Source organism: Burkholderia sp. WP9, from assembly GCF_900104795.1.
GTDB lineage: Bacteria > Pseudomonadota > Gammaproteobacteria > Burkholderiales > Burkholderiaceae > Paraburkholderia.
Genome location: NZ_FNTG01000001.1, coordinates 3,331,915 through 3,445,334, shown reverse-complemented (window position 1 = coordinate 3,445,334; position 113,420 = coordinate 3,331,915). Strand labels below are relative to the sequence as shown.

Here is a 113,420-nt window from a genome sequence, read left to right as displayed (position 1 = left end):
GCCGCTGCCGATCGCATCATCGAAGCGAAGGGCCTGAAGCAGATTTCGGATACCGGCGCGCTCGAAGCGATCATCGACGAAGTGCTCGCTGCGAATCAGAAGTCGGTCGAGGAATTCCGCGCCGGCAAGGAAAAGGCGTTCAACGCGCTGATCGGTCAGGCAATGAAAGCGACCAAGGGCAAGGCGAATCCGGCGCAGGTAAACGAACTGCTCAAGAAGAAGCTGTCCTGAGTTGAAGCTGAGTTAAAAAAGCACGGCCGAAGCGTTCGCGCTTTGGCTACCGCGGGCTGTTGCCGGAAACGAAAGTGGGGCAACGGCCCGTTTCATTTGCGGGACCGTTTAAACGCAGATCACGGAGTGTGTGGATGGCCAGGCAACCTGAACTCGACGACTTCCGCGTGCCGTATTTCGACGACGGCAAGAAGAAAAACAAATTCTCGCTCGACGGTTTCGATCCGGCTGCAAAACCCTTTTCGGCCGGTTCGAAAGACGCCGACAAAGCCCGCCTCCTGGAGATCGGCGAGAAGCTCGACTCCCAGCAGGAGCGCCTGCATGCGCAGCAGACGCGCCGCGTCCTGCTGGTGCTGCAGGGCATGGACACGAGCGGCAAGGACGGCACGATCCGCGCGGTGTTTCACGACGTCGATCCGCTGGGTTTGCGCATCGTGCCGTTCAAGGCGCCGACGCCCGTCGAACTCGCGCACGACTTTCTCTGGCGCGTGCATGCGCAAGCGCCTGCGGCGGGCGAACTGACGATCTTCAACCGCAGTCATTACGAAGATCTGCTGGTGCCCACGGTGCTCGGCAACCTGGACGCGCCAGCCTTCGCGCAACGCTGCCGCCACATCCGCCAGTTCGAAGCATTGCTGGCAGATAGCGGCACGACCATCATCAAGTGCATGCTGCACATTTCGAAAGAAGAGCAGCGTGTGCGTTTGCAGGCGCGTATCGACGATTCGACCAAGCATTGGAAATTCGACGTCGCCGATCTCGAAGCCCGCAAGCAGTGGGACAAATATCAGGTGGCCTATGGCGAGGCGCTCGCCGCGACATCGACCGAATACGCGCCGTGGTACGTGATTCCGGCGGACTCGAAGACGCATCGCAATGTGATGGTGGCTGAGTTGCTGTTGCGCGCATTCGAGACGCTGAAGCTCGAATTTCCGCCTGCCAAAGAATCGCTGAAGGGCATCAAGATCGCGTGAGCGTGCCCCTTTGCTTCAGAAACGAATCGACCATATAAGGAACGACATGTTGCGTGTGATTACCGCCAACCTGAACGGCATCCGTTCAGCGGCGAAGAAGGGCTTTTTCGACTGGTTCGGCGAACAGAAAGCCGACGTGCTGTGCGTGCAGGAAATCAAATGCTCGCAAGACGACATGACGCCGGAATTCATGGCGCCACACAACTTCACCGGCTATTTCCAGCACGCCGTGAAGAAGGGTTATAGCGGCGCGGGCGTGTACACGCGTCACGAACCGGACGAAGTGGTAATCGGCTTCGGCAGCGAGGAGTTCGATCCGGAAGGGCGCTATGTCGAACTGCGTTTCGGCAAGCTGTCGGTGATTTCGGTGTACGTGCCGTCGGGCTCGAGCGGCGACGAACGCCAGCAGGCCAAATACCGTTTCATGGACGAGTTCATGCCGCATCTCGCGGAACTGGCTCAGGAGCGCGAAGTGATCGTGTGCGGCGACGTGAACATCGTCCACAAGGAAATCGACATCAAGAACTGGAAGAGCAATCAGAAGAACTCGGGTTGCCTGCCGGAAGAGCGCGCATGGCTCACCAAACTGTTCGACGAAGTGGGTTACGTCGACGTGTTCCGCACGCTCGACCAGCGGCCGGAGCAGTACACGTGGTGGAGCAATCGCGGTCAGGCGTATGCGAAGAACGTCGGGTGGCGGATCGATTATCAGATCGCGACGCAAGGTATCGCGAGCAAGGCGAAACGCACTGACGTGTTTCGCGATATCAAGTTCAGCGACCATGCGCCGTTGACGGTCGATTACGACCACAAGGTGAAGAAGTAAGCAGGGCCCGCGTTCTGGCAGAAGGCGAGGCCAAAGTAGCCTTCCTGCAGGGGCGCGCTTCGACGGACAAGAGCCGCGCCGCGCTCAGCCCACGCCGCTCAGTTGCGGGCCGGTGTGCGGCGCGGGCGGCCCATGCCGCCGTAGTCCGGCAGCGCATCCACCGTTTTGCCGATCGCTTTCGCGTAGAGCGGCAGCATGTCGGGCAGACGTTTGATGATGTCCTGGCGGCGCGCCGGCGTGTACGGATGCACGTAGATGAAGCCCTGATCGCGATTGCCGCGCGTGGCCTGCGCGAGCTTGTCCCAGAGCGTGACCGCCGCGCGCGGATCGAAGCCGGCGCGCGACGCGATATCACTGCCGATCACGTCGGCTTCGGTTTCATCGGTATTCTCGTATTTCATTTCCAGGAGGCGCGAGCCGATGCCGAGCGGCGCCGCACCGAGGTCGGCAAGTCCGAACAGTTGCGGGATCGTACCCGACGAGTCGAGCTGGCTCGCCTGCAGTTGGCCGAGCCGCTCGCGCGCATGTTCGCGCAGCGCGTGCGCGATCTCGTGGCCGATCAGCATGCCGAGTTCGTTGTCGTTCAAACGCGCGCGGTCGAGCAGCCCGCCATACACGACGATCTTGCCGCCCGGCAGACAGTACATGCGGATATCGGGCGAGCGCACCACCGCCACATCCCACTTCCAGTTCTTGGCCCGCTCGTTCCATTTCAGCGAGTACGGGATCAGCTTGTCGACGATCGAGCGCACGCGCGTGACGTGCGCGTCCGCGTCGCCATACAGCCGGTTCGCGTGCTCGGCGCCGTAGGCGATCTGGTTGAACTCTTCGGCGGCTTGCGCCTCGAGCATCGGCGAAGGAATCAGGTTGCGGAACACCAGATAGCCGCCGTAGCGCAGCTGCGTGTTCGTCGGGCTGTACGGTGCGGACGCCGCGGCAGGCATTGATGTGCCGGCGGGCGCTTTGGCGGCTGCGGACGGCGCCGGCGTCCTCGCCGTGACCGGAGCCGATGGCGATGGCGTCGACGGCGCCGCCGAGGGCGGTGTGGCAATGGCGGGCGCACTGCCGGCGCCCACGGCGCTGCCGGCGTTGGTCGTGCCTTGCACCGCCGATGTCGCGCTTTCCGTGCTCGCGGCGGCCGCTGCGGCCTTTGCTGTTGGCGCAGCCGACGTGGCGGGTGCCGGCGCCGATGCGGGTGCGGCCGTGCTGGTAGCAGTGGCCGGCATGGCGGTCGCGTAGGCGCTCAAGGGCGCGGCCAACGTCAGGCTCACACAGCCGAGCGACCACACCGCGTGCAGAGCCGCGCGTCTCGCGTTGCGCGCAGGACGCCGGGACGTAATCGGGCGCAGTACGGCCTTCGGGAGAAGCGCCTTCACGACCGCGTCCTCCACGGCGCGATACGCAGCAGAAGCACCATGCCGGGCAACGCCAGCGCGGTGCAAACGATGAAGTAATCGAACCAGCCGATCTGCGCGACCACATAACCGCTTGCCGCTGAGGCCAGCGTGCGCGGCACGGAAGCGAGGCTCGTGAAGAGCGCGAACTGGGTGGCCGTGTAGCGGGGATCGGTGGTGCTGGCGATATAGGCGGTGAAAGCCGCCATCGTCAGGCCGGTGGCGAAGGTTTCGAAGCCGTAGACGAGCGCTAGCGCAACGGAGCGCGGTTCGAGCTGTACGGCCCAATCGATGCCCACCAGCGCAAGCAGCTTCGTCGTGCCCTGGCTCAGCCAGACAGCGATGTCGTAAATCGCCGCGAGACCGGGCGAAGCCGGTCCGAGATGCGCGAGCCACGCGAAGCCGAGCGTGGACACCATCTGCAGGATGCCGAAGATCCACAAGCCCCGGCCAATGCCGATTTTCATCAGCCAGATTCCGCCGACGATCCCGCCCGCCAGACTCGCGCCGAACGCGGTGGTCTTAGCGATCACGCCGATCTGCGTGCGCGAAAAGCCGATGTCGAGAAAGAACGATGTGGACAGCGTGGTCGCCATCGTGTCGCCGAGCTTGTACAGAAAGATGAAGCCGAGCACGAACAGCGCGCCACGCCAGCCGTCGCGCTGAATGAATTCCTTGAACGGCTGCACGATAGCGTCGCGCAGGTTCTTGGGCGGCGTGCCGTGCACCTCGGGCTCGCGCACTACCAATGTCATCACCATGCCGGGCAGCATGAACGCGGCGGTGACGATAAAAACGGTGCTCCACGGCAAATGGTCGGACAGGATCAACGCGAGCGAACCGGGCACGAGCGCCGCGATCTTGTAGGCGTTCACATGCACCGCATTGCCGAGCCCCTGCTGCGTGTCGCTCAGCAACTCGCGCCGGTAGGCGTCGATCACGATGTCCTGACTCGCGCCGAAGAACGCGACCAGCGCCGTCAACGCCGCCACCGTCCAGATCGAGTCTTTCGGCGATACGAATCCCAACGTTCCGATCGCGCCGGCCACCAGAATCTGCGTGACCAGCATCCAGCCGCGCCGTCTGCCGGGACGCCAGCCCGGAAAACGCGGGACATAGCGGTCCATTAGCGGGGCCCAGATGAATTTCCAGGTGTACGGGAACTGGATCAGCGCAAAGAGGCCGATCTCTTTCAGATTGACGCCTTCTGAGCGTAACCACGCCTGCACCAGATAGACGAGCGTGAACAGCGGCAATCCCGACGTAAAGCCGAGAAAGACGCAGATCAGCATGCGCGTATTCAGGAACGCGCGCCAGCCGGGGTGTTCTTCGTGAGCGGTAAGTGCAGGCGCCTCGTGCGGCGGGTTCGACATGTGGATAACTTGCGTTAGCTTTTCTTGACGCGATAGACCGCAAGACTACCACGCCAGTTCACGCCCCAACGCACGACCTGGCCCTCGTGGAGCACGACCCGGTCGAGAATCTCGATGCCCACTTCCGGCGCGAGCGCCTCGAAATCCTTGATGGTCAGCACGCGCACGTTCGGCGTGTTGTGCCATTGATAAGGCAGCGACTTCGACACCGGCATGCGGCCCCGCAGCACCGAGAGCCGATGCGCCCAGTAGCCGAAGTTCGGGAACGACACGATGCATTCCTTGCCGACCCGCACGGTCTCGCGCAGGATCGCGGCCGTCTGGTGAATGGTTTGCAGCGTCTGCGACAGAATCGCGAAATCGAAGCTGCCGTCTTCGAACAGGCGCAGGCCGTCTTCCAGATTCTGCTGGATTACGTTGACGCCGTTTTGCGTCGACGCCAGCACGCCCGCGTCGTTGATTTCGATGCCGTAGCCCAGCACGTCCAGTTCTTCGGTTAGGAGCGAGAGCAGCGAGCCGTCGCCGCAGCCCAGATCCAGCACGGTGGCGCGTGGTTCGACCCAGCGGGCGATCGCGCGGAAGTCCGGGCGCAGCGCCAGATAATCGAGTGCTCGCTGGTTCATGCGTTCACCTCGTTCGCAATACGTTCGTAGTAGGCGCGCATCAGGTTGTGATAGCGCGCGTCGTCGAGCAGGAAGGCGTCGTGGCCGTGCGGCGCGTCGATTTCCGCGTAGGTCACCGTGCGCTTGTGATCGAGCAGCGCTTTCACCAGTTCGCGCGAGCGGGCCGGCGCGAACCGCCAGTCGGTCGTGAAGCTGGCGATCAGATATTTTGCCGTGGTGTGCGCGACTGCCTTCGTCAGGTCGCCGTCGAAGGCCTTGGCCGGATCGAAATAGTCGAGCGCGCGGGTGATCAGCAGGTACGTGTTCGCATCGAAGTAGTCGGCGAACTTGTCGCCCTGATAACGCAGGTACGACTCCACCTCGAACTCCACGTCGAAATTGAAGTTGTACGCATCCAGCGCGCCTTCCGCGCGACGCAGCGAGCGGCCGAATTTCTCGGCCATGTCGTCGTCCGACAGATACGTGATGTGGCCGATCATGCGCGCGACGCGCAAGCCGCGCTTGGGCTTCACGTTGTGCGCGTAGTAGTTGCCGCCGTGGAAGTCCGGGTCCGAGAGGATCGCGGAGCGCGCGACCTCGTTGAAGGCGATGTTCTGCGCCGACAGCTTCGGCGTGGACGCCACCACGATGCAATGCGCGACGCGCTCCGGATACATCATGCTCCACGCGAGCGCCTGCATGCCGCCGAGGCTGCCGCCCATCACCGCCGCGAAGCGCGTAATGCCGAACTGATCGGCGACGCGCGCCTGGGCGTTGACCCAGTCTTCCACCGTCACGACGGGAAACGTCGCTCCGTAAGGATTGCCGGTGGCCGGATCGATACTCATCGGCCCGGTCGAGCCAAAGCACGATCCCAGGTTGTTCACGCCGATCACGAAAAACCTGTCGGTGTCGAGCGGCTTGCCCGGGCCGACCATGTTGTCCCACCAGCCGATGTCCTTGGGATTGTCGGCGTACACGCCCGCCACGTGGTGCGAGGCGTTGAGCGCGTGGCACACCAGCACCGCATTGCTACGCGCGGCGTTGAGCGTGCCGTAGGTCTCGACCATCAGGTCGTAACCGGCCAGCGAGCTGCCGTTCTGCAACTGCAGCGGCTCGGTGAAATGCATTTTTTGGGGAGCGACGATACCGATCGATTCCATTCATTCCGCCATTTAACAAAACAGGGCGGCTAGATGGCGTCGGCGAAGCACGGGGACTATGACTGTGTGCGCGGCTGACGACCTCTTTAGCCGCATTTATAGTGAACCGCGGGAGTCATTCCCGGCAGTTCGCGCGCCCGCAATCGAGTCAGCAAATCGGCGCGTAACAGGTTGTCAAGCAGGTGTTCGGGGTGTTGCGGACAGCGGTCCTTGATGGTTCGAGGTGCCGCGGTCAGGCGCAAAGTATAGCGGAAATTTTCGCGCGGCAACGTCGCGGGCGCATGCCGCGCGGACTACTGAAGAATCAGCAGCAATTGCGCGTCGGCCTGTTCGGCGGGCGGCCGCGCGAAGCCGCTACGCACATAACGGTGCCAGCGGCCGATGATATAGCTCAGCAGCAGACTCGCGCGGATCGCGGGATCGTAGCCGGCGGGCAGCGGGGCGGCGGCGTGCTGCTCGCTGGCGTTGTCGCCCGAACTCGCGCCAGTGTTGGCCTCCATTTGCGCGAGGCGCAGACATTGTTTCAGCGACACCTCGACGCGTTCCAGCATCTGATTCACGCGCTCGGTCAGCCGTTCATGTTCGCCGACCAGCGCCTCGCAGGTCAGCACGCGCGTCATGCCGGGGTTTTTCGCGGGAAAGTTGAGCAGCATCAACGCGATCAAACGCGCCTGCAGCACGCCATTGCTTTCCTTGTCGGCAATCTGGTTGATCAGCCCGAAGATGGTTTGCTCGATGAACTCGATGAGCCCTTCGAACATTTGCGCCTTGCTGGCGAAATGCCGGTACAGCGCGGCTTCCGATACGCCGAGCCTGGCGGCCAGCGCCGCGGTGGTGATCTTTTCGCTCTTGGGCGCTTCCAGCATGGCGGCGAGCGTCTGGAGGATGTGCACGCGGCGCTCGCCCGGTTTCAGGCGCGGCGCGCGCGGGGCGGCGAGCGTGGCGGTCGGTTCGTGTTCGGTTAAGGCTTCGTCAGGCTTGTCGATCGGCTGCATGGCTGTCGTCCCGTCTGCTGTCCCTTCAATCGAACCGAGCGGGTGCCCAGTCGTAGCGATTTTAACGAACGAATGCTCCGGTCGACATAGTGCGGCCGGCCGGTGCCCGGCAGGCGCGTCGGTATGCCGTCGGCGTGTGGCTTGCGCGGCAGATGACCGGTGATCCACACCGTGCGGATGCCGAGACGCCGGTAGTTTTTCAGATGCGAGCGCGTGTCTTCGACGAGGATCACATCCTTGAGCGACACGTGAGCGTCGCGCATGGCTTTGCGCAGCATTGCGTGGTCGGGTTTGGCGCGCCAGTGGCGGCGATCGCGCATGTGTTCGATGGCGATCACCTGTTCGAACAGGCGCTCGATGCGCAGTTCGGCCAGCACCGCGCGCGCATAGGCTTCGGGCGCGTTGGTCAGCACGATCTTGCGGCCCGGCAGCGCGGCCACGAGGCGCGCGACACCGCGTTCATGACGGATCATCGAGCCGAGATCGGGGAAGGTGTGGACGACCTTCAGGAAGTCGTTCGGATCGAGCGGATGGTGGCGCGTGAGGCCGAGCAGCGCCGCGCCGTAACGCTGCGTGTAGCCGGTGCGCAGCCGGTTTGCTTCGTCGATGTCCACTTGCAAGGCGTCGATGATGTACTGCGTCATGCCCTGATTGATCGCCGGAAAGATCGCGTGCGACGCGTGGTGCAGCGTGTTGTCGAGGTCGAACAGCCAGACCGGACGGCCACCTGCGATATGCGGACGACGGCGTCGGGAAGTGGGGGTGCGCATGATGGAGAACGCCGTTCAGGCGCGAACAGTCGCCTCGCGTGGCGAACGCGAACGGTTCACGGTGCGGGCGGTGGGTGACGAGGGGAGCGTGGGCTGGTGCGCCGAGCCGGCGCGTTGGCAGCCGTAGTTGGCGCTGTACGAACTGTGCGCGCTGGAAGAGCGGTATGGGCGGTACGAGGGGTACGAGCGGTACGACGGGGGCAGGCAACTGCACGGCACACGCGGCACGCTATGCTGACGTGCCGTGGGTGCCGGGTTTGAGGCAGGAATCAATGCGAGCGGATCATCGTGCCGAACGGCTGCTCGGTGAGAATTTCCAGCAGGACCGAGTGCTCGATGCGGCCGTCGATGATGTGCACCGAACGCACGCCGCTCTTGGCCGCGTCCAGCGCCGACGAGATTTTCGGCAGCATGCCGCCGGAGATGGTGCCGTCGGCGAACAGGCCGTCGATTTCGCGCGCCGACAGATCGGTCAGCAGATTGCCTTCCTTGTCCATCACTCCGGGGATGTTGGTCATCATCACGAGCTTTTCGGCGTTCAGCACGACCGCCAGCTTGCCCGCGACCAGATCCGCGTTGATGTTGTACGACAGGCCGTCTTCGCCGAAACCGATCGGCGAGATTACCGGAATGAACGCGTCGTCCTGCAACGCTTTCACGACTGCCGGGTTGATCGCCTCGACTTCGCCCACCTGGCCGATATCGACATACTGGCCGGGATTGTCGCGATCCGGCATCAGCATCTTGCGGGCGTGGATCAGGCCGCCGTCTTTGCCCGTCAGGCCGACCGCGTGGCCGCCGAAGTGGTTGATCAGCGTGACGATGTCCTGCTGCACTTCGCCGCCGAGCACCCATTCGACGACTTCCATCGTCTCTTCGTCGGTGACGCGCATGCCCTGGATGAAGGTGCCCTGTTTGCCGATCTTCTTCAGCGCCTGGTCGATTTGCGGACCACCGCCGTGCACGATGACCGGATTGATGCCGACCAGCTTCAGCAGGATCACGTCGCGCGCGAAGCCCTGCTTCAGGCGCTCTTCGGTCATGGCGTTGCCGCCGTATTTGATGACCACGGTCTTACCGTGATACTGGCGGATGTAGGGCAGCGCCTCGGCCAGGATTTCAGCCTTCAGGGTGGGCGCGATCTGCGAAAGGTCAGGAAGCTCGGACATGGCGGCAGGCTCAGGCACGGAACAGTTGAATCAGGGCGAATTGTACAGGACTGGCGCGCTGCAACAGGGTTTTCGATACCTGTGCGGGCGGCGGGCGCCGCAGGCTTTGCGCACCGCGCAATGACAGCCCGTGCCCACCAGTCAACGGCGAAGCGTAACGCGGTTCGGCGGCCCCCGTAAATTAGCCGGACGGACGACTCACGGCGGCCCGCCAGTCGTGGCATCATTTCCTGATCCAGGCTGAAGCGAGACCATCCGGCCCGTCATGAAACCGTCCGTTTCCCGCTCCCAAAGCAGCGCGCGCTGCCCGCGCTGTGGCAGCGTGTTCGATTGCGGCATGCATTCGCAACCGCTCGACTGCTGGTGCCGAAAAATGCCGGCGTTGCCGGCGGATAGGCTCGATCCGACAGGACGCTGCCTGTGTCCCGAATGTCTTGCTGCCGAGATTGCGCGGGCGGCTCAAGCGTCGCCGGCGCGTGATTGATGCGTGTGGTGACGAAAAGATCGCCGCGAGCACCGCTGTTTGACGGATACGCCAGGGCGCGCCTTACGCCGCGCGGTGCCCGGCCGCCAACGCCTTCAGATCACGCGCGACGGCCTCCAGCGTCGGCTCCCATTGACCAAACCGCGGCTGCCGGTACAGCGTGGCGCTCGGATACCACGGGCTGTCACGACGGTCGACCAGCCAGACCCAGTGCGGGTTGACGTCGAGCAGTACCCAGGTGCGCTGGCCGAGCGCGCCGCTCAAATGCGCCGCCGACGTGCAAACGGTGATGACGAGATCGAGCGCGCCCACGAACGCGGCGGTATCGTCGAAGCTCGTGAATTCGGCGGTGTAGTCGGCCATTGGCAGGCCGGCTGCGCGTGCCGCCGCGACGTCTGCGTCCGCGCCAGGCTGCAACGAATAAAACGCCACGTCCTGCATGTCGCCGAAATGAGCCGCATAGCGTTCCCAACCCACGCGGCGAAATGGATTGCGCTGATGGCCGTGGCTGCCGGTCCATGTCAGGCCGACTTTAAGCCTGGCTTCGCCCGCAAGCCTTTTTTGCCACGACGCTGTGGCGGCCGGGTCCGCGTGCAAATAGGGTACTGCAGCCGGAATCGTTTCTTCCCGCGTCTCGAATCTCCGCGGCAAGCTGAGCAACGGAATCTCGTAGTCGAATGCGGAAAGCGATTCGACGCCGCCGCCGGCTGAAAACTCGTCCGCGTGAGCGCCCAGGCTGCGTGCGAGCAGCGCGCCCATTTGCGGGAACGAGTTCCAACTGAGCCGGCCGCCTTCGCGATGGACGCGCTCGGCCAGCATCGGGATATAGCGGCAGAACTGCAAAACGTCGCCCATGCCTTGCTCGCCCCACACGAGCAAGGTTTTGCCGGCGAGCGATTCGCCGCGCCAAAGCGGTGCGGGCATGACCGGGCGGTTCCCGCCCAACTCCGCGGAGCCGTCCCAGCGCGCCTCGTGCGATGCCCAGCCGTGCGCATAATCGGCCCGAACCAGTTGCAGCATGGACAGATTGGAGCGCAGGGTGGCGTCGTCGGGTGCCAATGCGCAAGCGGTTTGGGCGGCTTGCTCCGCGTCGTCCCAGCGTTGCGCCTCACGCAGCGTCAGCGCATAGTTGTTGTGCGCCAGCGAGCTATGCGGCGCACATTGCACGGCTTGGGCGCCGGCTTCGAGCGCTCGCGGCAGATCCATATTCGTGCGGTACGCGTTCGTCAAATTGGTCCAGCCGTCGCCCTCACCAGGCTCGTCGCGGACCGCACTTTCCAGAAGCGCGATCTGCTCGTTCGCGTCGCCACCCGCGCGCGCCAGTGCGCCGGCGAGATTGCTGCGCAGGCACGGCAATCCTGGATCGATGGCGAGTGCGCGTCGGTAGGGTGCAATGGCCTCGCCATGCCGGTTTGCTATCTGCAACGCATAGCCATGACGAAAGTGCGCAAGAGCGCGGTGCGGATCGAGTTGGGCAATAATGGCAGCGAGTTCGATCGCCTCGCCGACACGGTGTTGTTTGAGCAGTGCGGTAGTGAGCGATGCGAGTGACGCGTCGTCCAGTGGATGGAGTCGCGCCGCGGCGTCGAGACAACCGGCCTCGGCTTGGGCCGTGCCAATGAGCCGGGCTGCCGCGGCTTGTCGCAAAAAAGTCAGGAAAGCTGAAGAGGCATCAGCCTCGCAGTGGGAAGTGGGTAGCATGGATAGGCTGCGCGTCCAGGGAGCCGATGGCGAGAGACCGGTTCGTGCGCGCTGTCGCAAAAAATTTCCATGTTACCGGCGCAAGGTCGCGAGGTAAGTCGGACGAGTCCGAACAGGTAAACTAAAGTCATGCATCGTATAACCAATACCGGCCGCGTCAATCTCGGGCATCTGTTCTGGCTGCGCAGTCTCGCGATCATCGGCCAGTTGATGACGATTGCGTTCGTGCAGACCTTCATCGGCGTGCATCTGCCGTTGCCCGCCATGCTGCTCGTGATCGCGCTGGAAGTGATCTTCAACGGAATCACATGGTGGCGCGTTTCGCAGCAGCGGCCCGAATCCAACATGGAATTGTTCGGTCAGATCTGGGTCGATCTGGGCGCGTTGTCCGCGTTGCTGTTTCTCTCCGGCGGCACCACCAATCCATTCGTTTCGCTCTACCTGCCTTCGCTCGCCATCGCCGCGGCCGTGCTGCCGTGGCATCTGATGGCCTGGCTCGCGGCGTTCGCGGTAGCCTGCTACGCAGTGCTGGGTTTCGATTCCGTGCCGCTGAATCTCGACAATCCCGCGAACCTGTTCGACTACTATCGCGCGGGCATGTGGGTGAACTTCATGGTCAGCGTCGGGCTCATTGCATGGTTCGTTGCACGCATGTCGAGAGCACTGCGGCTACGTGACGCAGCGCTCGGAGAAGCGCAGCAGCGCTTGCTTCACGATGAACGGGCGGTCGCGCTCGGTGTGCAGGCCGCCACCGTCGCTCACGAAATTGGTACGCCTCTGTCTACAATTGCGATGTTGTCCGAAGAATTGCGCGACGCCGCGCGTTCCGACAAGGGGCTCGCGCCCTACGCCGCCGACCTCGAACTGCTCGAACAGCAGATGACGCTATGTACATCGGCGCTTGCCCGTCTGCGCAGCCGGGCATCGACCAGCGCCAGCCGACAACCGGTCGGCGAGTGGCTCGAATCCTTCGCTGAGCAGTGGCGCTTGCGTCATCCGCATGTGAAGTTCGAGCGGATCGGCGTGCCGCCTGCGGATGTCAGTCTTGACGACACCGTGGCTGTGAGTCAGATTCTCACGATTCTGCTCGACAATGCTGCGCGTGCAAGCCGCGATCACGTCACGCTGTCCTGTGCGCTTGCGGCGCGCGGAGATCAGATCGTCTTCGAGGTCTGTGACGCAGGCCCTGGCATTCCGGCCGCGTTGCGCGGCTCGTTGGGCGCGATGCCGGTCGAGAGTACTCAAGGCGGGCACGGCGTGGGTCTCTATCTGGCTTTTTCGGCGGCGGCGCGTCTGAAAGGATCGATCGAGCTGACCGATGTCAGCACGATCAAGCCGCGTGGTACGCGTGCGGTCCTGAAACTGCCGCTCGCCGCGCGCAAATTTTTTGGCTCGGGCCGTCAAGGCGCCGCACCATCCAACACGGAGAAACAAGTATGAGTGAAATGAATTTTCTGGTGATCGACGACGACGAGGTGTTCTCCGGCATCCTCGCGCGTGGTCTCACCCGGCGCGGCTACACGGTGAGCGAAGCGCACAACGCGGATGAGGCAATCAAGCTGGCGAATCAGCAGAAGTTCAGCCAGATCACGGTGGATCTGCATCTCGGCAATGACTCCGGCCTCACGCTCGTCGCGCCATTGCGCGATCTGCAGCCCGACGCGCGCATGCTGGTGCTGACCGGTTACGCGAGTATCGCCACGGCGGTGCAGGCGGTGAAAGACGGCGCGGATAACTACCTGGCCAAGCCTGCCAATGTGGAGACGATCTTGTCGGCACTGCAAAGTGAAGCAAGCGCGTTGCAAGCGGAAGAGGCGATCGAGCATCCCACGCCGTTGTCGGTGGCGCGTCTGGAGTGGGAGCATATTCAACGCGTGCTGGCCGAACACGGCGGCAATATCTCGGCTACCGCGCGTGCGTTGAATATGCATCGGCGAACGCTGCAACGCAAACTGGCGAAGCGGCCGGTCAAGCAGTAGAAACGGCAGACTCCGCACCGCTTTTGCCGTAAGCAAATGAAAACGGGCTGCCTTATCAAAGGCAACCCGTTTTTTATGCGCTCACATGTGATCTGAGCTGTCTCAAGCGGTTAACATCACAGCTTGGGGCAATCTCAGCATCGACATCACAGCACGTAACGCGACAGATCTTCGTCTTCCGCCACTTCGTTCAGCGCGCGATCGACATAAGCCGCGTCGATCTGCACCGTGCGGCCCGAGTGGTTGCCGGCCGCGAACGAGACTTCCTCGAGCAGTTTTTCGATCACCGTGTACAAGCGGCGCGCGCCGATGTTCTCGGTTTTCTCGTTCACCGAGTACGCGATTTCGGCCAGGCGGCGAATGCCGTCGTCCGCGAATTCGAGGTGCACGTCTTCGGTGGCGAGCAGTGCCTGGTATTGCTTGACGAGGCTCGCGTCCGTGGACACCAGAATCGACTCGAAGTCGTTGACCGAAAGCGAATCCAGTTCGACGCGAATCGGGAAGCGGCCTTGCAGTTCCGGAATCAGATCGCTTGGCTTGGCGAGGTGAAATGCACCGCTGGCAATGAACAGAATGTGATCGGTCTTCACCATGCCGTACTTGGTGTTGATCGTGGTGCCTTCGACCAGCGGCAACAGATCGCGCTGCACACCCTGACGCGAGACTTCACCGCCGCCGGCTTCGTTGCGCGACGCGATCTTGTCGATTTCGTCGAGGAACACAATGCCGTTCTGCTCGACGTTCTGCACCGCTTTGGCTTTCACCTCTTCGTCGTTCAGCATCTTGGCGGCTTCTTCGTCGGTGAGCGCCTTCAGCGCTTCCTTCACCTTCATCTTGCGACGCGTTTTCTTGCCGCCGCCGATGTTCGCGAACATCGAACGGATCTGCTCGGTCATGTCTTCCATGCCCGGCGGCCCCATGATGTCCATGCCGACTTGCGGCTGTTCCACGTCGAGTTCGACTTCCTTGTCGTCGAGCAGGCCCTCGCGCAGACGCTTGCGGAATGTCTGACGCGTGGTGCTGCCTTCGTCGACGGTATCAGCGGCGCTCGAGCTTGCGCCGAAGCCGACCGGGCGCGCGCTCGGCAGCAGAATGTCGAGGATGCGGTCTTCGGCCTGATCTTCGGCCTTGGTCCGCACTTTGCGCATTTCGGTTTCGCGGGTCTGCTTGACCGAGATTTCGATCAGGTCGCGCACGATGCTGTCCACATCGCGGCCTACGTAGCCGACCTCGGTGAACTTGGTCGCTTCGATCTTGATGAACGGCGCGTCGGCCAGTTTCGCCAGACGCCGTGCGATTTCGGTCTTACCGACGCCGGTCGGTCCGATCATCAGAATGTTCTTCGGCGTGATTTCCTGGCGCAGCGGTTCTTCAACCTGCTGACGGCGCCAGCGATTGCGCAGCGCCACGGCCACCGCTTTTTTCGCGCGGCCTTGGCCAATGATGTGTTTGTCGAGTTCCGAGACGATCTCGGCAGGGGTCATGGTGCTCATCGTGGGTCCTTACTCGATCGTCTCGATGACGCGGTTATGGTTCGTGTAGATGCACATGTCGCCGGCAATCTCCAGCGACTTTTCCACGATTTCGCGGGGCGACATCTCGGTGTTGTCGGCGAGCGCTTTCGCCGCGGCTTGCGCATAGGCGCCGCCCGAACCGATCGCGCAAATGCCACCTTCCGGATCGAGCACGTCGCCGTTGCCGGTAATGACGAGCGTGGTGGTGGCGTCCGCGGCGATCAGCATGGCTTCGAGACGGCGCAGCATGCGGTCGGTGCGCCAGTCTTTGGCGAGTTCGACGGCGGCGCGCGTGAGATTGCCCTGATGTTTTTCCAGCTTGGCTTCGAAGCGGTCGAGTAGCGAGAAAGCGTCGGCCGTGCCGCCGGCGAAGCCGACCAGCACCTTGCCGTTATAGATGCGCCGGACTTTCTTCGCACCGCCTTTCATGACGATATTGCCCAGCGTCACCTGGCCGTCGCCGCCGAGCGCGACCTTGTCGCCGCGCCGCACGGAGACGATCGTCGTGCCGTGAAATTGCTCCATATGCGTTCCTCTTTGCAAAACGGGTAGGACGCGGCAGCGCGATGCGCCACCGCATGAATCCTGAAAGCGGACGACGCGCGACGCTAAAACAGAACCGGCGGGCGCGCGCTCGTGCAGCGCATGTCCGGTTTATTTTAGGGCGTGCGCGGTCATATCAAGAGCCGGCAAATGGCATAGGACAAAAAACACGCGATTCGGTGCGGGGAACGCGCCCGCGCGGCATCGGACGGCGCGGGGCTGGGATGACGAGAATCCTGGTCCCTAGCCGGCAAATGGCATAGGGCAAATACAGACGGTTCGGAAGCGAACGCGGCGGTTATGCCGACAAGAGGGGCGAGGCAAGGTAGGTATCAGCCTGCACTGCGGCGATGCCTCAAATAGGCGTCACGCAAAAGAAAAAAGGCGCACGGAACACCGTGCGCCTCTCGACGAAGCAGCGTTTTCGGGCGCGGAGCCGAAGCCGCGCCGCAAGCGTTCAGTCGCCGAACAGCTTCTGGCGCAGTTCGCGGCGTTCCTGCGCTTCGAGCGACAGGGTGGCCGTGGGCCGTGCGAGCAGACGCGGAATGCCGATCGGCTCACCGGTCTCTTCGCACCAGCCGTAGTCGCCCGAGTCGATACGCGCGATCGACTGCTGAACCTTCTTCAGCAGCTTGCGCTCGCGGTCGCGCGTGCGCAGTTCGAGCGCATGCTCTTCCTCGATCGTTGCGCGGTCGGCCGGATCCGGCACGATTACGGTCTCGCGCAGGTTCTCGGTCGTCTGGCCGGCATTGCGGAGAATATCCGCCTGCAGCTGTTCGAGCTTGTTCTTGAAGAAGGCGAGCTGATCCTCATTCATGTAATCCTTGTCGCTCATCTTCAGGATTTCGGCTTCGGTCAAGAGTCGTTTCGTCGTCATCTGGCTAACTTCTTCAATGTGAGGCAAAACTCTTACGTCGTGCCCGCACTTTCGTATTGCCCGCAAAGGCACCTCGAGGACGCGGAGCGCCAAGGCGGGCACGGACGGTGGACTGTCGTGACGCCGAAGCGCCTGGCGCCCACACGCCGGGCGTCGCAACGCCAATGCGGGGCCGAACTCCTCTGGAAACCGATTCTCAAATGCTCCTGAGGCATTGCTTGCCGGCAGCGCGTCTTTTCAGACCGTGCCGGCCGGCATTGTCGGCGTATTGTCCGGATTAGATTTTCCGGCGCCGTTTCAGGCCCGGCGCGGATACGCGCTGACCGGGCAATTCGTTCTCATTCTCCAGTGGGCACGTATTGTAACTGAATCACAATCTAGCACCGCAACTGGTGAAAATCCCCCTGCGGTACGCCGATATCCCGAAAATATAACGCGCGCACGGCTAAAAAGCGATGGTCGTGCACGCTTTAATACAGCAGGGTTTTCACGCGCTTTTCATACGCGTGTCTTTTCAACCCGCTTACGGCGGCCGCCGGTAATATTCAGCAGATGTTTATCTCGGGGCGCGTCGCCGAATCGCGCACTGAGGCGCAACAGCACGACGCTTCCAGCAAAACCGGTGCCTGCCGGAAAGACAGGCAGCCCCGGCGAGGCCGGGGCGTGCCGTGCTTAGACGAGGCAGGCGTCCAGACCGTCGGTGATCAGGTCTTGCGGCAGTTCGATGCCGATAAACACCATCTTGTTGGTCTTTTTCTCGATCGGCTGCCATTTCGCGGCCAGATCGCTGCCCATCATCTGATGCACGCCCTGGAACACGACTTTGCGGTCGACGCCCTTCATATACAGCACGCCCTTGTAGCGCAGCAGGCGTTCGCCGTAAATCTGCAAAATGCCGCCGAGGAAGTCTTCGAGCTTGTTCGGATCGAACGGACGGTCGTTGCGGTAGACGAACGACTTGATCTTGTCGTCGTGGTGCGCGTGGTGGTGATGACCATGATCGTGGCCTTCGTGATCGCACTGGCCGTGGTCGTGATCGCAGTTGGCGTGATCGTCATGCGTATGGCCGTGCTCGTCATGCGCGTGAGCGTGGCTGTGCGCATGCTCGTCTTCCACGAGAAAATCCGGGTCGATCTCGAGCTTCGAATTCAGGTTGAAGCCGCGCAGGTCGAAGATTTCCTTGATGTCCGCTTCGCCGAAATTGACGACCTTGATCGCCGCCCGCGGGTTCATGTGCAGCAGGCGGTGGCGCAGATCGGCAAGGTGCTTTTCATCGACCAGGTCGGACTTGGTGATGAACAGGCGGTCGGCGAAACCGACCTGGCGCTGCACGACTTCGTGCTCGTCCAGTTGGTGGTTCGCGTGCTTCGCGTCGACCAGGGTGATGATGGCGTCCAGCAGGAATTCGCTGGCGATCTGGTCGTCCATGAAGAACGTCTGCGCGACGGGGCCCGGATTGGCCAGGCCCGTGGTTTCGATCACGACGCGGTCGAAGTCCAGCTTGCCGGACTGTTTCTGCGCCGCCAGATCGCCCAGCACGCGCGAGAGGTCGCCGCGGATCGTGCAGCAGATGCAGCCGTTGCTCATCTGGATGATCTGCTCGCCGGTGTCCTGCACGAGAATTTCGTTGTCGATGTTTTCTTCGCCGAACTCGTTCTCGATCACGGCGATCTTCATGCCGTGCTTTTCATTCAGGATGCGCTTGAGCAGGGTGGTTTTGCCGCTGCCGAGAAAGCCGGTCAGGATGGTGACTGGAATCATAGGGGTCGCCTGTATTGTCGTGAAACGGTGCGTAATCGAAGCCTGAAATGGGCGCGGCAGCCTCCTGGCGCGCTGCCCGGTCCAGCCGGTTATTGAAACATATTCGCCAGGCCGGCGCTGGCGCACGGGTTCGAGCCCGCTTTCGCCCGTGCCGGCGGCGCCGGGAAATAATCCCCAAATTATGGGCGATCAGGCGATTTGCAACAGCAGGCCCTTCAGATACTCGCCTTCCGGGAACGCCGTCAGCAACGGATGATCCACCCCGGCGCCAAGCCGCTTGAGAATCCGGGCGTCCACGCGCGCGTCGGCGGCCGCGCCGGAGACGATCTTCTGGAACAGTTCAGAGTCGATCGCGCCGGAGCACGAGTAGGTGAAGAGCAGGCCGCCTGGGCGCAGCAATTTCAGCCCGGTCAGGTTGATGTCCTTGTAAGCACGCGACGCGCGGTCCACATGTTCACGCGACGGCGCGAATTTCGGCGGGTCGAGCACGACCAGGTCGAAGCGCTCGCCCTCGTCGTAGAGACGGCGCAGCGTTTTGAAGGCGTCGGCGTCGAGCCAGGTCGCGCGTTCGGCGTCGAACCCGTTGGCCGCCACGTTCTGCTGGGCGATCGCGAGCGCGTCGCCCGACGAATCGATCGACACGACACGCTTGGCGCCGCCTTTCAAGGCTGCCAGCGAGAAACCGCCGGTGTAGCAGAAGCAGTTCAGCACGTCGCGATCCTGCGCGAGTTGCTGCACCAGCAGGCGGTTGTCGCGCTGGTCGACGTAGAAGCCGGTCTTGTGGCCGTTGCGCACGTCGACGTGATAGCGCACGCCGTTTTCGCTCGCAATCAGTGTCTCCGACGGCGCTTCGCCCGCCAGCACGCCGGTGATCTGTTCGAGTCCTTCCTTCTGACGAATCGACACGTCCGAGCGTTCGTAGACATTCGGGCAGCCGGTCGCGCCGGTCAACGCCGCGACGATCGCTTCCTTCCACGCCTCGACGCCCGCCGCCATGAACTGGCAAACCAGCTGACTGCGCTGGCCTTCGTCCTCGGCGACGTAGTGATCGACGATCAAGCCCGGCAGGCCGTCCGCCTCGCCGAAGATCAGCCGCACTGCGCCAGTGTCGTGAACCATCGTTTGACGATGCGCGATCGCGCGCTGCACGCGGCGCTTGAAGAACGCGTGATCGATCGGCTCGGTTTCGTCGAAACTCCACACGCGGGCGCGGATCTGCGAATGCGGGCTGTACGCCGCACGCGCGAGGAAACGGCCGTCATGCGCGCGCACCAGCACGGTGGCGCCGGGTGCGGGATTGCCGTCGATCCGGTCGATCGCGTTGGCATAGACCCACGGATGGCGGCGCAGCAGCGATTTTTCTTTCGACGGTTTGAGCGTAACGGTATTCATCAGGTGTCAGAGAGAGCAATGGGCCGCGCGGCACAACGCACGCGGCGGGTAAAGCGAAGGCGGAGACTGTCTGCCGCGGGTCGCGGCGTCAGTCGCGTTTTTTAGCGCGCGGATGCGCCTGATCGTAGACGTGCGCGAGATGCTGGAAATCGAGCGCGGTGTAGACCTGCGTGGCGGTGATGCTGGCGTGGCCGAGCAGTTCCTGCACCGCGCGCAGATCGCCGCTCGACTGCAGCACGTGCGTGGCGAACGAATGCCGCAGCACGTGCGGGTGCACGTTGGCGGGAATGCCGGCGACCAGCGCCGCGCGCTTCACGCGCTCACGCACCACGTTCGGCGACAGGCGATTGCCGCGCGCCGACAGAAAGAGCGGATGCGGATCGTGCTTCACCATCTGGTCGCGCACGGCGAGCCAGGCGTTCAAGGCCTCCAGCGCCTTGCTGCCGACCGGTACGACGCGGCGCCGATTGCCCTTGCCGAGCACTTCGACTTCGGCCGAGTCGAGCTTGAGCCAGCCGGCCGAGCGGTAGCCGTCGGCATCGGCGAAACGGGCGTCGAGGCCGACCAGTTCCGCGAGGCGCAGCCCCGACGAGTAGAACAGTTCGAGCATGGCGTGATCGCGCAAACCTTCGGGCGATGCGGCGGGCGGACTTTCCATCAGTCGCGTGGCGTCGTCGACGGAAAGCGCTTTGGGCAGCGTTTTGGCCTGCTTCGGCGCGCGCACGGTCGCGACCGGATTGGCCGGCAAATCGACACGGCCGGCGAGCCAGCGGTAAAACGCACGCCATGCCGAGAGCCGGTGGCTGATCGAACGCGCCGTCAGGCCGCCCGCGTGCGCTCGCGAAACAGCGCCGCGAATGTCCACGGCGGTGAGGCTTTCGAGCGGCCGGCCTTTGGCCAACTGCTTGAGTTCTTCCAGTTCGTGGGTGTAGCCGCGCAGCGTATGTGCCGACAGCCGCCGCTCGTGTTCGAGATTCGACAGATAGGCGGCGATCGGGTCGGTGGCGGTCACGGTGGATTTTCTGGCGGCTTTGGCAGCGCTCAGCGCGGCAGCAGACGGCTCAGCGCGGCGCTTGCGAGCGCGCCGATCTGCGTGAGGAAGTCGGTTGCCATGCCGTCGTGGAAGCGGCGCGCGTCGGGCGAACCCATCACGAGGAGGCCGAAGGTCGGCGCTTCTTCGTTGCCTTCCGGGTCGCGCAGCGCGAGCAGGGCGATCGATTCGGTGGCGTGCGCCGACTCGGACGCCGCGTGGCCCGCGCTGACGTCGCTTACAGCCGCGACGGACGACGCCAGCCACTGCGCGGCTTCGAAGCCGGTGTTCGCGCCGCAATACGGCGTGGTCAGGCTATTGGCGAAGATGCGCACTTCCTCGCCGACATGGCGCGCGAAGTCGGCCTGTGCATAAGGCTCGGCAATATCCCACACGCGCAGCGCCGCCTGCGGCACGTCGAAAATATCGCGCAGACCGGTGGCAATCGTGCGCGGCAGCGCATAGGGATCGCGTTCGGCCATCACGCGGATGGTCCAGCGGTTGAATTTCGACGCGATGCTGTCGTTCTCATGGCCGTAGCGCAGAAGTTCGGCGAGGCGGCGTTCGAGGTGTTTGTTCTTGTCGCGCAGCATTTCCATCTGCCGTTCCTGCAGCGACACCGCGGCTTTGCCGTGCGGATTCGCGAGCCGGATCGTCGCGAGCATTTCCGCGTGTTCGGCGAAGAATTCAGGGTTGGCGAGCAGGTATTCGGCGACTTCGCGATCGTTCATGGTTTCGGCTAATGGACTACGGGGCGACGCCTTGAGGCGGCGCATCGGTCAATGAGTTTATGCGGCCTGTGAATCCGCCAGGGCGTCGGCCAGTTCGATTTCGCCTTCGAAGACGGTCGCGGCAGGTCCGGCCATCAGCAGCGGCTCGTCGGCTTGCGTGCTGTTCCATGTGATGGTCAGTTTGCCGCCGTGCGTGTGCACCAGCACCGGCGCGTCGAGCAACCCGCGCCGGATGCCGGCCGCGACCGCCGCGCATGCGCCCGTGCCGCACGCGAGCGTTTCGCCCGCGCCGCGCTCGTACACGCGCAGCTTGATCTCGCTGCGACCGACGATCTGCATGAAGCCTGCGTTCACCCGCTGCGGAAAACGCGCATGGCGCTCGATCACCGGGCCTTCGACCAGCACCGGGAACGCTTCGACGTCGTCGACCACCTGGACGGCGTGCGGATTGCCCATCGACACCACGGAAATCCAGCGCGTCGTGCCGTTCACGTCGAGCGGCCAAAGCGTATCCGCGCCTTCGCGGCGGCCTTCGAGGCCTTTGGTGGCGAACGGCACGCGCTCTGGGTCGAACACGGGCGTGCCCATGTCGACCAGCACTTCGCCGTTTTCCTGCATGGTCAGCGTGATGGTGCCCTTTTGCACCTGCACGCGCACGCTGCGTTGATCGGTGAGGCCGCTATCGCGCACGAACTTGACGAAGCAGCGCGCGCCGTTGCCGCAATGTTCGACTTCGCCGCCGTCGCAATTGAAGATGCGATATCTGAAATCGACGCCGTCGACGGTGGGCTTTTCGACCAACAGCAACTGATCCGCGCCGACGCCGAAATGCCGGTCCGCGAGCGCGCGCACCTGCGCCGGTGTCAGGTTGACCGGTTGGGTGTAGCCGTCGAGCACGACGAAGTCGTTGCCCGCGCCGTGCATTTTGGTGAATTTCAGTTTCATCACGCTATTGTAAGTGACGCGCCCGCAGGTGAGCCGAACCCCGCGTCATTTCCACATTCGGGCGCTTTTTTGCGGACCGCGTGGGCGGCGGTTCAATACACGCTCGGATCGCCTGGCGGCCGGGTCTTGAAACGCTTGTGCACCCAGTAGTACTGCTCCGGCATCAACGGAATCTGTTCTTCGAGGAACGCGTTCATGCGGCGGGCGTCTGCGTCGTCGTCGCCGGTCGGGTAGTTCTCCCACGGCTTGAATACCTTGAGCCGGTAGCCCTTATAGTTCGGCAGCACCTCGCCGATGAACGGCACCACTTGCGCGTGGCCGACCTTGGCGAGACGCCCCACCGCGGTCAGCGTACAGGTCGGCACGCCGAAAAACGGTACGAAGGTCGAATTGCGCGCGCCGTAGTCCATGTCGGCGCCGAGCATGACCGGTTTGCGCTCGCGCAGCCAGCGCAGCACGATGCGCGCACTGTCGGCGCGGCTCGCCATGTCCGCGCCGAAACGGGCGCGTGCCGCTTTGGCGACTTCTTCCAGCTCCGGGTTCGACATCGGCTGATAGAGCGAGCCGCAGCGGCGCTTGAGCGAATAGTTCAGGAAGATCGAGCCGGCCTCGATACCGACGAAGTGAAAGCCGAGAAACAGCGTGGGCGGCAGATTCGGATCCGTCAGATCGATCGCGCTGTCGAGCTGGATCAATTTTTCGAGTTTCTTCGCCGAGCCGAACCATTGCACGCTGCGCTCCAGGTAGCTGCGGATCGCGTGGCGGAAATGCTTCTGCGCGACGTCTTCGCGGCGCTCGTCGCTCCATTCGGGGAAGCACAGCTTCAGGTTGATATGGACGATGCGCTTGCGACGGCTCGGGATCTGATACAGCAACCAGCCCAGCCCGTCGCCGAGACGGGCGATCAGGCCATACGGCAACAGTGCAAACAGTTTCAGCAGCCCGATCGCGAGTTTGGCGCCATAGCGGCTCAGCATGCCGCCTCCTGAAAAGAGGCGCTGCACGGGACGGGCTTCAGGAAAGCGGAAGAATTGACGTAATACCGCACTCGTAGACACTCTGTGACAATCAAAGGAAGTCGCTATAATAAGGGCTTCGCCGAGTTAATAGACAACTTGCGGGGCGAAGCCGGTGGCTGCAAACCATGTGATTTGCGCCTGTCGGTAAGGTAATCCGCTAAAGCGTCGCCGCTTCAAGGCTCCCGAAGCTGGCTACGTGAAACTCAACCGTAACCACAAAACAGGAGTCTGCAACGTGGCAAACGACTATCTCTTCACTTCCGAATCCGTCTCCGAAGGCCATCCCGACAAGGTCGCGGATCAGATCTCGGACGCCATTCTCGACGCCATTCTGGCTCAGGACAAATACTCGCGTGTCGCCGCGGAAACCCTGTGCAACACGGGTCTCGTCGTGCTGGCCGGTGAAATCACCACCACCGCGAACGTCGATTACATTCAGGTTGCGCGCAACACGATCAAGCGTATCGGCTACGACAATACCGACTACGGTATCGACTATCGCGGCTGCGCGGTGCTCGTCGCTTACGACAAACAATCGCCGGACATCGCGCAAGGTGTGGACCGCGCGCACGACAATAACCTCGATCAAGGCGCCGGCGACCAGGGCCTGATGTTCGGTTACGCGTGCGAAGAAACGCCGGAACTGATGCCGCTGCCGATTCACCTGTCGCACCGTCTGGTGGAGCGTCAGGCAAATCTGCGCCGTGACGGCCGTCTGCCGTGGCTGCGTCCGGACGCGAAGTCGCAAGTCACCGTGCGCTATGTCGATGGCAAGCCGCATTCCATCGACACCGTGGTGCTGTCCACGCAGCATTCGCCGGACATCGATCTGGACACGCTGCGCGAAGCGGTGATCGAAGAAGTCATCAAGCCGACGCTGCCGGCCGAACTGATCAAGGGCGACATCAAGTTCCTCGTGAACCCGACCGGCCGTTTCGTGATCGGCGGTCCGCAAGGCGATTGCGGTTTGACCGGCCGCAAGATCATCGTCGATACGTACGGCGGTGCTGCACCGCACGGCGGTGGCGCGTTCTCGGGCAAGGATCCGTCGAAGGTTGACCGTTCGGCGGCATATGCCGGCCGTTATGTCGCGAAGAATATCGTGGCCGCGGGCCTCGCTTCGCGCTGCCTGATTCAGGTGTCGTACGCGATTGGCGTTGCCCAGCCGACTTCGGTGATGGTCAACACGTTCGGCACCGGTCGCGTGTCGGATGCGACCATCACGCGTCTCGTGCAGGAGCATTTCGACCTGCGTCCGAAGGGCATCATTCAGATGCTCGATCTGCTGCGCCCGATCTACGAGAAGAGCGCGGCCTACGGTCACTTCGGCCGCGAAGAGCCGGAATTCACGTGGGAATCCACGGACAAGGCGCTGGCGCTTGCCGAAGCCGCCGGCACGGAGCCGGTTGCCGCGCTCGCCGAATAAGCGCGAGCCGTCCGTATCAGCAAAAAACCCCGCCGGCGCGAGCCTGCGGGGTTTTTTATTGCCTTTGCCAATCGAAAAGCCGCGTTGCCTCGCGATGAAACCGACAGCTTTACCGGCGGCGAAGCCTTGGTGTCGTGTATGCGGCGCATGAATCGCGCCGACTCAGCAAGGCCTTCTGAATTGCCTCAACGGCTCGCAAACGCGAACGCGAACCAGGCGGTGCTGCCGTTCGTCGACATGCGACGCGGACGGCGGCTCGTGTTCTGCGGCACGGCGACCGCTGCGCGCGGCGCGGCGAGGCGCAGCGGCGTCGGTTTGCGCAGCAGCGTACGCAGCGAGAAGCGGCGCGAGCTGCCTTGCAGGCGCAGCGCGGAGAAGAACGTATTGAACCAGGTGCGAATGCCGTCGACGGCTTTGGCATCGCGCCATTGTTCGCCTAGCGCGCGAGTGCGCGTGGCATGGTGACGCAGCGCGCGCACGACATGGCGACGCGCCGGACGTGCCGCTGTGAGTGCGGCGCGGGTAAGACGGGTGCTCAGGAGAGTATGCATGGCTTCACTGGTAGGCAACGTGTCGCGCGACGGGATGTGCGCCATGAGGAGCACCAAATGTGCCAATGGCGGCGTCGCAATGAACGGCGCGAAAGCCTGAAATTCGACGGAAAAGTGCACGGAATACAGCGGAGTCGGCCTTGGCGGCCTCGACGCGGCGCAATAGTGCGGGAATGACGATCAACATGCAGCGCAGGTTACACGCGATTCATGACGTCAGAAAGTCGGTTTTTACCCTGCGAATAGGGGTTTTTACGGAGCAAATCCCGATTTGCCGCGGCAGCGGTCGCGCCCTTTGAGGGCGATTATCGTGCGTGCTTGCCCATTCAATGTGCCGCGCCGTTGCGCACCCGCATGAAAGTAGTGCGTAAGACTGCCGCTTCCGGATAGTGAAACAGCACACTGCGCGATCGCGCCCGTTTTACAATCGAGCATCAGCTAGTCGACAGTAACGGAACACCATGTCATTCCATTCCAAGAAAGAGCAGATTCAAACGTTGCGGGAGCAGGGTTTTGTCGTGGTGCCCGGATTGGTGTCGCCCGAGCGCTGCGAAGAACTGAAACAGATCGCGCAGCGTCAGTTGGATGAAGCGGCTGCTCCGATCGAGTTCGAAGCGGATCTGCAGTATCCCGGCGCGCCCACGTCCAAGCAGGCACCTGGCGGCCATACGGTGCGGCGGCTGCTGGATGCGTACGGACGCCATCCTGGCTTTGCGCAGTGGGCGACCGCGCCGGAAATTCGCGGCTGGATGGAATTGTATTTCGGCGAAGAGCCGCGCCTGTCGCGCGCGCACCATAACTGCATGATGACCAAGCATCCTGCATACGGCAGTTTGACCGGCTGGCATCGCGACGTGCGGTATTGGTCGTTCGAGCGAGACGATCTGGTTTCGGTGTGGCTCGCGGTCGGTTCGGAGACGGTGGATAACGGCGCGCTGTGGATGGTGCCGAAGTCGCACAGCGCCGCATTCACATCCGACCGGTTCGATCAGGCCAAATTCTTCCGCTCCGATCTGGAAGAGAATCAGGAATGGATTCGCACTGCGGTCTCACCTGAACTCAAAGCCGGCGACGTGGTGTTCTTCCACTGCAATACGCTTCATTCGGCCGGCAAGAACATCACCGATCAGGTGAAGTTCTCGCTGGTGTACACCTATCACGGTGCGAGCAATGTACCGTTGCCGGGAACCCGTTCGGCAGCGAAGCCCGAGGTAGCGTTCTAGTTTTTTGGGTTCCTGACGGCGCCTTGGGTTTTCGTTCGCGAAACCCGAAGCGCCGCGTGGCCGCGCAGGCGGTTATCGCTTGCGGCCCGACAAAGCCATGCCGGTCAATCCGGCGATCGTGGCGATAACGCCGCCCACGATCAGCATGATCGCCTTGTTGCTCGGCGAACCGGTAAAGACGCGCGAGACGTCGCTGCTCACCGAATTGAACGCCTGCCCGCCGAAATACAGCAGCACGATACCGCCGACAATCAACGCGATGGAAATCGCCTTCGTCATCTACCTCTCCCATGAGCCTGAATCGGGCAAAGTGTAGGGGAGCCGCAAGCAATCGTCCATCCCGCATACTGGGCGTCTGCATGCTTCACTTCGATTCGCTACCATAGCGGTCTGGCCGCATCCCCACTTACAAAAACAGAGCGGCACGCCTCCCGCAGCATGCAATTGCCCATGCCCGCACTGGTCGGGCGCCTTCACCATCAAGGACACTAGCAATGGCTTACGAAGCAGCTTCAGAACGCTATTCGGACATGCAGTACCGCGTCTGCGGCAAGTCGGGGCTCAAACTGCCGGCGCTGTCGCTCGGTCTGTGGCACAACTTCGGCGACACTACGCCGATCTCCACGCAGCGCGACATCCTGCGCACGGCTTTCGACCTGGGTATCACGCACTTTGACCTCGCCAACAACTACGGGCCGCCGTACGGTAGCGCCGAAACCAATTTCGGCCGCCTCTTCAAGGACGACTTCAAGCCGTATCGCGATGAACTGCTGATCTCGTCGAAGGCCGGTTGGGACATGTGGCCGGGTCCGTATGGGCAAGGCGGCGGTTCGCGCAAATACGTGCTCGCGAGTCTCGATCAGAGCCTGCAACGCATGGGCCTCGATTACGTCGATATTTTCTACTCGCATCGTTTCGATGCCGATACGCCGCTCGAAGAAACCGCTGGTGCGTTGGCGAGCGCCGTGCAGCAGGGCAAGGCGCTGTACATCGGTATCTCGTCGTACTCGGCCAGCAAGACGCTTGAAATGACGAAGCTGCTCGCCGAATACAAGGTGCCGCTGCTGATTCATCAGCCCGCGTACAACATGCTCAACCGCTGGATCGAACACGAGCTGCTGGATACGCTGGAGAAGGTCGGCGCGGGCTCGATCGCGTTCACGCCGTTGGCTCAGGGTCTGCTCACCGGTAAATACCTGAACGGCGTGCCGGAAGACGCGCGCGTCAACAAGCCGGGCGGCGGCTCATTGAAGCAGGAGCATTTGAGCGCGCAGAACATCGAGCACGTGCGCAAGCTCAACGACATCGCGCAACGTCGCGGTCAGAGCCTCGCTCAAATGGCGCTCGCGTGGGCATTGCGCGATCCGCGCGTGACTTCCGTGCTGATCGGCGCGAGCCGCGCGGAGCAGGTGCGTGAGAACGTAGGCGCATTGAAGAACCTCGCGTTCTCAAAGGACGAACTCGCTGAGATCGACCGCTACGCGACCGAAGGTGGCATCAACTTGTGGGAAAAGCCGTCCACGGATCAGGCGATCTGATCCCCGCGCCTTTGTCGTTCACGCCATAGAAACAGTCAAGCCGCCCACGGGCGGCTTTCTTCATCTAGACGAGTGCCGGCAAACCTTCGACCAGCACGACCGCGAACACCACGCCGAGCAGCGCGCCAAGCACGCGCAGCGCGTTGTGCCGGAATTCCGTCTTGCAGGGAAGCGCACCGACAAACAGAGCCCCGGCCAACGCCATCGGAATGACCAGGATGAAATCGCCGATCGTGAAGTAGGTCGTCATTCTCGTCTCCTTATAATTACCGGCGAAGACGGCGGCTCGATTTATGGAGTCATGCACCGCCCACGCTCGATTTGAGTATAGGAGACAGTCAGGTCGCCGTAGCGATGCTTTGCGGCGCTGCAGCGGCTATTCGCAAGCCGCTGAACCCTGTGCCGCTTAGGCTGCGACGATTGCCGCGTCGCAGCAAATACGCTCAAAAAAATGAAGTGTTTGCTTACGACGGCCTTACTTTTCGGCGTCTTTCAATGCGAGTCGGGTCACCAAGCGGTCATGCGCGAGCTTGTTCGTGTGCGCGCAAACGTGCCGCTGCAACGAGGCCGATGACGAGCAGAGCGCCGACCAATCCGACGACGCCGTTCCATCCGTAATTTGCCCACACGTGGCCGCCATACGAGCCGACCACGCTCGAACCGATGTAATACGCGAGCAGATACAGCGCGGCGGCCTGGCCTTTGGCCTCTTTGGCAAGACGTCCGACCCACCCGCTCGCCACCGAGTGTCCGGCGAAAAAACCGAACGTCACACACGCGATGCCGGCCGCAATCGCCGTCAGCGGATGCAGCATGGTGAGCGCGACACCGAGCGCCATCACTAGCAAGCTGCCGGTGAGCACGCGCGCGCGGCCGAACGCGTCGGCCATGCGTCCCGACCACGGCGAGGCGACCACGCCCGTCAGATACACGATGAAGATCGCGCCGATCTCCGTCTGATCCAGCCGGTAAGGCGGTGCCAGCAAGCGGTAACCAAGGTAGTTGTAGAGCGTGACGAAGCTGCCCATCAGCACGAAGCCGAGCAGGAACAGCAAAGGCAAGCCGGGTCGCCCGAATTGCTTGAAGAGAGCGGTTCGGTGATGCGTGAAGCCGAGTCCGCGCCGCGGCACGAAATGACGCGACGGCGGCAACAGCGCGCGAAACGCGAGCATCGACAGAAGGCCGAGTACGCCGATCGTGCCGATCGCGACGCGCCACGAAAACAGATCCGCGACGACGCCGGTAATCACACGCCCGGCCATCCCGCCAATCGCCGTGCCGCCGACGTAGAGGCCCATTGCGAGGCCGAGACCGTCGGGGTGCACTTCTTCCGCGAGATAGGCCATCGCGACGGCGGGCACACCGCCGAGCGCGAGACCTTCGAGCGTGCGCAGCACGAGCAATTGATGCCAATGCGGCGCGATCGACACGCCGATAGTCGCGACCGCGGAAAGGGTGAGCGACAGCGTCATCAACTTGTGACGGCTCCAGGCTTCCGAAATGAAGCCGGCCGCGAACACGGCGACCGCGAGCGCCGCCGTGGTCAGCGAAAGCGACAGGCTGCTCTGTGCCGGCGTCACGTTGAACGCCGTCGAAAACGACGGCAGCAGGGGCTGCACGCAATAAAGGAGCGAGAAGGTCGCGTAGCCGGCGAACAGCAGCGCGATGCTGGCGCGCCAGTACGCGCGCGTGCCGCGTTCGAGGTAGGGGATGTCGGACAAAGCGGAAGCGGTTGAGGAAATGGACGAAGCGGAAGCCGCCGAAGCAGAGGTGTGGGGAGAGTCCGGAAGCGGAGTCACGAAACAATCTCCTCAGGCATGCAGCTGACACAAAAGAGTTAAGGATACGCTGAAAAATCCGTGCGCGTCGCGTCGCCGTGTTCGAGCAACTGCTCGCGCGCGAAGCTGATGACGAGAATCGAGTTGGCGGTCGTGATGCCGATACACGGTCTGCACCTGACCACGCACTTCGATGGTCGAGCTCTTCTGCAGATTGGCCTTGACGTCGTCGATGATCTTGCTGATGTCGTTGGACACGCCGCCGAGATCGCGGCCGTCGGCGGTGCCGAAAATATCGATGGTGGTCTGCGCGTTGTAGCGCGTGAGCGTCGCGTTGCCCGCTTCGCGCTTCATGGTGGCAAGCGAACCGAGACCATTGCTGCGTCCGTTCGCGGTCAGTGGAATGTTCGCGAGCGATTGCAGTGAATCGATCGTGTATTGCGGCGCTTCGATGATCACGTTATAGCTCCCGCCGTTGCGCGGATTGAGCCAGAACGTCGGGGTGCTTTGCTGGCTGCCGGACAACGTGATCAGCAGATTGCTCGCGACTTCCCGTTGCGAGAAGCCGGCTTGCTGCGCACGCGTGCGGTCTTGATGCCTGAAACCGGCAAGCCGATGTTGTCGATGATCGAACGCAACTCGCCGGCCGCTATCAACCGACGGATGCGCGTATCGACACGCGAGGAACACCAGAATGCGCACCGAGCGCAAGGCCGCCGAGCGTCGTGATGTTGATGGTTTCGCCGAGCATGGAGAGCGCGATGATCGACGTGATCATCGACAGCGGAATCGACACGGTGATGATCGGCGTGGCGCGCCAATTGCCGAGAAGCAGCAGAATCATCAGACCTGTCAGGCATGCTGCAATTAGCGCCTCGCGCAGCACGCCTTGCACCGAAGCGCGCACGAATACCTATCGACCATGATCGGCCGCTACCTGCCGCCATATGGAGCGGCGCGTGGCGGGCGTGACGTGTGCCGCCGTGGCCCGAGCCGGCTGGCTCGGCGGGCCGATCGAACAAATGGTCCAGTTGGTGCACGATTTTGATATCTCACCCCAGCAGGGTTTATGATGGTCTCGTTGCGACGCGTTACGCTCCGAATCATCGGTCGGTCGCGCCGTAATGGGAATAGGGCGAAACGACGGCTAAAGACCCTCGAGTTCGCGCTTTCCCCGGCCCCGCAAAACGGGAACAATGACTCGAACCTCTCACGCGTATCACGCGCAGCAGATTGGGTGCGTACGCAACGTTATCGGCGGAGCGACGCTTTTATCATCACCTTGACCGGCATGGAAACCATAAAGCCGGCTATGGGAGAAACGGGGAAACATCATGCAAATCGGTTCCATTGTCCGATCGGTGCATATCGCCGTGCCGCAAGGCGCGCGCGGGATCGTCATGCGCATTCTCGGCGACATGGCCATGGTGGCGTGGTATGCCGGCGAGCCCGGCGCTTCGCTGCAACTGAACACTGAACCCTTTTTCCTTGAAGACCTGATCGATACGGGCGAGCTGGTGCGACCGTCGAGCGCGCAGATGCATTGAAGGCAGTTTGAGTGCAGGCCGTGTGCAAGTTGTAAGCCGCGAGCTGTTCCGCGTTGTGTGCTGTCGCCCTCGTCTTTGACGGCGGCGCGGCGCACAATGCGGGCATGAACGACGACATCCTCGATCCACAGGACAGCGCTAGCAGCGCTGTACCTTTCGCCCGGCTCAAGCCGGAAATCGTGCTCGACGCGCTCGACAGCGTGCTCAGCACGGTCGGCGTGCGCACCGACGGTCGCATGCTGCCGCTCAACAGCTACGAGAACCGCGTGTACCAGGTCGGCGTGGAAGACGGCCCGCCCGTGGTCGCGAAGTTCTACCGCCCCGAGCGCTGGAGCGACGCCGCCATTCTCGAAGAACATGCCTTTGTTGCCGATCTCGCCGCGCGCGAGATTCCGGCCGTGCCCGCGCGCGCTTTCGAGGGCCGCACACTGCATACCTTCGACGGTTTTCGCTTCTCCATCTTCGAGCGTCGCGGCGGCCGCGCGCCGGATCTCGACCGGCCCGACACGCTCGAATGGCTCGGGCGGTTCATCGGCCGCATTCATGCGGTCGGCCAGACGCAGAACTATATCGAGCGACCTACGCTCGATATCAACACGTTCGGTTACGAGCCGCGCGACTTCCTGCTCGCCCACCGTTTCGTGCCGGACGACGTGCGCACTGCGTGGGAAACCGTGGTGAATCTCGCGCTCGAAGGTGTCGAGCGTGCGTTCGAACGAGCGGGCGACATCCGCATGTTGCGAATGCATGGCGACTGCCATCCGAGCAATGTGCTGTGGACCGACGCGGGGCCGCATTTCGTCGACTTCGACGACAGTCGCATGGGGCCGGCGGTGCAGGATTTGTGGCTGTTGCTGCCGGGTGAGCGCGCCGAAGCGTCGCGCGCGCTGGCGGATCTGCTCGCCGGCTATGAAGACTTCTGTGACTTCGAGCCGCGCGAACTCTATCTGGTCGAAGCGTTGCGCACGCTGCGGCTGATTCACTATCAGGCCTGGCTCGCGCGACGCTGGGACGACCCGGCATTCCCCGCGGCGTTTCCGTGGTTCAACACGCAGCGTTACTGGGAAGAGCGCATCCTCGAGTTGCGCGAGCAACTCGGCGCGATGCAGGAAGGGCCGCTCTGGCCCGTTTGAACGCAGCGCCGCTTCATGGCATGCGCTAGCTGTCGCGGGCGCTCAGGGCGCCTGCGACGCAACGCTCGACGACTCCACCAGCGTCGATCTGACAATCACTTCTGCCCGCACGTCGCGCCCGATTGCTTCGATCGCGGGGCGCATCTGCGCAAAGTCGTCGGGCGTGCAGACGTCGCTATCGAAATGCGTGGCGCCGTCGCGCGTCATCGTGACGACGTTGCTGGGCTGATCGAATGTGTACTGCGACTGGAAATCGACAAAGCGGCCTTGGGTGCGTTTTGCTTCCGGCATGTCGAGCACGCGAAAATTGGCGGGTAACTCGATGCGCGCGCGTTCATGCAACGCCAGGTTATGGCAAACGAACGGCTGCGTGCGCTGGCGCTCGCCGAGCCAGTAACGCGTATCCGCCGCGAAGCCGCCTGCGAGACTCGTCAGCGCCGGAATCGATGCCGCCGCGCCAGGCACCACGAGATTTTCCAGCGTGCCTTTCATCGTGATGATGAGCGGGCCGTCGGCGACGGTGAGGTCGTTCGTGGTGAGCGTGGCGGCGCCGCGCAGATTGGCGCCGCGCAATTCGGCCTGGATCGACTCCTCGCGCTGCGCGGGCGTCTGCGTGCGCAACATGGCGCGCGTCTGTTCGGTGGAAGCGCCGGCCGCCTCCAGCCGGTAGGTGAAGCTCGCCGAGCCATCCGGTTCGACCTTGATCGATAGATCGGTGCTGCGCGTCATGGTTGCGGTGGCGGGCGTACGGGAGAGCACGCCCTCGCCGACGAGCACGGTCGGCCGGTTCATATCGGACGACGGCAGGAAACCGAACTCGACATTCGCTGCGGTCGAGTCCGCGTATTGCTGCAAATCCGGCAGCCACGTGATGACGTGATTGATGACGCCGTAGCCCGGCACGCTCGGCAGCGTGTAGATCGTGCCGTTGCTGATCAAGGCCGGTTCGTTGCGCACGCCGGCCGCGTCGAGCAGCGCGCCGTAGAGCGCCACGTGATCCTTGCAATCGCCGTAGCGGTTCGCGAGCACCGCGCTCGCGCTGTGCGGCACCACCGCGCCGCGTCCGACGTTGATCGCCACGTAGCGCACATTGCGGCGCACCCAGTCATACAGCGTCTTGGCCTTGTCGCGCGGCGTGCGGTCGTGCGCGGTGAGCTGCTGCGCGAGACGCACGACGGCGGCGTCTCGCGCGCCCGCGTCCGTCGCCGATTCGCGGTAGGTTGCGGCGAACGCGGCATAGTCCGGGAAGGTCGAGACCATCAGCCGGTCGCCATACGACACGTAGGCAACCGAGCCGCGTTCCAGCCGGCTGAAATGGGCTCTGTCGTAGCGATATTCGTAGCGCGTGCGGCCGTCGCGCGTCACGGGTTGTACAACGGTGAAGCCGCGCGCGTCCGCGTAAAGCGGCTTGCCGGCCGGGAGATCGTAGATCAGGCGGAAGTTGAGAGTTGGCGCGAGATCGGGCGGTGTGAAGTCGCTGAATTCGCCGGGCACGATCGGCTGCTTCTGCGTCTTGCGATAGGTGAGATGCACGCGCGCGCCTGGCTCCACCGCGGGAAACACGATCACTTTTTCCTGGATGTCCTGAAACATCGGCGCGTCGAACGAGCGGGCTTCTTGCACGTCGCGGATCTGCTCAGGCTGCACGTCGTGACGTACGCCGTCGGCGGTGGTCGTGTAGGCCTCCAGGATCTGTACGTCCGCCATGTTGCGGTTGAACCAGACATATTGCTGCGCCACCCGCGCGACGCCCGCTTCGGTATTCACGTGCAGCGTCATCGAATCGAGCTTCGAGTAGGAGCCGTCGGCGTTCACGGTGAAGGTCTGCGTCTCGCCTTCGTTGGTATAGGGATCGTCCAGCCTCGCCTGGACGCTCGCGCCCGCGCCGGGGATGCCGACGAGCCAGCCGATAGAGGCAAGACAGACCAGAGAAGAGAGGCGCATGGCAGGCAGGTATCCGAACGTGGCGTTGACGGGATCGCCAGTTAGAGTCGGTTTGCGCCGCGCCAATGTCAAGCGGATGTCGCGCGTTGGGATTGAGCAAATACCCTGTTTATGTAATGATATCCATTCTCAATTAAAAGGCGTCGCCAGCTTCCTGTCACATTTCTCCTCTGTGACTGCCAGCCAGCCTCTCGGCCGGAGCCTTGGCCCGCAAGCCGGGTCGTCCGGTCCTTCCTTTTCGACACCTCTTTGACCGCTGCCGGTGAGCGGGCGCTTTGTCGCCGCGTGCCCGCGACGGATCATCTTGCTGCGCCTGGAGCCTGGATTTGAACGCGCCTGAATCAATCGATATGCAACCCGCCGCTGGTCAGGGCACGCAATACACCGCTCACACGCCGCAACGCGGCCATCATCTGATGGACGACGCCGAGCAGGCCGCGCGGCGTCAGCGCTCGCGCCGCGCGAATTTCATCAAGTGGCTGCGCAAGGTGCATGGCTGGGTCGGTCTGTGGGGCGCGGTGCTGGGTCTGCTGTTCGGCGCGACCGGGTTCCTCCTGAACCACCGAGGTGGCCCGTTGAAGGTGTCGTCGGGTGAGCCGCAGGTCGAAGAAATGCAGATTCCCGTGCCGCACGAACCGTTGCGTTCGCCGATGGAGATGGCGAAGTGGCTCAAAGTCGAACTGAAGATCGACGGCAAGCCGGGCAGAACCAGGCGCGAGCCGGCGCATCCGGTGGCGTGGGGCGATCGCAGCACGATGCAGCCGGAGTTCTGGCAAGTCGGCATCATGGGACCTGCACAGAGCGTGCAGGCCGAATACTGGGTGGGCAACGGCTTCGTCGCGGTGAAACGCACGCACAACTCGTTTCTCTCGACGATGAACAACCTGCACAAAGGCGTGGGGCTGAGCGTCGGCTGGGTGCTGCTGATCGACACGATTGCCGGCAGCATGATTTTGCTTTCGCTGACCGGTGTCCTGCTGTGGACCGAGTTGAACAAGCGCCGCGTGGTGGGCGTCGTGCTGGTGGGCGGGTCGGTGATCGCCGCAGTGGTCTGCGGCTTGATCTAAGCGGGTTGTTGCGCCGCGCGGCGTTGCTGTGCGCGGCTACGCGCAGCGGCGGCTGGAGGCAGCGCCGCGCGCAGACAGGATTCCCGTTAAACGCTACACGCCGTTCCGCCGGAAGCTGCAATCTCCCGCGCAGCCTTGGCGCCTTCGACCTGGAGCAAGGTGGGCAGAGAAACACCGTTCTTGGCCGCCGTCACTTCGGCAAGAATCGAAACCGCGATCTCGGGCGGCGTTCTGCTGCCGATATAAATCCCCACCGGTCCATGCAAGCGGGCCAACTCGGTATCGTTCAGATCGAACTCCTTGAGGCGTTCGCGCCGCGCCTGGTTGTTCCTGCGTGAACCCAACGCGCCGACGTAAAACGCCGGCGTCTTCAACGCTTCCATCAGCGCGAGATCGTCGAGCTTCGGGTCGTGCGTCAGCGCGATCACCGCGCAGCGCTCGTCGAGCTTCATCTCGATCACCGTATCGTCGGGCATGGTCCGCACGATCTTCGTGCCGGGGATGTCCCACTCCTCGGTGTATTCCTCACGCGGGTCGCACACGGTGACCTGATAATCGAGCCCGACTGCGATATGGCACAGATAGCGCGACAACTGCCCCGCGCCGATCACCAGCATGCGGTAACGCGGGCCGTGAATCGTCAGCAGACGTTCGCCGTCGAAATGCACGCCGTCCGTTGCCTGCGCGTTTTCCAGCCGCACCGCGCCGCTCGCCATGGTCACTTCGCGGGCGACGAGGCGGCCGTTCTCCACGGCGCTGCACAGTTCGGCAATGCCGCTTTGCGCCGTTAACGGTTCGAGCACCAACTGGATCGTGCCGCCGCACGGCAGGCCGAAGCGGTGCGCTTCCTCCGCGGTGATGCCGTACTTGACCGCTTCGGGCAGCACCTGCTCGATACCGCGTTGCCGCACGCGGTCGATCAGATCGTCTTCGATGCAGCCGCCCGACACCGAGCCGACCACCAGCCCATCGTCGCGCACTGCGAGCATCGCGCCCTCGGGACGCGGCGACGAGCCCCATGTCTTCACCACCGTGACCAGTAGCGCGCGATGTCCTTCTTCCAGCCAACGTGCGCTGGACTTCAGGACTTCGAGATCCACGCTGTCCATGATTTCTTCCTTTTCGTTGCGTCGCCGCCGGACTCGCCGTCCGCGGCTTCATTCGATGCTGTATTGTGCGGCGCCGTTTGATCGGCTGCATTTTCATCGCCGTCCGGGGCCGCCGTGCCTTCGCCGTCGGCGCCTAGCCGCGCGCCAAAGCGCTTGAAGAATTCACCCGCGATTTTACGCGCCGCGCCGTCGACGAGCCGGGAGCCGATCTGCGCGAGCTTGCCGCCGACCTGTGCGCTCGCCGTATAGGTGAGCTTCGTGACGGCCTCGCCATCGGCTTCGAGCGAAACGTGCGCGTTGCCCTTGGCAAACCCCGCTGCGCCGCCCTGCCCTTCGAACACGATGCTGTACGAGTCGGGCGCCTCGATGTCGGTGAGTTGCATGCGTCCCTTGAAACGCGCCTTGACCGGGCCGACCGCGGCGCTCAGCGCCACCAGGTAGGCGTTCTCACCGTCCGGATCGATGCTCTCGCAGCCGGGAATGCAGCCGCGCAGAATCTCCGTGTCGTTCAGCGCTTCCCATGCGCGTTGCTGCGAAACGGGAAGCGTATGGGTTTCGGTCAATTCCATGGTGTCGCTCCTGCGGCAGCTCTGACGCCGGCGCTGCGACGAGGCGCGCGCGTGAGTTGCGCGAGGTCGCGGCCGAACGCCGTCAGGCTGTCTAGATTATGAACCGGACGATGCGCGTCGACATACGGCAGGATTGCCTGTACGCCGCGCGCCTTCGGAGAAAAGCCGCTGAAACGCAGCAGCGGATTGAGCCACACAATACGGTGTGCAAAGCGGTGCAGACGGGCCATCTCAGTGTCGAGCACATCGATCGCTTCGTGATCGAGGCCGTCGGTGACGAGCAGCACCGTGGCACGACCGGTCAGCACGCGCCGTGCCCAGCGGCGGTTGAATTCGGCGAGCGCCGCGCCGATCCGCGTGCCGCCGGACCAGTCGACCACCTGCTCGGTGAGCGTTGCAATCGCCACATCGGGATCGCGCTCGCGCAGCGCGCGCGTGGCGTTGGTGAGACGCGTGCCGAACAGAAACACCTGCAGCCGTTCGCGCGACTGCAGGAGCGCATGGCAGAAATACAGCACCGCGCGCGAATAGCTGCTCATGGAGCCGGAGATGTCGAGCAGCAACACGAGCGGCGGTTTGCGCTCGACCACCGCGCGATACTTCCACACCGTCCAGTCGCCGCCCGCGCGCACGGCGTGCCGGGCGCTCGCGCGCAAGTCCGCATGCGTGCCGTGCGAAGCGGCTTTCAGGCGGCGCGTCGGCTCGGTCGCGAGCGGCAGACGCTGGCCGCGAATCAGATGACGCAAGGTGCGCCATTCGTCGGCGGAAAGCGTGTCGAAATCGCGATGACGCAGGCGCTCTTCCGCGCTGAAGGTGACGTGCGCACACAGTTCGTGTTGTTCGGTTTCCTGTGGCGCCTTGCTGTGCGGTGACGGCGGCGCGCGCACGGCCAGCGCGTCGGCGAGACGGTTGTTGCGTTTGGGCGGCGGCAGACCGTCGCGCACCTTCGGCAGAAGCAGCGCGCGCAGCTTGCCTTCCCAATCGGGATCGCGCCAGAACAGGTCGAACGCGGCGTTGAACAGATCGCGTTCATCCGGCGCCGAGACCAGTGACGCGGCCAGCGCGGCGCGCACATCGTCGCGGCGGCCCAGATCGATCAAGTGCAGCGCGGCGAGCGCGTCGACGGCTTGGGCGGGCGACATCGGCAAGCCCGCGCCGCGTAGCAGCCGTACAAAATGGACAACGTTGCGCGCGAGCGTGGGTGTGTCGTCGAGCGATGTGCTATGGCCCGAGGCGCCGCTGTTACCTGCGTCGAATGAGTTCGTCATGCTGGCTATCCAGGCGCGGCGAGACACTGCGCGATTTGCGCGGCATCGACGCGCGCCAGATCGTCCTGATACTTGAGCAGCACGCCAAGCGTGTTGTGCACGGATTGCGGATCGAGCTCGGTGACCGATAGCGCCTCCAACGCGCGGCACCAGTCGATCGTTTCGGCAATGCCGGGCGCCTTGAACAGATCCATGCCGCGCAGCTGATGAACGAAATCGACCGCCCGCCGCTGCAATTCCGCCGAGGTCTGCGGCGCGCGAGCGGCGACGATCTCCAGTTCACGATCGCGCTCCGGATAGCCGATCCATTGATACAGGCAACGGCGCTTCAACGCGTCGTGCACTTCGCGCGTGCGGTTCGAGGTCATCACGACGAGCGGCGGCTGCTCCGCGCGGACCGTGCCGTATTCGGGAATCGATACCTGGAAGTCCGAAAGCAATTCCAGCAGAAAGGCTTCGAACGGCTCGTCGGCACGGTCGATCTCGTCGATCAGCAATACACGCCGTGCGCCGGGATGATTTTCATCGGGCATTAGCGCTTGCAGCAGCGGGCGCTTCAGCAGGAATTCGCCGCGATACAGGGTGTCGTTGTCGGGACGCTCGCCAGCGGCTTCGGCAAGACGCAGCGCCATGATTTGCCGCGGATAGTCCCATTCGTAGAGCGCGCTCGCCGTGTCGAGACCTTCATAACATTGCAGCCGCAACATCGAGGTGCCGAGCATGCCCGCCGCTGCCTTGGCGAGTTCGGTCTTGCCGACGCCCGGCTCGCCTTCGACGAACAACGGCCGTTCCATGCGCAGCGCGAGATACAGCGCGGTCGCCAGCTCGCGGCTGGCGAAATAGCTCTGGGCGGCGAGTTGGGCGAGGGTGTCGTCGATTGAAGCGGGCTGCATGGAGTTCCTGAATCTGCGCAAGGAAGGGTGGCTGGAGAAACGTGGCCGATGAAGCGAAGCCAACAAAACGAAGCCGCCGAAGCGAAGCCGATCAAGCGAAGTAACGAAGCGACGCGACGCGCCGTCGGCGCACCTGAGCGAATGCGGCTGACGTGCCCGTGCGAGCGCAGGCACGTCAGCCGCGAGCAGCGAAGAACAGCTAAGCGTTCGCCTTCGTCACCGCGCGCGCGGCCAGCACCGGAATCAGATGCGCGCGGTATTCGGCGCTCGCGTGCATGTCGGTATTCAGGTCGGCGGCCGACACAGTTACCGCGCGTGCAGCCTCGGGCGTGAAGTTCGCCGACAGCGCGCTTTCCAGTTCAGGCACACGAAACACCGAAGACGCCGCGCCCGTCACCGCGACGCGCACACCGCTCGCAAACTTCGCGACGAATACGCCGACCAACGCGAAGTGCGAAGCGGGATTACGGAATTTCTCGTACGCCGCGCGCTCCGGCACTGGAAACTCCACGGCGACGATCAGCTCGTCGGGCGCCAACGCCGTCTCATACATGCCGACGAAGAAATCGCTCGACGCAATGCGCCGTCGGTCCGTCACGATCGTCGCGTCCAACGCCATGGCAGCGGCCGGATAACAGGCGGCCGGATCGTTGTTGGCGAGCGAGCCGCCTATCGTGCCGAGCGCGCGCACCTGGCGATCGCCGATATGCGCGGCGAGATCCGCGAGCGCCGGGGATACGCGCCGTAGTTCCGCGTGATCCGCGACGTCGGCATGGCATACGGCGGCGCCGATCGTCACCGTCTTTCCGTCGACAGTGATCGACTTGAGCGCGGGAATGCGTGTCACGTCGATCAATTGTGACGGCTGCGCGAGACGCAGACGCATGGTGGGCAGCAGGCTTTGGCCGCCGGCCAGAAACTTCGCGTCGCTGTCGGCGGTGAGGAGGGCGGCGGCCGCTTTGGGATCCGTCGCGCGTTGATACTCGAATGAATACATGTCGAATGCTCCGCTCAGGATCTCAATGGGGTTGCTTGGCCGCGTGAATCGCGGACCACACGCGATGCGGCGTCGCCGGCATTTGCAGGTCGGTCACGCCGAGCGGCGCGAGCGCGTCCAGGATCGCGTTGATCACCGCCGGCGGTGAGCCGATCGCGCCCGCTTCGCCGCAGCCTTTCACGCCGAGCGGATTGTGCGTGCACGGTGTGCCCTTGGCGGTTTCAACGGTAAAGTTCGGCAGATCGGACGCATGCGGCATTGCGTAGTCCATGTACGAGCCGGACAGCAACTGGCCGCTCTCGTTGTCGTATACGCAGCGCTCCAGCATCGCCTGGCCGATGCCCTGAGCGAGCCCGCCATGCACCTGGCCTTCGACGATCATCGGATTGATCACGTTGCCGAAGTCGTCCACTGCGGTGAACTGCTGGATGCGGCACACGCCTGTCTCCGGATCGACTTCGATCTCGCAGATGTACGCGCCCGATGGATAGGTGAAGTTGGTCGGATCGTAGAACGCGCTTTCTTCAAGGCCTGGTTCGAGCACGTCGAGCGGATAGTTGTGCGGCACGTACGCGGCGAGCGAAATCTCGGCAAACGCCTTGGTGCGATCCGTGCCCGCGACGCGGAATACGCCGTCCTTGAACTCGATATCTTCCGCCGCGGCTTCGAGCAGGTGTGCGGCGATCTTCTTCGCTTTGGTCTCGATCTTGTCGAGCGCCTTCATGATTGCCGAGCCGCCGACCGCGATCGAGCGCGAGCCGTATGTGCCCATGCCGAACGGAATGCGGCCGGTGTCGCCGTGGACGATCTCGACACTTTCCAGCGCAATGCCGAGCCGGTCGGCCACCACTTGCGCGAAGGTCGTCTCGTGTCCCTGCCCGTGACTATGCGAACCTGTGAACACGGTGACCGAACCGGTGGGATGGACGCGAATCTGACCGACTTCGAACAGCCCGGCCCGCGCGCCCAATGCGCCCGCGACATTCGACGGGGCGAGACCGCAGGCTTCGATGTAACACGAATAGCCGAGGCCGCGCAGCTTGCCGATCTTTTCGGATTCCTGTTTGCGCGCGGCGAAGCCTTTGACGTCAGCGAGTTCGAGCGAACGCGCAAGAATCGTCTCGTAGTCGCCGGTGTCGTAAGTGAGGCCGACCGGCGTCGCGTACGGAAACTCGCGGATGAAATTGCGGCGGCGAATCTCCGCCGGATCGAGCTTCATTTCGCGCGCGGCGGTTTCGACGAGGCGCTCCACGACATATGTCGCTTCGGGGCGGCCCGCGCCGCGATAGGCATCCACGGGAACGGTGTTGGTAAACACCGCTTTCACTTCCGCGTAGATCGCGGGCGTGGTGTACTGACCCGCGAGCAGCGTCGCATACAGAATGGTCGGCACGCTCGACGCGAACGTGGACAGATACGCGCCCATGTTGGCGGTCGTATGGATGCGCATGCCGAGGAACCTGCCGTCCGCGTCCAGCGCCAGTTCGGCTTTGGTCACGTGATCGCGGCCGTGCGCGTCGGAGACGAACGCTTCCGAGCGCTCAGCCGTCCACTTGACCGGACGGCGGATTTTCTTCGACGCCCAGGTGAGCGCGACGTCTTCGGCATACAGGAAGATCTTCGATCCGAAGCCGCCGCCCACGTCCGGCGCGATCACACGCAATTTCGATTCCGGTAGCGAGAGCACGAATGCGGCCATCAGCAGGCGCTCCACGTGCGGATTCTGATTCGCGACGTAGAGCGTGTAGCTGTCGTCCTGCACCGAATAGCTCGCGTTGACCGCGCGCGGTTCGATTGCGTTCGGAATGAGCCGGTTGTTGACGATGTCGAGCGTGGTGACGTGCGCGGCTTTGGCGAAGGCGGCGTCGGTTGCGGCTTTGTCGCCGTGGCCCCAGTTGTAGCAGACGTTGTCCGGGACTTCGTCGTGAACCGTGGGCTGGCCGGCGTCCGCTGCATGCGCGGTGTCCACCACGGCGGGCAGCACGTCGTAGTCGACTTCGATCAATTCGGCGGCGTCTTTCGCGGCCTTGATCGAATCGGCGATCACGAGTGCGACCTGGTCGCCGACGTGACGCACTTTCGTATGCGCGATGATCGGATGTGGTGGCTCGTTCATCGGTTTGCCGTCGGTGCTGTGAATCAGCCAGCCGCATGGCAGGCCGCCGACGTTGTCGGCCGCCATGTCCGCGCCGGTGAAGATCGCGACCACGCCGGGCGACTGTTTGGCCGCGGCGGTATCGATGCTGTTGATCTTCGCGTGCGCGTAGGGCGAGCGCAGGAACACGGCGTAGGTTTGCTGGGGCAGGACGATGTCGTCGGTGTACTGGCCGTTGCCGGTCAGGAACCGATAGTCTTCCTTACGTTCGACGGAAGCGCCGATCAGATGGGTTTCGGGTGCGTTCATCGTCGGCTCCTCAGGCGGTGGCCGGTGCGTTGGCTTGCGCGTTGGCGGCGGCGTTGGCCGTGCCGGCGGACTTCATGCCCTCGGCGCCTTCGAGCACTGCCTTGACGATGTTGTGATACCCCGTACAGCGGCACAGATTGCCGTCGAGTTGGGCGCGCACGTCGTCGCCGGTGAGATTCGGTTGGCGCTGCACGAGCGAAACCGCGCTCATCACCATGCCGGGGGTGCAGAAGCCGCATTGCAGGCCGTGGCAGTGTTTGAACGCTGCCTGCATGGGATGCAGCGTGCCGTCTTTGGCGAGTCCTTCGATGGTGGTGATCTCCGCGCCTTCAGCTTGCACTGCGAGGATGTTGCAGGCTTTGATCGCGCGTCCGTTCAGATGGACTGTGCATGCGCCGCACTGGGCCGTATCGCAGCCGACGTGCGTGCCGGTGAGCCGGAGTTGATCGCGAAGGAACTGGACTAGCAGGGTGCTAGGGTCGATTGAGGCGCTGATGGGCGCGCCATTCACCGTCAGACTGATGCTGATCGCCATGAAGTTGTCTCCTTATGGGGTGAGACCGGACCTTCCGTTTTGTTGTTCGCCTTCAGCTGCCTGTTCGTGGGTCCGATGAGGGTGCTGCGGTTTTTTTATGGGGCTGCCGAAAAGTAAAGCACAAATTGGGCTGGGGCGCTATGAGGGGTTTTTTGTTTGCTCGGCGGGTTGTGGCTTTGTTCTTTGGGGTTTTGGCCTTTCCTTGAATTCCTGGTGGTCTATTGGCGTTGCCCCTGTGCGGGGCGGCACTCACTTTCTTTGCTTGCCGCAAAGAAAGTAAGCAAAGAAAGCGGCTTTACACCGCCAGCTCATAAGCGGGTCCCCTGGCTTGGAGGAGGTAGTGGTGCATCTGGAATCCGTGCTCTCGCACATTCGGTGTCAGTGACAAGGCCGTCATACTTCCCGCCTCGCGCTCCGCGCTCGACGGAACGGTTCGCTTCAAGAGGCTGCGTTTGTGCATTGCGGGAGCCGTCGGCTTCGCCTCGGCGAGACGCCTTAATGGGCCGTGGTCTTAGAGGCGCTACTGACCCAAATAATGGCCAGCAGTTTGAGGAGTGCCACCGGCGCAAAAGACGCTGAACGTTTCGAGACGTGCCGCCGATGCAACGGACGTTCAACGTTTCGAGAAGTGCCGCCGACGCAAAAAGGCGCTCAGCGGCTTGGCAAGTACCGCTGACGCAACAGACGGCAACCGCTGAGAAATGCCGCGGGCGCGCGCCCCATCTGGCGGTTGTTGAAGTACCGCGACGGCGCGCGGAGCGCCGCCGGAAGGATGACTGCCTTGTCACCGGGGCGGAATGTGCGAGGGCACTGATTCCAGATGCACCACTACCTCCTCCAAGCCAGGGGACCCGCTTATGGGCTGGCGGTGTAAAGCCGCTTTCTTTGCTTACTTTCTTTGCGGCAAGCAAAGAAAGTGAGTGCCGCCGCGCACAGGGGCAACGCTAATAAACCACAAGCAAAACAAGGAAAGGCCAAAACCCGAAAGAACCCACCCACAACCCACCAAACAGGCAAGAACCCCAATCACTTGCTCAACTTCGAATGCCTCCGCGAATACCCAAAATAAATAACCAACCCGATGAGCAACCAAACAACAAAAGCCACCCAAGTAACAGCCTGAAGATTAACCATCAAAAACAGACAGGACGCAACAGCCAGCACCGGCACAACCGGCACCCCAGGACACCGAAACGCCCTCGGCAATTCAGGATGCGTTTTCCGCAAAACAAGAACCGCAATCGACACCATCGAAAACGCGGCCAACGTGCCGATATTGATCAGCTCAGCCAACACATTCAACGGCACCAGCGCCCCGATCAGCCCAAAGAAAATCCCGACGAGCCACGTAGTAAAAAACGGCGTAGCAAACCGCGGATGCACGCGCGAAAGCCGCGCAGGCAACAAACCATCGCGCGACATGGCGAAAATGACCCGAGTCTGGCCATAAGCCATCACGAGAATCACGGTCAACATACCCAGCACGGCGCCGAGATCGATAAACCCCGCGACCCACTTTTGACCCGCCACCTGCAACGCATACGACACCGGGTGCGAAATATTCGCAAACTGCGCCGACGGCACAATGCCGGTGACGACAGCCGCCACCGCCACGTACAACACCGCACAAACGCCCAGCGACGCGATGATCCCGATCGGCAGATCGCGCTTCGGATCCTTCACCTCTTCCGCCGCGGACGACACCGAGTCGAATCCGATGAACGCGAAGAACATCACCGCCGCCGCGCCGAACACGCCGTTCCAGCCGTTCGGCATGAACGGATGCCAGTTGGCCGGCGTCACGTGAAATACGCCCACGCCGATCACCAGCAACACCACGACCACCTTGATCGCGACCATGACGTTGTTGATCCGCGCCGACTCGCGCACACCTACCGACAACAGCGCGGTGATCGCCATCATCACGAGGAACGCGGGCAGGTTGAAGAGCGTATCGTGGCCGGGCAATGCACCCGGCGCCGCCGTCAGCGCAACCGGCAACGAGACGCCGAAGCCCGACAGCAAAGATTGCAGATAACCCGACCAGCCCACCGATACCGCGGAGGTGGCGAGCCCGTATTCGAGCATCAAGTCCCAGCCGATGATCCACGCGGCCAGTTCGCCGAGCGTCGCATACGAGTAGGTGTAGATGGACCCCGCCACCGGAATCGTCGAGGCGAATTCGGCGTAGGCGAGCGCGGCGAAACCGCAGGCGATCGCCGCGATCAGGAACGAGATCATCAGTGCCGGGCCGGCCTGCACGGCGCCCGTGCCGGTCAGAACGAAAATGCCGGTGCCGATAATGGCGCCGACCCCGAGGAAGGTCAGATCGAGCGCGCCGAGCGCTTTCTTCAGGCCGGCGTTCTGAGCACTTGCGGCGATCATGTGCTCGACGCTCTTCTTGCGAAACAGGGACATTGGCGGGGGTCTCCAGTAGTGCACGCGTGTTGCGCGCCGAATGTCGGGAAACCCACGATTTTAACGGATACGTTCCGCGCCCCATTGCGGCACGGGCATTTTGCGTCATAGGCGCGGGGCTGAAAATTCCCGGCAGGCTGGGCTCGGGCGGCATGTTCGTCGGCTGCGCGGCCATTGGCCGCAAAGCTTTCGCTCGATGCTCTGCCAATCGGGAGGAATCGCTCTCTCGCAATCTCATCATGCGGGCGTGCGAGCTATTCAGCGCGCACTGAGCAATGCAGGCGGCAAGAGGCTGTCAGCCCGCCATAGCGGGATTCAGATCGATGAGCCGGTTGCTCATCACGTAGAAGGTCAATTCGGCGTTATTGCGCAGCTTCATCTTCTCGAGCAGGCGGGTGCGGTACACGCTGACCGTTTTCACCGACAGTGAGAGCGCCACGGCGATATCCGTCAGGCGCTTGCCCGAGGCGAGCATGCACAGCGTCTGATATTCGCGGTCCGAGAGCTTTTCGTGCGGCAACTGTTCGCCGTCGAAGGAAACGTAGTCGGCGAGCGCCTCGGCCATCGCCGGGCTCACGTATTTGCGGCCTGCCGCGACCTGCTGGATCGCGCCGATCATCTGCGCGGCGTCGACGGTTTTCGACAGGTAGCCGGCGGCGCCTGCTTTCAGGGCGCGCACGGCGTATTGGTCCTCGCGATACATCGAGAACATCAGCACGGCCACGCGCGGCGCTTTGCGCTTCATACGCTTGAGCACTTCGACGCCGTTCATGTCGGGCAGCGAAATGTCGAGCAGCACCACGTCGTAGCTGAATCGCGCGACGGCGTCGAGCGCTTCGGCGCCGCTTTGCGCTTCGGTCACGTCGCGCGCCACGCCGCGGTCGAGCAGCAACTGACGGACGCCCTGGCGCACCACGGCGTGGTCGTCGACGAGCAGAATGCGCAAGCTCATGACGGCGTGCTCACGATTGCAGCGCCTGCCGCCGGGCGCGCGGCGCATCCGCCAGCATGGCGTCCCAGGCAAAACGCGCCCGAACGAGGGTGCCGCGCGACGGCATACCGTTGCCGCTGTCGCCGCGCTCCGTAGCGGCACGGCGTGCGCTTACGCGCAGCGTGCCGTCGAAGGCCGCGCAACGCGCCTGCATGCTGCTCAGGCCGAAATGGCCGCGGCGGCTGCGGGCGTTATGCGTGATGCCGCTGCCGTCGTCGACGACGATCAGCGTGAGGTGACGGCGGCTGGTTTCGATCCGCACGTCTGCGGATTCGGCGCGCGCGTGCTTGGCAATGTTGTTGAGTGCTTCCTGCGCGACGCGGAATACGGCCAGCGCGGCGTCGGTGGGCAGGCGGGTGAGGCGCACGTCGGCGGCGCAGACGAAGCTCGTGCGCAGTTGCGTGCGCGCGGCGAAATCGCCGGTCCAGTGCGCTAACGCGCCGACAATGCCCGCTTCGAGCGATGGTGCATGCAGTTCCGCGACAGCCTGGCGGCTGGCTTCGCACACGGCGTCGAGCGAGCGGTTGGCCACGGCGAGCGCGGCGGAACATTGCGGCGGTGCATCGGCGGGCAGCCAGGTTTCGACGCCGGCAAGCGCAAAACGCGTCGCCGTCAGTTCGGCGCCTACGCCGTCGTGCAACTCGCGCGCCACGTGGCGGCAAGCGGCTTCCTGTGCCTGCACGAGTTCGGCCGAGAGTTCTCTGACCCGGGCGCGCAACCGTGCGATTTCCTGTTCGACCGAGGTAGACGGTGTAGCGGACGCGTCGAACCCTTCACGTTCCGGTGACGCAGGAAGATGGGCGGCGAACGGGACGACAGTCGACGTATCCATGACCTTCGTTCTCAGAAAGCCGTACGGACGGCGGAGCGGGTGCGCATCGGCGGCGCGAAGACGAAAGAACGCATACGGGTCTCAGGCCTCCAGGTGCAAGACGTCGCGCTCAGGACGCAACGGGCGAATCGCTAACAGTATGACGTAACGAAATTTACATTCAGTAACATGGCGCTTAGGCCATGGTAGGCGCGTCAATTCGACTGATGATGCGCCGCGATGATATCTCATAAAAAGAAAAAAAGCAGTTGCAGCAAGGCTTAGCGGTCCGATTTCAAGTATGGGTTGATCATTCGCAACACTGCTTTTGTAGGAAGAATACTGACAACGAATGTTAGATCGTCGGCGCCGATTTGTAACGTGAAAATAAAAAAGGAGCCCGAAGGCTCCTTTTCGCTGATTTTGCGGGGCGAGCCGCAAAAATCGTAACGCAGTGGAAGGTAACTTAGCCGACGAAGGCCTTTTCAACCACGTAATGACCCGGCGCGTTGTTGCTGCCTTCCTGGAAGCCCAGGTCGTCCAGCAGCTTGCGCGTGTCGCGCAGCATGTGCGGGCTGCCGCACAGCATGATCCGGTCGTTTTCGAGCGAGAAACCCGGCACGCCGAGGTCGGCGAACAGCTTTTCGGTTTCGATCAGCTCGGTGATCCGGCCGCGGTTCTGGAACGCTTCACGCGTGACGGTCGGGTAGTACAGCAGCTTTTCCTGAACCAGCTCGCCCAGGTGCTCGTGGGCCGGCAGGTGGTCCGTGATGTATTCCTTGTACGCCAGTTCGTCGACGAAACGGCAGGTGTGGGTGAGCACCACGCGCTCGTAGCGGTCGTAAATGTCCGGATCCTTGATGATCGACATGAACGGCGCGAGGCCCGTGCCGGTGGACAGCAGCCACAGCGTCTTGCCCGGCAGCAGGTTGTCGGCCACCAGCGTGCCGACCGGCTTCTTGCCGATCAGAACCTCGTCACCGACCTTCAGATGCTGCAAACGTGACGTAAGCGGGCCGTCCTGCACCTTGATGCTCAGGAATTCGAGGTGCTCTTCGTAGTTCGCACTCGCGAGGCTGTAGGCGCGGATCAGCGGCTTGCCGTCGACTTCGAGGCCCACCATCGTGAACTGACCGTTTTCGAAACGGAACGACGGATCGCGCGTGCAGGTGAAGCTGAAAAGCGTATCGGTCCAGTGATGGACGCTCAGGACGGTTTGTGGATTCAGGTTGCTCATGGCTTCTTGGATAGTGCGAAAACAAAGGCGGCCAGTCGTTTTGAGCCGGCCGGCACGGCAAGGGCGATGCTGCGCTAACCCATATGGGAATCACGCGCAAACCGCTATTTTACCGCGCCCGCTGCCGGAAGGCTGCGGCGCGGCGGTTGAGCGTGGTCAAGCGGGTGACCGGACCCGGAAGCGTCGGCGCCGGTTGTCGGTAAAACCGGGCGCCGCGAAGTACGTTGGCAGGGCTGCGGCCGCGCTTCGGCAAGGTACGGCGATGGGCGAAAAAACCGCGCATGGCGGCGCCATCGGCTGTCCGGCATGCGCCGGATAGGCGCGCCGCGCGGGCAACATTTTCAGGATGATACCGAAACCCGCCATGCGCTGCAGCATTGACCCTGCTGATAAAACTGGCAAGAGCGGGGCGAACGGTGCGCGGATGGCTGGCGGCGAGACGTACGGTGTGCGCGCGGCGGTGTTTTCATCCGATCCGCGCCGACCTTGTCAGGGTTGGTACACAAAGAGGGGTAAATCGTCGATAGATACGTCTGAATCCAAATTGGAATAAGGCTTTCTGCATGTGCCGATTTGATTACTCCGAAACGCTCAAAGTAGGCGCGAGCGGCAGCAAACCTGAACCGCCGCCCTTCGCTCCGTATCGATCAGCGCGACCCCCGTGAATGCGCGGCTCACGCCGGCGCCGCGACCCGTTTTTTCCCGCGTTGCTTCAGCACACGAGCCTGCAACACGATCACGAGCAGCAGGAACACGCCCCGAATCACGGACTGCCAGTACGCCGACAAGCTGATGAAACCCAGCCCGTTTTCGAAGTTCAGCAGGTTGAACACCAGGCCGAGCAGCAATACGCCGGCAATCGTCATCGCAATCGAGCCTTCGCCGCCCGTGAGCAACGTGCCACCGAGCACGACAGCCGAGATCGCGAACAGCTCCCAGCCAACGCCTTCGTTGGGTTGTCCCGCGCCGAATTGGGCGGCGAGGATCACGCCCGCCATGCCGGCGAGCAGGCCGCTCACCGCATAGGCCATCACCAGCGTGCGGTCGACGTTCAGGCCCATGAGCCGCGCGGCTTCCTCGCTGCCGCCGATCGCCAGCGAATGCCGCCCGAAGCGCGTGCTGCGCAGCGCGAGCCAGCCGGCCAGCGCCGCCGCCACGGCGACGATGCCCGGAATCGGTAGCCCGAACAGATCGCCCTGACCGAAGTTGCCGAAGTTCGAGTCGGCGGAAATCGACACCGCATCGTTCTTGCCGAGCAGCAGCGCGACGCCGTGCGCACCGAGGCTCGTCGCGAGCGTGACGATGAACGGCAGGATTTTCAGGCGCGTGATGATCAGTCCGTTCAGCACGCCGACCGTGAGTCCCGCGGCGCAGCCCGCCAGCACGGCGACCCAGCCGCCGTACACGCTGGTCAGCGCGGCAACGACGCTTGCCAGCGCGGCCACCGTCCCCACCGACAGATCAATGCCGCCGGTGATGATCACGAACGCCATGCCCACCGAGATCAGCGCGAACATCGAGTTGTAGCGCCAGAACGACGTGATGTTGTACGCCGAGCCGAAATGCTCGTAGCGCACGAGGCCGAAGATCACGAGGGCGGCCAGCGCGAGCAGGATAGGAAGATTCTTTTTCATCGTATCGAGTCCGGGAATGTCTCTGCCGCGTTAGCGCGAGCGCCGCTGCACATAAACGGCGGCGACGATAATGCCGGCCTTGACCACCAGCGCCGCCGCGTCGGGAATGCCGTGCGCGAGCAGCGTATAGCGCAGCAACTGGATGATCAGCGCGCCGATCAGCGTGCCGCCGATATACGCCTTGCCGCCCGTCAACGCCGTGCCGCCGACGGCCACCGCCGCGATCGCGTCGAGTTCGACGCCGAGGCCGACCACGTTGGCATCGGAGGACGAATTCACCGAGATCGAGATCAGCCCCGCCAGCCCCGCGAGCGCCGCGCACAGCGTGTAGGCGATCAGCTTCACGGTGGCGGTCGGCACGCCGCACAGATAAGCGGCCTTTTCGTTGCCGCCGGTAATCAGCAGATACTGGCCGAACAGCGTCTTGCGCACGACCCACACGAACACGGCGACCAGCGCCAGCATCAGCAGCACCTGGAACGGCACGCCCGCGACCTTGCCGAGCGCAATCCATTGGAAGGCGGGCGTACTGAACGCCTGCAGGCTGCCGTCGGTGACGACCTGCGCGATGCCGCGTCCGGCGATGAACAGCACCAGCGTCGCGACAATCGGCTGGACGGATAACCGCGTCACGAGGAAGCCATTGAAGACGCCGCACAACGCGGCGGCCAGCACCGGCAGCACGAACGCGAGCGCAATGCCAGTGGGGCCGGCAATGTTCAGGAACAGCATTGGCGCCAGCGCGCCGGAGATCGCCATCGACGCGCCGACCGACAGATCGATGCCGCCAGTCGCCACCACCAGCGTCATGCCGATGCCGACGATCACGATCGTCACCACCTGCGTCATGTTGACGTTGAAGGTTTGCAGCGACCAGAAGTGCGGCGTGAAGAACAGATTGAAAAGCACCATCGCGAGCAGGACGATGACTTCGCGCTGCATGGCGAGGTGGCGCCATTTACGCACGCTCGTGGCCGGTGTGGCGCGCGGCGCGGCCGTCATCTGCTGGGCGGTTTCGCCGAGCCGCGGCTCGGTATGCAACGTTTCGGTGTGCAACTTAAGCGCCATGACGGTCGCCCTCCAACGCGTCTTCGATATGTGCGGCGTTTGCCGTTTGCGCGGCTTCGGCCAGTTGCGAATGGCCGTCGCTGCCGTAGGCAATGGCGTCCATGATCGCGGTCTCGCTCATGTCGGCGCCGTTCAGTTCGGCGACCGTGCGGCCGTCGCGAATCACCACCGCGCGATCGGCCACGGCGGTCAGCTCTTCGAGCTCGGAGGCGGACAGCAGCACGGCGAGACCCGCGTCGCGCAATTCGCGCACGATCTTCGCCACGTCCGCTTTGGCGCCCACGTCGATACCGCGCGTCGGTTCGTCGAGCAGCAACAGCGACGGCTCGGCGGCTAGCCAGCGCGCCAGCAGCACCTTCTGCTGATTGCCGCCGGACAGTTCGCGTATCGGCTGATCCGGCGAACGCAGCTTGATACCGAGCGACGCGATGAAGCGATCGACGATCGCCTGCTGTTTCTTCACGTCGACCACGCCGTTTTTCGCCAGCGTGCGCAGACAGACGAGCGTGAGGTTGTCGCGCACGGAGAGTTCGGGGACGATGCCTTCGGCCTTGCGGTCTTCGGTGAGATAGGCGAGGCCACGCGAGATCGCGTCCTGCGGAGATTTCAGCGCCACGCTTTCACCGCCGATCGCGAGCGACCCTTGCTCCAGCGGATCGGCGCCGAACATCAGCCGCATGGTTTCCGTGCGGCCCGAACCGAGCAGGCCCGCGAGACCCACTGCCTCGCCGGCGTGAACTTCGAGCGAGACGTCGCTCACCTTCGGATGCGCGCTCAGATGCGTTGCCGCGATCATCTGCTTGCCGCGCCGCGCGAGGTTCGCTTCGCGTGCAGCGGTGTCGTCCTGCACGACGGCGGCGAGTGTGCGGCCGAGCATCGTCGTGACGAGTTGCAGTTTGTCCATCTCGGCCATCGTGCTTTGTGCGACCGTCTGGCCGTCGCGCATGACGGTGACACGGTCGCACAGCGCGTACAGTTCGTCGAGCCGATGCGACACGAAGATCACCGCGCGGCCGTCGTCGCGCAGCTTGCGCACCACCGTGAACAGCAACTCCACTTCGCGTTCGTCGAGCGACGAGGTGGACTCATCCATGATGACCATCTTCGCGTCCGACGACACCGCGCGTGCGAGCGCCACCATCTGCTGGATCGCGGTCGAATAGCGGCCGACCGGTTTCTTCACATCGATCTGCAAGCCGAACGATTCGAGCAGCGCGGCGGCGCGTTGCTGCACCGCGCGCCAGTCGATCAGGCCGAAACGGCGCGGCTCACGGCCGAGAAAAATGTTCTCCGCCACCGAGCGGAACGGCACCAGATTGATCTCCTGATAGATCGTGCTGATGCCGGCTTCGCGCGCCTCTTTGGGCGTGCGGAAATCGACCTCGCGGCCTTCGAAGCGCACGCTGCCCGAGCCGCGCCGATAGGCGCCTGTCAGGATCTTGATCATGGTCGATTTGCCCGCGCCGTTCTGACCGATCAGCGCATGCACTTCGCCGGCGGCGACGCTCAGGTTGGCGCCGCGCAATGCGGGCACGCCGCCGAAGCTGATGCCGATGTCCTGCATCTCGAGCAGCGGCGAACGGGTAAGGGGGGAGTGTGGCGTCTCTTTGCCGGATTCCGTCACGGATGTCCTCCTGATGCGGGTGCTGCCTTGATTTGCCGCGTGCGCGCCATGCCGTGCACGTGCGGGCCGGTGCGGCCCTTCGTTCGGGCTCTTATGCGGGTCGTGGCGTCGAACCATGGTACGCCGCATAAAAGCGAAGCGACGGCTCGTGCTGCCACGAACGCGTCGCTCCGAACCCTTCCCGTCGCCCGCCCCCCGAGGAGACAGATTCGGGGCGGTGACGTCCTACGAGGTAGTCCCTCGATCCCGATGCCTTGAACAGCATCTGCTTCGGGGCGGGGGACTTCCATCGGGGCGCTGTCGGAGCGTGCGGACGCCCTGCTACGGCAGCGCTCAAACTTCAAAACTGCGCGTATAGCAAGGCTTCGATCTCAATAGCCGTACTGCATGTTCTGCTGCACGTTGCTCTTGTCGTAGAACTTGTCGGACACCTTGACCCACGTCGGGATCTTTTCGCCCTTCGCGTAACGCTGTGCGACGTCGCAAGCGAGCGGGCCGAAGAACGGGCTCGACTGCACGCTGGCGCCGAGTTCGCCGGCCGCGATCGCGTCCATGCCGCCCTTGGTGCCGTCGATCGTGACGATCTGGATGTCCTTGCCCGGCTGCTTGCCGGCGGCCTTGATCGCGGCGATCGCGCCGAGCGCCATTTCGTCGTTGTGGGCGTAGACGGCGGTCACGTCCGGATGCGCCTGCAACAGCGTTTCCATGACCTGGCGGCCCTTGTCGCGTGCGAAATCGCCGCTTTGCGACGCGATGATCGTCATGCCCGGATTTTTCGCGATGATTTCGTCGAAGCCCTTCTTGCGATCGTTCGCGGCGGATGCGCCGGTGGTGCCCTCGAGTTCGATGATCTTCGCCTTGCCGCCCGTCGCCTTGACGAGCCAGTCAGCGGCGCGATGGCCCTGATCGATGAAGTCCGACCCGATGAACGTAATGTAGTCGCGGCCCGCCTTGGCGACGGATTGATCGACGTCGCGGTCGACCAGAATCACCGGAATGCCGGCCTTTTTGGCTTGCAGCACGACCGGTGCAAGCGGCTTTTCTTCGCGCGGCGGGAACACCAGCAGATCGACGTGCTGCGCGATCATGTTCTGGATGTCGGACACCTGCTTGGAGTTCGAACTATTGGCGTCGGTCATGACCAACTGCCAGCCGCACTTCGCGGCGACTTCCTTGAAGCTCTTGGTTTCCGCGAGACGCCACGGATTGTTGCTTTCGGTCTGCGCGAAGCCGACCTTCAGGGGAGTCTTGTTGGACAGCTTGGGCAACGCGTCGTCGGCGTGCGCGGTGGCGACGCCGAAACCGATTGCCAGAGCCAGCAGCGAACCCGCCAGCGGACGAATCTGCTGCTTGCGCGCGTGAGCGCGCGACTGCGTGTTGAGCGACGCCATGTCTTCCTCCAGTACCTGGTGAGGTAGGTGTATTTGCTTTTAGTGTTTCTCATGCCGGCCGGCGACGTTCGCCTGACTCGACGTGCCGATTATTTCACTCGGAATTATTATCGGTCAATCACTAATAATATTAATTATTGGCTTTTTTGCCTCGGTAATTACCCTGACCGAGCCGCGTTCGACGAGTGGACCGTCGAGCTTTACCATGCGATGCCGAACGGGGGCACCGGCCGCGCGATTGTGTTCTTCCTGCAGCAAAGTCTCGACCGCCCAGCGCCCCAGTTCGTAGTTCGGCAGCACGACGGTCGAGAGCGGCGGATGCGTGTGGCGGGCGATTTCCTGGTCGTCGTAGCCGAGCACCGAGACGTCTTCGGGCACGCGCAGGCCGTGTTGTTTCAAGGCTTCGATGGCGCCGATCGCGGTGAGGTCGTTGGCGCAGAAAATCGCGGTTGGCGGATTGGATTCGCGCATCAGCGAGAGCGTCAGTTCGAAGCCAAGGCCCGAACTCCAGTCGCCGTCGCGCACCAGTTCCGGCGCGAAGGGCAGGTCGGCGGTGGCGAGCGCGGTGCGGTAGCCTTTCAGGCGATCTTTCGACGCATCCTGCCAGGGTTCGCCGTTGATATAGCCGATCCGCCGATGTCCGGCCTGCAACAGGTAGTCGGTCGCCAGATGGCCGCCGGCGACTTCGGCGGGCACCACCGACGAAAACCCGCCTTCTCCCGTATAGCAATTCAGCAGCACGGTCGGCACCTGCGAGAGCGCCGCCGGCGGCGTCACCTTGCGCGTATAGACGGTCGCGTAGATCACGCCGAACACGTGCGGATTCGACAGCGTGGCGTCGAGCACCTGTTTCTCGATGTCTGCGTTGCCGTGCGTCGAATAGACCGCCAGCATCTTGCCGCTCGCGTAGGCCGCGTCGCGCGCGCCATCGACGTTGACGACCGGATGCGGACTGGTGGAAATCTCGTCGGCCAGATAGACGATCAGATTGCGTTCGTCGCTCGAAGCCGAGACCGGTTCGCGCAGCGACAGCCGGTAGCCGAGGTCGTGCGCGGCTTTGAGCACCTTGTTGCGGGTGGCCTCGGAGAACTTCGCGCCGGTCGCGTTGTTCAGCACGAGCGAGACAGTCGATTGCGACACGCCAGTGAGCTTGGCGATGTCGGTCATGGTCGGACGGCGTTGGGTCGATTTTTTCATTGTGCGGGCCGCGCTACCGCGGCGCTAAATCTGGGGCATGCCATGGGCATCGTGGTGCTGACGGTACCACTAATAATATGCACGCGGCAACGCGCGCTAACCCGTCATTTGGGAGACCACGATCGCCGCTTGCACAAGATGGATTGGTCCAATTTATTACTAATAATATTGACGGGTTTGCTTTGGCGTGCGATTCTCGGTCGCGCGGACCTGGACGGGTCCGCCGGCCGCGCGCTGTGCGCGGCTCGCAATTGGAGACACCGAGGGAGACACCGATGCGCGTTCATGCCGCCATCCGCCCGAGCTCCCGTCTTTTCTGACCATGCACGATGTTTCCTTGAATTCGATCCCGCCACGCGTGACTGGACTCATGTGGCTCGACGATCCCGCAGTCGTCGCCACGGTCGTCACGCTATCGGCTGGCGCATTGCGCGCCGTGATCGCCCCCGACGTGGGCGGCGCGCTGGCGGCGTTCTACGAAACGACGCCCGACGGCCCGCTGCACTGGTTGCGGCCTGCCGCGCCCGTAGCCTTCGCTGAACGCGATCCGCTGCGCATGGCGAGCTTTCCGCTCTTTCCCTACTGCAACCGGATTCGCAACGCGCGTTTCGAATTCGACGGCGGCACGATCGACCTCGCCGGCAACGACACGCGTTTCGCCCACGCGCTGCACGGCAATGCGTGGCGGCGCGCATGGCAAGTGGGCGCGCGGACGGAAAGTTCGGTGCAACTGCACTTTGAACACGAACCGGATTCGCGCATACCCGGCGACTGGCCGTTCCGTTACCGCGCGCAGCAGCGTATCGAGTTGAGCGATGGTGCGCTGCGCATCACGTTGTCCGCGCAAAACCTCGCCGACCGGCCGATGCCGTTCGGCATGGGGCATCACCCGTACTATCCGCGCACCGCGCAAACCCGCGTTTACGCCAAAGTGGAGGCCATGTGGCACGCCGACGCCGAGGTGCTGCCGACGCATCTTGGTCCGCATCCGGCGGTGGACGCGTTGCGCGAAGGCATGTCCGCCGACGCCTTCGACCTCGACAACAACTTTGCGAACTGGTCACGCGAGGCGACCATTGCATGGCCCGACGAACGCCGTCGATTGACGATGATCGCCGACGCGCCGTTCGATCACATGGTGGTGTTCGCGCCGGCCGACGACACGCAACTGTGTGTGGAGCCGGTGACGAACACCACCGATTGCTTCAACACGGTCGGCATGCGTGAGCAGGTGGGCGGCTGCGTGTTGCAGCCGGGCGAGGAGATCGCCGCGACGCTGCAATGGACGCCGCACAAAGACTAGCGTGCGGCGTCGGCGCTCAATCGATCCGCAAGCGCGCCATATACGGCAGGTGATCGGAGAGCCACGCGGTTTCCTGCGTCGGCTGGATCCATTCGACCGGCTTCATGCCGCGCACGAACATCTTGTCGAGCGCAAGCGCAGGCGAGAAAGCGGGAAAGGTGCGCCCCGATTCGCCGAGCAGCGTGGCCACTTCCTGCAAACCATGTTCGCCGAAGAGCGGCACCGAATCGTTGCGCCAGTCGTTGAAGTCGCCGGCCAGCACGAGCGGACCTTCCGGTGCTTCTTTCGCGATCCAGTGAGCGATCCAGTTCATCTGACGCAAGCGGGCCGAGCGCGTCAGCGCAAGATGCGCGCACAACAGCGTGACCGAGTGACCGCCGAAGGTGGCGCGCGCAACCAATAGCCCGCGCTTTTCGAAGCGATGCGCGGAGATGTCCCAGCGTCCGCCGAGATCAAGCGGATGCGGCGACAGGATCGCATTGCCATGCCGCCACGACGGTTTGAAGACGTTCGGTCCGAGTGCGATTTCGAGTTCCAGCGCGCGCGCGATTTCAGTGGCCTGGCAATGCCAGACATCGCTCAACGGATCGGCGAGCGGTTCGCCGAAACTGCTCGCCAGCACCGGCGACGGCATGCGCCGCGCCATCGCTTCCTGTAAAAAATACGCGTCCGCGTGGGTGGATTGCACCCAGCGCTGCATGGCCTGCCAGGCCTGGAAGCCGAGCGGCGTGCGGCCTTTGTGCAGGTTCCAGCTCACCGCAATGAAATCCTTGGGCGCTACGCTCTCGCGGATCAATTCTTCGGGGTTTCGCATGCCGCGTTGTCCACGTGTTCTGTTTGGGGGCGTCGGTTAGTCGCGCGCTGCTTGCGTGTTGTCTTACGTGTGCTTTGCATCGGTTTGATCAGTTTGCCGTGCTGGTGCTGTCCGCGAGACTCGCACGCACGCGGTAGACCAGGTTCGGATCCTTGTCGACGATCGTCCAGCTGGCCCATTGCCCCGGCGTCACCTTCAGACCGGGATGGCTCGCGCTCACCTGGCGCGGTTGCGGCGGCAGCTTGCAGCCGGTGTCCGTTTGTCGCGCGGCGTTTTCCTCGAACGTTTCCTGTGCTTCGATCGACAACGTGACGCCGTTCGCATCCGCCTGCAGCGGCGAGACGGTCAACGTACGCGCCAGATCGATACTACCGCCGGGCTGATCTTTACAGCCGACGTTGTGTTGCACCATCTTGTGATGCGTGTCCGTACGCGCCTGGCCGACGGTGGTGGTGCCGTCGAACGTGTCGATCTGCTGGCCGTCGCGCATGACCTGTAATTGCCATTGCACGACCTGCTGCGCCGGCCGTTGCTCTGCGCTCTGTGGCGTGCCCGGTTGCGGGCTTTGTTGTGCGCTTTTTTGTTGTGCGGGTTGTTGTGCATTAGCAAGCAACGAAGTGCCGAGCAACACAGCCACGATACTGGTTTTCCACATAGAAAAAGTCTCCGGTCACCGGATCCGGCGGCATGGTCAGAGGGCCATCTTACGCCTGATGGGCGCAACGCCTTTCTGACACTTCAAACGGGGCCGGGTTCAGCAACAATCCATTTCAGATAGGGTTGAGAATCGCCAAAAACAACCCGCTGTTAGCAGCAGAGCGGCACGACTGCTGGCTTGCACGTGAATATGTCCTCGCTACACTGGACTTGAAACGGCGCCATACAGGGGCCGAAGCAGCAGGACCAGCCAGACGGGGTGAGCGATGACAACAGCAATGGTCAAACAGGAAATCGCCGTGGCGTCTTTCAGTCGGGTGTACGACCTCGATCAGGTCGAGACCGCGCTGAACGATCTCGGTGACGGCGCGAACGAGGCATTGCGCGCGACATACGAAAAGATGCTGAAAACCGGCAATCTGCGTTTTTGCGTGAAGCCGAACCGCATGCCGTCGATCGACGATCTGATCGACGCGCTGCCCAACTTTTCAGCACCGCTCGACGACATCCGCAAACAGGTCGCCTTGTGTCTGGAGACCGAAGACCGCCTCGAATTGATGCCGATTCTGCTGCTCGGCGATCCCGGCATCGGCAAGACTCACTTCGCGAAGCAGTTGGCGCGCCTGCTCGGCACCGCGTATCAATATGTGGCGATGAGTTCGCTGACGGCGGGCTGGATTCTGTCGGGCGCGTCTTCGCAATGGAAGAACGCGAAGCCGGGCAAGGTGTTCGATGCGCTCGTGAACGGCAGCTACGCGAACCCCGTGATCGCCGTTGACGAAATCGACAAGGCGACCGGCGATTCGCAATACGATCCGCTCGGCGCGTTGTATGCGCTGCTCGAGCACGATACGGCGCAGACCTTCATCGACGAATTCGCCGAGATTCCGATCAATGCCGGGCATGTGATCTGGATTGCGACGGCGAACGACGAGCGCTCGATTCCCGAGCCGATCCTGAACCGGATGAACGTGTATGAAATCCCTCCGCCGGATCATGACGGTGCGCGCCGCATCGCCCAGGCGATCTACGACGAGATCCGCTCGGCGCACAACTGGGGCCTGCGCTTTCCCGACGTGCTCGGCGACGCCGCGCTCGATGCGCTGATGCGTGCGTCGCCGCGTGAAATGCGCCGGGCGATTCTCAACGGCTTCGGCGCGGCGCGCATTGACGGGCGTGACCGGATCGAGGCCGGCGACATTCGCCTGGACTACGGAAATCGACGAAAACCGATTGGTTTTTGAGTGTTTTTGCCGATTTCTTGTGGAAAACCCGCCTCTTCAGGGTTTTTTCCCAGTCAAAACGGAAGTCCGGACCGAAAATGGAGTGAATGCCGTGGCAATTATTGCTGCGAATGACCTGGCAACAAGCGAGCGTTGTCACCTTCGACGGCGTACACTCATTTAGTCCGGCCGTTACGTGTAGGATCTGCGCAAGACCGAGTGCCCGCAGTGGTTGCTGACTGCGGGCATTTCTGTCTGTACGGCGTTGCACACTCTGGCGTAGCGGTTGCGAATGGACAGGAGCGTTCGACAGCGCGCGGTGTTGCGCACGCGTCCGCCGCATCCTGTCTTCATCTTGATCGGGCGAGCGAGGCAGCGCGCGGCGAAGTTGGCCGCGTCAAGGGACATGGACCAAATCGAATGTGTTGTGATCGGCGCAGGCGTGGTCGGTCTCGCGGTGGCGCGCGCACTGGCGGCGCGCGGGCGCGAGGTGATCGTGCTGGAAGCGGCGGAGGCGATCGGCGTGGGCACCAGCTCGCGCAATAGCGAGGTGATTCACGCGGGCATCTACTACCCGCGCGGCTCGCTCAAAGCCGCGCTTTGCGTGCGCGGCCGCGAGATGCTTTACGACTACTGCGTCGAGCGCAAGGTGCCGCATTCGCGCTGCGGCAAATTACTGGTCGCCACTTCGCGCAACCAGGTTCCTCAGCTCGAAAGCATCATGGCCAAAGGCCGTGATAACGGCGTGCTCGACCTGATGCGAATCACCGGCGACCAGGCGCAAGCGCTCGAACCCGCACTCGAATGTGTCGAAGCGGTGTTCTCGCCGCAAACGGGTATCGTCGACAGTCATCAGTTCATGTTGGCCCTGCAAGGCGACGCCGAACGCGATGGCGCAGTGTGCGCATTTCACGCGCCGGTGCAGGCAATCGAAGCGAACAATGGCCGCTTCATCATCAAAGTAGGCGGCGACGCGCCGGCCACGATCAGCGCCGCCTGCGTGATCAACAGTGCCGGTTTGCAGGCGAATGCACTGGCCCGCAAGATCCGTGGACTCGATGCGCGGCATGTGCCGCCGCTCTATCTCGCGCGCGGTAACTACTTCAGCATCTCCGGGCGCGCGCCATTCAGCCGTTTGATTTATCCGATGCCAAACGAGGCCGGTCTTGGCGTGCATCTGACCATCGATCTGGGCGGCCAGGCGCGTTTCGGTCCCGACGTCGAATGGGTGGATACGATCAATTACGACGTCGATCCGCGTCGCGCGGAATCGTTCTACGCGGCGATTCGCGCCTATTGGCCCGCGCTTCCGGACAACGCATTGCAGCCCGCGTATGCGGGGATTCGTCCGAAGCTTTCGGGCCCCGGCGAACCCGCTGCCGACTTCGTGATCCAGGGGCCGGCAGCGCATGGCGTGCGTGGGCTGGTCAATCTGTTCGGCATCGAGTCGCCGGGATTGACGGCCTCGCTCGCCATCGCGCAGCGGGTGTGCGAGTTGAGCGGACGCGGGTAATTCGCACGGGGTTCGCGCATGTCGCGCATCCCTGCGAGTTCGCTGCGGACTAACCGTGCGCGCACAGCGGGGGTTCGCCGCTGCGAACTAACCGCAAGCTCACGGCGGGCGCTCGACTCGCGCGCGAGCCGTTCCTTTCGCGCGCGACATTCAGGCGCGCAGTCGTACCAATTCGGTTATCTCTATCATTTGAGTCGTCACGCGCGGCGGCTTCATTGATATCCTTGGGGACCGCTGTCATCAGAACGGCGATCAGTTCAATATAAATGGAGTGAGTCCCCATGAAATCTTCCCGTCGTACGTTTTTGATCACCAGCATTGGTGTGGCATCCACCTTGGCGCTGTCGCGGCAGGCTTTCGCCGATGCACCGAAAGTCTCCGAAAGCGATCCGACTGCGCAAGCACTCGGCTACAAGGCAGACGCGAGTAAAGTCGACAAAGCGAAATTCGCCAAGTACGCGCCCGGCCAGGACTGCGGCAACTGCAGCTTTTACCAGGCCAAGGCGACCGACGAGTACGGCCCGTGCCCGATGTTCGCCGGCAAGCAGGTCGCGAGCAAAGGTTGGTGCAGCGCATATAACAAGAAGGCCTGATTACCCGTCAGCCGCGCACACAAAAGGTGTCGCGCAAAACGCGCCGCAACATGGTGGCGCGCCACTACGGTCGAATCACACAGGCGTCTGCCGTCCCGCGCGGCAGACGCCTTTTTGCTGCTTGAAAACGGCTTGCACGCTCTTTACACTCCAATGCGACCTCAGCGGCTCGCGGCCCCTTTCTTGCTCGCACTGTCATGCCATTGCACTGAAACGACGCACTACGGGATACTTTTCGCAGGCTGGAGATTCGAATGACACCAGCGTCAAGGAGTCTTCATACGCGGGCCGTCGTCGCGGCTGTGATCGGCAATGCGCTCGAGTGGTACGACTTCACCGTGTTCGGTTTTCTGACGGTGGTGATCGCCCCATTGTTCTTCCCGGACGGCAACGATTACGCGTCGTTGCTGCTCACCACCGCGACGTTCGGCGTCGCGTTCGTCATGCGGCCAATCGGCGGCATCGTGCTCGGACTCTACGCGGATCGCGCGGGACGCAAAGCCGCGTTATCGCTCGTCATCGCGCTAATGACGCTCGGCATTCTGCTGCTCGCGATCGCGCCACCGTATTCGGCAATCGGCATCGGCGCACCATTGATGATCGTAGCCGGACGCATGTTGCAAGGCTTCTCCGCCGGCGGTGAATTCGGCAGTTCGACGGCGTTGCTGATCGAAGCGGCACCGTTCTCGAAGCGCGGCTTTTACGGCAGCTGGCAAATGGCAAGTCAGGCGGCGGCGCTGCTGCTTGGCGCGCTGGTAGGCGCCCTGATCACGCGCGGCCTGTCGCCTGATGCGTTGAAATCCTGGGGCTGGCGCGTGCCGTTCATCCTGGGTTTGATCATCGGGCCGATCGGTTTTTATATCCGCCGAAACCTCGCCGATTCGGAAGCGTTTCTGCTCGCGCAAAAAACCGCGCGGCGCGCGACGCTCGGCGAAGTCTTCAGAAGCCACAGCCGCGACGTGCTCTGCGGACTCGGCTCCGTGATCGCACTCACGGTGACGATCTACGTGTTGATCAGCTATCTGCCCACCTTCGCGGTCAATCAACTGAAACTGCCCTACGCACAGTCTTTTTCCGCGGTGATCGTCGGCAATCTGCTGTTGACGGTGCTCTCGCCGCTGACCGGCGCGTGGTCGGACCGCATTGGGCGCAAGGGCCTGTCGCTGTGGTCGCTGGTCATCACGCTTGTGATCATTTATCCGCTGTTCGCATGGCTCGCGGCGGAGCCGAGCGTATCGAAACTGATTCTCGTGCAGGCGCTGCTGTCGATTACGCTGTCCGGCTATTACGGGCCGTTCGGCGCGCTGATCGCGGAGCTGTTTCCGGCGAACGTGCGCTCGACCGGCTTATCGCTCGCCTACAACATCGCGGTGATGGTGTTCGGCGGCTTTGGGCCGTTCATCGTGACGTGGCTCATCAACACCACCGGCTCGCCGCTCGCACCGATTTACTACGTAATGGGCGGACTGGCGCTCTCGATCGTCGCGCTCGCCTGCATTCCGGGCAAGCGTCACGCCGATCTCGACGCGCAGCGCAAACCGGCCTGACCTGCGGCCCGGATTGGGTCTGCATCGGCCCCTGCTCCTGAACTTCACCGACACTTCGCGCCGACAGCTTCTCCGCCGGCGGCGCGTCTTTGTTCAACTGCGTGCGGGCATCAAAGGCGGCCGCCTGTCGAACCAAGGCCGCGCGATTTCCAGTTGTGCGGCCAGACGCAGCAGCGTAGCCTCGCCGCCCTCGCGCGCGGCGAATTGCACGCCGACGGGCAGCCCGCGGGCATTCCAATAGAGCGGTACGGACATCGCCGGCTGACCACTCAGATTGAACAGTTCCGTGCAACCCGCCCAGGTGAATGCCTTGTTCGATGCTTCCGTCAGCACCTTCTTCATTAGCGCTTCGAGCGGCATGGCAGTGACGGCGCGCATTTGCATGCGTTCGGCAACAGTGGGCTGCATCTCGCCGATTTTGATCGGCGACGAGGCCAGCGTGGCGCACAGAATCACGTCATAGCGATTCATCAGGTCGGCGAGCCGTTCGGTGATGCGCCGCTGTTCTTCGAGCGCGGCGGGCAGGCCGCGTTCGCCGAGTTTGCGGCCCACGTGCGCCATCGCCCACGTCGAAATTTCGAATTCGGTGCGCAGAGGCTTGCGGCCGCTGATCCGCTCGGCATTCAGCACGAGGTCTTCCGCGGTCACGGACCAGAGCGTGAGGAATGCATGCCGAACTGCCGCGAAGTCGATGCCGAGCGACACCGGTTCGATGTTATGGCCGAGCGAACTGGCGAGTTGCGCGGCGTCTTCGAGCGAGGCACGCGCGTCGGCGGAAAGGGTGGGCGCCAGCATCGGGTCCGTGACGTAGGCAATGTTCAGCGGCTTGCACGGCTCGCGGCTCGCGCTCAGGAACGTGCCCGGCGCACCGAGCGGTCTGTCGGCATTGCCCGCAATCAGATCGAGCAGCAACGCACTGTCGCGCACGCTGCGCGACACCGCATGATCGACGCCGAGGTCGCCGGCCGCCGCCGCCGCAGTTGCGCGCGGTACGCGTCCGCGAGAAGGTTTGAGGCCGAAAAGTCCGCAGCATGACGCCGGAATGCGGATCGAGCCACCGCCGTCCGAAGCATGCGCGAGCGGCACGATGCCGGCGGCAACCGCAGCCGCCGCGCCACCGCTGGAGCCGCCCGGCGTATGGTCGAGATTCCATGGATTGCGGCACGCGCCGAACAGTTCGGGCTCCGTATAAGGCATCTGGCCGAGTTCGGACGTGCTGGTCTTGGCGAAGATATTGAGGCCGGCGGCTTTCGCGAGCGTGACCACGGGCGCGTCTTGCGCAGGAATGAAATGGCGATAGTGGCGGCTGCCCATCGCCATGCGCAGACCGGCGACCGGCGCGCCGAGATCCTTGATCAGATAGGGCACGCCGGCCAGCGCTAATTGCGCGCTGACGCTGTCCGCAGTGTTTGCGCCGTTCGCCCGGTTTGCATCGTCGCGGGACGCACGCTGACGCGCTGCATCGTAGTCCTTCAGGACAATCGCATTGATCGCGGGATTGACGGCTTCAGTGCGCGAGATCGCAACGTCGAGCAACTCGCGCGCGCTCGCCTCGCGCTTGCGTATCAGTTCGGCGAGGCCGGTGGCGTCATGGGCGAGATAGTCTGAATGCACGACGGATGAGCCCTCGCTATCGAATGTCGGGTCGGCGGGTGGTCCGTGCTCGCGATACGCCATTTTGCTGGAGATCACGTCGCCCGGATTGATCGCTGGACATGGAAGAAGACGGCATGCCGATGGCAAGCCGTCTTTGAGAGAGTAACCGAGTTACGCGCGTGAGTTACTGACGCAAATAAAAGGCGCCGGCAAAAAGGCGCAATTGACGCGCGCGGATGGGCCGCGCGATGAGCGGCACAAACGGGCGCGGCAACGGGAAGTGCGAGTTACAGACGCTCGCCGAGGAAGGTCAGCGTGCGGCCATGCGCCAGCGCGGCGGCGCGCTGGTTGTACGAGGCGCGGTCCGAGCAGTTGAAGCCGTGATCGGCATTCGGATAGATGTTGAATTCGGCGTCCGTGCGGCCGGCGAAGCGTTCCTGGATCTGACCGACAGCCGAGGGCGGGATATGCGCGTCGAGTTCGCCGTAGTGGAATTGCATCGGCACCTTGATCTTCGCGGCTTCTTCCAGCTGATTCTGGATGCCGCCGCCGTAGTAGGCGACCGCTGCGTCGAGCGTGCCTTGCGCCGCGGCCAGATACGCGAGCCGGCCGCCGAAGCAATAGCCGATCGCCGCGACCTTGCCGGTCACTTCCGGCATGGCGCGCAACGCGGCGGCCGCGGCGCCGATATCGGCCACGGCCTGATCGACATTAGTCTTTTGCATCAACTCGATGCCCTTCTCGCGATCAGCGCCTTCATACGTCAATTCCACGCGCGGTTGCACGCGCCAGAATACGTCCGGCGCGAGCGCGACGTAGCCGTCTTGCGCATACTGATCCGCTACCGAACGGATATGGCTGTTCACGCCGAAGATTTCCTGAATGATGATGACGGCCGGTCCCTTGCCGCCTTTGGGCAGCGCCAGGTAGCCGCCAAAACTGTCGTTACCGGCGGGAATATCGATCCATCGGGAAGTGGTGCTCATGTTGCTCTCCATTGACTCGCGCGGCTGTGCGAGGTCGGTCTGAATAAATGCCAGAGGCCTGAATACCTGAAGCGGGGGCGGTCAGTTTGCCATCAAAAGAAACGCGCTGCAGAGCGGGCCTGTGCGGCGGAAATCTCGTAAGGCGATTGAAACGTTCTCGATAATTCATTTCTCCGGCGCGGATCGCCTCGGTACAGTCGAGCGTATCGGCTCGTCCCTGTGGCGAGCGCATCGCCGGAAAAGGAATCCATCATGAGTGAAGTCAATTTTGTGACGCCGTTTGCAGAACGTTTCGGGTTGCGCGTGCCCGTCGTGCAGGCGCCGATGGCGGGCGGTGCGACGACGCCGGCCATGGTCGCCGCGGTGTCGAACGCGGGCGGTCTCGGCTTTCTGGCGGGCGCGGCGCTCTCGCCCGAAAAGATCGCGAGCGAAGTCGCGGCGATCCGCGCGCTGACGGATCGTCCGTTCGGCGTGAATCTGTTCGTGCTCGATCCGGCCACGCCGGACGATGCAACTGTGCGTACCGCGCTCGAAGCGATCGACCCGCTGCGTAAAGAACTCGGTTTGCCGCCGGGTGCGCCGCTCGCACGCTACGCGCCGGACTTCCGCGCACAACTGGAGATGCTGATCGAATTGCGCGTGCCGCTGGCGAGCTTCACGTTCGGACTGCTCTCTGCCGCCGACGTCGCCCGGCTGCATGCCAACGGTCTATATGTAATAGGCACCGCGACGCATGTCGCCGAAGCGGTGGCCTGGCGCGACGTGGGCGCCGATGCGATTGCCGCGCAAGGCGCGGAAGCGGGCGCGCATCGCGGCACGTTTATTGGTGCATTCGAAGACGCGTTGGTCGGCACGATGGCGCTCGTGCCGCAACTCGTCGACGCAACCGACCTGCCGGTGCTCGCCGCCGGCGGCATTATGGATGGACGCGGCATCGTCGCCGCCCTCGCGCTCGGCGCACAAGCCGCGGTGATGGGCACCGCGTTTCTCACCTGTCATGAAAGTGCGATACCGCAGGCATGGAAAACCCGCGTGCGGTCCATGTCCGACACATCGACCTCGGTCACGCGCGCGATCACCGGCCGCCATGCGCGCGGCATACGCAATCCGTTGATGCAGCGGTTGAGCGAGACACCGCAGAAGATCGCGCCGTATCCCGTGCAAAATGCGTTGACGCAGGAACTGCGGCAAACCGCGAGCCGCGCGGAAAACGGCGACTATCTTTCTCTGTGGTCGGGCCAGGGTGCGCCCTTGGGGCGTGCGCGCCGCGAAGGTCTCGGCGCGGCCGAACTGATGAGTCAGCTAGAACGCGAATGGCGCGAAGCAACGGCGCGTATCGCCGCCCTCGAACGCTGATTCAGCATGATTCAGACGTAATCCAGGCGCGCCAGGCATCACCTTCGGCGCGCCTTCTTTTTAGGCAAAAAGCCTATTCGCATGATTAACGGTTTAACGCGCAAAAGCCTTTAGGCCGAGCTGTTAGACGAAAGCCTCACATAGCGGAAACCCGCATGGGCTGGTGCTTTCGAGTCAGTCTTTCCAGCCGGAATCGGCCCCTGTTGGATAAACGCTATTAGTGTTCATCCCACTTCCTCAAAAAAGTCCCACAAATTAATTTGATGGCCTACACTTGCGCGCAAGTACGGTTTGCCGCCTGCCACAAACAGTCCGGTGAGCGTGCTGGCCAAGTGCATGAACGATGCAACCGGCGTGGTCGTCCACGGGACTGAGCGACACGTGTTGGGGAAGCGGGGGCACAGGGCGATTACGTTGTTTTTGGGACCGAAACTGGAGACTTACATGAACATCAAGATTCAAAAGCTGTTGCCGATCAGCGCTGCCGCGATGCTGTTCGCTACGTTGGCAACTTCGGCTGCAGCCGACACGGTCGTCAAGATCGGTCACGTTGCACCGCTGACTGGCGGTATCGCTCACCTGGGTAAAGACAACGAAAACGGCGCGCGCCTGGCAGTTGAAGAAATCAACGCCAAGGGCCTGACGATCGGTGGCCAGAAGGTCACGCTGCAACTGGACGCACAGGACGACGCAGCCGACCCGCGCACGGCAACTCAAGTCGCGCAGAAGCTGGTCGACGACAAGGTCGTCGCAGTGGTTGGCCACTTGAACTCGGGCACGTCGATTCCGGCTTCGAAGATCTATAGCGATGCAGGCATCGTGCAGATCTCGCCGTCGGCAACGAACCCGGCCTACACGCAACAAGGTTTCAAGACGACGTACCGCGTCGTCGCGACCGATGCGCAACAAGGTCCGGCACTGGCTAACTACGCAGCGAAGGGTCTGAAAGTGAAGAGCGTCGCGATCGTCGACGACTCGACCGCTTACGGCCAGGGTCTGGCAAACGAATTCGAAAAGACCGCCAAGTCGCTGGGCCTGAACGTGATGTCGCATGACGCGACGAACGACAAGGCTGTCGACTTCCGCGCGATTCTGACGAAGATCAAGGGCGAAAACCCGGACGCGATCATGTACGGCGGTATGGACGCAACCGGCGGCCCGTTCGCCAAGCAAGCCAAGCAGCTCGGCCTGCGCGCGAAGGTGCTGGCAGGCGACGGCGTGTGTACCGACAAGCTGTCGGACCTGGCTGGCGACGCAACCGACAACATCGTCTGCTCGGAAGCCGGTATGGCGCTCGAGAAGATGGCTGGCGGCTCGGCGTTCCTCGCCAAGTATCAGAAGCGTTTCGGTCAGCCGATCCAGATCTACGCACCGTTCACGTATGACGCTGTGTACATCATCGTCGACGCTATGAAGCGTGCTAACTCGACCGATCCGGCGAAGATCCTGGCAGCAATGCCGAGCACCGACTACAAGGGTGTGATCGGTGAAACCACGTTCGACTCGAAGGGTGACCTTCAGCACGGCGTGATCTCGCTGTACAACTACAAGGCAGGCAAGAAGACGCTGCTCGACGTAGTGAAGATGTAAAAATCGCGTGAGCGAAGGCAGCGTTGGTCTGTCTTCGGTCGCATGATTAAAAAGGCACGCGCGCCGCGAGGTACGCGTGCCTTTTCTTTTGCCGATTTCTTTTGCCGATTCTTTTTGCCGATATTTTTTGTGCAGCCGCACTGTTCGGAGACCATGCCGTGACTACCGTGACCCGCTCTTTCGACGACGCATGGCGCCGCTGGATTGCCGAGAATCTGCTGCTCGACGCACCGCCGTCCGCGCTGCATGGCGTGCTCGTCGGCCACGGTTTCGACGCGGCCGATGCCACACGAGAAATCGAAGCGGCACTTGCGAGTCCTTATTTTCATGGCGCGACGCGCTTGCGCAATCGTTTGCGCAAGCGCGAATGGATATTGTCGGTGTACAGCGAGCTGAATCGCATGCGCACGGCAAGCGGATTGATCGAGCGGCGCGAACGTTTATCGCGCGACGCGTTCTTTGAGCAGTACTACTCTCAGAACCGGCCGGTCATCATCACCGGCGCATTCGATTTCTGGCCCGCACGTTCGCGGTGGAATTGGGACTACTTCCGTGAGCGCTGCGGCGATTGCGAAGTGGAAGTGCAGTTCGGCCGCGAATCGGATGCGAATTACGAAATCAATCAGCCCATGCTCAAGCGCATGATGCGCTTTGCCGATTATGTCGATCTCGTCGAGCAGAGCGGGCCGACCAACGATTTCTATATGACCGCCAATAACACCTCGCACAATCGCGCGGCGCTTGCGGCGTTATGGTCCGATGTGCCGCCAATCGACGAGTATCTCGACGCCGTTTCGCCCGATACCGGCTTCTTCTGGATGGGACCGGCAGGAACCAGGACACCGTTTCACCATGATCTGACCAACAACTTCATGGCGCAGGTGATTGGCCGTAAGCGGATCAAACTCGTGCCGCTATCCGACACGCCGCATATGGCGAACCATCTGCATTGCTATTCGCAAGTGGACGGCGGCGCGATCGACTACGACAGTTTCCCGTCGATGCGGCAAGCGCAGTTGCTCGAATGCACGCTCGCGCCGGGCGAATTGCTGTTTCTGCCGATTGGCTGGTGGCATTACGTGGAAGGACTCGACGCGTCGGTGACGATGACGTTCACCAACTTTCTCCGGAGTAACGACTTCTCGCGTCACTACGATACGTATCACGAACTGTGACTTGTGGGTAATAGCGGGCCGCTGTCTGAAACGGCGCGGTCGGCGGGTGATGCGGGTGGCGAGAAGCGCGGATAAAAAACAGCGAGCCGGTTACCCGGCTCGCCGCCCCCCTTCGACGCTTGTTTTTTTGCGCCGTTATTTGCTGTCGTTATCTTTGTTCGTCACTTCCTGGTCGTCGTCAGCGCGCCGAGGCCGCCGAGCAAACCGCCGCCCGTCGTGCCGCCGGCGGACGTCGTCGCGCCGCTCAAGGCACCGGTGACCGTGGTCAACAAACCGGTGATCGGTGCAAGCGGGTTGGCCGTGCCGCTGCTACCCGACCCCGTGGCCGAGCCTAGCGCGCCGGTCAGCGACGACACGGCCGAGGTCACCGGCGCGAGCGGATTGCTGCCGCTGTTCGTCGCGCCACTCAATGCCCCGGTGACCGAACTCACGACGCCGGTGAGCGGCGCAAGCGGACTGCCGGAGCCCGTGCCGCTGAGGCTGCCGGTCAAGGTGCTGACCACATTGGTCAACGGCGCGAGCGGGCCGCCGGTGCCGCTGCCGCCCGTCAGGCCGCCGCTCAACGTGCCGGGCAGCGCGGTGAGGATGCTGGTCAGCGGTGCGAGCGGCGAGCCCGTGCCGCCGCCGCTGCCCGGATTCAGAATGCCGGTGATGCCGCCGAGCGGATTGCCGCTGCCGGCGGCACCCGCTGTGAGCAGGCCGCCGGCGGACGTAACCGTATCGCCGAGCTTGGTCACGACGTTGCCGAGGTTCTGGCCGATCGGATTGCCGGTCGCGCTGCTGAGCTTGCCGCCGGCGCTGTCGAGTCCATGACCGATCGTCGAGAGCAGGCCGTTCAGCGGTGAACCGAGGCCGGTCGTGTCGCCGACGGTTTGGGTCGTCTGCGCGAGCGTGCTCGTGATCGGCGTGATCGCGGTGGAGACCGTTTGAGTGACTTGCTGGATCGGGCCGTTCGTCAGTTGCGAGCCGAGTTGGGTGCCGAGGCCAGTGACCGCGTTGCCGAGCGTCGAGACCGTACTGCCGAGCGGCGTGGTCAATGGGCTCAGCGGTGCGGTGGGGCCGCTGCCGAGGCTGGTCACGAGCTGGCCGGCGCTGTTGACGGCCTGGCCTGCGTTTTGGACCAGATTGCTACTGCTGGCGAGCGTCGTGCCGAGTGGATCGGTGGAGTTGCCAAGCTGGCCGAGGCCGCTCGCCACGCCGGTGCCGACGGCCGTCACGCCGTTGCCGAGATTCGACACGACGTTGCCGAGCGCCGTGGTGGTCGCCGGATTCGCGCCTGGAATCGGCGTGAGTCCGATCTGGCTGCCGACAGCGGAGACGGTCTGGCCGGCGGCGGTGACCACGTTGCCGGTGTTTTGCACGACTACGCCGATGGGGTTGGCGCTGGTCGGCGTCGGCGTTGGTGTGGGCGTTGGCGTTGGCGTGGGTGTAGGTGTCGGCGTTGGTGTGGGCGTCGGCGTCGGCGTAGGCGTAGGCGTAGGTGTAGGTGTAGGTGTAGGTGTAGGTGTAGGCGTCCCACCACCCGAGCCAGAACCGCCACCCGATCCGCTTCCCGCGCCACCCGCCACGCTCGGCCTGTTCAACGTGCTTCCGCATCCCGTCAGGATGATCATCGACGTGACGCACATGGCGATCGCCGTCAGCTTGAATTTGCGATTCATGGTCTGCTCCCCCGTAGTTTTGGACACTGCCTGGGGAGCTAACTGCAAGGCCTATGCCATTTTTGTTCGCACGATGGATTCGCCAAGTAAACGTATATGAATCAACGTGTTGGCGGCGCGCGCGCCACGACGGGAGTACGTTCGTTCAATCGACGTGTCCCGGAACACAGCCGTGTTCGAGCCACGCGTAACGTAACGTAAGGACGCACTCGCTTCGTATGGCGTCGTACGCGCAGACGCGGCAACGGCGTGCCTTCGCGTCAGATCTTCAAACGGCGCAGCACCTTCGGGCCCGCGACTGCGATCGCGGCGGAACAGATGGCGACCACTGAGAGGCCGATCGGCAAACTGCTCACCTGGGTCACTGCGCCGATGATCACCGGACCGAGCAGCAGCCCGAAGTACGCGAGTCCGGCAACATGCGCCAGTCCCTCCGCCGCATGAATGCCTTTTACGCTGGCAGCCGCAGCGAACAACACAGGCATCATGTTCGCCAGGCCGAGACCCATCAGCGTGAAACCGATCAGCGCCGCCACCGCATTCGGCAGCAACAGCGCGCCGACCATCCCGACGCAGGCGAGCGTCGCGCTCGCCATCACCAGTTGCGGAGCGCCGAAGCGGGCGCGCACCGCGTCGCCGGCAAATCGCGCGGCCGCCATGCCGCCCGAAAACGCCGCGTAGGCCGCGCTCGCAAGCGCCGGCGTGGCCAGCACCACATCGCGCATATAGACGGTGGCCCAGTCGTACATCGCGCCTTCGGCGATCAGCGCGACCAACGCCATCGCGCCGAGCGCCCACAATGCCGGCGAGCGCCAGCGGTTGGCGCGCGGCGTGGCGGAATCGGGATGGTCGGCGTGCGGCACGTGCGGCAGCACGGAAGGACAGGCGGCAATCAGAACGAATGCGCTGACCGCGGCGGCTAGCGCCAGATGTACCGCGGGCGCCATGCCGCGCGACAGCAACGCGCCGCCTACCGCCGCACCGGCCATCCCGCCGACGCTGAACATGCCGTGCAACGACGACATGATTGGCTTGCCGAGCGCTTTTTCGACGGCGCTGGCTTCGGCGTTCATCGCGACATCGAGTGTGGCCATGCCCGCGCCGAAGGTGGCCAGCACGACCAGCAGCAGCCAGTAGGTCGGCACGACCAGAATCAGCGCCGCGCACACGGCCATCACGAGGCCGCCGGTGAGGCAGGCGCGGCGCGTGCCGACGCGCGCAATCCAGGAAGCATTGGCCGCCATCGCGCCGATCGAGCCGCCGGCGACGGCCAGCAGCGCGAACGAGAGCATCGCCGCGTTCAGATGGAAACGGTCGCGCACCGTCGGCACATGGACCCCCCAGGACGCGTACATCATGCCGGCGATGAAGAACACCGCCATCGTGGCGATACGGGCGCGCTGCCGTGCGGTATCGGACAGGTCGCGGTGAGCGGCGGGGAGGGCGGTGACTTCGGGAGAGCGGTCTGACACGGAAATCTCGAGGAGGGAACGCGGAAGAAAGCGCGTTGAAAGCGAAATTCCGATTCTAACGAAGCGGGCTGTTTTATGCTGGAAGGCGGAATCCGCATAGTTGCGATGGTTCGGCAGGGCTCGGCTCGAGTTTGGTTCGTGCTCAACTCGGCCCGGCGCGCTCCATTCGGTTCCGTTTGGGGCGTCGCGGCCTCGGCGCGACAAGCGCCGGATGTGCCGGATGTACCGAATGCGCCGCCCCGGTTTTTTGTGATTCGCCACTGTCCTATCCAGGAACGCACACTTGAACATTCCCGCTCACGCTCCGCTGCATCTGCTGCACACGGCCGCCGTCGGCACGCTCGCCACGCACGCGCGCCAGCCGGAAGGCTTCCCTTATCCGTCAATGCTGCCGTTCGCACCGGACCCGCACCATCGGCCGACGATCCTGGTGAGCCGACTCGCCGAGCACACCCATAACCTGCACGCCGACCCGCGCGCCGGCTTTCTCGCCGTCGACGCACCCGACGGCGACGTACTAAGCGGCCAACGCGTCACGTTGCTGGGCACCTTCGAACCGGTCGACTCGACGCCTGAGGTCGTGCAGCGCTATCTGCGCTACCACCCGGAGGCAGAGCGCTACCTCGTGCTCGGTGATTTTACGTTTTGGACAATGCGGCTCGAAAGGTTGCGTTATATCGGCGGTTTCGGCGCAATGGGGTGGCTGGACGGCGCCGAACTCGATCCATTGCCGCCACTTGCTTTCGATGAAGAGAACACGCTCATCGAACAATCGGCCAGTCACTCTGGACGCGCGAGTGGACTTCAACTGCTCGGCGTCGACCGATATGGCGCGGACCTGAAAATGAACGGCGTGCGTAGCCGTTTTGCTTTCGACGACGCGAAACTCAATTCCGGGAACTTGCGCGCGGCGCTCGAAGATTGCATGCAGCGCTACGCTAATTAGGTTTTTAGCACCGTTTGCGGGAAAACGACCGTGTGTAATAACCGCACGGAACGCGTGCGGCAATATGTTACGACGTTTCATGTGAAAGCTATCATCGCATGAAATGTTGTCGGAAAATGACGATCTTAATTTTCATTTTGTGACAGTTAAATTGATAATTACCGATGCCGCCTGCAGTTTTCAGCAAAATCCGAAATCAGCTATTTGAAAGGGAGTGCGGACATCCGGTGGTGGATGGAAATTTTTTGAAACGAATTCGGATTAATTCAACGCTCGCGCTTTTGTAGTCTTTCTATTTTGTGTTAATCTCGCTATCAAATTCCGAGGCATGATCACCTTCAAAGGGCAAGCTGGCTTAAGACTGGCAGTCATTTATCCAAATCACAAGGGAACCTATGTCTTCCTACAAGGAACTACTCGCTCAGCGCGAGAAGCTCGAAAAGCAGATCGAAGAAGCGAAGTCGCGCGAGTACGCGGAAGTATTGAATGAGATCAAGCAGAAAATGGCCGACTACGGCATTTCTCTGACCGAACTGGGCGGCGGTCGTGCTGCCAAGGGTGCTAAAGCCGCTCGTCCGCGCGCAGGTGTCGCACCGAAGTACCGCGATCCGGATAGCGGCAGCACGTGGTCCGGCCGCGGTAAGCCGCCGCGCTGGATCGCAGGTCTGGATCGCGAGAAGTTTCTCATCGAGAAGTAAATACTTTGGGCAGCGGGTAATGCTTCTGCCCGGTTTTTGCCCGGCTTCTGCCCATCAGTTAAAACGAATAGCTTCAATCAGATGCACCCATCGCGTCTGACTTGCAAGAGAGAACCGCGTACCGTCGAGGGCGCGGTTTTTTTATTGCCGCGACAAAATGCCTTGTGGCTGTCGCATGTACTTCGCGAAACTTGAACGCGAATGCTTTTCGTTTAGATAAGCGGCTGATTTAAAAGGAATTTTTTTGGCGTCTGCCACGCGTCTCCTGATGCGCCGGGTAGAATGCAGGGATTGAACTTCTTCCAGTCCGCTTCTCAGATGCCTGCCGCCGCCGCTGCCCAGTCCGCCGAAAAACATCGCATTGCGCGCAAAAGTACATTTGTCAGTATTGCGCTTAATGCGGTATTGATGACGCTGCAAATCGTCATCGGCGTGTTCGCCCACTCTCAGGCATTGGTCGCCGATGGTGTCCATTCCCTCGCGGATCTGGTTTCCGATTTTGTGGTGTTGATCGCCAATCGGCACAGTGGGGCAAAACCCGACGCGGATCACAATTACGGGCATAGCCGCTATGAAACCGTCGCGTCGTTATTTCTGGGTGCACTTCTGATCGCGGTGGGCGTCGGTATGTTGTGGCGGGCGGGAACGCGCCTCGCCGATCTGCAAAATATCCCCGCGGTGCATATGAGCGCGCTCGCGGTCGCGGTGCTGGTTCTGATTTCCAAAGAGAGTCTGTTTCGCTACATGCTGCGCGAAGCGCAGCGTGCGCGTTCGGCCATGTTGATCGCCAATGCCTGGCATGCGCGTTCCGATGCGGCGTCGTCGCTGGTGGTCGCGATCGGTATTGTCGGCAGCCTCGCCGGCGTGCGCCTGCTCGACCCGATTGCCGCGGCGATCGTCGGCTTCATGGTGGCGCGCATGGGGTGGATGTTCGGTTGGGACGCGTTGCAGGACCTCTCAGACCGCGCGCTCGACGACGCCGCTACCGCGGACATGCGTACGTTGCTGCTCTCGACACCCGGCGTGCGCGACGTGCACGAACTGCGCACGCGCAAGATGGGCGACTTCGCGCTCGTCGACGCGCACATTCTGGTCGACCCGCTGATCTCCGTGTCAGAGGGACACTACATCGCCGAGTCGGCGCGTCTGCGCGTGTTGACGGACAGCCGCGTGCTCGACGCATTGATTCACGTCGATCCCGAAAACGATGCGGTGGCGCACCCGCCAGTCGATTTGCCTACCCGCGAGCGAGTCACCGCGGAAGTGAGCGCGGCGCTGGTGCCTCTCGGCATGAAGGCGGCGGCGGTGAACATCCACTATCTGAGCACGGGCCTCGATGTCGAAGTGGTGTTGTCAGATGTGCCGCGCACGTTGGGCCGCGAATCGCAACGACTGGGGCGGCTTGACCTGGCCGCGCTCAAGGCGCGCCTGGGCGCTCGCAAACTGGACGTATTACAGGAACTGGGCGCCTCGCCGGCCGACACCGCGCCGACAATCCAGGCAAACATTGGCTTGGCCACTGATCATGCGAAAGCGACGGAGCCGCACAGCGCCACCTGATTTTTGCGCCGCGCCACCATGCGGCTTCACGGCGTGCGTCGAATGGTCAACGGCTCACAACGGCAATTGCGTATCGAATTTGATTTCGCGTAGCACGACGCTCGTGCGAACCTGCGCGACGGCCGGAATCTTGAAGATGCGTTCGTGCAGGAAGGTGTCGTACGCCTTGATGTCCGGTGCGACGATCTTGAGAATGTAATCGGACTCGCCGGTCGTGCTGTAGCACTCGGTGACTTCCGGGCAGGTCGCGATTTCGCGCTCGAACTGTTCGACACCGCCTTCGGTGTGGCGCGTGAGGTGAATATGCGCGAGGGCGCAGACGTGCAGCCCGAGCTTTTCCCGATCCAGTAGGGCGGTGTAGCGCTGGATCACGCCCGATTGTTCCATGTCCTTGATGCGCCGCCAGCATGGCGTGCTCGACAGGCCGACCTGGTCGGAAATCTCTTGCACCGAGCGGCGTGCGTCGAGCTGCAGCAGGCGCAGGATTTTTTGAGAGAACGTATCGAGTGTCAACTGCGCCTCCGTTTGCGTCGCCGTATCAACGCATGGTAGAGGGGGCGAAAACGAAACGCAATGTAAAACGGCCTCGACGAGGGAGATTACCTAATTTGCCGGTTCCTCAGTAGTATTTTGTCCTGAGTCGTCCCCATCTTTGCCGGCCGCAAGCGTGATCGCCTGACTTGCGCGCAGATCCTTCAACATGTTGCAGAAAAGCGCGCCTTGTTCGATCGCGTCATCCAGCGCGACGTGCGTATGCGGATGTTCGTCGAACCAGTGCTTCGGAAAGCGCGGCTTGATGTTCTTGCGGTAGGGCAGGCCGGTCATCGCGAAGGCCAGGGTCTTGATGTCGAGCGCCGACCAGGAAAACGGACAGCGGCCGACAAACCGCATCATGTACCAGAACATATAAGTGAAGTCGAAACCAGCCGGCATCGCGACGAACACCGGCTTGCCCGGCAACGCTTCAACCCATTCGACATACGCCGTCAACGCGGCCAGAGGCGTTTGCAAATCCTTGCGGCAGGCTTCCCATGCTTCGGGTTGCGTCTTCCACCATGCTTCCTGAACGGGATGCGGCTTGGCCCCCTCGAGCAGTTCGAGATTCGCGGAGAAGGTGGCGATCAGGCGCTTGTCTTCCGTGTAGGCGGCGGAGGCGAAACTGAGCATGGAATGCGGACCGGGAATCGGGCCGTCCGCTTCGACGTCGGTGCTCACATAGATTTCGCTGCTCATGCCTCGACTCCATCGGCGACATACGGATTGGTGCGGCGTTCGGCGCCGAACGTCGAAGTAGGCCCGTGGCCCGGAACGAAAGTGACGTCGTCGCCGAGCGGCCAGAGTTTTTCGCGGATCGAGCGCACCAGATCCGCGTGGTTGCCGCGCGGAAAATCCGTGCGCCCAATCGAGCCGGCGAACAGCACGTCGCCCACCAGCGCGAGCCGATGCGCGCGGCTGAAGAACACCACATGGCCCGGCGTGTGGCCCGGACAGTGATAGACCTCGAGGATATCGTCGCCGAACTGCACGGTCTCGCCGTTCTGCAACCAGCGGTCCGGTTCGAACGCCTGGGCGGCGGGAAAGCCGAAGCGTGTGCTTTGATCCGGCAGCTTGTCGAGCCAGAAGCGTTCGTCCGGATGCGGGCCTTCGATCGGTACACCGTAGTGCGTGGCCAGCGTCTTTGCGCCCGCGCAGTGATCGATATGGCCGTGCGTCAGGAACACTTTTTCGACCGTCACGTTCTGCCGCGCGACTTCGCCCTGGATGATGTCGAGGTCGCCGCCCGGGTCGACGACCGCCGCGCGTCCGGTTGCCTCACAAACGAGCAGCGAGCTGTTTTGCTGGAACGGCGTGACGGGGATCAAGGTGACTTTCATGGATGACGGCGCCGCTGGAAAAACGTTGATTGTACCGGCGTCTAGCCCGCGCTCACCGAGGGGCTGAAGCCCCGTCCCAGCGGGCTTTCCTCTGCTCATTTTTGCAGCAGACGTGAAAATTCATCAAGGTTTTCAATCCCTTGTCATCCCGAAATTTTGTTTTAGGTATAATGCACCCCATGCATAGGGAACTGTGCATGCCACAAGGCGATGCGTCCCCATCAAAAATGGGCACGCGGATCGCCACTCAAGTATGGGCTGTCGCAATTCCGGGCGGCCATCAGGTATCGATGCATTCGATGCACACGTCTTGCCCAGCCAGGCGCCGCGCGCCTGCTACGGACTTAACTGCCGTGACGCTGGGTGGGGCCTACGCCGCCGTTCCTGCGCGCTGAGTTACGCGCGCAAGAACGTGTTTGCCACGTTCGATGGCGGCATGTGGGGTCTGGTCAGGCTGCCGGGGACAGGTTGCGCCAGACGTGAAAATTAACCGTGCGGTAGCGGCTGAATGAGCCGCATCCGGGCTTTGACGTACTGCGCTCAACTGCGCGGCGCGTTGTCGTCCATTGCCGCCGGAGTCGCAGGCAACACGCTCAACTTTTGCGTGATGCGGCTCGACAATGTGATTGCACGTCTTATGAAAACTCGGTTATCCCGTGGTCTGGGGACTCTTTTTGCCTTTTTTGTGCTGGCGGGTTGCGCCACGCCTCCGGGCGCAGGCAACACGTCGGATAGCGGCGTGCCGCAGAGCACAAAATTGACGCAGGCGGGCTCCTTCGGACCGCAAGCTTTTGGTAGCGCGCCGGCTTCAGACGCGACTGCACAAGGCTCGTCGCTGGCCGATGCAAAGCCTCTTACCGATGAGGGTTCGGGCATTTCGGACTTTCATCAGACCGGCCGCGCTTCGTGGTACGGCCGTGGCTTCCATGGCCGCCGTACCGCCAACGGCGAACGCTACGACATGCACGCGCTGACCGCTGCGCATCGCACGTTGCCGCTCGGCTCCTATGTGCGCGTGACCAATCCGGCCACGTCGCGCTCGGTCGTCGTGCGTATCAATGACCGCGGCCCGTATGCGCGTGGCCGCGTGATCGATCTGTCCATGGCCGCCGCGTCCGTGCTCGACATGCGCCACGCCGGTACGGCGCGCGTGCAGATCGAAGGACTCACGCAGCAGGAAGCGCGTGCTGCTCGTGATGAAATGCTGGCGTCGAACTCGGATTCGACCGCCCAGAAGTGATGTAGCGGCGGCGGGCGCGTTTCAGCCGCGCTCTCCGTATCGCCATGCGGTATGACGGCCGCTCGCATCGTATCCGCAGAGAAGAGGAAGGGCCGCATCGCGCGGCCCTTTTCGTTTGTCCGTCAGCTTTGTTCTTCGTCCTTCTTCAGCGCCAGCGCGCGCGTGTACAGCGTGTTGCGCGACGCTCCGGTGATAGCCGCGGCCACTTTGGCGGCGCTGCTCACCGTCAATTCTTCCAGCAGAATCTCTAATAGCGCGTCGTGATCGTGTTCGCCGGCCGTTTCCGGTTGCGCGCCTTCCACCACCAGCACGAATTCGCCGCGTTGCCGGTTCGGATCGGCAGCAAGCCACGTTGGCCCTTCGGCCAGGGTGCCGCGGTGCAGCGCTTCGTGTAACTTCGTCAATTCCCGTGCGATGAGCAGCTTGCGCTCGCCGCCGAATGCGTCGGCCAGTGCCTGCACGGTTTCGACGATCCGGTGCGGCGCTTCGTAGAACACCATAGCGTGAGGGTGGTTCGCGAGCGGCTGCAGCGTGGCGGCGCGCGCTTTCGCTTTCGGCGGAAGGAAGCCAAGGAACGAGAATGTCGCAACCCAGTCGCCGGCCGCGCTCAACGCGGTCGCGAGGGCGCTGGCGCCGGGTAACGGAATGACGGGAAAGCCCGCTTCACGGACCGCGTCGACAAGTTTTGCGCCGGGGTCCGAGATGCCCGGTGTGCCCGCATCGGACACGTAGGCCACGCGTTCGCCTGCTTGCAGGTGCTCGATCAGCCGCAGTGCAGCGGCCCGTTCGTTGTGCTGATGCACCGCGACGAGCGGCTTCGAGATGCCGTAACGCGCGAGCAGTTGGCCGGTGTTGCGGGTGTCTTCAGCCGCAATGCGGTCCACCAGTCCGAGCACATGCAACGCGCGCAGCGTGACGTCGGCAATGTTGCCGATCGGCGTGGCCACCACATACAGCGCGGCAGTCGGGTACTGCTGCCCTTGCGCGAGTTCGGAGAGAGGAGTCATGAGGCAGAAGACGCAAACAGACGGAACGAGGCCGCCATTGTGCCACGCAGTGCCGCGCGAGCCGGGTGGCAGGGAGACGGTGCACGCGGCGGCGCCGATCGGCGCATCCATCTCGGCGCACAACTTTTCGAGACTCGTCGGGTCCAAACTCGTCGGCGCGGCTTTCGAGGCGCGTGCGCAGGAGTTTTTGCAACGGCAGCGTTTGCGGTTCGTCGAGCGCAATGTGTCGTGCCGCGGCGGCGAGATCGATCTCGTGATGCGCGAGCGTGACGGCGCGCTGGTGTTCGTCGAAGTGCGTGCTCGCGCGCAGCGCCGGTACGGCGGCGCGGCGGCGAGTATCGGCTGGCAGAAGAAGCAGCGCATCGTGCGCGCCGCGCAGCACTATCTGGCGACCCGCGCTTCGCAGTGGCGCGTTCAGCCCGCTTGCCGGTTCGACGTGATCGCGTTCGAAGCCGGCCGGCTCGTGTGGTTGCGCGATGCGTTTCGTGCCGACGAAGTCTGACGCCGTGCGCGGAGAACACGTGCGAGTGCGATAAACTTGCGCTCGCGTGCAGGCCAAGGGACTACGCCGGCAACACACGAAGCGGCGCAATGCGCGATGGTTTTGCATTCATGCACTGCGTTGCCGGCCGGGTTTATCGGAGCGGCACGACTTCGCCATACGACTTCACAACACGGCCGCGCACTGCGGTCCACTCGCGGTAGAAAATAGAGACTCGATGTCAGTCGAACGTATTCAACAACACTTCCGCGACAGCGCGGCAGTCAAACTCGAAGCCCTCGAAACCCTGTCGATGCCGATCGCCGTCGCGATCGACACGATGTTCGCCGCACTTGCCAACGGCAATCGCATTCTTGCGTGCGGCAACGGCGGATCGGCGGCCGACGCGCAACACTTCGCCGCCGAACTGATCGGCCGCTTCGAGCGCGAGCGGCCAGGCTTGCCGGCGATCGCGCTGAGCACCGACACGTCGGTGCTGACAGCCATCGCCAACGACTATTCGTTTGAACAGATTTTCTCGAAGCAGGTCTGGGCGCTCGGCCAGCCGGGCGACGTACTGCTGGCGATCACCACGTCGGGCAATTCCGCCAACGTGCTCGCCGCGATCGAGGCCGCGCACGAGCGCGAAATGATCGTCGTCGCGCTGACCGGCAAGGGCGGCGGACGCATGCAGGAAGTGTTGAGCGACACCGATATCCACGTGTGTGTGCCGTCCGATCGCACCGCGCGTATTCAGGAAGTGCATTTGCTGACCATCCATTGTCTGTGCGACGGCATCGATGCCATGTTGCTGGGCGAAGACTGAGACCGATTCCGAAGGAGAGCTAGTTGATGAGCGTATTCCGCGTCAAGAAGACACTGGTGAGAACCGTGCTGGTGGTTGGGTTCGCGGCGGGGCTGTCCGCAACATTGCAGGGTTGCTTTCTGGCCGTCGCCGGCGCGGCGGGCGGCAGCGCGCTGGTGGCGACCGACCGGCGCACGCTCGGCGCGCAGACCGAAGATCGCGAGTTGCAGGTGAAGGCGCTCTCGCAGATCAGCCAGAACCTGCCCGACAACGCGCACGTCAACGTGGCGGTGTTCAACCGCCGCGTGCTGCTGACGGGCGAAGTTGCCGGGGACGTGTCGAAGCAGCGCGCGGAGACGATTGTGCGTGGCTTGAACAACGTCAGTACGATCGTCAACGAACTGACGATCATGCCGGCGAGTTCGTTCTCGTCGCGCACGAATGACACTTACCTCGAAACGCGTGTGAAGACCGCGCTGATCGCCGAGAAGAACATTTCGGCGAACAACTTCAAGGTGGTCGCCGAGCGTGGCTCGGTGTATCTGATGGGCCTCGTCACCATGGACGAAGGCAATCGTGGGGCGGACGTTGCGAGTCGCGTGCCGGGCGTCGTGCAGGTCGTGAAGGTGTTCCAGTACATTCAGCCGCAGGAAGCGGCGGCGGCAGCCGCGGCGGCGGGGACGGCGCCGGTGGCGGCTTCGCAACCGGACGCGAGTGCGCCGACCGTGGGCGCTATTCCTGATTCGTCGGTGAGTTCGCGGCCGTTGGAGCAGCAGGCGCCCGCGCCGGTCAGCAATTCAAGCTCGGTGCATCCGGGTAATCCGAAGGCGACGACGCCATGATGCGCGGTGTTGCCATTGCCGTGAGCGCGCTGATGCTTGGCGCGCTGACGGGCGTTGCGGCACCGGCTGCTCAAGCGGCGGATGCGCCAAGTGGGCAACGGGTTGCCAACTCCAATGCTTGCATGGGATGTCATGCGGTGGACCGCAAACTGGTCGGTCCGTCGTTCCAGCAGATCGCCGCAAAGTACAGGGGCGATGCGCAAGCGCCGGCGAAGTTGTCGCGCAAGGTGAAGGAGGGCGGCTCCGGCGTGTGGGGCATGATTCCCATGCCCGCGCATCAATCGATGAGCGACGCGGACATCCGCGCGGTGGTGGATTGGGTGCTCGGGGGGGCGCCATCCAGGTGATGTTTTGCTGCCTCGTGCGGCTTGGCAAAACGGAAAATGCCTGTGCTAGAATTGTTTGCACGTTGGGGGGGTAGCTCAGCTGGGAGAGCGTCGCGTTCGCAATGCGAAGGTCGGGAGTTCGATCCTCCTCCTCTCCACCAGGAATATCAAAGGGTTACAGGCGATTTGCCTGTAACCCTTTTGTGTTTCTACGGGTCGTGTAACCGCTGTGTAACCGGATTTGGACCGTCCAGATCCACGTCGATCTACCGCTTTGATGTTCTGCTGCTGGAAAGGTGTCGTTATGGATGTATTCGAAAACAATAGCCACTCAGTACAGCCTGGCCAAAGTGAATTGGATCTACGGGTGGACCGAGCCGGATGGGAAAAGGCTCGGCTCCAGGCATCGGCTGCAAAAAAAGAACGAGAAAAGTTGAGGCAGGAAGAGGCTTTTGCACTCTTGCGGCAGAAAGATACGCCAGCCGAGCGCGTCTATCTAACATTGGTCGATGTCGCTGAACAACTGGGGTATAAGCCGGATGAGTTGCTGGACAAAGGGGTAGCCGGAAAGCTTGACATCTATGCGGCGATCTTGCTCGAAGGGCTGTATGCATGGCCAGTGACCGATTGCGGCATTCCACATACGAGCTTAGTGGGTAGCATTGCCGGTGTTGAGCCAGTGTTCCGCGCGAGACTGCAATATGGCGAGTATGCGCGTCTGCTTCCTGCCGACATCAAGAAGATCAAGATCGAGCAGTCGGTGAAACCCAGTGGCTACATCTGCCCGGAGCTGGCGCTGCGTCACACGGCCGAGTGGCAACAAGAACAGCAGCAAGTAGATCAAGCTACGGCGGTGGCTGATCGAATGAAGCGTCGTGCCAACGGTGTCGCGTGGGTTCTCGCGCATCCCTCGGTAACAGATGCGGAGGCTGTGAGGCTCGAGATGCTGCGAGTGGACAGCGGTGACGTGCAACGATTGTTGGAACAGTCCAGTTCGCCTGACGAAGCACAGAATGTGCACGGTACCAACGAGCTACCGGAACGTCTGCACCTCGCGGACAAGAAGGATGACCCTGTTTCTACGGCTGTCAGAAACCAAATTGCGGAATATCCGTTTCGCGGGGAAATATCCTCTGCCATTGGCAGGGCCGTACACGCAGCCGTTGATCCGGAAAATTTTCACTCGGTGTGGGAGGAGCTGCTTAAACTGGCTGAGGTGAAGCTGGCTCCTCTTCTCGGCGTGAATGAAGAGGGAAAGATTCGATTTAGAAACCGCGAAGGCAAGACGAATGTCTACGAAAAAAGCTCGCTCGAAAAAAGCCTCGGACGCGCAGTGAAGGCGGTCAAATCCTCTCACAAGACCCCATAAGGCACCATAGCAGTCTCTAACTCTGAAGGGCCGACTTTTCACCCGCACACTCCGTTCCGTCATCAACGCAGAGCCATGTGGCTCCGCGCAGATGGTGCGTAGCGACCACGCCTTGGTCGATCCAGAACGGAGTTCATCATGGCTTTCGTAGTTCAAAACACATCGCCATTGGCGCACGGCGTCGACACCAAAATCTTTGCCAGCAACAACCTTGTCAAGCCTCAGACGGTTCGCAAGGGCTACAACATCACTGGCGCATATCTGGGCATCGTACCCACCAAGCTCGCCAATGGCCGCTTGCTCTGGCCTGACGTGATCGTGACCAGCCGCGACGGCGCGATCGCAGCCAACGACACCTCTGTCGGTACGAACGGCAATGAGGGGGCGAAATGATTGATCTGCCGAAATCCCACTTGGTCACCCGTTCGATCATGCCGCTGGAATTGTCAATCCAGGACGGAAAAATAGATGAGACGCGCTTTGGCACCTTCGCGGTGAACACCTTTGTTGACATCAATATCGTCGGACTCTTGGTGCGCTATCCTCAATGGTGGATTCTCGAGAAAATCGGTGCCAACAACCCGAATTTTCATGACACGAAGTTTCCTACCCCTGTTTGGGGGAGTGGAGTGAATGGTCGCTGGATTTTGGCCGACATCATTGAATACATGGAAGCTCGCGTCGAGCGGAATCTGATTGGCGAGCTGAAGGGCACTGAGGTGCCGATGGGTGACGAACCCCGTTTTCGTAAACGCTACGCGTTCGAGGGGGTGTGATGGCTTCTAACTACGAAAGCGCCACTGGTGCGAACAATTCGCCCAGCGTAAGCAAACACGATATTTGCATCCAGCAAGCGGGTATCGATTTCGGCATTGCTCATTGCCTCGATGGCACCACGCATTGGTTTAGGGACGATTACTCCCGAAGCCTGCGCGCGGCAGTCAAGACTACGGCACAGATTTTCAATGGGCGTCGCATGGTATTTAGCGACCATGAGCAGGACGACCTCACCAGCCGCCTGAAGCTGTGCCGGAGTCTTCCAAGTCCGGATCGTGAGGATGTCCCTGTCATCGACGTTCTCTTGCGCACATTGCTACCGAGCCATTTCAGCCAACTCGTGAGCTCGATTGCCGATCGCGGAGAAATGGGCATGTTTAACCGCGAACTGTTCGAACAGGTTTGCCATGAAGGAGCGCGCACCCAGGCCGTCGCGCGCGCAATCCAATGGCAGTGCAAGAGCAGCGCCGATGGGATGCGGGTGAAGCATGCAGTGGAAACGGCATTTTCGAGTGACGAGTCTGTCCTCGCGTACAAGGTTGCGCTCCTGCGCAGGCCATTCGTCCCCGCAGACAAAGCGGCCGCGTATGCGCTGCACGAGCGCGCGAAGGGTAACGAGCTGCTATTCCAGCAGGAAATGTCGGGCGAAAAGGTGCATCGCCAGCCTGACACACTGCACCGGCCCAGCATCGCGTTGATCCAGGAGGACTTGCATGCCCTGCAAAATGGGCTCGATCGTGCGGAATCCATCAAGGCCCGATTTCGAGGTGGTGTTATCACGGTCAATTTCTCGCGCGTTCATGGCCTCTATCTCGGTGCCGTTTTGCTGGCAGATGGCCGCACATCGGCAGACCTCGCCAGCGAGGTGGATCGCCTGTGGGACGAAGTGACCGATGGTGATGGCCATGTTCACCAGCGGCGCGAGCCGCAATGTTCCTGGGCTGGTCTGATCGAGCCTCACGACACCGCCAGAAAAGACGCTCTCCTGCTCGAACTAGAGTGCCGCGCCTTGCGCGAGAAGTACGTCCGCGCTAAGGGTTCTGAAGTGCTGCCGACCTTCACACTCATTCAGCCAGCCTCGGCAGGCGTACAGAGCCAGGAGAATCGCCATGCATAACGACTCCTATACGCCGCCCCCGAAACGCAACGGTCCGATTATTGATCGCGCCAGCGACATTGCGCTGCTGGCAGTCGATTGGATTTGGCGATTCTGGCTTGCAATCGGCAAATTGCACCTGCTGGTCGGCGAGCCGGGTTCCGGCAAAACCACCTTGCTGGCCGATTTGCTCGTGGCGTTCTCCACAGGCGGGTTGCTTCCCGATGGCACTCGCGCGCCCAAAGTGTTTTGCCTGTACTGGACGAGCGAAGACAGCATTCAGGAAACGGTCATGGGTCGCCTCATTGCCGCAGGTGCCGACCTGGAAAATGTCCTGGTTTTGCGGGGCATGGCAGAGCATGGCAAGAAACGATACTTCCGCCCCTCGGACATGCCCGAGCTGGTCAGCGAAATCAAGCGATTGCGCGCCGATGGGATCGATGTTCGCGTCATTGCCATCGATCCGCTGCCATCGGGTTCCGGCAACACGAACAATAACGATGCCGTGCGCAAATATCTCGAACCCCTAATTCTGCTTGCTGAACAGGAGGGCCTCGCTATCATTGGGGTGCGTCATCTGGCGAAAGCGTCGTCGAAGAAGAAGTTGGCCGATCGCATCAATGGCAGCGTTGCCTACCTGGCCGTGTCTCGCGTCGTGCTGTTCGTCAGCAAGATCGCCGGTACAGGAACGTCTCGGGATAATCCCGTTCGTGGTGTGCTGGTTCGTGCCAAGTCAAACCTTGGTCCCACCGATGGCGGGCATGCCTTCACGATCGTCCCTGTCCATCTTGAGGCGGAAAATGGCATCGCTGATGCGACTGCTTTGAAGTGGGATGCGCAAGATTTAGTCGGGGACCCTGAGGCCATTGTCCGTGCTGCCGAGTCCAATGCTGCCGCCGTCGAGGACGAGTTTATTGCTGAATTGGAGTTCGTGGGTGACCTGCTTCGTGGCGGCCCTGTGCAGGCTAACGAGGCAATCAGCAGTGGGCAGGCCCAAGGCTATACCCCCGAGAATTTACGCAAAGCACTCGCGGAACTGGGTGGGAAGTCGATGAAAGAGCCTGGGTACTCGCGTGGCGCATGGTACTGGGTGCTTCCGGGCGCTGATTTCGATAATCTTCACGACCGCTTGCATGATGGCCACAATGAGGATCGTCGTGATCGTTCCGACCGCCATAGGCACGAGCTTCGCTATGAACGTCGTCGCGATGAGTCTGATCACCCGAGAAACCGCTACCAGCGGCGTGGTTCGCGCGATGAGGGCCGCTATGACGACGACATTCCCGAAGTCGAGAAAGGCGGAAAAGTCGAAAAACACGACCAAGACGAAAAGTCGGGGGATTCGACACAGTTTTGGGCGGGAGAACGTAATCTGCCTGACACTGGTGACAGTAATCCCGCGGAATCAGCCCACTTCTGGCAGGACGAGATGAACCTCTCAGACCAGAATTCGACGCGGGGGATGTTCGAGGGCTATATGCGCAAGGGTGAATTCCGCTCATGACTGGGCGCTTCGCTGGGCGTGGCATCAGGAAAACATGAATGAAAATGGCGCGAAGAAATCTGCGCCATTTTCTTTCATCTTCAGTTGCATATCTAGAGGAAGAAAAAACCAGCATAGATAGCGTGATTTCTCGATGCTGCGAAGGTGGTCTGGGGGACAGGCATCGTTCCTTCGTTAATAGCATGGCACATCAGAAATTGCAGTCTCTATGTAATAGGTTTTAAAAACATATTTATATTCATCAAGGAAAATCGAATTGAATTCATTGCATTGAGAAGTAATTTTCTATCGTACGACTTGATCTGTTGGCATAACAACCAAAGAGATCAATCATGTTCGATAGCACGAAGAAATACTGGTTCGACAAAGGCGATGATAGCTACACTCAGAGAAGAAAGAAGCAACGCTTTACCAGAAGCGGAATCAAAGGTCTTGATTTTGAAAAGGACATGTTCGAGCTACGCAAGAGCTATCAGATCCTCTTCGACACCCTGAACGTCAACGAGCGACATCGCGACGATGTCGGCTTCAGAACGATGCAGAAGTTCCGCGATACGCTATTCCAGCGCATAAAGGATGCCCATGCTTATGAGCGTTATCGTAGAAGTATTGGTAGACCACTCAAAGACTATGAGCGCACTATTCTGCATGACATCCACGGATTGATTTGGCGACAGGAATGCGGTGAGGATGGCGGTTCGCATCACATCCATATCGTTGCATTCGTATCCGTTAGCAGACGCGATCACGTGACTGCCTGTGAAGAACTGGGTATGGCGTGGCAGCGCATTACGCAATGGGGCGATTTCCATAACGCAAACCGTTATGCTCATTCGTACAAAAACAAGTGGGGCGTAGCCATCGGCTATGTCCACCGTGATGACGAGGAAAAGCGTGAGGCATTACGCAAGCTCATCGGTCTGTATATGGCCAAAGTCACGCAGGTTCCTATCGATTGCGATGAGGACGACAAGCTGTTCGGCACTCGGAAATTTAGCGCTGAGTAGCCCCGCTTAGTTTAGCAGGATGGGCGGGCGCCGTAGGTCTGGAGCCGCGGACGCGAGCGATGTTCCAGAGATAGACGGATCAGTCCGCGATAAAACGTCAGGCCAATCAGGTGCCGAGAGTCTTACCGAGAACGATAAGCTGTTCGGCGCTCGATTCTTCGACCGGAAGCGTTGATCGTCGTCAGGCTAGGCGGCCTAGCATGACGACGCGTGTCCGGGCGTAGTTGACCGGAAGCGCAGGACATAGCCACGCCGGCCGCGAAACATGAGGGCGCAAGTCTCATTGGGCCGACTGAAAACACGGACGACAGACTTTAGCCTTGGCTGCCGAATGTGAGCATCTCCATGTCGAAGAAATTACGAGCGACAAAGCTAGCTTTTTCTAGCGACGGCATATCGAGATTGCGTAATCGAGCGACTTCGCTGCGAAGCGCTCTTGCTCCTGGCCATTGTTCATTAGCCTCTTCGAGGAGTGCTTCCAGCATGTGTTCAAACGAGATGTTCACTCTCTCTTCGGCTGGCATTTTTTGCGAAAGCTCATTTTGAATTCTCGACTTAACTTGCTCGACGGTCTCCGCGTTCTCTAACTCGAGCGGGTCGTTCGAGAACCGCCACGGCTTTCCGGTTTTCCGGAAAGAAACAAAGTGTTCGTTTTTGTCAGGCATCTTTTTAATCACCGACGGCCGCAGGAAACGGCTTTCCTCGGCCACGGTCTTCGCAAAGAAGTGCTTGCTGAGATCAACAGGCAAGTGGAACAGAGGTGCGACGTAATATACGAAGCAGTGGCGTTTCTCCAGCTTTAGCATCAGGCTTGTCTGACGTGATGATTTCAAGGGATGAAGATACATTCGGTAAACCGGCTGCGTTTTGCCTCCAACTGACTTTAAGAACTTTCCTGAGGTGAATTCTTTGGCCGATGCATTTCGCATGCAGTGCGACAGCTTGAATTGGAGGAATAAGTTCATGCCTGGCATCGTGAGCTTCAAGTCATGTCCTGCTCCTTTCTTTCCCTCTGCGGCAGTCGACGGAAACGCCGGGGCAGTTAGCAGAGGGAGTCCTAGAGAGTTCACTAGGTTTTCGGTAAGTGCGAAAGCGTAAGACAGTTCTGAGAAAGATGACTTCATGACATAGATTTCGCTTAGGTATCGCTGGTCTTGAATATGGCGTGTCACGGGCCGAGCCAACAAGCGGCTTGGCTGTCGATGCTCGCGGGGTTACGGTGTTGTTCTCGACCGAAAATCAGCCGGTTGGAAGATGCGTTCACAACGTGAGCTCCGCAAATCGATGCGTTGCGAACGCAATGTGCATGTTGTAAAGACGAACCTTGCGAGAGCCATCATGTCTGTTCTGAATCTTTCCTCGTTATCAACGATTCCGGTACGATAAAAATGTGATCTCGCTTAGCAGGCTGCAACCAGCCACACGGCTTGTCGCCATAGGTCCTGAGTTCAGGCGGATCGGTTACGTACACAAAGCAATACACCGACTCTTGATTTGTAACCGCTTTGTTTAGCACCTCGCCAAGGTGACGATCTTCCTCGTCAAGCGTGCGTTTTAAAAATTTGACCTTTGCTATCGTGTCGCGTGTCGCTTTCGATCCAGCCGGTGAGAATTTCCACCGGAATGTCAACACGAACACGTTATCCAACTCGGCGATCGACGCTTGACCATGATAGATCCGCTCGGTCCGGTAAGCCGGGTGATGTGCGGTGATCGGCAAACACGTACTGTAGAACGTGCTGGCGCCACCACCTCGGCCGATTTTCAGTGGAATGTTTTTGCGCTCGTCGACCGTCATGGTCAAATAGCTCATGCCAACCGTTGCTAGATAGCGCGTAGAATCAGCCCGTTTCGAATCGTGATCGGTCGCACTTTCGTCGTCGTCCGAATCGTGATCGTCCCCGCTTCCAAATTTCCTCGGTGCCCGTTTGCGAGCTTCCGGCAACCAAATCAATCCCAATTCGCTGACGTTGACGACTGAATCTTCCTGCCCAGGATCGTCCGCCGGCTCATCCTTCGACGGCGATTCATGCCATGTGCAATCGTCAATATGCGGAAACCGAACATGGCTGCGAAAGTACGGTGCTCGATGCCGGCCGCTCTCGATCGCTTCCGCATCGAACGCATCGGGGCGATCGTAGACGGCGCCCACGACTTTGGGGCGCGCGATAGCCCGGCACTTGGGGTCTCCGCACATGAAAGTGAACCGCTTTCTCTTCGCCTCCGGTTGCTCGAAGAACCGGGTATGAGCCTCCTGCAACGAAATGTCGGCTCCAAGTTCCACGCAATATGCTTCTCCGCGCGCCATCCTTCCCTCAGTAGTCACAGTTCACTTGAAACAGATAACGGCGCGATAGCCGATATTCTTAAGAAAGCTCTTACTGGCACTTATGACAGCGTTGAGCTACACGACGTCGTAATCGAACACACATGCAGCGAGCGCGTCCGTTGCCGCGTACGGGCCTCGCCCTCCGCCCCTCATGCGTTGCCGCTCTGAGATCAGATAAAGATGTTTGCGCGCCCGAGAGCCAACAACGTAGAGCAACTTCTTGGCGCTGTTGATGCCTCCATCTGCCTCTGCTTCTTCGCTGAAATGTGGAACCATTCCCTGCAGTAGGCCGAACGCTATCACTACGTCGAACTCCGCACCCTTGACGCCATGGATGGTGTTGACGGTGATGCCGCTTCGGTGCTGGAACACTTTGCGGAAGAAGTCAATTCCGCCGATATACGCGGCACCCTCCCTGCGTAGCCGATCAATCTTCGCGGCCGAACTGTCAAAGAAGGCTTGATGATGTTCCGAAAGCAATGGGTGTGATTGCCAGTCAACCTCGAGGCGATCCATGAACGAAGAAAAGAACTCTCTGAGATACAGCAGCCCATCAGGCTGATTCAGTTGGATGGAGTTGCTCTCCCGAAGAAGCCGCTTAATAGACAGATCCCGAGTGTCGATGCCTTCATTGCCTAGGTCTCTGATCACCTCTGCCGCCCAACGCAGCCGCCGCACATGCTGCGCGGGGGACGCCTCCGTCAGCGCGATCCGCGACAACCGATACCAGAAGTTTTCCTGATCGCGGCTGAACGGGACCATGCCCGGGCCGTCGAACTGGTACTCTGGCAAAGCGCTTGCAAGTCGACGCGTCACTCCCGCCAACAGAATCCACCACGGCGCCAGTACACAGATCTGATCCGCAGAAAACCCTTGGGCAGTGCTAAGCCTGATAAGTCTCACAAGCTCGGCCTCCAGCTGGGCTCGCTCCACATCGATGTTGTAGCTGATGCTGCTGGGGAACGCTCGGTCGGACGCGGCTCCGCGAATGCCGGTCGCCTGAACCGTGAAGTTCGAGAAATACCTGATCAGCCGATCCGTGGAGCGATAGTTTTCTGACAGTGCACGCTCTTCCAGCCGGATACCACAAAGCTGCCGAAGTTCGGCAACCGGCATCGCGAAACCACCAAGCGAGCCAAATATCGCCTGGTTGGGATCGCCCACAACAAACAATTTTGTTCGCTCAGCTCCGACCCTCACGATGGCGGAAACGACCTCGTATTGAATTCTCTTCGTGTCCTGGTATTCGTCAATCAGCATCCACGGGAAGATGTTAGCCAGGACTCTCGCGATCTGAGGTTGACTTTGGATCAGGCGCGACGCATAGAAGAGCATCTGCTCAAAGTCAATTTGCCTGTTGTCCGCGAGATGGCGGAAATACAGAGCAAAGATGGCATGAAGACGTTCGTGTTTGCTTTGATCCCTGCACGCCAGAACGTACCCCTGGTCGGTGAAATAGTATTCACAGTCCCAGTAAGTGATTCCTCGCCGCGTTCTGCACAATTCTTCTAGTAGTTTTTCCTGCTCATGGCTGTCCATGATTCGGAAGCCACGCGCTAACGCAGGCTCGTAGATGCCGTAGGGCTTCAGTATCCATTCCAGGCAAAAGGAATGAATCGTTCCTATCCATAGCTGCGAAGTGTCGACGCCAAGCCCCTCGATACGCTCATGGATTTCGTCGGCCGCTCGGTGCGTATAGGTGAGAGCGACGACGAACTGCCGCCTGGTCCGCAGGCGTGACAGCTCATAGGCGATCTTGTAGGTAAGCGTTCTGGTCTTTCCACTGCCGGGGCAGGCAACCAAGAAAACGCTGTTCTCTTCGCGTACAGCCTCCGACTGTTCATCGTTCAGCTCGGTCCGAGTCCAGACGAACGTCACGGGAGATCTCCCAGAAATGCAAGAATCTGATCGCCGGGGAGCCCAACAACTGCCTCCGCCCTGATAGTGTTGAAATCAACTCGGCCTGCGCGATACTCAAGCAGGCGTTCCCAATAGCGTTGCAGCGCTGGGGGTATGGCGGCTCCGCCCGGATTGTTCACCGTCACTCTATGCTTCAGTATGCTGAAGATCAGCTCAGTCGAGAACGTGCCGTGGGCAAAGATGATCGCCTGCCGAATGTAGGGTGGAACTACGATCCTGTGATCTATCCGCTTGCCCAGAAGAATGGCGAACCAACCCTTGCCTTCATAGTTGGCCATGGTGAGCACTCGCCTCCCGAATTGAGCGGGATCGCCCGAGTTCAACTCAGCTATGGCCTGAGCGCGCGTTGCGGGCTGCGTATAGACATCGTTAACTGATGCGACCACCGTCTCCGCATTGCCGCATGCCACGAAGTCAACTTCGAACGTATTGGAGGCATAGAAGGGCCGAAGCCACGCATTGCCAGCGGCCTGCGCATCAAGTACGACTTTGCGAGCCGCTCCGGACGTTTGGGCTCCGAGCAGTTTGCTCTTGAACTTCAACGTCTCGGGATCGTCGCCCGGTAGGGGGGCCGGGTTCATAAATGCCGCGTCTAGGTCCGTGATGATCGAGCAACGTCGGCGGACTCTGGTCTCGTGGAACAGCACAGAGACGTTGGCGAAACCGGTGCTGCCGATATTGACCAGACTGACTCCCAGCTCGTCCAGGCTTACGCCGAGAACCTTCTTCACCATAAATGGGATGAGGATCTCTTCGGCGTCGCCCTCCACCAGAAGCACGCTCTTTGCGAAGAGCAGATTGCTGCGAACGGCATCGAGGTAGCGCTGGAGGTTGCCCACCTGGTCGGGGGCAAGCCCTGCAGACGGCTGGAACGCCTCACAACCAGTCCCGTTTCGCCCCAAGATGTTGACGTTCTGGATGTTGCTCACCTCGGAGATGTGCGTCGAGTGCGTCGAGTAGATAATCTGTGCCCCGGCGTATCCGATTCGATCGAACAACGTCTTCTGGACGTGCGTATGCAGGTGTGCCTCTGGCTCCTCGATAAGCAGAAAATTCGCAAGCGCTTGACGTTCGTGCTGGTACTTAAACTCCAGAAGCTTCAGCGTCAGGAAAATCAGATTGGCGCCCCCAAGGCTGAGCTCTTGGATGCCGCCCTCATGGGCCGCATCGAACTCGCCGACGAAGAGCTTAAGTGACTGGAACAACAAATCTGCTTCATCCGGAAGATCAGACTTAATTGCCAGCAAGGACGGAGAATAGGTCTGCCCAGCAGCTCCATGGATCGTCTCGACGATGTCGGAGCGAACAGTTCGCACATCGTTCAAGTTCTCAATTTCTCTGTTCAGTTGCCGCGCGCGGTCTACGATTGGCTGAAACTGCACAGGGTCAATCTGTCCGCTCTTGCTCTTTAGCAGTGTGAGAAGGGGATTGGTCCGGTTATTATGGAACTCAGATACCACGTCGCGGAGCGCCTGAATGAAGGTGAATGACACCTCCTTGGTGACTGACAGCGTACCTGGAATGCGAGCACCTAGTTCCGGAAACTCAACTTCATCGCTAAAGATAGCGTTTTCAAAGTCTCCTACGATGCGCCGGTAGACCGCCGGATCTCCAAAATCCGCAACGCTCTTTCCCGTGAATTGCGTTTCGTAGTCATCGATCGTAACCCGATCAAGAATCGCGTTCATCCCGGCAACGTCAAAGTCCGCGAGTGCTGCAAGATTCATTCTGATTTGCTTATTCGGGCGGAATATCAGGTTGTATGTTGCTCGCCTTAGCACTCCGCCAGCCTCTCCAACCCCTGTACCATGTACAAAAAGCGCCTGAATGGCCTCATCTGCGCTGATCTCCTCAAACTCAACGCTGATGAAGATCCAGTGACCGCGCCAGGAACCAAGTCCCCGAAAGAAGTCCGACTCATTGAGTTTGTATGAAGCTCGGACCATGTTGTCGTCCAGCATGAGTCTGATCGCTCTTAATACATTGGTCTTTCCCGCACCGTTTTCGCCAATGATCGTATTGACGCCTTTGCTGAAACGCAGCGTGGCGTTAGCGAAATTTCGATAATTTATGAGTGTTAGCTTGGAAATATGCACAAGTGCCCTCGATTTCTTATGCCGCGCGGGCTAACAAATTATCACAGACTCCGGCGAGAACGCTCACTGATGTTGGCAACAACCGGCGGTGCGGCAGCCGAGATCCTGTGGTCACCGGAGCAGAGCCCTCAGTCGGGCACATGAATCACGCCTAGTGACGATAGCCAGGAGCTACGCAGCCTTCTCACTTTGCCTGCGCTTGGTAAGCATTTGGAATGAGCTTAGCGACCGCCGGCGATAGCCGCTGTTAGCGCTTTATGGCGTCGCGTACACCGGCTCGGCGGAGCAAAACTCCTGGCCACACTGCGATGTCCGCTCCCATCTGAATCGTCGAGGGTCTACTTCTGGCCTGACTACTGCCTGATGCGGTCGGCCGAAGCCGACCGAGCTCGTGTGAAAACGCAAAAGCACTCAGTTTTCGGGTGTCGCTTTACGCTTCCCAAGTTACTGCAAGTCGCTGCCGAGCCGATACAGCGCGACCTGAAGGGGTGATTTTTTTAGAGCTTCATATCAACACCCGTTTTCGCACATCCTCGACCCGTTGCTGTCACCCGGACCACCGCACTCGAATGACCGCTTCCACAATGCAAAGGGCGCCCGCAGGCAACTGCGAGTTTCTGCAAAACCCTACCGACACCATGAGGCAGGAGAATGTGCAGATTTTGTCACGTTGCAAAAGATGCGGCCCAAGGATGATCGGATGCTGTTTGCATGCTCAATCCTAGCCTTCGAATGATCTGGGTGGCCGTAGGAGATGATGCGGCGCTTGCGTCCACATGGTCGATCCAAAACCTGAACTCCATTCCTTGAAACTCGGAAAATGATCTAACGAGGTCGGCGAGTTGACAGCCGTATCCGCGCTCACGATATGCAGGGCGTACCAAAAGTTCTTCGATGTCTTGCTGAATGCCCGACCAGCATCGGTGGCCGGTGTCGTTGCCGCTGCCGATCAGGATGCCGACGGTCGTTGGCCCGGGACGATGCTGTCGGGAGGCCTTGAGCGTTTTCGGTAAGATAGGTTTTGGGGTTTGGGATCGGAAGCGAACTGTCCTCGCATGAAAGCTATTCTATATGGCTGGAAGCCCCGCTGGTCATAGGGTTCAGGGGGGGCGGCGCAGCTTATGGATGTAAGCTTGGCCAGCTAAAGCGGCGGATACGCCGGACGGCCTGATCAGCGGTTCGACTCCAAAATCCCTCCTCATGGAGAACAACATGGCAAGCGCTATTCTGGTGCCGAGATTGCGCGGGGGATGACAAACGGTTTGCTATGACGTTCTTCGACCGAAAGCGCGGAACGTCTCGTTAGTCTCGCAGACCGAAATTGACCCTTAACAGACAAGCGTCACAAATCGCGGGGTGGCCGGTCGCCAGCGACAAGCAGTCATTGGCGCTTCGATTTCAAACTGCCGCACTTGGAATGTCGTCGCAGCTCCCATTTTCCCTCATCACAGGTGCCGTCGGATGCGATGGGGCTCGTGTCAAAAGTAAACTTAGTCAAGCGATGTCAAACGGGTCACGAGCCTGCTGATCCCACACGAGAACGTCTCCGTGCCAAAGTGTGATTCTGCGCGTATCGAGGGATTCGTGGTTTTTAAAAAGGAAGGCGCTGGCCATTCCCAATGTAAAAGCAACGATTGGCGCACCTGCTTTTGGCCAGCTCATCTCCTGATGCAAAGAGACGCGCGCACCTGGAACTTGGCTCATCAGGCTTACGTCGGGGGCGAAATCATTGAAGCCGACAGCAGCGGCAGCGTCCCGCCCCAAATTTCTCAGTACATCAGGCATTACCGCGCACGGCGGGTCCGTCGGAAGACAGTCTTGGCTTCGCTCGATCGTCGTCCAGCCGAGACTAAAACATGTCGTTGATTCGCTGGACATGCTCAGTCCACTCGGCGTCACGGAGCAACGATCCTGTGGCGAGTTTTGAAGCTCGGCTACGCGGCGCGGGAGTTCGTCCCCATAGCGTAACGCGAAGCCGCGCAAGATAAATGCGCCACGCCCAAGAGCGAAATACTCAGCGTTGCCAGTCATTGGGTGCGCAACGTGGTTCATGAGAGTCTGCCTCTTCGGAAAAATGAAAGTGCGCCAGAGACCTTCGCGCAGTCGTTACGTGCCCGAGAGCGATACCCGGCCGAGCCGCCTCCGAACGGTAGAGCCGGCGAGCCGACGCAACAATCCGTTTCTTGCGCTGCAATTCCGCAAAGTGAGCCAGCTACTCGCACAAAGGTCCGCTGCCAGTACAACCGCCTTCGAGTTAAAACGGACGATCTGTTCGATTGCGACGCGGTTCCACGCACGACGAGATTGAATCGCAAGAAACGGAGTTTTTTTAGCTGCGCGCGGCGATAGGTTGAAGTCTCTGCAGAGGACGCATCCCGTCAAGCGAGTCGCGACGGTAAATATCGTTATCAGGAGTCCACCATGTTGCCATTGCTTTCTTTTCACGCGTTGGTTGCGCATCGAGGGGACGGATTACGCCCGGAGCTGCTCGCCCTGCTTCAACGCGAAGCCCAGCCTCAGATGCCTTCCTCGAACGTCAGCCACCAACCTGCGGCGATCCAGAAGGACGAGGGAGCTGAACACATCCATCACGATCCAACCGCCGAATAATGTCGAGCCGCCAGAACGGCAGTGCATCTTGACGATATCGCGCTCCGGCTTGATCGATCGAGAGATCAAGCCGAACCGCCCACTTCCACAGTGACGAGGCCCGACAGATCGATGGCCGCCTTAAGAGGGCAGTTCAAAAAGGCTGCTCAGTTCGGCTGAAGATGTTCCAGCAGACGAGTGAGCAGGCTAGTTTGAGGAATGCTTCGTGAATGTCAGATCGGCGCTCGAAGCGAATGCGAAGACGCCGGAAACCATGGAGCCACGAATGAGTCCGTTCAACGACCCAACGGAACTTGCCGAGACCGCTGCCGTGTTCGGTGCGGCGCCTGGCGATGACCGGTCTGATTCCACGCTCGCGAAGTTGGCGGCGATGCGAGTCGGAGTCGTAGCCACGGTCGGCGTAGATGACCTTGGGTTTGCGAAGCGGTCGGCCGCGTGTGCCGCGAATCGGCGGGATAGCGTCGACCAGCGGCAGCAGTTGCGTGACATCATTGCGGTTCGCGCCGGTCACGATCACGCTGACAGGAACGCCGTTCGCGTCTACGAGGACGTGGTGTTTGGACCCTGGTCGTGCGCGATCGGTGGGGTTTGGCCCAGTTTTTGGCCCGCCCCAACGGCTCGCACGGACGATGAATCGACAGCCGCATATGAGAAATCGAGCTGGCCAGATTCGCGCAGCTTGTCGAGCAGTAGCCCGTGCAGCTTGTCCCACACCCCGGCCTGCTGCCAGTCGTGCAACCGACGCCAACAAGTCGCTCCAGAGCCGAAGCCCAACCGGGTCGGCAGATGGTTCCATCGCATTCCTGTCTTCAGCACAAGCAGGATGCCATTGAGTGCTGCACGGTCCGAGACCGGCAACCTTCCAGGGTATCGCTGGCGTCGCGGTTTGGGCGGTGGAAGTAGCGGTTCGATCAGTGCCCACAATTCGTCATCGATGATAGGTGCCGGCATTCCTTGATCCGTTGTTCAGGTATCCAAGGTTAACCGTTTCGTGGAAAAGTAAACAGCCCTTCCGAGCTCTTTTTGAACTGGCCTTTAAGGGAACCGTACAGGTTCATCGCGATATATGCGGGCAGCACCTCTACGCGATGAAAGTGGCCGCCGAAGGCGCAAGAAATACGGAATGTTTCACCGTGATCGTCGAATATAAATGACTTCACGGAAAAGCCTTTGTTCGCCTCCGAATAGTCTTCCTGTGTCAGATCCGGTCTTTCGTTGAGCATTGTATGAACCGGATGCCGGGCTGGCAGTAAATCGGAAAGACTGGGATCGTCCGATATGCGCTGCAAATCGGAGCCGTAGTAATGGACGCCGCTGTAGTGTTCGAGGCACTTGTAGAGCGCGAGGATCTGCTTAGTTGACCAATGAGAGAGCCGAACGGTCCTGTCATACATTGCGTATTTGACGCACACACTGACCACCGCGCCGGAAACACTCATGACAGCGGTCTTGAAGCTAGCAGTCAGATTCGGCTCATCGCTGGCGCGACGATTCTCAATGCGCATATTGGGTCCCCAATTGGCTAACGAAAACTGACGAATTAGAAGAACGGGAGCGCCGAAGCGCTCCGTTCCTTGCGGCAGTTTTTGAGGGAGAGTGATGATTCGCGACCGATGTGCGAGACCCGTCATGTGCGGGTGAAGAGGAGACCGATCGGACAATGCAGACCGGCATTCGCCGGTCCGCACTCCCGATCACTCGCTGCGCAGACGGGGACACACCGATGATGACAGAAATACTCAGACCGTCTTGATCAGTCCCAGTTGCGTGAGAGCCGACACACCGTCGTCAAGACCAAGCTCTTCGACGATTTTGCCCTCCTTCAAACGAAGCACGGTGGTGCCGGTGAAGTGCATCTTGCGGCCGGTTGCCGCCGGCAGAGACCCTGCGAGAAAGTCGCTAAAAGCCGGGCCAGTGTGCGTGCCACCACCTTCCCATTGCCCTACGACGTAATCACCTTCAGCGATGAGGTCCGTGACGCCCCAGAAATTGAGGTCCGGAAAGGCTTCGCGGAAAGCGGTCATGAAGGCTTTGATGTCGTCACGACCACGACGGGGCTCATGCAGCGAGTATTTCAACAGCATGTCCGGCGCAGCGATCTCGTCGACAATGTTGAGGTCACATTTCTCGCCCCAGAAACTGGTGAACCAGCGACCTACGACCGCCTTGTTGTCCTCTTCCTTTGACATGTTTGACTCCTTACTGAGCTTGATTGGCAGCGAAACGGGCTTGCTTCGCCTGGAACGAACAATATCCATCGCGCCTCCCCACTACTACCCGTTTCTTGCGGTGCGATTCAGACGATCCGTTTCACGGCGCTCATCCCGACCCGGAGAGCAAGAAACGGAGCAGAAGGATTCGCTGCAACACGTATCGTTGGTTCTATGCGTCGGGCGCCTCAGTAAGCTATTACGCGCCATGCCTTGGGTCGTCTCATCTGCATACGGTGGTTGAACTCGTGACTTCGGGAAACTGACGTCGAGTTGAATACCGCAAGAACCGGAGAGACGTACCCATCAAAAGATCTTACTTTCGACGCTTTCTGGAGAAAGGCTCTCATGCTGAAATACCTCCGCGCCGCTACAGCCGAACGAACCTTCGCCAACGGCGCTGCGGCGATCAACGAGGCCCTGCATCGGCAGGCTCATATATCCACGTCCTCCGACGACACGCGACTGGATCGCCTAGTACAGCATCTGCTTGACCTCGACGATGACGACGCGACGGAACTGGAGACTCTTGGCGTGCCCGCAGAATTGGGTAGCCGAAGTCCTGCTAGCTTCAACAATGTCCTGCAGCAGGTCATTCTGCAACTTCAATTGGCCAAGCTGTTCTGTCCCAGCCAGGAAGGCGAATTCCACCGAAGCATTTGTCCGGCTGCTTATAACGAACGAACGGGTGAGCATCATCCAGAGGAGATGGCGCGATGGCGGGCAGAATTCCGGGGCATGGCTCCGGAACAGCAGATGATGGTAGCCACGATCATCTGGTTATATCAGTCGGGTCCCGATTCGACGTGGCTGCGTCGCGTCCCCTGTACCTGGCGAGCAGGCGAAGCGATGCAGTACATGAGCGACGCCGGATGTCTCTCGCTGTGGCTCAGCCTCATTGCAAGATATCCAGGCTGGTAAGCCATATCGCTCATATGGAGAATTCAACCGCAAGGAGCGGAGTTTCAATGGGCAAGAAGATTTCTAGACTGTCACCACTCCTTCAACTACCGAGTGACACATCATGAAAGCCGGTCCCGTCGCCCCGTTCAAATACAACTTTCGCGCACCTGGCTGCCAAGTCGAAGGCCCAATCCGATATGCCATCGGACAAGCGGTCTGCGGTTCGGTTTTGATTGGCAGGAGCCGGCAAGGCATCTGCGCCATATTCCTCGGCGAGAACGCGCAGGAGCTGTACGACGAGCTCGCGGTTGCCTTTCCCGATGTTGAACTGATAGCGGATCGGCAGTCGCTGCTGGGCGAACTGGGCCAGGTCGTCGCTTTCATCGACAAGGGTATTGCCGAGCGCGTCATCAATCTGGACATTGGCGGCATCCCCTTCCAGCAGGAAGTCTGGCAGGCACTGTGTGGCATTCCAGCCGGACAGACGCGCAGCTATAGCGAGATCGCACAACATCTCGGGGTGCCGGAGGCTGTTCGAGCTGTAGCCGGTGCGTGCGCCGCCAACGTGCTCGCGATTGCCATTCCCTGCCACCGAGTCGTTCGCAGCGACGGCACGATTTCGGGCTATCGCTGGGGCGTCGATCGCAAGCGCGCATTGCTCGTCGAGGAGCGCGGGCAATGAGAGCCGGAGCGGGGAACGCTGAAAAGTCAAAGGCGGCGGCGTTCGACTGGGTGGGCATCGAACAATCGCTCGATGCTCGCGGAAATGCCGTCTTGTCCCGCTTGCTAAATGCAAAGCAATGCGGAGAAATCGCGAACCGCTACGCCGAAGAACGAGGCTACCGGGCCCGGATCGTAATGGGCCGCCACGGGTTCGGACGTGGCGAATACAAATATTTTTCCTACCCGTTGCCGTCGCTGCTCGATCAACTGAGGCATACGCTGTATCCGCACTTAGCGCCGATCGCCAATCGCTGGAGTCGACAGCTGGGTATTGAAGTGCAGTACCCGGACGAACTGGATCCTTTTCTTGCACGATGTCATCGGGCTGGCCAGACGAGGTCGACGCCGCTGATCCTCGAATATGGTCCCGGAGACTACAACTGTCTGCATCAGGATCTCTATGGCGAGCATGTTTTTCCGCTGCAGGTGGCGATCTTGTTGTCTGAACCCGGCAAGGACTTCACGGGCGGAGAGTTCGTCATGACGGAGAGCGCACCGAACGGCCAGCGAGCTGATGTCGTCGCATTGAATCAGGGCGACGCCGTAGTGTTCGCCGTCAACCAGAGACCGGCAGCGAGCAAACGCGCCGGTACGCGGAAAGCGGCAATGCGGCATGGCGTCAGTCTCGTCCGGAGCGGGAATCGTCACGCTGTCGGCCTAATTTTCCACGACTCACACTAAGGGCTGATACTGCCATGACAACGCTCGATCTCTTTCAGAGTCCGACTTCGGACCAGCGCGAGTCGATCGGACCGTGCGCCTTTGTATTACATGGGTTCGCGCTGCCTTATGTGGATGATCTGATCCCCGCTCTCGCCGACATCGCGGCATGTTCGCCGTTTCGCAACATGGTGACGCCAGGTGGCTTCACCATGTCTGTCGCGCTGACCAACTGCGGTCCGCTGGGATGGACCACCGACAGACATGGCTATCGCTACACTGCTCTTGACCCGGACAGCGGCAAGCCTTGGCCGGCCATGCCAAATGTATTTGCTGCACTGGCGCGCGAAGCCGCGGCGTCCGCCGGCTTCAGAGATTTTCACCCCGACGCCTGCCTCGTCAATCGCTACCTACCGGGTTCCCGACTATCGCTGCACCAGGACCGCAACGAACGCGACTTGGGTGCACCGATTGTTTCGGTGTCCTTGGGCATGTCCGCCACTTTTTTGTTCGGTGGTGATGCGCGCTCGGACAAGACGGCCAGGGTTCCGCTGCGCCACGGCGACGTGGCAGTTTGGGGCGGTGAGGACCGACTGCGCTATCACGGCGTGATGCCGCTCAAGGATATGCCTCATCCCCTGCTCGGAAGCCAGCGCGTCAACTTCACCTTTCGCAGGGCGGGTTGAATACGCTTGCGCTGGTTCGCACCAACGACTCGACAATTTTTGCTCGGGACGCGACAGGAAGGCTTTCTCTCGGTTTTCCTTTGATCGGGATTGTGTCGTAGCGGTGGAATTACAGAGCAAGAGACGGAGTTTTCTCTCTCGATCGCTGAAGTAAAGTGACCGGACTCCAAAATTGCCCTGAAGAGTCAATCATGACCGCTGCCACCGTTGCGCTTTTTCACAGAATTAAAGTATCCGATGCCCAACCGTTGTTCCCGAAAGAGCGGGTTGGTGAGCCCGAAACAGGCTGCGCCACTTGCGATCCCGCGGAGCCGGACAAGCTCATGAACTGGATGTCCGCCAGTCCGATGAATGACTTTCCCGATGTGCGGTGCCGGGTCGAGGCTTATTGCCAGTCGCTGGTAGACACCGGCGCTGCTTGTTGGTGGATCAACGATGCAGGACATACCGAACTACACGTGAATAGCGGTGGATCGTACCTTTTCGGCGAGCTGGGTATCGCCCGAATCAGGTGAAGGGTGAGGAAGACCCATTGACACTTACCTCAAGAAATGACGCTCACATCATGCAACTATTCCTGAGCCACCTGGCGTCGCCGCTCGGCGACATCCTGCTCGTCACCGATGCGCAGCAGCACATCCGTGCGCTCGATTTCGCGGATCACAAGGCGCACCTGCATCGTGGCCTGCGCGAGCACTATGGAAGCGTCGAGTTGAACGACGTCCCCGCACCGGACGAGATCGCGAAGGCCATCGCCCGTTATTTCTCTGGCGAGCTGGATGCGCTCGACGCCCTGCCGACGGCCACGACAGGCTCCGACCTGCAACGCCAGGTCTGGGCTGCATTGCGCCGCATACCGGCCGGCACGACCACGACCTACGGCAAACTCGCGAGGGAACTGGGCTTCGACGATCCGCGCGCAGCCATCGACATCGGCGCAGCCAATGGCGCAAACCCCATCGCGATGGTCGTGCCGTGCCATCGAGTGATCGCGAGCAACGGCGAGCTCAAAGGCTATGCATGGGGCGTGCACCGCAAGCGCTGGTTGCTCGAACACGAGAGGGCGATTCCACCGAGGGCCGCCTCCCAGCAAACTGCGACTCTTCCCGGATTCGAATTTTGACCACCTCGATCGCCGCCGATCTGTCGCCGTGGGCCTATCGGCAAGCCGAGGGGTTCCTCTCCGGTCTTGACGCCGACTGGACCCGCCATATCCTTTCCGTTGGCCCGTGCCGACATGAAGCCAAGCCTGCCCGCGAACCCTACGAAGCCCTGGTACGTGCCATTGCCTACCAGCAACTGCACGCAAAAGCGGGTGACGCCATTCTCGCGCGACTGTCCGCACTTTATGCCGATACAGCCTTCCCTTCGCCCCGGCAACTGCTTGCCACCGACCCGGAGCTGCAGCGCGTCTGCGGCTTCTCAGCCGCCAAGCTCGCCACGATTCGTGGCATTGCTCAAGCTACCGTCGACGGCGTCGTACCGAACCGCGGTGAGGCGCTGAACATGTCCGACGAGGCGCTCATCGAGCGCCTGACTGTCCTGCGCGGAGTCGGTCGCTGGACCGTTGAAATGTTCCTCATTTACACGCTGCAGCGCTCCGACGTTCTGCCCGCCGACGACTTTGGCGTACGCGAGGGCTGCCGGCACCTCAAAGGCCTGCACAAAGCCCCCACTCCCCGCCAGATGCGTGAGATCGGAGAAGCTTGGCGCCCGTGGCGGACCGTGGCGGCCTGGTACTTGTGGCGCATCCCTGCGCGCTGAATTGGTTAGCAAGAATCGGAGTTCTTGCGAGCGAAGTCCGGCCTATTCTCACGGCATCACCGAGAAACCGGACACTTTCATGACCACGACCGCTCCAGCTATTTCAGCTTATGTGACAGACGACGAGCGCTGGCAAGCTTTGCAGGCGCGCGATGCTGGCGCCGACGCGGTTTTCGTCTACGCGGTGCGCACTACCGGCGTCTACTGCCGACCCAGCGCCTCTGCACGGCTCCCCAAACGTGAGAACGTGGAATTCTTCGAATCTCCCGAGGCGGCCGAAGCCGCAGGGTATCGCGCGAGTCGCCGTGCTCGAGGCGACCGAACCAGTGCCGCAGCCGAACGAACTGCGCTCGTGGCACGGGCCTGCCGACTCATCGAAGACGCGGAGACTGCGCTCAACCTTGACGATCTAGCCGCCCACGCCGGCATGAGCTCTTTTCACTTTCACCGGGTGTTCAAGGCCGAAACCGGCTTGACACCGAAAGCCTACGCTTCAGCCTCCCGTGCACGCAGGCTGCGGGCGGAACTGGTCTTTCCGAATACGTCAGTCACCGATGCAATCTATGGTGCCGGCTTCAATTCCAACAGCCGGTTTTACGAAACATCCGACCAGTTGCTCGGCATGCGTGCGCGCGATTACCGGGCAGGAGGTACCGGAGCGGTCATCCGCTTCGCCGTGGGGCAATGCTCACTCGGCGCCATCCTGGTCGCACAGAGCCAACGAGGCATCTGCGCCATCCTCTTGGACGATGACCCGGACGCGTTGGTGCGCAATCTGCAAGACCAGTTTCCCAAAGCCCAACTCATCGGTGGCGACGAGGAGTTCGAGCAATTGATCGCCCAGGTCGTAGGGTTCATCGAAGTTCCCTCTCTGGGCCTGAATTTGCCCTTGGACGTGCGTGGCACTGCCTTCCAGGAACGCGTGTGGCAGGCGCTTCGCGAGATCTCGCCTGGCACCACCGCGAGCTACACACAGATAGCCGAACGCATCGGCGCGCCCAAGGCCGTGCGCGCAGTAGCGCAGGCCTGCGCCGCAAACCACATCGCCGTGGCCATTCCCTGCCATCGCGTCGTACGGCGCGACGGCGATATTGCCGGCTACCGCTGGGGCGTCGACCGCAAGCGCGAACTGCTGCGGCGCGAAGCCGAGGCTTAAACAGGACTTTTCCCATGGGATCATCTACAACCGCAATTGACCAACTGAATTGGCCGGACATTGCCGCGCAACTGGACATCGAAGGTTATGCCCTACTGCCTGGACTCCTTGCCCCAGAGCACGCACGCGACCTGGCGCGCCACACCGACACGTTAAAAACGCTTCGTCGCGTATCGCTGGCATCCTCCGATCTCGGGCGAGGTGAATTGCTTTATTTCGACGCGGGCCTGCCGGCGCCGTGGTCGGCATGGCGCGCGACGTTCTATCGTTACCTGGCGCCTATCGCGAATCGCTGGAACGAGACCCTGGGCAGCGGCTACCGCTACCCGCCGGAACTGGAGGAGTTTCAGAAACGCAATCGGCAGGCGGGAGAGACTGAGCCGCAGTCCCATCTGAACCGGCTGCGAGCGGATGACTATCTGTCCTTGCATCAGCGCCATGACGGCGAGCACGTGTTTCCGCTGCAGATCGTAGGGCTTCTGACGGAACCGGGCAGCGACTTTCAGGGCGGTGAGTTCGTGATGACCGAGCAGCGCCCGCGCATGCAGTCGCGCCCGATGGTCCTACCTCTCAAGCTCGGCGACGCAGCCATCATCAGCACGGCCCAGCGCCCGTTCAAGGGAACCAAAGGCTTTTACAGAGTTAATCTCAAGCATGCCCTCAGCCGCGTACGCGATGGCGAGCGCATCGGCGTGGAGTTGTCGTTCCACGATACGCGGTGGTCACGGGGGGGCGACCACCTTGACTCAATCTGAAACCTTCACGCTGATCGGACGGAATGGCCAGTCGTACCAGAGTGTGATACCGGGCACCCTCGGTGGCCATCGGCGCAACAAGCTCTACGGTCTTCTCAACTGTCGAGCCGCGCTGCGTGCCATTGCCTGCGGAGGGTACGTAAAGCACCGCGTGTTCTTCCCCGATGAAGCCACTGCCATCTCCGCCGGCTACCGCCCGTGCGCCGTCTGCTTGCCGGAGAAATATGCCGCCTGGAAGGCAAGCCGGCCCGTACAAGTAACTGGAAAAACCGCAGAAAGAACACGTTCATGAATATGCAAGCCGCACGTCCCGCCCAAGCCGCGCCTTTCAACCTTCACGAGGGCACGTCACATGACTCGCTGGAGGCCAGGATCGCCGCGACCGAATGGACCCCGTTCGAGAATGCCCTCACGCGCGACGGCTACGCTGTGCTACCCGCATTGCTTACGCCTCGTCAGTGCCGGGAAGTTGCGAGCTATTTTTCGCAGGAGGAGCGCTTCCGCAGTCGCATCGTGATGGAGCGCTACGCTTTCGGACGCGGCGAATATAAATATTTCGGTGATCCTCTGCCCGACGTGGTGCGGCGACTGCGAGAGTCGTTGTACCCGCACTTGGCGCCCATCGCGAATCGATGGCACAGCGCAATGCGCATTGACGAACGCTTTCCCGCGACTCATTCCGAATTTCGCGAGGTCTGCCATCGCGCTGGTCAGCAGCGGCCGACGCCGCTACTTCTACGCTATCGGCCAAACGATTACTGCTGCCTGCACCAGGATTTGTACGGCGAACACGTGTTCCCGTTCCAGGCTGTGTTCCTGCTCGACGAGCCGGGGCGCGATTTTGAGGGCGGTGAGCTGCTGCTAACCGAGAGTGACCCGAAGAAACCCGGTCGTGCCGAGGTCGTGCCGCTGCGGCAGGGTGATGCGGTGGTCTTCGCCGTCAACCATCGACCCGTGCGCTCCATGCGTGGGTTCTATCGCGCGAACTTGCGCCATGGCGTCAGCAAGCTGCATCGCGGGCAGCGCCATACACTGGGCATCATCTTCCACGACGCCAGATAGTCCCCGGCCGAAAACCCACCCCACAGGACGAAACGAAGTCGTACGCCCCAGCACTCGGTCCGCCATCGACGGAGGCGGCCGAGTATGACGAACCGGGACTCGCCCGCACGCATACCTGCGCGGTACCCACTGGTACGCACAGCGCGCCAGTCACCTCGCCGGGCATTCACCGGTTTGAATAAATGCCTTGGCTCGTCAAAGCGTAGTAGCCGACAACGAAGATGAAAATCCCAATTGCGATAAGCGGGTGAACAAACCAACCTAGCGCCGCCGCCATGATGTAAAGCAGGATGCCAAGCGCCGGTCGAAGCACCTGCGACGCAAATGCAGCCGCCGGCAGATGCGGCTTTAAGAGTTCAGGATGGCGATGCAAATGCCGAAAGGCAGGGAGCCATGACGCCGACATCAGTCCGGCTATCAAGGCATAAAGCACCACGGCTGCCTTCTGATCCATAAGGTTACCGTCGCGGAATGCACCCGCCAGCACGCCGGTCGGGAACGGGATCAAGGCTGCGGTGCCAACAATGCCGAGATTGATGCAGTTGAGTGTCACATCCACCTTACAGAGACGCTCGAACATGTAATGATGGTTGAGCCAGATGATTCCAACGTAGATGAACGCAATTGCATAGGCCAAGTAGGAAGACCATTCCGTCAGAAGCTCCTCCCCCAATCTTCCTGGCGCAGCATTCGGGCGATGGATTTCCAGAACAAGTAGCGTAATGATGATGGCGAAAGCCCCATCACTGAAGCTTTCCACACGGCGCGGCTCTGGGAGGCCAAACACGCTTTTTATCTCGGCAGCCTGTGCCGCCTCAAAGTTGGGCCGCGCGAGCGGAAACGACGGACCTGCTTTCTGGGCGAGTGCGTTGCACACATTGCGGGCCTTGCGCCAGAGGGCTCTCGACCAACGTCCGATGAAGGGTTTATTTTCCTCTAGTGCTGGCATCGTGGATTCCTTTCGCATAATTATTTTGGGGCCGTTTTGGGGGCATACCCGTCTAGCCCGGAGCAGCGCATGGGAAAGGGATGGTCGTCGCAGGTCTCAGCCACCCCTTAAACCACTGACGCGGCATCTTGAGTTCGATGATGGATCTCGTCGCCGAGAATGTATCGCAACCGTCGATTCAAGACGCTCCGTTCCTTGCTTTGGAATTCGATTTCGAGGCAGTGCTTCAACGACCGCTTGAGGATCTTGAGCGGCCGACCAGTCACGCTTGTTGAGAGGCCGGTTCTGGCCGGTGCCGGACCGATGACACGCTTGGGCGGCAAAAAAAATGCCGCCCATACTGGCGCGGCATGTTGTGCTGGCTTAGCCAGATTCATCCTGTTGCCAGGCTCGTATTGGCGGCCTGTACTGATGCCGATGGCTACTGGCCGGGGACGATGTTGTCCGGGACGTTGAGCACCGCATGAACGTGATCGTCGCCCCGGTGATTAAGCAAATCCCACATGGTCTGCTGCCACCCTCTGTCCTGGCGCGCAGTGCTGCCGCCCTGCTTCGTCAACTCGACGCCAGCCCAGGCCGGCGCGACCTCATCATCTGTGACGTACCACTGGAATACCTCGCTCGCCTCGGTTACGCCGCCGTATGTCCTGTCGATTTGCGCGAGCGCGTCTTTCTCTGATTTCTCAAAACGAGTGCGCTCCTGCTGTACGCCCGTCAAGCCATTCTTCGCATCATCCAGCTCCCGTTGTGCCCGCTCGACGGCGGATTGAGCCGCTTCCATCGCACCTTCACGATTGACGATGCCCTGTTTCAGCTCCTCCGGCGTGTCCGCCCGTGGTGTGCCATTGGCCTGCAACTGCGCGAGCTGGTTCTGGGCGTCGGCGAGCTGCTTCTCCAACTGCTCGGGGTTCTGGATGTTCCCGGCAGTTTGATCGAGGCCGTTGGAATAGCCTTGGAAATCGTGCTGCGTATCGACGATCTTCTGCTGACGGAGCGCCGCAAGAAGCGCCGCGCCGTTCTTCAGATCACAGCGGTACTCGACGACCGTGCGGTTCGTGTCGTCTTTGAACGTGCGCCAGCTATCTTTCTCGCATGAATCTCGATTCGATAGAGCCATTTCGTAGGTATGGGTCGAGTCTTGCGGAACGATTGCAGCCTTGACCGTATCGATTTCGGAATGGCCGCAGCCGGCCAATGCCAGGCTTAAGAACGCCGCCGAGGCAAGCGTGGTGAATTTCATGTTCATCAGCGAAAAATGAATGAAGATTGGCGTGCGCGGCTCACGGAATCGCGCACGCCAGATAAGGAAATCGCAGCAAGCTCGACCAACTAGCTGCTGCGCGAGGAACGATGCCGCCGCACCCAGAAGGGTGGAGGCATGGACAGCCGGAGGCTTACTGCGACAGCCCGATCGTTACGTATTTCGTGTCGGTATCGAACGTGAGCGGATCGTCGGTTCCGGTCGTGCTGTTCACGGTGATATAGGCGTACTTCGTCATGCCGGATGCCGGATCGGTGTATTTGTAAATCTTGGCATGCTCGACCGAATGGTTTGCTGGATCCGCAATCCCGTCAGCCGTCAGTGCCTGGGCAACGCTGACCGGTGCATCCGTGCCACCATCAATGCCGGTGAACGTGGAGTTGCCGTTCGCGAATGTCGTCGTACCTGATTTCGTGCAGTCCTCATACTCGTCGAACGTCTTGCCGTTCAGTTCGTTCGGATCGGTCACTTCGGTCAGGTCAGACGATGCGAACACGTACTGGCCCGGTTGAGCAGTGGCGACGCTGCCGACACCATTGGCCGTGCAGAGCTGGCCGACGCGGTTGCCCAGCAAACTGATAACGGCACTAAATTTCCCGGCATCCGTGAACGAGGTCACATTGCCGGAGGCGTCGATGTTGGCCTTGGCCGTGTACTGGCCGCGATTCGGATCGGCGATGGCAATCGCGAAGGTGCCGTCCAGATTCACGGACGAACCGATCTGGATCGCCGTGATGCCCGGAGTCGTATAGGCCGTAGCGGCGTAAGCCTGCTGTGTCAGCGCCGAGCCATTGGCTGTTTTCACAGCGGCATCCGATTGCGACAGACCGGACGCCGTCAGCGCTGCACCATAGGTTTCAAGCAGGCCGTCGCCTGCGTCGCCCTTCTGAGCCTTGAAGCTCGTATTGAGTGGATTGAATCCATCCGGCAAGGTGGGCTTTCCCGGCAGGGTAGCCAGGGCGGTCACCAGCTTCGCCAGCGCACCATTCAGATTGTCGGTCGTGACCGCGCCGCTCAGATCGCCGCTCTTCGCGCTGTTGAACCATGCATCCGGGTCCTGCTTGCCGAGCACTCCGACGACGATGTCGGTCAAGGGCGTGATATTGGTCGTGCCCGGGGCTGCGGCAACCGAATGCAGCGCCGAAGCCAGGGTAGAGCCGTTGACCTGTCCGCCCGACACACGGGCAACGCATGGATAGTCCGTGCTCTTGAGCGAGACGTTCCAACTGCCGTCCGTACCGGTTGTGGTTGAGGTCGTCGTGCCCGATGCACATTTCAGTTCGATCGAGCCGCCGATGATCGGCGAACCGATCGCCGCAGTACCGGTTGTGTTGACCGACGCGGATCCGCTACCTGCAGCCGGCGAACTTCCGCCGCCGCCTCCTCCGCATGCAGCTAGCACCGCACACATGGATGCGCCAAGCGCGAATACGGTGATTTTTATCTTGTTGATCTTGCTTTTGTTCACTGCATGGTTCCTTTTCAGATGGCTGATGAAGGGGGTTGTCAGGAAAGATATCGGCATTCAACTCTAAAGGTTTAGACTCAACGTGTAAGGTCCTTAATTTATTTGGGTTGTGGCTCGACCATTCGGGTTGAATGGAGGGTACATGGCTCAAGTCGATCAGGAACCGCTCGCCGTAGTGATTGGCCGGGCGATCGCGAAACATCGCGTGGCAAGTAGCTTCACGCAGGAACAGGTGGCCGAGGCGCTGGGAATCGGCAATGAGGCGGTATCGCGTATGGAACGCGGTATCGTGATGCCTACCGTGGCGAGACTGGTGGAACTCGCCGACCTGTTTGAATGCAATGCGGCCGACCTGCTGACGGAAGCTAGCAGCCGCACCAGCGATCAGGCGAAGTACGTCGCTCAGCTTCTGGCGAAGCTCGGCGGGAATGACCGGACGATGGTGGTCGAGATCGTTGAGCGGCTGGCTGGACGACTCGCGAAGCGTTGATGCCAGTCAGTAGTCTTCTGGTAACAGGATCGTCGTGACTGAACGGTCGGCTTCGGTGATGATCCATACTTTCCCGCCGCCCGGTAGGTCATAGCTCGACAACAAGCGTCGGCCGGTGAGCAGTGCCAGTTCGTTCGCCGTCTGGTCTTCGACCGAAAGATCACCCCAATCGCCATGAATATGGCGGGCGAGCAGCAAGATCCCCGATATGTCGACCTCATCGAGTAAGGCCTGAGCGCTTGGCGTGATGACAGGGCGTCCCATCGGGAAACGCGGGCCATTTGCATAGCGGCTCATGCGCCGGTCTCCTGCCAGTGGTTCACGGAAGGTCGGGCCGGATAGCGTCGATGGGCAGATTGATCCTCGCGTGTGTCGCCATCGGGCAGGACATCCTCAAGTCGTTCGATAGTCGTGCTTGAGCGATCCCACTCTGTGACCACCAGAATGCGAGTCTGGTCCGGCAGCCGGTAAAGTGAGATCAGGCGCAGACCAGCCGCGATCGACATGTCGTTCTGCTGGCGGTCGTCGTCGGACACCGTACCCCAGTCGCCCGCGACATGCCGGAGCAGGACGTTGACGACCGGAATGCCGTTCACATGCAGCGCTGTGAGTGCGTCCGACGCGACGAGCAGGCGTCCCGGACGGAATAGCGGTTTAAGCCGCGAAGGCTGATTCATGGTGATTTCTCCAGAATACGGACGAGCACGGGCCTCCGGATGAACCGGATACGAACTCGTAAAAGTGAAAGGAAATGCTGGACGCAGGACGCGTCCGGGTTACGGCTTGGACTGAACGAGCTGGCGACGAAGGACGGCGGCTTTCGCCTGCGAGCACCGCAGATGCCGGCGTATGTCGGCGACGGTCGGGCGTGCGAGACCTGCTTCGATATCCCTCGCGAGTTTCGTGACTTCGGTTTCGGGTTCCGTGACCGTGGCCAGTGACTCAGGACGATCGACTACGACCTCAACTGACACGTCGTGGTCATTCGTGACCGTTGCGCGCTGCCCATGAGGCCACAGCGCAATCCACCAGAGCAGGCAGGCGAGGCATTCGAGCACGAGGGCAAATCCGAGTCCTGCAACCAGTTCGAGGTGCGGGGCCGTGATGTCTGTGACTGTTGCCAGTCTGGACGTTACCGGGTCGGTCATGGCTAAGTCACGTTGCCCAATAACCCGATTGGCTTCGACCTGCGCCCGTCGCACTTCTGCTGCCTCGGCGTCCAGCGCGTCGAGGTGGGCAGTCAGCGCCGCACGTCGACCGTCCAGTAACGTGCAGTCGCGAACGCACCTGCGCGACCGAAGGGTTGCCAGTCGGCCGACGACGTTTGCACGCTCGTCCATCACGATCGTCAGGCTGCGGTGCGGCAAGATTGGCGGAGCAACAACCGACGCGACTCGCAATCCGCCCGCGTGCTGCTGCGCTAGCAGGAAGAAGGTCGCGTGCCCATAGCAGGCCGTCGCCATGCAGGCGAGCCAGAGCACGGTACCCGCGCAGCGCACTGGTACCGGAGCCGGGCGACATAGAACTGGGAGCA

At 61.6% G+C, this 113,420-nt stretch carries 112 protein-coding genes, 1 tRNA gene and 2 pseudogenes (2 of these 115 only partly in view); 48 read left to right on the top strand and 67 right to left on the bottom strand.

Translation table 11 applies throughout. The annotated features are described in order from the left end of the window. The 3 genes from gatB to BLW71_RS15335 all read left to right on the top strand — a co-directional run. Positions 1-231, top strand: partial view of an Asp-tRNA(Asn)/Glu-tRNA(Gln) amidotransferase subunit GatB gene (gatB, locus tag BLW71_RS15345; RefSeq protein ID WP_091797257.1) — the 3' portion only. 1,245 nt of this gene lie to the left of the window's left edge; only the last 231 of its 1,476 coding nucleotides appear in the window; its start codon lies beyond the left edge, outside the window; it ends in the stop codon at positions 229-231. Positions 232-365: 134 nt separating this feature from the next. Further along, positions 366-1,205 carry a PPK2 family polyphosphate kinase gene (locus BLW71_RS15340; protein ID WP_091797252.1) on the top strand — a complete coding sequence of 280 codons (840 nt, stop codon included), beginning with the start codon at positions 366-368 and terminating at the stop codon, positions 1,203-1,205. A gap of 46 nt (positions 1,206-1,251) precedes the next feature. Next, positions 1,252-2,031: an exodeoxyribonuclease III gene (locus BLW71_RS15335; RefSeq protein WP_091797249.1), complete on the top strand. Its 780-nt coding sequence runs from the start codon at positions 1,252-1,254 to the stop codon at positions 2,029-2,031. Between the two features lie 98 nt (positions 2,032-2,129). Here BLW71_RS15335 and BLW71_RS15330 read toward each other — a convergent pair whose 3' ends face one another. The 7 genes from BLW71_RS15330 to argB form a co-directional block, all read right to left on the bottom strand. Continuing rightward, entirely contained in the window at positions 2,130-3,407 is a 1,278-nt protein-coding gene (locus BLW71_RS15330; RefSeq protein WP_091800895.1) for a M48 family metallopeptidase, read from the bottom strand. Further along, positions 3,404-4,798, bottom strand: coding sequence for an AmpG family muropeptide MFS transporter (locus tag BLW71_RS15325; RefSeq protein WP_091797246.1), 1,395 nt, complete (start codon positions 4,796-4,798; stop codon positions 3,404-3,406). Before BLW71_RS15325 ends, BLW71_RS15330 begins: the two co-directional genes overlap by 4 nt. 14 nt (positions 4,799-4,812) lie before the next feature. After that, a complete protein-coding gene (gene metW / locus BLW71_RS15320; protein ID WP_007179691.1) occupies positions 4,813-5,421 on the bottom strand; it encodes a methionine biosynthesis protein MetW in 609 nt (202 codons plus the stop codon). Further along, positions 5,418-6,563 (bottom strand): homoserine O-succinyltransferase MetX, encoded by a 1,146-nt coding sequence (gene metX / locus BLW71_RS15315; protein ID WP_091797243.1) that lies wholly within the window; start codon positions 6,561-6,563, stop codon positions 5,418-5,420. The genes metW and metX overlap by 4 nt, the downstream gene beginning before the upstream one ends. A 293-nt stretch (positions 6,564-6,856) precedes the next feature. Further along, a complete protein-coding gene (gene slmA, locus BLW71_RS15310) occupies positions 6,857-7,558 on the bottom strand; it encodes a nucleoid occlusion factor SlmA (protein WP_091797239.1) in 702 nt (233 codons plus the stop codon). Further along, a complete protein-coding gene (locus tag BLW71_RS15305) occupies positions 7,525-8,328 on the bottom strand; it encodes a pyrimidine 5'-nucleotidase (RefSeq protein WP_091797236.1) in 804 nt (267 codons plus the stop codon). The genes slmA and BLW71_RS15305 overlap by 34 nt, the downstream gene beginning before the upstream one ends. Positions 8,329-8,597: 269 nt before the next feature. Next, the gene (gene argB, locus BLW71_RS15300; protein WP_007179687.1) at positions 8,598-9,497 is read right to left on the bottom strand and encodes an acetylglutamate kinase; all 900 of its coding nucleotides are present in this window, start codon (positions 9,495-9,497) and stop codon (positions 8,598-8,600) included. Positions 9,498-9,762: 265 nt separating this feature from the next. Here argB and BLW71_RS15295 point away from each other — a divergent pair, with 265 nt between their 5' ends. Then, positions 9,763-9,981 carry a cysteine-rich CWC family protein gene (locus BLW71_RS15295; protein WP_091797233.1) on the top strand — a complete coding sequence of 73 codons (219 nt, stop codon included), beginning with the start codon at positions 9,763-9,765 and terminating at the stop codon, positions 9,979-9,981. A 63-nt stretch (positions 9,982-10,044) separates the two neighbouring features. On the opposite strand, the gene BLW71_RS15290 is transcribed toward BLW71_RS15295, so the two are convergent. After that, on the bottom strand, positions 10,045-11,682 hold the full coding sequence (locus BLW71_RS15290) for a tetratricopeptide repeat protein (protein WP_091797230.1): 1,638 nt from the start codon (positions 11,680-11,682) through the stop codon (positions 10,045-10,047). A gap of 129 nt (positions 11,683-11,811) precedes the next feature. On the opposite strand from BLW71_RS15290, the gene BLW71_RS15285 reads away from it, so the two are divergent. Together BLW71_RS15285 and BLW71_RS15280 are read left to right on the top strand one after the other, a co-directional pair. Then, positions 11,812-13,122: an ATP-binding protein gene (locus BLW71_RS15285; protein WP_091797227.1), complete on the top strand. Its 1,311-nt coding sequence runs from the start codon at positions 11,812-11,814 to the stop codon at positions 13,120-13,122. Next, on the top strand, positions 13,119-13,661 hold the full coding sequence (locus tag BLW71_RS15280) for a response regulator transcription factor (protein ID WP_007179684.1): 543 nt from the start codon (positions 13,119-13,121) through the stop codon (positions 13,659-13,661). The genes BLW71_RS15285 and BLW71_RS15280 overlap by 4 nt, the downstream gene beginning before the upstream one ends. A 146-nt stretch (positions 13,662-13,807) precedes the next feature. Here BLW71_RS15280 and hslU read toward each other — a convergent pair whose 3' ends face one another. The 9 genes from hslU to BLW71_RS15235 form a co-directional block, all read right to left on the bottom strand. Next, on the bottom strand, positions 13,808-15,154 hold the full coding sequence (gene hslU / locus BLW71_RS15275) for an ATP-dependent protease ATPase subunit HslU (RefSeq protein ID WP_091797224.1): 1,347 nt from the start codon (positions 15,152-15,154) through the stop codon (positions 13,808-13,810). 9 nt (positions 15,155-15,163) lie between these two features. Beyond that, positions 15,164-15,700, bottom strand: coding sequence for an ATP-dependent protease subunit HslV (gene hslV / locus BLW71_RS15270; RefSeq protein WP_091797221.1), 537 nt, complete (start codon positions 15,698-15,700; stop codon positions 15,164-15,166). Positions 15,701-16,175: 475 nt separating this feature from the next. Then, the gene (gene dksA, locus BLW71_RS15265) at positions 16,176-16,595 is read right to left on the bottom strand and encodes an RNA polymerase-binding protein DksA (protein ID WP_012431412.1); all 420 of its coding nucleotides are present in this window, start codon (positions 16,593-16,595) and stop codon (positions 16,176-16,178) included. Positions 16,596-17,267: 672 nt separating this feature from the next. After that, entirely contained in the window at positions 17,268-18,356 is a 1,089-nt protein-coding gene (locus BLW71_RS15260) for a CobW family GTP-binding protein (RefSeq protein WP_091797218.1), read from the bottom strand. A 189-nt stretch (positions 18,357-18,545) separates the two neighbouring features. Next, the gene (locus tag BLW71_RS15255; RefSeq protein ID WP_091797216.1) at positions 18,546-19,748 is read right to left on the bottom strand and encodes a class I SAM-dependent rRNA methyltransferase; all 1,203 of its coding nucleotides are present in this window, start codon (positions 19,746-19,748) and stop codon (positions 18,546-18,548) included. Between the two features lie 88 nt (positions 19,749-19,836). Further along, positions 19,837-20,760: a tyrosine recombinase XerC gene (xerC, locus tag BLW71_RS15250; protein WP_091797214.1), complete on the bottom strand. Its 924-nt coding sequence runs from the start codon at positions 20,758-20,760 to the stop codon at positions 19,837-19,839. A gap of 29 nt (positions 20,761-20,789) precedes the next feature. Then, positions 20,790-21,509: a DUF484 family protein gene (locus BLW71_RS15245; protein WP_091797212.1), complete on the bottom strand. Its 720-nt coding sequence runs from the start codon at positions 21,507-21,509 to the stop codon at positions 20,790-20,792. 57 nt (positions 21,510-21,566) lie between these two features. Continuing rightward, complete coding sequence (dapF, locus tag BLW71_RS15240) at positions 21,567-22,454, bottom strand: diaminopimelate epimerase (protein ID WP_091797210.1); 888 nt, start codon at positions 22,452-22,454, stop codon at positions 21,567-21,569. A 92-nt stretch (positions 22,455-22,546) separates the two neighbouring features. Beyond that, positions 22,547-23,431 (bottom strand): lipid A biosynthesis lauroyl acyltransferase, encoded by an 885-nt coding sequence (locus BLW71_RS15235; protein WP_091797208.1) that lies wholly within the window; start codon positions 23,429-23,431, stop codon positions 22,547-22,549. 277 nt (positions 23,432-23,708) lie between these two features. Between BLW71_RS15235 and metK the strand changes: the two genes are divergently transcribed. After that, positions 23,709-24,899, top strand: coding sequence for a methionine adenosyltransferase (metK, locus tag BLW71_RS15230; RefSeq protein WP_091797206.1), 1,191 nt, complete (start codon positions 23,709-23,711; stop codon positions 24,897-24,899). A 185-nt stretch (positions 24,900-25,084) separates the two neighbouring features. On the opposite strand, the gene BLW71_RS15225 is transcribed toward metK, so the two are convergent. Next, positions 25,085-25,450 (bottom strand): hypothetical protein, encoded by a 366-nt coding sequence (locus tag BLW71_RS15225; protein ID WP_091800892.1) that lies wholly within the window; start codon positions 25,448-25,450, stop codon positions 25,085-25,087. 461 nt (positions 25,451-25,911) lie between these two features. Here BLW71_RS15225 and BLW71_RS15220 point away from each other — a divergent pair, with 461 nt between their 5' ends. Further along, on the top strand, positions 25,912-26,673 hold the full coding sequence (locus tag BLW71_RS15220) for a phytanoyl-CoA dioxygenase family protein (RefSeq protein ID WP_091797204.1): 762 nt from the start codon (positions 25,912-25,914) through the stop codon (positions 26,671-26,673). A gap of 72 nt (positions 26,674-26,745) precedes the next feature. Here BLW71_RS15220 and BLW71_RS15215 read toward each other — a convergent pair whose 3' ends face one another. After that, positions 26,746-26,952, bottom strand: coding sequence for a DUF3185 family protein (locus BLW71_RS15215; protein WP_091797202.1), 207 nt, complete (start codon positions 26,950-26,952; stop codon positions 26,746-26,748). Between the two features lie 215 nt (positions 26,953-27,167). Between BLW71_RS15215 and mgrA the strand changes: the two genes are divergently transcribed. Further along, positions 27,168-28,211 carry an L-glyceraldehyde 3-phosphate reductase gene (gene mgrA, locus BLW71_RS15210; RefSeq protein WP_091797200.1) on the top strand — a complete coding sequence of 348 codons (1,044 nt, stop codon included), beginning with the start codon at positions 27,168-27,170 and terminating at the stop codon, positions 28,209-28,211. Positions 28,212-28,275: 64 nt separating this feature from the next. Here mgrA and BLW71_RS15205 read toward each other — a convergent pair whose 3' ends face one another. The 4 genes and pseudogenes from BLW71_RS15205 to BLW71_RS42930 form a co-directional block, all read right to left on the bottom strand. Then, a complete protein-coding gene (locus BLW71_RS15205; protein WP_091797197.1) occupies positions 28,276-28,461 on the bottom strand; it encodes a hypothetical protein in 186 nt (61 codons plus the stop codon). A gap of 268 nt (positions 28,462-28,729) precedes the next feature. Next, positions 28,730-29,953, bottom strand: coding sequence for an MFS transporter (locus BLW71_RS15200; protein ID WP_177205090.1), 1,224 nt, complete (start codon positions 29,951-29,953; stop codon positions 28,730-28,732). 104 nt (positions 29,954-30,057) lie between these two features. After that, positions 30,058-30,580: pseudogene (locus tag BLW71_RS42935) on the bottom strand (efflux RND transporter permease subunit); the annotation flags it as partial. 112 nt (positions 30,581-30,692) lie between these two features. Then, positions 30,693-30,902 (bottom strand): annotated as a pseudogene (locus BLW71_RS42930) (efflux RND transporter permease subunit); the annotation flags it as partial. Between the two features lie 421 nt (positions 30,903-31,323). On the opposite strand from BLW71_RS42930, the gene BLW71_RS15190 reads away from it, so the two are divergent. Together BLW71_RS15190 and BLW71_RS15185 are read left to right on the top strand one after the other, a co-directional pair. Then, complete coding sequence (locus BLW71_RS15190; protein ID WP_007179664.1) at positions 31,324-31,536, top strand: hypothetical protein; 213 nt, start codon at positions 31,324-31,326, stop codon at positions 31,534-31,536. 104 nt (positions 31,537-31,640) lie between these two features. Next, positions 31,641-32,669 (top strand): serine/threonine protein kinase, encoded by a 1,029-nt coding sequence (locus BLW71_RS15185; protein ID WP_091800889.1) that lies wholly within the window; start codon positions 31,641-31,643, stop codon positions 32,667-32,669. Positions 32,670-32,711: 42 nt separating this feature from the next. Here BLW71_RS15185 and BLW71_RS15180 read toward each other — a convergent pair whose 3' ends face one another. Then, a complete protein-coding gene (locus BLW71_RS15180; protein ID WP_091797193.1) occupies positions 32,712-34,613 on the bottom strand; it encodes a DUF3857 domain-containing transglutaminase family protein in 1,902 nt (633 codons plus the stop codon). Between the two features lie 326 nt (positions 34,614-34,939). Between BLW71_RS15180 and BLW71_RS15175 the strand changes: the two genes are divergently transcribed. Continuing rightward, a complete protein-coding gene (locus BLW71_RS15175) occupies positions 34,940-35,680 on the top strand; it encodes a PepSY-associated TM helix domain-containing protein (RefSeq protein WP_091797191.1) in 741 nt (246 codons plus the stop codon). A gap of 86 nt (positions 35,681-35,766) precedes the next feature. On the opposite strand, the gene BLW71_RS15170 is transcribed toward BLW71_RS15175, so the two are convergent. The 16 genes from BLW71_RS15170 to BLW71_RS15090 form a co-directional block, all read right to left on the bottom strand. Beyond that, positions 35,767-36,789 (bottom strand): XdhC family protein, encoded by a 1,023-nt coding sequence (locus BLW71_RS15170; RefSeq protein WP_091797189.1) that lies wholly within the window; start codon positions 36,787-36,789, stop codon positions 35,767-35,769. Further along, positions 36,762-37,358: an SRPBCC family protein gene (locus BLW71_RS15165; protein ID WP_091797187.1), complete on the bottom strand. Its 597-nt coding sequence runs from the start codon at positions 37,356-37,358 to the stop codon at positions 36,762-36,764. Before BLW71_RS15165 ends, BLW71_RS15170 begins: the two co-directional genes overlap by 28 nt. Next, positions 37,349-38,626 carry a vWA domain-containing protein gene (locus tag BLW71_RS15160; RefSeq protein ID WP_091797185.1) on the bottom strand — a complete coding sequence of 426 codons (1,278 nt, stop codon included), beginning with the start codon at positions 38,624-38,626 and terminating at the stop codon, positions 37,349-37,351. Before BLW71_RS15160 ends, BLW71_RS15165 begins: the two co-directional genes overlap by 10 nt. A gap of 5 nt (positions 38,627-38,631) precedes the next feature. Then, the gene (locus BLW71_RS15155; protein WP_091797183.1) at positions 38,632-39,519 is read right to left on the bottom strand and encodes an AAA family ATPase; all 888 of its coding nucleotides are present in this window, start codon (positions 39,517-39,519) and stop codon (positions 38,632-38,634) included. Positions 39,520-39,718: 199 nt separating this feature from the next. Beyond that, positions 39,719-40,516, bottom strand: coding sequence for an FAD binding domain-containing protein (locus BLW71_RS15150; protein ID WP_091797181.1), 798 nt, complete (start codon positions 40,514-40,516; stop codon positions 39,719-39,721). Positions 40,517-40,538: 22 nt separating this feature from the next. Then, the gene (locus BLW71_RS15145) at positions 40,539-42,920 is read right to left on the bottom strand and encodes a xanthine dehydrogenase family protein molybdopterin-binding subunit (protein WP_091797178.1); all 2,382 of its coding nucleotides are present in this window, start codon (positions 42,918-42,920) and stop codon (positions 40,539-40,541) included. 10 nt (positions 42,921-42,930) lie between these two features. Beyond that, positions 42,931-43,455, bottom strand: coding sequence for a (2Fe-2S)-binding protein (locus tag BLW71_RS15140; protein WP_091797176.1), 525 nt, complete (start codon positions 43,453-43,455; stop codon positions 42,931-42,933). 1,026 nt (positions 43,456-44,481) lie between these two features. Further along, the gene (gene bcaP / locus BLW71_RS15135) at positions 44,482-45,873 is read right to left on the bottom strand and encodes a branched-chain amino acid transporter BcaP (protein WP_091797174.1); all 1,392 of its coding nucleotides are present in this window, start codon (positions 45,871-45,873) and stop codon (positions 44,482-44,484) included. A gap of 295 nt (positions 45,874-46,168) precedes the next feature. Next, complete coding sequence (rqpR, locus tag BLW71_RS15130) at positions 46,169-46,825, bottom strand: response regulator transcription factor RqpR (RefSeq protein ID WP_091800886.1); 657 nt, start codon at positions 46,823-46,825, stop codon at positions 46,169-46,171. Between the two features lie 10 nt (positions 46,826-46,835). Next, positions 46,836-47,696, bottom strand: a complete 861-nt coding sequence (locus BLW71_RS15125) for a sensor histidine kinase (RefSeq protein ID WP_091797172.1) — start codon at positions 47,694-47,696, stop codon at positions 46,836-46,838. A 445-nt stretch (positions 47,697-48,141) separates the two neighbouring features. Continuing rightward, positions 48,142-48,912 (bottom strand): ferredoxin--NADP reductase, encoded by a 771-nt coding sequence (locus tag BLW71_RS15120; protein WP_091797169.1) that lies wholly within the window; start codon positions 48,910-48,912, stop codon positions 48,142-48,144. A gap of 674 nt (positions 48,913-49,586) precedes the next feature. Next, positions 49,587-50,546 (bottom strand): ABC transporter permease, encoded by a 960-nt coding sequence (locus BLW71_RS15110; protein WP_091797167.1) that lies wholly within the window; start codon positions 50,544-50,546, stop codon positions 49,587-49,589. Between the two features lie 30 nt (positions 50,547-50,576). After that, positions 50,577-51,548 carry an ABC transporter permease gene (locus BLW71_RS15105; RefSeq protein ID WP_091800883.1) on the bottom strand — a complete coding sequence of 324 codons (972 nt, stop codon included), beginning with the start codon at positions 51,546-51,548 and terminating at the stop codon, positions 50,577-50,579. A 55-nt stretch (positions 51,549-51,603) separates the two neighbouring features. Further along, entirely contained in the window at positions 51,604-53,178 is a 1,575-nt protein-coding gene (locus tag BLW71_RS15100) for a sugar ABC transporter ATP-binding protein (protein WP_286162056.1), read from the bottom strand. A gap of 431 nt (positions 53,179-53,609) precedes the next feature. Continuing rightward, positions 53,610-54,629, bottom strand: coding sequence for an ABC transporter substrate-binding protein (locus BLW71_RS15095; protein ID WP_091797162.1), 1,020 nt, complete (start codon positions 54,627-54,629; stop codon positions 53,610-53,612). A 114-nt stretch (positions 54,630-54,743) separates the two neighbouring features. Beyond that, on the bottom strand, positions 54,744-55,796 hold the full coding sequence (locus BLW71_RS15090) for a LacI family DNA-binding transcriptional regulator (RefSeq protein WP_091797160.1): 1,053 nt from the start codon (positions 55,794-55,796) through the stop codon (positions 54,744-54,746). A 400-nt stretch (positions 55,797-56,196) separates the two neighbouring features. On the opposite strand from BLW71_RS15090, the gene BLW71_RS15085 reads away from it, so the two are divergent. Further along, entirely contained in the window at positions 56,197-57,129 is a 933-nt protein-coding gene (locus BLW71_RS15085) for an aldose 1-epimerase (RefSeq protein ID WP_091797158.1), read from the top strand. Between the two features lie 16 nt (positions 57,130-57,145). Here BLW71_RS15085 and BLW71_RS15080 read toward each other — a convergent pair whose 3' ends face one another. Both BLW71_RS15080 and BLW71_RS15075 read right to left on the bottom strand, forming a co-directional pair. Then, complete coding sequence (locus BLW71_RS15080) at positions 57,146-57,943, bottom strand: endonuclease/exonuclease/phosphatase family protein (protein ID WP_091797156.1); 798 nt, start codon at positions 57,941-57,943, stop codon at positions 57,146-57,148. Positions 57,944-58,031: 88 nt separating this feature from the next. After that, on the bottom strand, positions 58,032-58,598 hold the full coding sequence (locus tag BLW71_RS15075; RefSeq protein ID WP_091797154.1) for a hypothetical protein: 567 nt from the start codon (positions 58,596-58,598) through the stop codon (positions 58,032-58,034). A 268-nt stretch (positions 58,599-58,866) separates the two neighbouring features. On the opposite strand from BLW71_RS15075, the gene BLW71_RS15070 reads away from it, so the two are divergent. The 4 genes from BLW71_RS15070 (at position 58,867) to BLW71_RS15055 (ending at position 63,476) form a co-directional block, all read left to right on the top strand. After that, positions 58,867-59,844 (top strand): AAA family ATPase, encoded by a 978-nt coding sequence (locus tag BLW71_RS15070; RefSeq protein ID WP_091797152.1) that lies wholly within the window; start codon positions 58,867-58,869, stop codon positions 59,842-59,844. A 385-nt stretch (positions 59,845-60,229) separates the two neighbouring features. Continuing rightward, positions 60,230-61,336 (top strand): NAD(P)/FAD-dependent oxidoreductase, encoded by a 1,107-nt coding sequence (locus BLW71_RS15065; RefSeq protein WP_091800880.1) that lies wholly within the window; start codon positions 60,230-60,232, stop codon positions 61,334-61,336. A 281-nt stretch (positions 61,337-61,617) separates the two neighbouring features. Further along, entirely contained in the window at positions 61,618-61,929 is a 312-nt protein-coding gene (locus BLW71_RS15060; protein ID WP_091797150.1) for a high-potential iron-sulfur protein, read from the top strand. A 254-nt stretch (positions 61,930-62,183) separates the two neighbouring features. Next, positions 62,184-63,476, top strand: coding sequence for an MFS transporter (locus BLW71_RS15055; protein ID WP_091797146.1), 1,293 nt, complete (start codon positions 62,184-62,186; stop codon positions 63,474-63,476). A gap of 93 nt (positions 63,477-63,569) precedes the next feature. Here BLW71_RS15055 and BLW71_RS15050 read toward each other — a convergent pair whose 3' ends face one another. After that, positions 63,570-65,090 carry an amidase gene (locus BLW71_RS15050; RefSeq protein ID WP_091800877.1) on the bottom strand — a complete coding sequence of 507 codons (1,521 nt, stop codon included), beginning with the start codon at positions 65,088-65,090 and terminating at the stop codon, positions 63,570-63,572. Between the two features lie 269 nt (positions 65,091-65,359). Then, complete coding sequence (locus BLW71_RS15045) at positions 65,360-66,058, bottom strand: dienelactone hydrolase family protein (RefSeq protein ID WP_091797144.1); 699 nt, start codon at positions 66,056-66,058, stop codon at positions 65,360-65,362. A gap of 252 nt (positions 66,059-66,310) precedes the next feature. Between BLW71_RS15045 and BLW71_RS15040 the strand changes: the two genes are divergently transcribed. From BLW71_RS15040 to BLW71_RS15030, 3 genes are all read left to right on the top strand, one after another. After that, the gene (locus BLW71_RS15040; protein ID WP_091797142.1) at positions 66,311-67,414 is read left to right on the top strand and encodes an NAD(P)H-dependent flavin oxidoreductase; all 1,104 of its coding nucleotides are present in this window, start codon (positions 66,311-66,313) and stop codon (positions 67,412-67,414) included. A 444-nt stretch (positions 67,415-67,858) separates the two neighbouring features. Next, positions 67,859-69,004: a branched-chain amino acid ABC transporter substrate-binding protein gene (locus BLW71_RS15035; RefSeq protein ID WP_091797140.1), complete on the top strand. Its 1,146-nt coding sequence runs from the start codon at positions 67,859-67,861 to the stop codon at positions 69,002-69,004. A 158-nt stretch (positions 69,005-69,162) separates the two neighbouring features. Beyond that, a complete protein-coding gene (locus BLW71_RS15030; RefSeq protein ID WP_091800874.1) occupies positions 69,163-70,179 on the top strand; it encodes a cupin-like domain-containing protein in 1,017 nt (338 codons plus the stop codon). 161 nt (positions 70,180-70,340) lie between these two features. On the opposite strand, the gene BLW71_RS15025 is transcribed toward BLW71_RS15030, so the two are convergent. Together BLW71_RS15025 and BLW71_RS15020 are read right to left on the bottom strand one after the other, a co-directional pair. Further along, the gene (locus BLW71_RS15025; protein WP_091797137.1) at positions 70,341-71,840 is read right to left on the bottom strand and encodes a collagen-like triple helix repeat-containing protein; all 1,500 of its coding nucleotides are present in this window, start codon (positions 71,838-71,840) and stop codon (positions 70,341-70,343) included. Positions 71,841-72,100: 260 nt separating this feature from the next. Then, a complete protein-coding gene (locus BLW71_RS15020; RefSeq protein ID WP_091797135.1) occupies positions 72,101-73,312 on the bottom strand; it encodes an MFS transporter in 1,212 nt (403 codons plus the stop codon). Positions 73,313-73,595: 283 nt separating this feature from the next. Between BLW71_RS15020 and BLW71_RS15015 the strand changes: the two genes are divergently transcribed. Then, on the top strand, positions 73,596-74,258 hold the full coding sequence (locus BLW71_RS15015) for a HugZ family pyridoxamine 5'-phosphate oxidase (RefSeq protein ID WP_091797132.1): 663 nt from the start codon (positions 73,596-73,598) through the stop codon (positions 74,256-74,258). A gap of 395 nt (positions 74,259-74,653) precedes the next feature. Then, positions 74,654-74,956 carry an H-NS histone family protein gene (locus BLW71_RS15010; RefSeq protein ID WP_091797130.1) on the top strand — a complete coding sequence of 101 codons (303 nt, stop codon included), beginning with the start codon at positions 74,654-74,656 and terminating at the stop codon, positions 74,954-74,956. Between the two features lie 141 nt (positions 74,957-75,097). Here BLW71_RS15010 and BLW71_RS42285 read toward each other — a convergent pair whose 3' ends face one another. Next, positions 75,098-75,430 carry a hypothetical protein gene (locus BLW71_RS42285; protein WP_286162066.1) on the bottom strand — a complete coding sequence of 111 codons (333 nt, stop codon included), beginning with the start codon at positions 75,428-75,430 and terminating at the stop codon, positions 75,098-75,100. Between BLW71_RS42285 and BLW71_RS15005 the strand changes: the two genes are divergently transcribed. Then, positions 75,317-76,516 (top strand): cation diffusion facilitator family transporter, encoded by a 1,200-nt coding sequence (locus BLW71_RS15005; protein ID WP_286162055.1) that lies wholly within the window; start codon positions 75,317-75,319, stop codon positions 76,514-76,516. The genes BLW71_RS42285 and BLW71_RS15005 overlap by 114 nt on opposite strands. Positions 76,517-76,570: 54 nt before the next feature. Here BLW71_RS15005 and BLW71_RS15000 read toward each other — a convergent pair whose 3' ends face one another. From BLW71_RS15000 to BLW71_RS14990, 3 genes are all read right to left on the bottom strand, one after another. Then, positions 76,571-77,029, bottom strand: a complete 459-nt coding sequence (locus tag BLW71_RS15000; RefSeq protein ID WP_006050474.1) for an Lrp/AsnC family transcriptional regulator — start codon at positions 77,027-77,029, stop codon at positions 76,571-76,573. 90 nt (positions 77,030-77,119) lie between these two features. Then, the gene (locus tag BLW71_RS14995; RefSeq protein ID WP_091797126.1) at positions 77,120-77,749 is read right to left on the bottom strand and encodes a 3'-5' exonuclease family protein; all 630 of its coding nucleotides are present in this window, start codon (positions 77,747-77,749) and stop codon (positions 77,120-77,122) included. Beyond that, complete coding sequence (locus BLW71_RS14990; RefSeq protein WP_091797124.1) at positions 77,746-78,390, bottom strand: MBL fold metallo-hydrolase; 645 nt, start codon at positions 78,388-78,390, stop codon at positions 77,746-77,748. Before BLW71_RS14990 ends, BLW71_RS14995 begins: the two co-directional genes overlap by 4 nt. 637 nt (positions 78,391-79,027) lie before the next feature. Here BLW71_RS14990 and BLW71_RS14980 point away from each other — a divergent pair. Continuing rightward, a complete protein-coding gene (locus BLW71_RS14980) occupies positions 79,028-79,630 on the top strand; it encodes a septal ring lytic transglycosylase RlpA family protein (RefSeq protein ID WP_408298617.1) in 603 nt (200 codons plus the stop codon). A 122-nt stretch (positions 79,631-79,752) separates the two neighbouring features. On the opposite strand, the gene rsmI is transcribed toward BLW71_RS14980, so the two are convergent. Beyond that, a complete protein-coding gene (gene rsmI, locus BLW71_RS14975; protein WP_091797120.1) occupies positions 79,753-80,637 on the bottom strand; it encodes a 16S rRNA (cytidine(1402)-2'-O)-methyltransferase in 885 nt (294 codons plus the stop codon). On the opposite strand from rsmI, the gene BLW71_RS14970 reads away from it, so the two are divergent. From BLW71_RS14970 to BLW71_RS14920, 11 genes are all read left to right on the top strand, one after another. Then, a complete protein-coding gene (locus BLW71_RS14970) occupies positions 80,636-81,139 on the top strand; it encodes a YraN family protein (protein WP_286162003.1) in 504 nt (167 codons plus the stop codon). The two genes, rsmI and BLW71_RS14970, sit on opposite strands and share 2 nt — an antisense overlap. 217 nt (positions 81,140-81,356) lie before the next feature. Beyond that, positions 81,357-81,944 carry a phosphoheptose isomerase gene (locus tag BLW71_RS14965; protein ID WP_091797115.1) on the top strand — a complete coding sequence of 196 codons (588 nt, stop codon included), beginning with the start codon at positions 81,357-81,359 and terminating at the stop codon, positions 81,942-81,944. Between the two features lie 26 nt (positions 81,945-81,970). Next, positions 81,971-82,765: a BON domain-containing protein gene (locus tag BLW71_RS14960; RefSeq protein ID WP_091797113.1), complete on the top strand. Its 795-nt coding sequence runs from the start codon at positions 81,971-81,973 to the stop codon at positions 82,763-82,765. Then, positions 82,762-83,112: a c-type cytochrome gene (locus BLW71_RS14955; protein WP_091797111.1), complete on the top strand. Its 351-nt coding sequence runs from the start codon at positions 82,762-82,764 to the stop codon at positions 83,110-83,112. The genes BLW71_RS14960 and BLW71_RS14955 overlap by 4 nt, the downstream gene beginning before the upstream one ends. Before the next feature lie 64 nt (positions 83,113-83,176). Beyond that, positions 83,177-83,252 (top strand) — tRNA-Ala (locus BLW71_RS14950). Between the two features lie 143 nt (positions 83,253-83,395). Then, complete coding sequence (locus BLW71_RS14945; RefSeq protein WP_091797109.1) at positions 83,396-84,460, top strand: hypothetical protein; 1,065 nt, start codon at positions 83,396-83,398, stop codon at positions 84,458-84,460. 138 nt (positions 84,461-84,598) lie between these two features. After that, a complete protein-coding gene (locus tag BLW71_RS14940) occupies positions 84,599-84,853 on the top strand; it encodes a hypothetical protein (protein WP_091797107.1) in 255 nt (84 codons plus the stop codon). Beyond that, the gene (locus BLW71_RS14935; protein WP_091797105.1) at positions 84,850-85,236 is read left to right on the top strand and encodes a hypothetical protein; all 387 of its coding nucleotides are present in this window, start codon (positions 84,850-84,852) and stop codon (positions 85,234-85,236) included. Before BLW71_RS14940 ends, BLW71_RS14935 begins: the two co-directional genes overlap by 4 nt. Further along, complete coding sequence (locus BLW71_RS14930) at positions 85,236-86,354, top strand: hypothetical protein (RefSeq protein ID WP_091797103.1); 1,119 nt, start codon at positions 85,236-85,238, stop codon at positions 86,352-86,354. Before BLW71_RS14935 ends, BLW71_RS14930 begins: the two co-directional genes overlap by 1 nt. Continuing rightward, complete coding sequence (locus BLW71_RS14925; protein WP_091797101.1) at positions 86,347-87,837, top strand: AAA family ATPase; 1,491 nt, start codon at positions 86,347-86,349, stop codon at positions 87,835-87,837. The genes BLW71_RS14930 and BLW71_RS14925 overlap by 8 nt, the downstream gene beginning before the upstream one ends. A 332-nt stretch (positions 87,838-88,169) precedes the next feature. Beyond that, positions 88,170-88,844 carry a hypothetical protein gene (locus BLW71_RS14920; RefSeq protein WP_091797100.1) on the top strand — a complete coding sequence of 225 codons (675 nt, stop codon included), beginning with the start codon at positions 88,170-88,172 and terminating at the stop codon, positions 88,842-88,844. Positions 88,845-89,158: 314 nt separating this feature from the next. Here BLW71_RS14920 and BLW71_RS14915 read toward each other — a convergent pair whose 3' ends face one another. From BLW71_RS14915 to BLW71_RS14895, 5 genes are all read right to left on the bottom strand, one after another. Beyond that, entirely contained in the window at positions 89,159-89,830 is a 672-nt protein-coding gene (locus BLW71_RS14915) for a hypothetical protein (RefSeq protein WP_143048344.1), read from the bottom strand. Between the two features lie 350 nt (positions 89,831-90,180). Continuing rightward, complete coding sequence (locus BLW71_RS14910; RefSeq protein WP_143048343.1) at positions 90,181-91,128, bottom strand: hypothetical protein; 948 nt, start codon at positions 91,126-91,128, stop codon at positions 90,181-90,183. Positions 91,129-91,248: 120 nt separating this feature from the next. Then, positions 91,249-93,051 (bottom strand): UvrD-helicase domain-containing protein, encoded by a 1,803-nt coding sequence (locus BLW71_RS14905; RefSeq protein ID WP_091797094.1) that lies wholly within the window; start codon positions 93,049-93,051, stop codon positions 91,249-91,251. Next, positions 93,048-95,189: an ATP-dependent nuclease gene (locus BLW71_RS14900; RefSeq protein WP_091797091.1), complete on the bottom strand. Its 2,142-nt coding sequence runs from the start codon at positions 95,187-95,189 to the stop codon at positions 93,048-93,050. The genes BLW71_RS14905 and BLW71_RS14900 overlap by 4 nt, the downstream gene beginning before the upstream one ends. 1,494 nt (positions 95,190-96,683) lie before the next feature. Then, a complete protein-coding gene (locus BLW71_RS14895; protein WP_286162054.1) occupies positions 96,684-97,220 on the bottom strand; it encodes an alpha-ketoglutarate-dependent dioxygenase AlkB in 537 nt (178 codons plus the stop codon). A gap of 390 nt (positions 97,221-97,610) precedes the next feature. On the opposite strand from BLW71_RS14895, the gene BLW71_RS40935 reads away from it, so the two are divergent. After that, positions 97,611-97,799 carry a hypothetical protein gene (locus BLW71_RS40935; protein WP_143048342.1) on the top strand — a complete coding sequence of 63 codons (189 nt, stop codon included), beginning with the start codon at positions 97,611-97,613 and terminating at the stop codon, positions 97,797-97,799. 133 nt (positions 97,800-97,932) lie between these two features. Here the strand turns inward: BLW71_RS40935 and BLW71_RS42280 are convergent, their stop codons facing one another. The 4 genes from BLW71_RS42280 to BLW71_RS14875 form a co-directional block, all read right to left on the bottom strand. After that, positions 97,933-98,430 (bottom strand): IS5 family transposase, encoded by a 498-nt coding sequence (locus BLW71_RS42280; RefSeq protein ID WP_286162053.1) that lies wholly within the window; start codon positions 98,428-98,430, stop codon positions 97,933-97,935. Continuing rightward, positions 98,340-98,750: an IS5/IS1182 family transposase gene (locus BLW71_RS42275; protein ID WP_062093255.1), complete on the bottom strand. Its 411-nt coding sequence runs from the start codon at positions 98,748-98,750 to the stop codon at positions 98,340-98,342. The genes BLW71_RS42280 and BLW71_RS42275 overlap by 91 nt, the downstream gene beginning before the upstream one ends. 29 nt (positions 98,751-98,779) lie before the next feature. Continuing rightward, positions 98,780-99,304, bottom strand: a complete 525-nt coding sequence (locus BLW71_RS14880) for a hypothetical protein (RefSeq protein WP_091797084.1) — start codon at positions 99,302-99,304, stop codon at positions 98,780-98,782. Between the two features lie 234 nt (positions 99,305-99,538). Then, positions 99,539-99,988 (bottom strand): ester cyclase, encoded by a 450-nt coding sequence (locus BLW71_RS14875; protein ID WP_091797082.1) that lies wholly within the window; start codon positions 99,986-99,988, stop codon positions 99,539-99,541. A 369-nt stretch (positions 99,989-100,357) separates the two neighbouring features. Between BLW71_RS14875 and BLW71_RS14870 the strand changes: the two genes are divergently transcribed. The 11 genes from BLW71_RS14870 (at position 100,358) to BLW71_RS14820 (ending at position 107,718) form a co-directional block, all read left to right on the top strand. Continuing rightward, complete coding sequence (locus BLW71_RS14870; RefSeq protein ID WP_091797080.1) at positions 100,358-100,930, top strand: hypothetical protein; 573 nt, start codon at positions 100,358-100,360, stop codon at positions 100,928-100,930. Between the two features lie 103 nt (positions 100,931-101,033). Further along, positions 101,034-101,594 (top strand): methylated-DNA--[protein]-cysteine S-methyltransferase, encoded by a 561-nt coding sequence (locus BLW71_RS14865; RefSeq protein WP_091797078.1) that lies wholly within the window; start codon positions 101,034-101,036, stop codon positions 101,592-101,594. Then, on the top strand, positions 101,591-102,316 hold the full coding sequence (locus BLW71_RS14860; protein ID WP_091797076.1) for a 2OG-Fe(II) oxygenase: 726 nt from the start codon (positions 101,591-101,593) through the stop codon (positions 102,314-102,316). The genes BLW71_RS14865 and BLW71_RS14860 overlap by 4 nt, the downstream gene beginning before the upstream one ends. A gap of 14 nt (positions 102,317-102,330) precedes the next feature. Further along, on the top strand, positions 102,331-102,981 hold the full coding sequence (gene alkB, locus BLW71_RS14855; protein WP_091797074.1) for a DNA oxidative demethylase AlkB: 651 nt from the start codon (positions 102,331-102,333) through the stop codon (positions 102,979-102,981). A gap of 191 nt (positions 102,982-103,172) precedes the next feature. Continuing rightward, positions 103,173-103,496, top strand: coding sequence for a hypothetical protein (locus BLW71_RS42270; RefSeq protein ID WP_286162002.1), 324 nt, complete (start codon positions 103,173-103,175; stop codon positions 103,494-103,496). A gap of 50 nt (positions 103,497-103,546) precedes the next feature. Next, the gene (locus BLW71_RS14845; protein WP_091797072.1) at positions 103,547-104,104 is read left to right on the top strand and encodes a methylated-DNA--[protein]-cysteine S-methyltransferase; all 558 of its coding nucleotides are present in this window, start codon (positions 103,547-103,549) and stop codon (positions 104,102-104,104) included. After that, a complete protein-coding gene (locus BLW71_RS14840) occupies positions 104,101-104,745 on the top strand; it encodes a DNA-3-methyladenine glycosylase family protein (protein WP_502686819.1) in 645 nt (214 codons plus the stop codon). The genes BLW71_RS14845 and BLW71_RS14840 overlap by 4 nt, the downstream gene beginning before the upstream one ends. Positions 104,746-104,824: 79 nt before the next feature. Beyond that, positions 104,825-105,901: a bifunctional DNA-binding transcriptional regulator/O6-methylguanine-DNA methyltransferase Ada gene (gene ada / locus BLW71_RS14835; protein WP_091797068.1), complete on the top strand. Its 1,077-nt coding sequence runs from the start codon at positions 104,825-104,827 to the stop codon at positions 105,899-105,901. Between the two features lie 14 nt (positions 105,902-105,915). Continuing rightward, a complete protein-coding gene (locus tag BLW71_RS14830; protein WP_091797066.1) occupies positions 105,916-106,656 on the top strand; it encodes a 2OG-Fe(II) oxygenase in 741 nt (246 codons plus the stop codon). Beyond that, the gene (locus tag BLW71_RS14825) at positions 106,643-106,948 is read left to right on the top strand and encodes an Ada metal-binding domain-containing protein (RefSeq protein WP_091797064.1); all 306 of its coding nucleotides are present in this window, start codon (positions 106,643-106,645) and stop codon (positions 106,946-106,948) included. The genes BLW71_RS14830 and BLW71_RS14825 overlap by 14 nt, the downstream gene beginning before the upstream one ends. After that, a complete protein-coding gene (locus BLW71_RS14820; protein ID WP_177205040.1) occupies positions 106,945-107,718 on the top strand; it encodes a 2OG-Fe(II) oxygenase in 774 nt (257 codons plus the stop codon). Before BLW71_RS14825 ends, BLW71_RS14820 begins: the two co-directional genes overlap by 4 nt. A 166-nt stretch (positions 107,719-107,884) precedes the next feature. On the opposite strand, the gene BLW71_RS14815 is transcribed toward BLW71_RS14820, so the two are convergent. The 4 genes from BLW71_RS14815 to BLW71_RS14805 all read right to left on the bottom strand — a co-directional run bounded on the left by BLW71_RS14815 (position 107,885) and on the right by BLW71_RS14805 (position 111,396). Then, a complete protein-coding gene (locus tag BLW71_RS14815) occupies positions 107,885-108,667 on the bottom strand; it encodes a TMEM175 family protein (protein ID WP_177205039.1) in 783 nt (260 codons plus the stop codon). A 107-nt stretch (positions 108,668-108,774) separates the two neighbouring features. Then, on the bottom strand, positions 108,775-109,044 hold the full coding sequence (locus BLW71_RS40930; protein WP_143048340.1) for a hypothetical protein: 270 nt from the start codon (positions 109,042-109,044) through the stop codon (positions 108,775-108,777). 44 nt (positions 109,045-109,088) lie between these two features. Then, the gene (locus BLW71_RS14810) at positions 109,089-109,907 is read right to left on the bottom strand and encodes a hypothetical protein (protein WP_091800862.1); all 819 of its coding nucleotides are present in this window, start codon (positions 109,905-109,907) and stop codon (positions 109,089-109,091) included. A gap of 154 nt (positions 109,908-110,061) precedes the next feature. Beyond that, positions 110,062-111,396, bottom strand: a complete 1,335-nt coding sequence (locus BLW71_RS14805; protein WP_286162001.1) for a hypothetical protein — start codon at positions 111,394-111,396, stop codon at positions 110,062-110,064. Between the two features lie 142 nt (positions 111,397-111,538). Here BLW71_RS14805 and BLW71_RS14800 point away from each other — a divergent pair, with 142 nt between their 5' ends. Continuing rightward, positions 111,539-111,886 (top strand): helix-turn-helix domain-containing protein, encoded by a 348-nt coding sequence (locus BLW71_RS14800; protein ID WP_091797061.1) that lies wholly within the window; start codon positions 111,539-111,541, stop codon positions 111,884-111,886. 6 nt (positions 111,887-111,892) lie between these two features. On the opposite strand, the gene BLW71_RS14795 is transcribed toward BLW71_RS14800, so the two are convergent. From BLW71_RS14795 to BLW71_RS14785, 3 genes are all read right to left on the bottom strand, one after another. Beyond that, positions 111,893-112,183 (bottom strand): hypothetical protein, encoded by a 291-nt coding sequence (locus BLW71_RS14795; RefSeq protein ID WP_091797059.1) that lies wholly within the window; start codon positions 112,181-112,183, stop codon positions 111,893-111,895. Then, the gene (locus BLW71_RS14790) at positions 112,180-112,563 is read right to left on the bottom strand and encodes a hypothetical protein (RefSeq protein ID WP_091797058.1); all 384 of its coding nucleotides are present in this window, start codon (positions 112,561-112,563) and stop codon (positions 112,180-112,182) included. The genes BLW71_RS14795 and BLW71_RS14790 overlap by 4 nt, the downstream gene beginning before the upstream one ends. 99 nt (positions 112,564-112,662) lie before the next feature. Beyond that, on the bottom strand, positions 112,663-113,420 hold the 3' portion of the coding sequence (locus BLW71_RS14785) for a hypothetical protein (protein WP_091797056.1). The gene runs 151 nt beyond the window's last position; only the last 758 of its 909 coding nucleotides appear in the window; its start codon lies beyond the right edge, outside the window — the gene reads right to left on this strand; its stop codon occupies positions 112,663-112,665.

Coding starts and splice junctions, on each gene's coding strand:
- BLW71_RS15340 (WP_091797252.1), top strand. CDS start 366: ATGGCCAGGCAACCTGAACTCGACGACTTCCGCGTGCCGTATTTCGAC.
- BLW71_RS15335 (WP_091797249.1), top strand. CDS start 1,252: ATGTTGCGTGTGATTACCGCCAACCTGAACGGCATCCGTTCAGCGGCG.
- BLW71_RS15325 (WP_091797246.1), bottom strand. CDS start 4,798: ATGTCGAACCCGCCGCACGAGGCGCCTGCACTTACCGCTCACGAAGAA.
- metW (WP_007179691.1), bottom strand. CDS start 5,421: ATGAACCAGCGAGCACTCGATTATCTGGCGCTGCGCCCGGACTTCCGC.
- metX (WP_091797243.1), bottom strand. CDS start 6,563: ATGGAATCGATCGGTATCGTCGCTCCCCAAAAAATGCATTTCACCGAG.
- slmA (WP_091797239.1), bottom strand. CDS start 7,558: ATGCAGCCGATCGACAAGCCTGACGAAGCCTTAACCGAACACGAACCG.
- BLW71_RS15305 (WP_091797236.1), bottom strand. CDS start 8,328: ATGCGCACCCCCACTTCCCGACGCCGTCGTCCGCATATCGCAGGTGGC.
- argB (WP_007179687.1), bottom strand. CDS start 9,497: ATGTCCGAGCTTCCTGACCTTTCGCAGATCGCGCCCACCCTGAAGGCT.
- BLW71_RS15295 (WP_091797233.1), top strand. CDS start 9,763: ATGAAACCGTCCGTTTCCCGCTCCCAAAGCAGCGCGCGCTGCCCGCGC.
- BLW71_RS15290 (WP_091797230.1), bottom strand. CDS start 11,682: ATGCTACCCACTTCCCACTGCGAGGCTGATGCCTCTTCAGCTTTCCTG.
- BLW71_RS15285 (WP_091797227.1), top strand. CDS start 11,812: ATGCATCGTATAACCAATACCGGCCGCGTCAATCTCGGGCATCTGTTC.
- BLW71_RS15280 (WP_007179684.1), top strand. CDS start 13,119: ATGAGTGAAATGAATTTTCTGGTGATCGACGACGACGAGGTGTTCTCC.
- hslU (WP_091797224.1), bottom strand. CDS start 15,154: ATGAGCACCATGACCCCTGCCGAGATCGTCTCGGAACTCGACAAACAC.
- hslV (WP_091797221.1), bottom strand. CDS start 15,700: ATGGAGCAATTTCACGGCACGACGATCGTCTCCGTGCGGCGCGGCGAC.
- dksA (WP_012431412.1), bottom strand. CDS start 16,595: ATGACGACGAAACGACTCTTGACCGAAGCCGAAATCCTGAAGATGAGC.
- BLW71_RS15260 (WP_091797218.1), bottom strand. CDS start 18,356: ATGATTCCAGTCACCATCCTGACCGGCTTTCTCGGCAGCGGCAAAACC.
- BLW71_RS15255 (WP_091797216.1), bottom strand. CDS start 19,748: ATGAATACCGTTACGCTCAAACCGTCGAAAGAAAAATCGCTGCTGCGC.
- BLW71_RS15245 (WP_091797212.1), bottom strand. CDS start 21,509: ATGAACGATCGCGAAGTCGCCGAATACCTGCTCGCCAACCCTGAATTC.
- dapF (WP_091797210.1), bottom strand. CDS start 22,454: ATGAAACTGAAATTCACCAAAATGCACGGCGCGGGCAACGACTTCGTC.
- BLW71_RS15235 (WP_091797208.1), bottom strand. CDS start 23,431: ATGCTGAGCCGCTATGGCGCCAAACTCGCGATCGGGCTGCTGAAACTG.
- BLW71_RS15225 (WP_091800892.1), bottom strand. CDS start 25,450: ATGCATACTCTCCTGAGCACCCGTCTTACCCGCGCCGCACTCACAGCG.
- BLW71_RS15220 (WP_091797204.1), top strand. CDS start 25,912: ATGTCATTCCATTCCAAGAAAGAGCAGATTCAAACGTTGCGGGAGCAG.
- BLW71_RS15215 (WP_091797202.1), bottom strand. CDS start 26,952: ATGACGAAGGCGATTTCCATCGCGTTGATTGTCGGCGGTATCGTGCTG.
- mgrA (WP_091797200.1), top strand. CDS start 27,168: ATGGCTTACGAAGCAGCTTCAGAACGCTATTCGGACATGCAGTACCGC.
- BLW71_RS15205 (WP_091797197.1), bottom strand. CDS start 28,461: ATGACGACCTACTTCACGATCGGCGATTTCATCCTGGTCATTCCGATG.
- BLW71_RS15190 (WP_007179664.1), top strand. CDS start 31,324: ATGCAAATCGGTTCCATTGTCCGATCGGTGCATATCGCCGTGCCGCAA.
- BLW71_RS15185 (WP_091800889.1), top strand. CDS start 31,641: ATGAACGACGACATCCTCGATCCACAGGACAGCGCTAGCAGCGCTGTA.
- BLW71_RS15180 (WP_091797193.1), bottom strand. CDS start 34,613: ATGCGCCTCTCTTCTCTGGTCTGTCTTGCCTCTATCGGCTGGCTCGTC.
- BLW71_RS15170 (WP_091797189.1), bottom strand. CDS start 36,789: ATGGACAGCGTGGATCTCGAAGTCCTGAAGTCCAGCGCACGTTGGCTG.
- BLW71_RS15165 (WP_091797187.1), bottom strand. CDS start 37,358: ATGGAATTGACCGAAACCCATACGCTTCCCGTTTCGCAGCAACGCGCA.
- BLW71_RS15160 (WP_091797185.1), bottom strand. CDS start 38,626: ATGACGAACTCATTCGACGCAGGTAACAGCGGCGCCTCGGGCCATAGC.
- BLW71_RS15155 (WP_091797183.1), bottom strand. CDS start 39,519: ATGCAGCCCGCTTCAATCGACGACACCCTCGCCCAACTCGCCGCCCAG.
- BLW71_RS15150 (WP_091797181.1), bottom strand. CDS start 40,516: ATGTATTCATTCGAGTATCAACGCGCGACGGATCCCAAAGCGGCCGCC.
- BLW71_RS15145 (WP_091797178.1), bottom strand. CDS start 42,920: ATGAACGCACCCGAAACCCATCTGATCGGCGCTTCCGTCGAACGTAAG.
- BLW71_RS15140 (WP_091797176.1), bottom strand. CDS start 43,455: ATGGCGATCAGCATCAGTCTGACGGTGAATGGCGCGCCCATCAGCGCC.
- bcaP (WP_091797174.1), bottom strand. CDS start 45,873: ATGTCCCTGTTTCGCAAGAAGAGCGTCGAGCACATGATCGCCGCAAGT.
- rqpR (WP_091800886.1), bottom strand. CDS start 46,825: ATGAGCTTGCGCATTCTGCTCGTCGACGACCACGCCGTGGTGCGCCAG.
- BLW71_RS15125 (WP_091797172.1), bottom strand. CDS start 47,696: ATGGATACGTCGACTGTCGTCCCGTTCGCCGCCCATCTTCCTGCGTCA.
- BLW71_RS15120 (WP_091797169.1), bottom strand. CDS start 48,912: ATGAGCAACCTGAATCCACAAACCGTCCTGAGCGTCCATCACTGGACC.
- BLW71_RS15110 (WP_091797167.1), bottom strand. CDS start 50,546: ATGAAAAAGAATCTTCCTATCCTGCTCGCGCTGGCCGCCCTCGTGATC.
- BLW71_RS15105 (WP_091800883.1), bottom strand. CDS start 51,548: ATGACGGCCGCGCCGCGCGCCACACCGGCCACGAGCGTGCGTAAATGG.
- BLW71_RS15100 (WP_286162056.1), bottom strand. CDS start 53,178: ATGCAGGACATCGGCATCAGCTTCGGCGGCGTGCCCGCATTGCGCGGC.
- BLW71_RS15095 (WP_091797162.1), bottom strand. CDS start 54,629: ATGGCGTCGCTCAACACGCAGTCGCGCGCTCACGCGCGCAAGCAGCAG.
- BLW71_RS15090 (WP_091797160.1), bottom strand. CDS start 55,796: ATGACCGACATCGCCAAGCTCACTGGCGTGTCGCAATCGACTGTCTCG.
- BLW71_RS15085 (WP_091797158.1), top strand. CDS start 56,197: ATGTGGCTCGACGATCCCGCAGTCGTCGCCACGGTCGTCACGCTATCG.
- BLW71_RS15080 (WP_091797156.1), bottom strand. CDS start 57,943: ATGCGAAACCCCGAAGAATTGATCCGCGAGAGCGTAGCGCCCAAGGAT.
- BLW71_RS15075 (WP_091797154.1), bottom strand. CDS start 58,598: ATGTGGAAAACCAGTATCGTGGCTGTGTTGCTCGGCACTTCGTTGCTT.
- BLW71_RS15070 (WP_091797152.1), top strand. CDS start 58,867: ATGACAACAGCAATGGTCAAACAGGAAATCGCCGTGGCGTCTTTCAGT.
- BLW71_RS15065 (WP_091800880.1), top strand. CDS start 60,230: ATGGACCAAATCGAATGTGTTGTGATCGGCGCAGGCGTGGTCGGTCTC.
- BLW71_RS15060 (WP_091797150.1), top strand. CDS start 61,618: ATGAAATCTTCCCGTCGTACGTTTTTGATCACCAGCATTGGTGTGGCA.
- BLW71_RS15055 (WP_091797146.1), top strand. CDS start 62,184: ATGACACCAGCGTCAAGGAGTCTTCATACGCGGGCCGTCGTCGCGGCT.
- BLW71_RS15045 (WP_091797144.1), bottom strand. CDS start 66,058: ATGAGCACCACTTCCCGATGGATCGATATTCCCGCCGGTAACGACAGT.
- BLW71_RS15040 (WP_091797142.1), top strand. CDS start 66,311: ATGAGTGAAGTCAATTTTGTGACGCCGTTTGCAGAACGTTTCGGGTTG.
- BLW71_RS15035 (WP_091797140.1), top strand. CDS start 67,859: ATGAACATCAAGATTCAAAAGCTGTTGCCGATCAGCGCTGCCGCGATG.
- BLW71_RS15025 (WP_091797137.1), bottom strand. CDS start 71,840: ATGAATCGCAAATTCAAGCTGACGGCGATCGCCATGTGCGTCACGTCG.
- BLW71_RS15010 (WP_091797130.1), top strand. CDS start 74,654: ATGTCTTCCTACAAGGAACTACTCGCTCAGCGCGAGAAGCTCGAAAAG.
- BLW71_RS42285 (WP_286162066.1), bottom strand. CDS start 75,430: ATGGACACCATCGGCGACCAATGCCTGAGAGTGGGCGAACACGCCGAT.
- BLW71_RS14995 (WP_091797126.1), bottom strand. CDS start 77,749: ATGAGCAGCGAAATCTATGTGAGCACCGACGTCGAAGCGGACGGCCCG.
- BLW71_RS14990 (WP_091797124.1), bottom strand. CDS start 78,390: ATGAAAGTCACCTTGATCCCCGTCACGCCGTTCCAGCAAAACAGCTCG.
- BLW71_RS14980 (WP_408298617.1), top strand. CDS start 79,028: ATGAAAACTCGGTTATCCCGTGGTCTGGGGACTCTTTTTGCCTTTTTT.
- BLW71_RS14970 (WP_286162003.1), top strand. CDS start 80,636: ATGAGGCAGAAGACGCAAACAGACGGAACGAGGCCGCCATTGTGCCAC.
- rsmI (WP_091797120.1), bottom strand. CDS start 80,637: ATGACTCCTCTCTCCGAACTCGCGCAAGGGCAGCAGTACCCGACTGCC.
- BLW71_RS14965 (WP_091797115.1), top strand. CDS start 81,357: ATGTCAGTCGAACGTATTCAACAACACTTCCGCGACAGCGCGGCAGTC.
- BLW71_RS14960 (WP_091797113.1), top strand. CDS start 81,971: ATGAGCGTATTCCGCGTCAAGAAGACACTGGTGAGAACCGTGCTGGTG.
- BLW71_RS14955 (WP_091797111.1), top strand. CDS start 82,762: ATGATGCGCGGTGTTGCCATTGCCGTGAGCGCGCTGATGCTTGGCGCG.
- BLW71_RS14945 (WP_091797109.1), top strand. CDS start 83,396: ATGGATGTATTCGAAAACAATAGCCACTCAGTACAGCCTGGCCAAAGT.
- BLW71_RS14940 (WP_091797107.1), top strand. CDS start 84,599: ATGGCTTTCGTAGTTCAAAACACATCGCCATTGGCGCACGGCGTCGAC.
- BLW71_RS14935 (WP_091797105.1), top strand. CDS start 84,850: ATGATTGATCTGCCGAAATCCCACTTGGTCACCCGTTCGATCATGCCG.
- BLW71_RS14930 (WP_091797103.1), top strand. CDS start 85,236: ATGGCTTCTAACTACGAAAGCGCCACTGGTGCGAACAATTCGCCCAGC.
- BLW71_RS14925 (WP_091797101.1), top strand. CDS start 86,347: ATGCATAACGACTCCTATACGCCGCCCCCGAAACGCAACGGTCCGATT.
- BLW71_RS14920 (WP_091797100.1), top strand. CDS start 88,170: ATGTTCGATAGCACGAAGAAATACTGGTTCGACAAAGGCGATGATAGC.
- BLW71_RS14895 (WP_286162054.1), bottom strand. CDS start 97,220: ATGACTGGCAACGCTGAGTATTTCGCTCTTGGGCGTGGCGCATTTATC.
- BLW71_RS40935 (WP_143048342.1), top strand. CDS start 97,611: ATGTTGCCATTGCTTTCTTTTCACGCGTTGGTTGCGCATCGAGGGGAC.
- BLW71_RS42275 (WP_062093255.1), bottom strand. CDS start 98,750: ATGCCGGCACCTATCATCGATGACGAATTGTGGGCACTGATCGAACCG.
- BLW71_RS14880 (WP_091797084.1), bottom strand. CDS start 99,304: ATGCGCATTGAGAATCGTCGCGCCAGCGATGAGCCGAATCTGACTGCT.
- BLW71_RS14875 (WP_091797082.1), bottom strand. CDS start 99,988: ATGTCAAAGGAAGAGGACAACAAGGCGGTCGTAGGTCGCTGGTTCACC.
- BLW71_RS14870 (WP_091797080.1), top strand. CDS start 100,358: ATGCTGAAATACCTCCGCGCCGCTACAGCCGAACGAACCTTCGCCAAC.
- BLW71_RS14865 (WP_091797078.1), top strand. CDS start 101,034: ATGAAAGCCGGTCCCGTCGCCCCGTTCAAATACAACTTTCGCGCACCT.
- BLW71_RS14860 (WP_091797076.1), top strand. CDS start 101,591: ATGAGAGCCGGAGCGGGGAACGCTGAAAAGTCAAAGGCGGCGGCGTTC.
- alkB (WP_091797074.1), top strand. CDS start 102,331: ATGACAACGCTCGATCTCTTTCAGAGTCCGACTTCGGACCAGCGCGAG.
- BLW71_RS42270 (WP_286162002.1), top strand. CDS start 103,173: ATGACCGCTGCCACCGTTGCGCTTTTTCACAGAATTAAAGTATCCGAT.
- BLW71_RS14845 (WP_091797072.1), top strand. CDS start 103,547: ATGCAACTATTCCTGAGCCACCTGGCGTCGCCGCTCGGCGACATCCTG.
- ada (WP_091797068.1), top strand. CDS start 104,825: ATGACCACGACCGCTCCAGCTATTTCAGCTTATGTGACAGACGACGAG.
- BLW71_RS14830 (WP_091797066.1), top strand. CDS start 105,916: ATGGGATCATCTACAACCGCAATTGACCAACTGAATTGGCCGGACATT.
- BLW71_RS14820 (WP_177205040.1), top strand. CDS start 106,945: ATGAATATGCAAGCCGCACGTCCCGCCCAAGCCGCGCCTTTCAACCTT.
- BLW71_RS14815 (WP_177205039.1), bottom strand. CDS start 108,667: ATGCCAGCACTAGAGGAAAATAAACCCTTCATCGGACGTTGGTCGAGA.
- BLW71_RS40930 (WP_143048340.1), bottom strand. CDS start 109,044: ATGAATCTGGCTAAGCCAGCACAACATGCCGCGCCAGTATGGGCGGCA.
- BLW71_RS14810 (WP_091800862.1), bottom strand. CDS start 109,907: ATGAAATTCACCACGCTTGCCTCGGCGGCGTTCTTAAGCCTGGCATTG.
- BLW71_RS14800 (WP_091797061.1), top strand. CDS start 111,539: ATGGCTCAAGTCGATCAGGAACCGCTCGCCGTAGTGATTGGCCGGGCG.
- BLW71_RS14795 (WP_091797059.1), bottom strand. CDS start 112,183: ATGAGCCGCTATGCAAATGGCCCGCGTTTCCCGATGGGACGCCCTGTC.
- BLW71_RS14790 (WP_091797058.1), bottom strand. CDS start 112,563: ATGAATCAGCCTTCGCGGCTTAAACCGCTATTCCGTCCGGGACGCCTG.